This is a genomic window from Pseudomonas sp. O39 (assembly GCF_045447295.1).
GTDB lineage: Bacteria > Pseudomonadota > Gammaproteobacteria > Pseudomonadales > Pseudomonadaceae > Aquipseudomonas > Aquipseudomonas antarctica_A.
Genome location: NZ_JBJGXV010000009.1, coordinates 109,242 through 194,857, shown reverse-complemented (window position 1 = coordinate 194,857; position 85,616 = coordinate 109,242). Strand labels below are relative to the sequence as shown.

Genomic DNA, 85,616 nt, shown 5'->3' with positions numbered 1-85,616 from the left:
TACTTTGGGGCTTTTCCAAAGTGACTCGCCGTAAGGGCGGAACCCATGTCAGCCGTGACCCAAACAACGGATATGTAATCAGCGCCCCCAACAACCACAGCACTCAACCCGTAAAAAAATGTGTAGATACCTATGGCTGTCGCAGGCAAGCCAGCTCCCACAAGGGCGCCTCATTGTCTGAAGGATTTGTTTCAGGCTTTGTTCGCCAGCTCCTCCAGGTGATCCATCAGCTCCTGCGGCTTGAGCACCAGCACATCGCCTTCCACCGCATCCAGCACCACTTCCGCCGTATTGCCGATCAACGCCCCTGAAATACCCGTGCGCGCCACGGTGCCGATGATGGTCACCGCGGCCTGCAAGGTATGTGCAGCATGTGGGATCAATACATCGGCCGGACCTTCTTCGATATGCAGGTGCGCGTCATCCACGTCGAACTCGGCCTGGAACGCCTTGCACTGCTCGCGATAGCGCGCCTCAATGGTTTCCTTGAGCTGGAATGTGGGATCTGCCGCCGACAACATCGGCGACGGATGGGCGCTGATCACGTGCAATTGCGCCTTGGCCAGGCGTGCAATGTCGAAGCCATGGTCGATGATGGTGTTGTGCAACGCCTGGTGTTCGCTGTCACGGTTGCCCACATCAATTGCCGCCAGCACGACCTTGTCGGCCCAGGGCGTTGACGTTTTCACCAGCAGCACCGGGCTGGGGCAGTAGCGCAGCAATTTCCAGTCCGCCGGCGTCAGCAGGGCCTTTTTCAGCGGGCTGTCCGCGAAGTGTTGCTTGATCACCAGGCCACAGCCCTCGGCCTGCTGCACATCGATGATGGTTTCGTGCAGGCTGTCATTCCACGCTTGCTCGGTGGTCACGCTGTAGCCGTCTTCGTGCAAGCCGGACTTGAGCAGGCTCAGCATCGCCGAATGCTCGTGTTTTTTGTCGCAGACCAGCAAATGCAGGTGCGCGCCGGTTACCCCGGCGATCAACTTGGCGCGCTTGAGGGCCAGGCTTTCCGAATGCTCGGGCTCGATGACCACGAGGATGCTGCGGATGGCTTGCATGGACGGATCTCCAGAGACGGAAAAAGAGGGGCCTGGGACAACTATAGTTGCTGCCCGCCAGACGTCATGTTGATGCACATCAAAGCCTGCGGCTGGTGGTCTGCAGCGGGGTCGGTATAATCGGCGCCCTTTTGTGATCCTTTTGCCCGTGAGCCCGATGAACCTGCCCGAAATCCACGAATTCCTCGGCTGCCGCACCCCCGACGCCTGGGTCCAGGCCGCGTTGGCCGATCAGGAAACCCTGCTGATCGACCACAGGAACTGCGAATTCAAAGCTGCCAGTACCGCCTTGAGCCTGATCGCCAAGTACCACGCCCATGTTGACCTGATCACTATGATGTCGCGCCTGGCCCGCGAAGAACTGGTGCACCACGAACAAGTGATGCGCCTGATCAAAAAGCGCAAGATCGAACTGCGCCAACTGCACGCCGGCCGTTATGCCTCGGGTTTGCGCAAAGTGGTGCGCAGCCACGAGCCGGTCAAACTGGTGGATACGCTGGTGGTCGGCGCCTTTATCGAAGCGCGCAGTTGCGAGCGTTTCGAAGCCTTGGTGCCGCATTTGGACGACGAACTCGGTAAGTTCTATTTCGGTTTGCTCAAAAGCGAAGCGCGGCACTTTCAGGGTTACCTGAAGCTGGCGTACCAGTACGGTGACGCCAAGGACATCGCTCAGGTGATTGAGCGGGTAAGGGCAGCCGAGCAGGAGCTCATCGAATCACCCGACGTCGAGTTCCGCTTTCACAGTGGCGTGCCAGCCTGAAGCCACGGCCACGCCAATCAGTGCGGTGATGCCGGCTAACAGCAGGATCACCGTCTGCGTGCCCAAAGGTGCGGCCAGCACGGCAATCGCCAGGCCCGCCAGCGGCTGGGCCAGGTTGTTCAATAATGTGATAACGCCCACCGTCTTGCCAAAGTCCTGTACCGGAATCACCCGCTGACGGGTGCTGCGCAGGTACACGTTGAACATCTTGTCGAAGCCGGTGACCAGCAGGAAACCGGCCGTGTAGGCCCCAACCCCGGGGCTGATGGCCGTGATCAACGCGCCCACGGCAATCATCGAATACGACAGCCCGCCCACTACCTTCAACGGCAGTGTGGCGCGTGCCAGGTAAAACAGAATGCCGATCGTCACCACCGCGCCCGCCGCCTGCAGCAAGGCATAGGCATCCTTGCCCGCTGCAAACTGGCCGGTGACCATCGCCGCCGAAGTCGCCAGCGTCACACCGATGATCAGGTTCACACCCACTGCCAACGTGATGATGCGCTTCAATTCCACCAGGTTGCAGATATGCCCGAATGCGACGCGCAGGGGGTGCAGCCAGATATCGTGATGCTGTTCATGACGCTCTAAATTCACCGTGGTGTTGCGCTGCCACACCCGCATCGCCAGGTCCGCCAGCACAAACAGCCCGGCAATCCCGATGACCACCCAATGCCAGGGCCAGACCTCCAGCATCAGTGCCGCTACCAACGGCCCCAATACCAGGCCGCTCTGGTCGGCGATTTGCGAGTAGGACAACGTTTTGGCGTAGGTGTAGTGCTTGAAGATATGCGGCATGACCACTTCCCGCGCCATGATGCCCTGGGTGGTCAACACGCCGCACAGCGCAGACAGGATCACCAGCCAGTAAATACCGTCGAACACCCCGTACAGCGCCACCGCCACCACGCACGCCAGCGCCCGGTAAACCTGGCTGATATGCAGAATGCGCACGGGTGAAAACTTGTCGCACAAGGCGCCGCACACCGGGAACGCCAGGTAACGCGGCAGTGATTCGACAAAGAATGCCAGCCCCGCCCATGAAACACTCTGGGTGGTCTGGAACACGATCAATGGCACGATAAACAATAGAATCTGGTCGGCCAGCCGCGACAGGAACAGCGAAACAAAAAACGCCAGGTAATCCTTGCGCATACAACTCCCTGTGAATGGCGTTAAAGATTGCGGGGTATTTGTTAAAAACTCTTAAAAGCATGAAGCTTCGTCGGCCCGTAATGGCCGGTTGCTTCTGTTGTTCAGCTTGCCACCTATAATGCCCGCACTTCAATCCGCGCATCCACACTGAGAATTTATGGAAAACCTGGGTCTGGGCAAGGTCCTGCTCGTTGAGGACGATGAAAAGCTGGCAGGGCTGATCGCGCATTTCCTGTCACAACACGGTTTCGAGGTGCGCGTTGTGCACCGAGGCGATCAGGCCCTGGCGGCATTCCTCGACTTCAAGCCGAAGATCGTCGTGCTCGACCTGATGTTACCCGGCCAGAGCGGCCTGCACGTGTGCCGCGAGATTCGTAATGTATCCGACACGCCCATCGTGATCCTGACCGCCAAGGAAGATGACCTGGACCATATTCTGGGCCTGGAGTCCGGGGCCGACGACTATGTGATCAAACCGATCAAACCGCCGGTATTGCTGGCACGCTTGCGCGCCCTGCAACGCCGCCAGGTGCCCGAGCCCACCGTGCGTGGTTCACTGGAGTTTGGCCGGTTGTCGATTGATCGCAGTTGCCGGGTGGTCAGCCTGGGCGATGAGAAGATCGACCTCACCACCATGGAATTCGAGTTGCTGTGGTTGTTGGCCAGCAGCTCGGGGAAAATCCTCTCCCGCGACGACATTCTCAACCGCATGCGCGGTATTGCCTTCGACGGCCTTAACCGCAGCGTCGACGTTTACATCAGCAAATTGCGCGGCAAGCTCAACGACAATCCTCGTGAGCCGGTGTGCATCAAGACTATTTGGGGCAAGGGTTACCTGTTCAATCCGTTTGCGTGGGAGGTTTAGATGCTGCGCCTGTTTCTGCGCCTGTATGTGATTCTGGCGCTCGGTTTGGCGGGGGCGATCTGGTTGGTCAACTACACCTTCGACGAGTTATTGCCCGAGGCCAACGAAGTGTATAACCGCGAAGCCCTGCGCGGCCCGGCTTACGGGCTGGTGGAGCAACTGCGGCCTCTGCAAGGGCCGGCCCGGGACGCTCGCCTGGCAGAGCTTCAACCCCATTACGGGTTGCGCCTTAAGTTGGTGTTGCGCGATAGCCTGGCGCTGGATGAGCGCGAGCAAAAACTCCTGGCGGACGGCCAACTGGTGGTGCGTGGGGACTTTATGGAGTTCATCACCAATATTGACGACGGCCCGCAGTTGCTGGACATCAAGTTGCCCGAAGAGCCCAAATGGTTGTACCTGTGGGCCTATGGTTTCCTGGGGGTGAGCCTGGCGATCGTGTTGTATTTCTGGGTACGCCCGCACTGGCGCGACCTGGAGCATATTCGCCTGGCTGCGCAACGCTTTGGCGACAACGACCTGGCGTCGCGCATCCTGCTGCCGCGCCGCTCCACGGTGCGTGAGCTGGCCGGGCACTTCAACCAGATGGCCGAGCGCATTGAAAGCCTGATCGCCAACCAGCGTGAACTGACCAACGCCGTCTCCCACGAGTTGCGCACGCCGATTGCGCGCTTGTCGTTTGAACTCGATCAACTCAAACAACAGGCCGACCCGCGCCAGAGCCGCGCGCTGATCGCCGACATGTATGCCGACCTGGGCGAACTGGAAGAAATGGTCTCCGAACTGCTCACCTACGCCAGCCTGGAGCGCGGTGCCACCCAGGTCACCCGGGAAAATATCGAGGCCCACAGTTGGCTCGACAGTGTCATCGGCAGCGTGGCCCTGGAGGCCGAAGCGGCGGGGGTGCAGCTGACGTTGCGCACGTGCGAGGTCGACTTTATCCAGATCGAACCGCGCTTTATGGCCCGCGCGGTGATCAACCTGCTGCGCAACGCCATTCGTTATGCCGAGCGTCGTGTGGAAGTGTCGCTGGTCAAGTTCGGCAGCGGTTACGCGGTGCAGGTCAATGACGATGGCCCGGGTGTGCCGTTGGACGGCCGCGCCAAGATCTTCGAGCCTTTCCTGCGTCTGGACACCAGCCGCGACCGCCGCACGGGTGGGTTCGGCTTGGGCCTGGCGCTGGTAAAACGGGTCAGCCAGTGGCACGGCGGGCAGGTGGAAGTGCTGGATTCGGAGTGGGGCGGGGCGTCGTTCCGGATGACGTGGGCGTATGCCGAGTAAGGCTTGACGCAAGCAGGGTGTTGGTCTGTTAACCGATTCAGTGTGGGCGCTGGCTTGCCGGCGATAAAGGACTGTCAGCTAACATTTGTATAGCTGACACACTGTCATCGCAGGCAAGCCAGCGCCCACATTTTTATCGGGCTACCCGATCAGAACGTGTATTCCACAACCCCCATCAGCGACGTCTGCAACCGTCGCTCCACAATCGGGCTTATGCCCGCCTCATCTGCCAGGTATTGCACATCCAGCAAGGTCGAGAACTGGGTGTGCTCACTGATCGGCAGGCTCCACACCAGGTTCATGCCATTGCTGATATTGCCCGCACCGGCCTTGTATGCCTTGAACCGGCTTTGCGCGGCCTGGCCGGTGGTCACGCCGTACCAGGTCTGCAGGTAATTACGGTCGCCGAAGTGGCTGCTGAGGCCAGCATCGACGGAGCCGAAGCGGCCCTCATAAAGCGTGGTTCCCAGGTTCAGTTCCAGGTGGGTGTAAGCCTTGCCGGTGTCCTTGTGGTCATCTTCCTTGAGCGCGTGTTCCAGGGTCGCGCCGACTATCACACCGCCCAGGTTGTAGGCCGCACTCACGCCCAATTGCGCGCGTGACTTGATCTCGCCCAGGCCTTTGAGGCGGTTGGAACCGGCATGCAAACTTTGGTTTTTATCCTTGCGTGAGGCGCTGGCACCCACATAGGCGCTAAAACTCAGGGCATTGCCTTCGTAACCCCAGCCCAAGCCCTTGCTCGTATCGAGGAAGATCCCCCAAGGGCTGACGATTTCGCCGCCCAGCACTGGCGCGGTCATGCGTTCGTCGCTGCCGCTGTAGCGTGGCGCGTTGGCCACGCCGGCCTTGAGGCTGTATTGCCAGTCTTCGGCAATCGCGGTGTCGGCGGCGGCGAGCAGGCACAGCGAGGTGAATGACAGGCACAGGTTTTTTGAGCGCATCAGGCGGTTCTTCCGTGTTAGAAATTCAAGAGGTTGTGGGGCGATTGCGTGCGTTTGAAGGAGTAGCCCGAAGCGCTGAGGCCGTTGACCTGGCGGCTCACGGTGTCGCCCAGGCCGTAGCCATTGCCGGCCAGCACGGCGTGGGCGTTGTCGACCGGGAGGAGGATGTAGTCGGTCAGCGGCTCGTTGTGCAATTGGCCGCGAATCACCAGGAAGCCTTCTTCGAGGCGCACGCTGATACCGCTCAGCGGTGCATCGGGCTCATGGGTGTTAAGCACCTGGTAGGTGCCGATGGTGTCGGCCCAGGCCACTGGCAAAGGCGGCGGTTCGATGCGCTCGCCGATGGCAAGGCGCTGGCCGTGGCTACGGGCAGTGAGCATCTGGCGACCTTGCACCGTGACCACGTCCAACTGCACGCGGCCCAGTTCGCCGAGGTCCTTGAGCCAGACGCCGAGGACTTTTTTCTGCGCGCGCAGCCAGCCGTGCTCATCGCGCAACAATTCGAAGTCGAACCCGGCCAGCTCGCCGGATAGCCGATTATTGTCATCCTTGATCCGGAACACTCCCCAGGCCGTGGCATAAAAGCCGGCCAGACGCTTGCGGTCGATGGCGGCCGGCACGTGACGCAACTTGAGCCCATGGTTGGGTGCCTGGCAGTCGTCGGCGCAGATGGATTGGCCGGTTTGCGCCTGGAGCATCAGGCGCAGCGTCTCGGTGGCCATTCGGGCGACCAGTTCTTCGGCGTTGCCGTCATTGGCCATGATGATCACCGCCAATTGCTGGTCCGGCAGCACGCTCAACTGCGCCGCAAAATCGTCGCCGCCGCCACTGTGCTGATAGGTGCGCACACCGGGCCCGATCGGTTCATCGCCGCACGGCGCCAAAAACCAGCCCAGGCCCATCTGGCAATCGAAATCCAGGGCATTGCCGGTGTTTTGCTGGGTGAACATCTCATCAATCGATGCGCTGCCCAACACGCGATGACCTTTATAGAGGCCTTGGGCGAACAGCATCCGCACGTAGTGGCTGAGGTCTTTGGGGCTTGCCCATAAGCCCCCGGCGGCGAGGTCCCGGACGTGTGCATCGGTACTCGCCACACCGTCTTCGTAGCCCAACGCGCGGAAGCTCAACTGCGTACCGGTGCCGACAAAACTCGACTGGTTCATCTCCAGTGGCTTGAGCAGGCTGCTTTGCAATTGCGCTTCGAAACTTTTGCCGCTGCTGCGTTCAATGGCGGCGCCGACCAACGAATAACCCAGGTTGGAATAGGCGACTTGCGAGCCCGGCGGGCTGCTCAGCCAAACGCCGGATACGCGCATCGGCATCTGGCCCATGGCGAAAGTGCTGCGCACGTCACGCAGGTGTTCGCTGGGCAAACCGGACTGGTGGCTGAGCAAGCGGCGCAGGGTGATATCGCGGTCGGCGGCCGCCTGGTCGCTGTGAAAGCGCGAGCGCACGTGGAACTCGCGCAGCGTCTGCTGGATCGGCGCATCCAGCGCCAGGCGCTGTTGCTCGACCAGTTGCAGCGCCGCCGTGGCCGTGAGCAGTTTGGCGATGCCGCCGGCGCGAAACGCCGTGTTGGGTGTCACCGGCACACCTTGGGCCTTGTCGGCCACGCCGAACCCGCGCGCCCAGATCAGCTCCTGGCCATTGACCAGCGCAATCGACAGGCCGGGTACGTTCTCACGTGCCATTTCCTGGGGAATGCGGGTTTGCAGGTAACGAATGATCGCGCCGTAATCGCCTTTGGGAATCGGCGGCGGGGCAGGCGGTTGCACATGGCAACCGATACTGCCGAGCAGGCAACCCAATAGCGGAATACCGCGCAATGTGCGAAACATGAAGAGCACCCGGATGGTGGTTTGGATGCTCGAATGCTAGGGCGCCGCTGGCCAACAATCTTTGAGAGCTTTGTCGGGAAACTGTCAAAGACTGTTAACGCGTTAGCCCTAATCGCTCATGCCACTGGGCAATGGACTCTTCGGGGTATTCATCGAACTGTACGTCGCCTTTTCGCACGCTGACTTCGACCCATGGGGCCTTGGAACCGAGCATCAAATGCGTGTGTTGCGGCGGTACCGGCAACGGCGTGTCGATGGCCGACGCGAAGGGGTGGATCAGTTCCGGCCACTCTGGGCTGAACAGCCACAGGGCGCTGCCGCATTGCGAGCAGAAATGCCGTTCGGCAGTGCTTGCATGGGCGCGGCTGGCGCCGTCCGGCTTGAGGCGGGCGTGGTAGATCGAAATGTGTTTGCGACCTTGAACCTTCAGGCTTTGCGTATCACCGGCCAGGTTGATCGCATAACCGCCGCCGCCCTGGGTCTTGCGGCAGATCGAGCAGTAGCAGCGTTGGTAGGGGTAGGGGTGCTGGCTGGTCAGGCTGAACGTGACGGCGCCGCAATGGCAGGACCCTTCAAGTTGCATGGGAGTCTCCTCTGGCAAGGTGACTGTTGAGCTTAGGCGCTTTGCGGCATCAATGTGCTAATCAACGCCCGGAGGGTGCCTGGCAGCGTTTCCAGTTCACGCGCCAGGATACTGCGTTCGCGAATGGTCCAGGGCTCGTCCAGCTTCACCGAGGGCTGATTGGCCAGCGGGTGGTCTACCGGGACCATTAACACCCGCTCATCCGTGCTGAAGTGCAGCACCTGCAAGCCCGCGGCTTCTAACGGCTCGGCAATGATGCCCATGTCACTGGTGCCATCCAGCACGCCGCGCACGATATCGCGGGACAGGCGTTTCTTGCAGGTCGACGGTCACGCCCGGGCGCTGGGACAAAAAGCCCGCCAGCACCCCCCGGCAGAAACGCGGTCACCGCCGTGGTGTTGGCAAAGATGCGGATATGCCCCGCGGAGTCCACGCCGTACTGGGTGAATTCGCTTTTCAGGTAATCCACCTGGCGCATGATCAGCCGCGCAGGGTGCAGCAACCGATCGCCCGCCGGGGTGATTTCCACGCCACGGCTGTCGCGGTAGAACAGGCGCGTATCCAGTTGGCCTTCCAGTGCCTTGATCCGCGCACTGGCAGCGGCCGGCGAGTGAAACGCACGCTTGGCGCCCTGGCTCAGGCTGGGGGATTCGGCGATATGGATAAACAGGCGCAGGTCGGCGAGATCGAAGTGCTTGGCGGCTTCGGTGTGTACACGAATCTCATCACAATAAAGATCCAAGTGTGGGAGCGGGCTTGCTCGCGAATACGGTGTATCAGCCACAGATGTGTTGACTGACACGCCGCTTTCGCGAGCAAGCCCACTCCCACATTTGGTTTTTGCCAGGCGTTAGTGGTCCAACGCGCTCAAGATCGTATAGGCCAACTTGACCCGCTCAGCATTCGGGTAGTTCTTGTTTGCCAGAATCACCACACCCATGTCCTTGCTCGGCACGTACACCACGTACGCCCCAAAACCACCGGTTGAGCCGGTTTTGTTGTAGAGCACATTGGCCGGCTGCGGTTGTGCGGGTGTCAGCCAATTGACCTTGTGCGGCTCCATTGCCATTGGCGTGGAGTTGCCGTCCAGCAATGCGTTCAGCGTGATCGGGTAGGGGTAGCGTTCCCAACCCAGGCCCTGGGTCATGCCGTTCACGGTGTAGTAACCGGCGTGAGTCGCTGCGATGGCTTGTTGCAGCGGCTTTTCCAGGGTTTGCGGGTGCATGTTCACCATCACGTAGTGAGCCAGGTCCTGGGTGCTGGTCTTGATGCCGTAGGCTTCGCTGTCGAGTGCGCCAGGGCTCACGCGCACGGGTTTCTGGAGCTTGTCATAGCCTTGGGCGTACTGGCCGGATTTGTCGGCGGGCACGCTGACGTGGGTGTTGGTCAAGCCCAGTTTCGGCAGCAGGGTTTTCTGCATGGCCACGTTGAACGGCTGGCCAAGGCTTTGCGCCGAGAGGTAGCCGAACAGCCCGATGCTCGGGTTGGAATACAGGCGTTGCGCGCCCGGTGCGTAAGTCGGTTTCCAATGCTGGAAGTAGCCCAGCATGTTCTCGGCGCTGTCGGCGGCGTCGGGAAACTGCAGGGGCAAGCCGCCTGGCGTGTAGGTCGCCAGTTGCAGCAGGCTGATCTGGTCGAAGGCGCTGCCGGCCAGTGCGGACAGGTGCTCGCTGGCCTTGTCCGAGAGCTTGAGCTTGCCGGTCGCCTGGGCATAGCCGCCGAGGGTGGCGGTGAAGGTTTTGCTCACTGAACCGATTTCAAACAGGGTGTCCTCGGTCACCGGCTGTTGTGTGTCTTTGTTCGCTACGCCGTAGTTAAAGTATTGCGCCTTGCCTTTGTTGACCACGGCGATGGACAGGCCGGGGATGCCTTGTTGTTGCATCAAAGGTACGACGCTGGTGTCGACGACCTGGCGAATATCGGCGTCTGCCATGCAGGTGCCGGAGCCGAGCAATAAGGCCGATATCAGTATTTTTTGTAGTGTGTGGTTCATGGTGGTTCGCTTCCCAATAAATGATGCTCTGACAATCGAGGCCTGCGCAGGCGCCGCAAATCTAAGTGGATTTTGCCCCTTCGACAAACGATGATATCTCGCACCAGCCATTAGAAAAATTTGGGGTAAGCCATGCTGCGTTCCCACTTGCCGCTCAATGCCCTGCGTGCATTCGAGGCGTCGGCCCGTCACTTGAGCTTTACCCGGGCAGCCATTGAGCTGTGTGTGACCCAGGCGGCGGTGAGCCATCAGGTCAAAAGCCTGGAAGCCCAACTGAATGTCACCTTGTTCAAGCGCCTGCCACGCGGCTTGATGCTGACCAGTGAGGGCGAAACCCTGCTGCCGGTGTTGCGCGAGTCCTTCGACCGTATTGCACATACCTTAGGCCAGTTCGAGGGCGGGCATTACCGCGAAGTGCTCACCGTGGGCGCGGTCGGCACTTTTGCCGTCGGCTGGTTGTTGCCGCGCCTGCCGGAGTTCCAGAGCCGCTATCCGTTTATCGACCTGCGACTGTCTACGCACAACAACCGCGTCGACGTGGCCGCCGAAGGTCTGGATTACGCTATTCGTTTTGGCGCAGGCGCTTGGCATGGCACCGAGGCCTGCCAACTGCTGGAAGCGTCGTTGACGGTATTGTGCGTGCCTGCACTCGCCGAGCAATTACACACACCTGCCGATGTGCTCAAACATACCTTGCTGCGCTCCTACCGCGCCGATGAGTGGAACCTGTGGTTCCAGGCCGCCGGGCTGCCGGCCGACACCCTGATACCGCGCAATATCGTGTTCGACTCCTCACTGGCAATGATGGAGGCAGCCTTGCAAGGCATCGGCGTGGCGCTGGCGCCAGCGATGATGTTCTCGCGGCAACTGGCGACGGATGTGATTCGCCAGCCGTTCGATGTGGGCATCACCACTGGCAGTTATTGGCTGACGCGCTTGCAGTCGCGGGCTGAAACCTCGGCAATGCAAGCGTTTAAAAGTTGGTTGACCGAGTGTGCACAACAGCAGTGAGATTTTTCCTTGAAACAAAATGAAACATTCTCGACGGGCTACCCTCTACTGTCTCCCTCGTCACGAGTTCACCCATGAAAACCCCGCGTCCCTCCGATCGCATGCCCCACCTCACGCAATTGCGCAACTTGAAGATGGCGCGTTCCGCCCACGCCTACGTGCGTGGCAGCACGGTGCAGTTCTATGAATGGCTGCACAGTCTCCCTGGCCGCCGTTTGCCCCACGGCCCGGCGATCTGGATTTGTGGTGATTGTCACGCGGGCAACTTGGGGCCTACCGGCGACAACAAGGGCCGTATTGACATGCATATACGTGACCTTGACCAGACCGTGATCGGCAACCCGGCCCACGACCTGGTGCGTCTGGCCTTATCCCTGGCCACCGCCGCGCGCGGCTCGGACCTGCCGGGGGTGACCACCGCGCGCATGCTCGAAGAAATGATGGTGGGCTACGAGCAAGCCTTCAAAGACGAACCCGACGAAGTGCCGCCACGCCCCTCCCAGGTCAAGGCCGGCATGCGCAGCGCGGTGGAGCGCACCTGGAAAAACCTGGCGCGTGAACGCATCGAAAATGCACGGCCGACGATTCCACTGGGCAAGCATTTCTGGTCGTTGTCGCGGGCAGAGAAGAGCGCCCTGCAAACGCTCTGCGCCTCCGATGAGCTTCATCAGTTGGTCACCTCACTCAAAGGCCGGCCCAAAGACGCCAAGGTTGAGCTGCTGGACTCGGCTTATTGGGTCAAGGGTTGCAGCTCCTTGGGCTTGTTGCGCTATGCGGCGCTGCTGGGCGTAGGCGACAAGGACGATCAGGAATATTGCCTGATCGACATCAAGGAAGCCGTCGGCGCTGCCGCACCCCGCGCAGCGCGGGCCAAGATGCCCCGCGACAATGGCCGGCGTGTGGTGGAAGGCGCCCGCCAGCTGTCACCGGGCCTGGGTGGGCGCATGATCGCGACGCGTTTTCTCGACCATGGTTTTTTCATCCGTGAATTGCTGCCCCAGGACATGAAGCTGGAGCTGGACGAACTCAGCGAAACCGACGCCATGCACGCCGCCGGATACCTGGCCCGCGTAGTCGGCATTGCCCACGCACGGCAGATGGACCGCGAGACGCGCAAGGACTGGATGGCAACATTGCAGGAAAACCGCTCTAAACAACTGGATGCACCGTCGTGGTTATGGACCAGTGTGGTGCAGTTGGTCGGCAGCCATGAGCAGGGTTATCTCAACCATTGTCGGCGGTATGCGTTGGAGCACTAACGACGCTAAGGCGTCGCACTGGAACACATTAGGGTGTTCCAGTGGATGCCCTTCATCACTTGAAGTTGAGGTGCCGCAACGGCGGAATGTGAGAGTAACTTTGTTACTGTTTGTGTTTTTTAAGACGTTTCGCGCAAATCCTAGGCGATCTCCTATTTAAATTTTTATTATTTTGTGAGTGTCAAGTGCTTGTCATTTGCCGTTCATCTGAATTAGTAATGGTTGTTTAAAGTGATAAATTAAAAAAGTGATTATAAATCAATAGCTTAATAAATATTCTAACGTAAATATCACGGTTGCCAGAATCTTGGCATGCTCCAGGTTCGATGATAGCTTGCCGCCATTGTTTTTCGACGGAACGAAATATGTACCTGCTCACGCCATGGACTCGGCCATTACTGTGCCTGACGTTATTGTGCCTTAGTGCCCCTGACAGCGCCTTTGCCGCGACCAATCCTGGTGACCAGGACTTGATTCGCGACCGGCAAAACCGCCTGTTGGAAGAACAACAACGGCGTCTTGAAGAACTCAAGGACCTGCCTGGCAAAGAGGTAAACCCGGTGGCTCCCGCCGGCCCGGTGGACACCCGCTGTTTCCCCATCCAGCACATCGAACTCAAAGGTGCCGACAGCCTTTCTGGCGTTGAGCGCGAGCGCCTGCTCAAGTCCTATGTTGATCAGTGCCTGGGCGTTTCCCAGCTCAATCAACTACTCAAGCGCGTTACCGACTATTACATCGTCAAAGGCCTGGTCACCAGCCGCGCCTACTTGCCGCAGCAAGACCTGTCCAGTGGTCGTCTGCAAGTCTTGGTAGTGGAGGGCAAACTTGAAGGCGTAAAAGGCGCCGACAACAGCAAGCTGTCCGATCGCGAACTGGCCATGGCCTTTCCCGGCAACAACGGTGACTTGCTCAACCTGCGAGAAGTCGAGCAAGCCATCGATCAGCTTAATCGCTTGCCTTCCAACCAGGCACAAATGGAACTGACGCCGGGCAGTGCTGTTGGCGGCAGTACCGTGTTGGTCAAGAACAACCCGCAAAAACCTTGGCGTGCCAGCCTGTCGCGCAATAACGATGGGCAGCGCAGCACCGGCGAGCAGCAGTGGGGCACCGGCTTTGAGTGGGATAGCCCGCTGGGCCTGGCTGATCAACTGGTGCTGCGCGGCGGCCACGACGCCATCAGCGACCACCAGAAAACCTCAAAAAACGCGATGCTCTACTACAACGTGCCGTGGGGTTGGTGGAACTTCAGTTACAGCTACAACCAGAGCGATTACCGCTCAGTGGCCAAAGGCGACGGCTTTGACTTCAAGCAAACCGGCGACAGCCAAAACCACCAGTTGCGCGCCGAGCGCGTGATCCACCGCGACGCCCTGAGCAAAACCTCGGTGAACGTTGGCCTGGCCCACCTGCGCACCAACAACTACATCAACGACAACCACCTCAAAGAGAGCAGCAATCGCCTCAGTGAGTTGCAGTTGGGCATCAACCATGGGCGCCGCATTGGCAGCGCCTTCGTCAACCTCGACGTCGGTATGCAGAACGGCACCGGCGCCTTCGACGCCCAGGGCAATCACAACCCGGGGCCTGGCGTGCCGGACGCGCGCTACCGCAAATACACCGCCACCGTCAGCTACCTGCAACCGTTCAAGCTGTGGGGCGAGTCGTTCAGTTTTATCAGCCTGGCCACCGGCCAACGCAGTGAAGACGTGTTGTTCAGCCCCCAGCGCATGAGCCTCGGTGGCGCCTCATCGGTACGCGGTTTCAAAGACCAGCAGCTCAATGGCGACAGCGGCGGCTATTGGCGCAATGACCTGCGCTGGAGCCGCCCGGTGACGCTCGACTGGCTGCGCCCGGTGTTCGGCGAATACGGCGCCAGTGTCGGCTATGACCAAGGTGTTATCCGTAACGCTCGCTACAACCGGGAAGTGCATGGCCGGGTGTCGAGCAATTCGTTTGAGCTGTTCGCCCGTGGCCAGCACGTTAGCACCAGCGTGACCTTTGCCCACTCGCTGGAACGACCGGCCGCGCTGCTTGACCGCGAAGCGCCGATCTACTTTCGCATGGATTTTTTCCTCTAATTCAACGCCCAGTTGCATCGAGAATTTGAAATGGATGTTCGCCAGTTTGCCTTCCTCGCTCGCCAGCCTTCTGCTGCCCTGAAACGCCGTGACTCGTTCATCGGCCTGCCCAAACGCGGGCTGGCGCTGATCCTGGCCAATGCATTGTTCTGGCAGCCGTTGTTGGCCAATGCCGAAGGCATCGTGGTCAGCGCCCCGGGCACCAGCCTGGGCGCGGCGGGCAATGGCGTGCCGATCGTAAACATCGCAGCACCCAATGGCAGTGGCTTGTCCCACAACCAGTTCAAGGACTACAACGTCGGCACCAATGGCGTGATCCTAAACAACGCCACCGACCGCACCCAATCGACCCAACTGGGCGGGATTATCCTCGGCAACCCGAACCTGCAAGGCCGCGCCGCCAACATCATCCTCAACGAAGTCAACGGCGGCAGCCCCAGCCAATTGCGCGGCTACACCGAAGTGGCGGGGCAGTCGGCCAAGGTTATCGTGGCCAACCCGTACGGCATCACCTGCAGCGGCTGCGGTTTCATCAACACCCCGAATGTGACCCTGACCACCGGCAAACCGGTGCTCGACAACGGCCGTCTGGACCGTTACCAGGTCGATGGCGGCGCCGTGACCATCGACGGCCAGGGCTTGAACGCCAGTAATGTCGACCGTTTCGAAATCATCACCCGTTCGGCCAAGATCAATGCCCAGATCAACGCGCGCAACTTGACCGTGGTCGCCGGGCGCAACGACGTTAACGCGCAGACCTTGAATGCGACGGCGCGTGCCGATGACGGCAGCGCCAAGCCGGAACTGGCGATCGACTCGTCGGCATTGGGCGGCATGTACGCCGGTGCGATCAAACTGGTGGGCACCGAAGCCGGCGTGGGCGTGAAACTCGACGGCACACTGGCGGCCAGCGGCGGCGATATCCAACTGGATGCCAATGGGCATTTGAGCCTGGCGCAGACCGCCGCCACCGGCAACATCAAGGTCACCGCACAGAGCGTCAACCTGACCGACAAGGTCTACGCCGGCAGCAGCGTGCAGGTCACCAGCGCCCAAGGCCTGGTCAACCAGAAAAGCCTCGCCGCCCGCGACAGCGTCACCCTGGCCAGCACTGGCCAGGTCACCAACACCGGGATTATCGAGGCTGGCGTCAACGCCGATGAAACGCGCAATACCAACGGCGATGTCAGCGTGTCCGCGGGCAGCCTTAAAAATACCCAAAGTGTGGTTGCCAGCCGCACCCTGACGGTGACGGCTGCACACAACCTCGACAACCAGAACGCGACGTTGAGCGGCGCGAGCGCGGTGGTCAGCGCAGGCCAAGTGGATAACTGTGGCGGTCGGGTGCTGGGCACGGCATCCCTCAAGGTCAATGCCACGGGCCTGGATAACCGCGCCGGTGGTGTGTTGCACAGCGACAACAGCACCGACGTCACGGCGGCGACCCTGCAAAACCAGAACGGCCGCGTGATCGGCCTCAATTCCCTGACGCTCATTGCCGGGCAAGTGGGCAATGAAAACGGCTTGCTGGCCAGCCAACAACAGGCCCACGTAACCGCCGGCCTACTGAGCAACCAGGCAGGCGAAATCTCCGCCAACCAAACCACCGTTACCGCCACGACCCTGGATAACCGCGCCGGCAAACTGCTGGGCGCCAACCTCACTGTGCTCGCCAGCGGCGCCATCGACAACCGCCTGGGGATCTTCTCGGCCACCAGCCTGCTGACCGTGCAGGCGGCCAGCCTGGACAACAGCGGCCAAGGCACTGTCGCCAGCCAGGGCAACCTGACCGCGAACATTGCCGGGCTGTTTGATAACCACAATCAAGGCAACCTGATCAGCCAGGGCGCGCAACAGGTTAGCGTCGGCCAACTCAACAACGCTCAGGCCGGGCTGGTATCGAGTAAAAACACCTTGGTACTGCACGGCGATACGCTCGCCAACCAGGGCGGCCTGGTGATTGCCGACGGGGCGATGACCCTTACCGGCGGTAGCGTCGACAACAGCCAGCAGGGCGTGATCAGCAGCAAGGCCAACACCCGCATCGAACTGGCCAGCCTGAACAACGGCACTGGCGGCCGACTGAGCAGCGACGGCGGCCTGACCCTCAGCGCCAGTCAAATCGAAAACGGCGCCGGGCGGATCAGCGCCAAGGGCGACCTGCTGGCAACCGTCGGCGTGCTCAACCAACAAGCTGGCGAATTAGTCAGCGAAGGCGTGCTGAGTTTTACCGGTACCGCCCTGGATAACCGTAACGGCGGCCTCATCGCCGCCACCCGTGGCGTAGACCTGTACAGCCCGAGCATTCTCAACCAGCAGGGTGAAATCTCCAGCCAGGCCCGCGTGCGGCTGGGTGCCGATCAACTCACCAACAGTGGCGGCAAGGTCATTGGTGACGGCGGCCTGGTACTGACCGTGCAACGCCTGCTCAACCAGAACAAAGGCCTGTTGGCGGCGCGCCAAAGCCTGCAATTGAACGGCGGGCAACTGGACAACAGCCTGGGCGGGCGGGTCATCAGCCAAACGGGCGTGAACATCAACCTGAGCGGCGATCTGCTTAACCAAGGGCAGGGCGTGTTACTCAGTGACGGCGCGTTAACGCTCAATGCCCGCACGCTGAACAACAGCCAGGCCGGTGTGATCAGTGCCAAACAACAGCTTGACCTGCGCAGCGCGGGCCTTAACAACAGCCAGCGCGGCAGTATCAGCAGTGACGCCGGGATCCTGCTTAAAACCGGGCAACTGGACAACAGCTAGCAAGGCTCGATCTTCGCCAAGTCCACGCTGCAGGCAAACCTCGCCGGGCTGGACCAGCATGACCGCGGCGAACTGGTCAGCAATACCAGCATCGACCTGGACCTGAACCACGGGCAACTGATCAACCGTGACCACGGCCTGATTGCCACCCCTGGCCAATTACTGCTGCGCAACCTCGGCAGCGTCGACAACAGCCAGGGCGGCGAGCTTTCCAGCACGCAATCATTCCTGTTGGCGGCCGACACGCTGAATAACCGTGGCGGCAAAGTCATCAGTGGCGACAGCTTGCAGGTGCGTATTGCCCAGGCGCTGGATAATAGCGTCGAGGGCGTGGTGTCGGCCAAGAACCTCTTGCAGGTGGAGGCGGGCAGCCTTAACAACCAGGCCGGTGGCGCGATTGCCAGCCGTGGCGCTTTGGACCTCAAGGTCGCTGGCGCCCTGGACAACCGTAATCAGGGCCTGATCAGCGCTGCGACCACGTTGGATGCAACGGCGGGCGCATTGAACAACAGCGACAAAGGCCGGCTCTCGGCCGGCACCCGCCAAACCCTCAGCACCGGCGCGCTGGATAACAGCCAGGGCGGGCAACTGGTCAGTGATGGCAACCTCACGCTGACGGCGGCCGATGTGAGCAACCGCAACGGCGTGATTGGCAGCCAACAGGCCTTGAGCCTGAACGTCGCTAACCTCGACAACACCGCAGGCCTGATCAACAGCCAGGGCGACCTCAGCCTGGCGGGGCAGCATGTGGACTCAAGCCTTGGCGGTGAAGTCTCGGCCAAGGGCAACCTGCAACTTGTGGTGCAACAGCTGATCCAGCGCCAGGGCCGCCTGATCGGCGAACGCGCCGTGGCCATCGACCTGCAAGGCGGCGACCTCGACAACAGCGCCGGCCTGATCAGCGCCAAAGGGCCGCTGAGCTTTGCGCGCCTGGCTAACCTCACCAACCGCGAACAAGGCGAAATCTCCAGCAATATCGGGTTCAGCGTGGCGGCCCAGCGTATCGACAACAGTGATCGCGGGGTCATCCTTAGCACCGATCAACTGCGTGTCGAGGCGAACACCCTGATCAACGCCAACAAGGGCCTGATCTCCGGCTGGAACGGTTTGACCGTGGCCGGCGGCAGCCTCGACAACAGCGTCGAAGGCACGCTGTCGAGCAAAAACGGCAGCTTGCAAGCCAACCTCAGCGGCGCCCTCGATAACCACGCGGCGGGCGCCCTGGTGAGCCAGGGCCTGCAAACCCTCAGCGCGGCGAGCCTCAACAACGCCCAAGGCATCATCTCCAGTCAGGGCGATGTGGGCCTCAGCATTGCCGGGCGCCTGGATAACAGCAACAACGGCTTGATTTCCTCCAGCCAATTGCTGGGCTTCAACCACGCCCAAAGCCAGATCCTCAACCGTGGTGGCCAGATCAGCGCGGCCAACATCAACCTGATCGGCCAGAGCCTGGACAACAGCGCCGGCCAACTGATCAGCCAGGGCAGCCTGCAAGGTACCCTCAGCGGTGCGCTGATCAACGCCAACACCGCGCGCCTGGCCAGTGGCGGCGCGTTGCTGCTGAACGCCGCCAGCCTCGACAACCGTGGCGGCCAACTGGTCAGCCAAAACCGGCTCGACCTGACCCTCGCCAGCGGCGATTTGAACAACAGTGGCAAAGGCACCCTCGCCAGCCAGCAAGACCTGCTGATCAAACTGCTGACCGGTGACGTCAACAACCAGCAAGACGGCCTGATCTACAGCCAGAAGGGCAAGCTGGAACTTGCCGCACGCACCCTCGATAACCAGCAGGGCACCTTACAAAGCCAGACCGACAACCTGCTGCGTCTGAGCGGCGCCCTCAACAACCAGGGCGGTCGAGTCGACAGCCTCAGCGGCAACCTGGACCTGAACGCGGCCAACGTGGCCAACACCAGCGGCGGCATCCTCAACAGCGGCAAAGGCTGGATCAAACTGGTCAGCGGCCTGTTCGACAACGGCGGCGGCATCACCCAGGCGCAATCGCTGGATATCGACGCCAATGGCGGTGTGCTCAACCACCTGGGGCACCTGTCCGCCCTGGGCGGTGAAAACCGCATTGTCACCAGCAGCCTGAATAACCAGGGCGGCGGCGTGTATGCCAACACCTTGCTCAAGGTCACCGCCGCAGACTTCGATAACCAGGGCACGGCGGCCAACAATGGCGGCAAGGTCGGCGCCCGCAGCATCGACTTCGGCCTCACCGGCACCCTGAGCAACCGCTTTGGCCTGATCGAAAGTGACGACACCCTGCGCCTTGCCGCACAAATCCTCAACAACGCCGGTGGCAACCTGCGCGCCATGGGCCGCGCGGGCAACACCGATATCAACGTGGCGGGCCTGTTCGATAACCGCTCCGGTGCGCTGGAAAGTGCCAACGAAAATCTCAACCTGCAAGCCGGCAACCTCGACAACAACGGTGGCCGTATCGTGCACACCGGCAGCGGCAAATTCGACCTGACGTCTGATCAAGTCACCCGTGCCGGCGGCAGCTTTGTCACCAACGGCCAGTTGGACATCAAGGCAGCGAGCTGGACCAACAGCAGCGTGATCCAGGCCGGGCGCTTGAACCTCGACATCGGCCAATTCACCCAGACCGCCAACGGCCAATTGTTGGGCGCACAAAGCCTGACCGGCACGGGCGACACCTGGACCAACGACGGCCTGCTGGCGAGTGACGGCAGCCTCAACCTCACGCTCAGCGGCGGCTACAGCGGCAACGGCCGGGTCAGCAGCCTCGGCGCCATGACCCTCACCAGCGCCAGCATGGACCTGGGCGAAAACGCCCGCATTGCCGGCGGCGCGGTCACCCAGGTCAACAGCAGCACCCTGAACAACCACGGGCGCCTGACCGCCCTCGGCGACCTCACGGTAAACGCCACCACCCTGAACAACTACGGCACCTTGGGCGGCGCGGAAAAAGTCCGCCTCAACGCCACCCACCTGCTCAACGACAGGGGCCTGCTGTTCAGCGGCAACGACATGACCTTGCGCGCCAACGATGTGCGCAACAGCTACGGCGACTTCTACAGCCTCGGCGGCCTGGACATAGCCCGCGACGATGCGGGCGCGCGCAGCAGCCTGATCGAAAACCTCTCCGGCAGCCTGGAAAGTGCCGGCAACATGCGCCTGCTGGCCGACACCCTGAGCAACCGCCGCGACCAGTTCAGCACGGAAAAGAAACTGGTCTCGGGCAACCTCAATATCTATTCCAACGACTTCTGCAAAGGCAAAGGCTGCGAGCTGTACTTCACCTCCGTAGAGAAATACGAAGACGTGCTGGTCGGCAGCTCGGCCTCGGCGTTCATCAACGCCGGTGGTGACCTGACCGTCGGCAGCCAGACCTTCGATAACCTCTACAGCTCGGTGTCTGCCGCCAAGAACATCCTGATCAACACCGACGTGCTGACCAACCGTGGCGCGGCCGGCGGCGAAGAAGTGCACCTGAACTCGGGCTTTTATACCCGTGACCGCAGCTTCTACAACACCTTCATGGAGCGCCAGAACCAGTTCAACGTCTATAACAACCCCAACTCCGGCGACTACCGCCCAGGTGAAATGACCCTGGCCAAGATCATGGCCGGCATCGGTAACTTCTACGAAACCAGCACCTACGTGGTGCCGACCGCCGGCAGCGTTATTGCCCAAGCGGTGATTCAGGCGGCTGGATCGGTGACGGTCAACGCCACGCAAAAAATCGACAACAGCGTGATTCGCCCCAACGCCACCGACATCAAGGCCCCGGCGCAAAACCACAACACCAACTCCGACGTGTTCGCCTCCACGGTGAAACCGGCGATTACCGCGCAACTGCCGCCAGACCTGGCCCAGCGCCAAGTCAACCCGGCCATCTTGCCCGGCTTCAGCCTGCCCACCGGCCAGAACGGCCTGTTCCGTTTGAGCGGCCAACAGGCCAAGGCAGACAGCGCCGCCAGCGCCTCCACGGGCATTGGCGACTTCAGCGTCGGCGGCCGCCAGATTGCCGACAAAGACCGCGAAAAACCGCTGGACTACAGCGCCGTGCAAGAGCGTGGTTTCAGCGTCGATGGCCAGCCACTCAGCGGCGCGGTCACTGGCCAGGGCCCGCTGAACCTGGACAGCCGCGCGCCGTCGGTAACCCGCGTGCAAGGGTTGCCGCAAATCGCCGCGGTCGACAACAGCCACAAATACCTGATCGAAACCAACCCGGCGCTCACCGATCTCAAGCAGTTCATGAGCTCCGATTACCTGCTGGGCAAACTGGGCTACAACCCTGATACCGCCTGGAAACGCCTGGGCGATGGTCTCTATGAGCAACGCCTGATCCGCGAAGCCGTGGTGGCCCGCACTGGCCAGCGCTACATCGACGGCATCGCCAGTGACGACGCGTTGTTCCGTTAACTGATGGACAACGCCATCAGCTACAAGGACTCGCTCAAGCTGCAACTCGGCGTGTCGTTGAGCGCCGAACAAGTCGCGGCGCTGACCCACGACATCGTGTGGATGGAAGAAGCCGAGGTCAACGGCCAAAAAGTCCTGACCCCAGTGCTCTACCTGGCCCAGGCCAACAACCGCCTGGCACCCAACGGCGCACTGATCCAGGGCCAGGACGTGAGCCTGATCACCGGCGGCGACCTGCATAACAGCGGCACCCTGCGCGCCACCAATAACCTGAGCATGGTCGCCGGCAACATCGACAACAGCGGCCTGATGCAAGCCGGCAACCGCCTGGAAATGCTCGCCACCGACTCGATTCGCAACACCCGTGGCGGCATCATCAACGCCCGCGACATCAGCGCCACCGCCGTGACCGGCGACATCCTCAACGAGCGCACCGTCACCACCTTTAAACAGCAAGGCGACGGCTACCAACTGCGCAACGACGTGGCCAGCGACGCCTCGCGCTTCGAAGCCACCGACACCCTCAAGCTCAACGCCGGGCGCGATGTGCTCAACATCGGCAGCGACCTCAAGGCCGGTGGCAACGCCAGCGTGACCGCCGGGCGCGACGTGGTGATCGCCAGCCAGACTGAACAGGACGACTACGCCTACCAACGCCGTCGCGTCAAAGGCACCGAGCAAACCACCCTGCAATACGGCTCGAACGTGGACGTGGGCGGCAACCTTGCCATCGACGCCCGCCGCGACATCGCCGTGGTCGCCAGCACCGTCAGCGCCGCCAAAGACCTCAGCGTCAAAGCCGGCGAAAACCTGACCCTGGCCGCCGCCGCCAACGAGCAACACGACTACTCCAAAGGCAAAAAAGGCGGCACCAAAACCACCACCCAACTCGACACCGTCACCCAGCAAAGCGCCGAACTCAAAGCCGGCGGCGACCTCATCGCCATCGCCGGCACCGACCTGACCCTGGTCGCCAGCAAAATCAGCGCCGGCAACGAAGCCTATGTCCACGCCGACAACGAACTGAGCCTGCTGGCCGCGCAAGACAGCAACTATTCGCTGTACGACATGAGCAAAAAGGGCGGTTGGGGCAGCAAGAAAACCCAGCGTGATGAAGTCACCCAGGTCACGAATGTGGGGAGTGAGATCAAGACCGGTGGTGACCTGACGTTGCAGAGCGGCGGGGACCAGAAGTATCAGGCGGCGAAGCTCGACAGTGGCGGGGATATTGCGATTGTCAGTGGCGGGGCGGTGACGTTTGAGGCGGTGAAGGATTTGCACGACGAGAGCCACACCAAGAGCAAGGGTGACCTCGCCTGGACGAGCTCCAAGGGCAAGGGGAACACCGACGAGACTCTACGCCAGACGCAGATGGTTGCAGAAGGCAACGTCGTGATTAAAGCCGTCGATGGCTTGAAGATTGATATCAAGCAGATCGATCAGAATACGGTTAGCCAGACGATTGATGCGATGGTTAAAGCCGACCCGCAGTTGGCTTGGCTGAAAGAGGCCGAGAAGCGCGGAGATGTGGATTGGCGCCAGGTTAAAGAGCTGCATGACAGTTTCAAATATAGCAATTCAGGCTTAGGCGCCGGCGCGCAAATCATCATTGCAATCATCGTGACGTACTTCACGATGGGTGCCGCCAGCGGTGCAATTGCTGCTGCAGGGACTGGGACGTCGATGGCAGGGGCGACGGCTGCTGCCACCGCTACCTCTGCTGCGGGCTGGGCCAATGCTGCGGGGAGCGTCGTTCTCGGCGGCATGGCGAGTAACGGTGCAATCAGCACCATCAATAACCGTGGCAACCTGGGCGCTGTCTTGAAGGATGTAACTTCGAGCGATGCGATGAGGGGCTATGTGGTATCCGGTGTCACTGCTGGCTTGACTGCTGGTGTTTATGACAAGTGGACCAGCACTCAGACCGGTACTTCCACCGCACTACCCAACACTGGCGCTGTTGCCACCGTAAGTCCGTTGAGCACTTGGCAAGGCGTGGGGCAGTTCACGGCCAACCAAGTACTGCAAAACGGAACATCAGTCTTGGTGGATCGCGCGCTCGGAGGGGAAGCCCGTCTTGGGGAGGCGTTGCAAAATAGCTTGGCCAATGCATTTGCGGCTTATGGATTTAACTTGGTCGGGGATGTTTCCAAGGGCCGGTTTGCAGAGGGTGGCATTACCAAGATTGGGTTGCATGCGTTGATGGGCGGGTTGGCAGCTGAGGCTTCTGGAGGCGATTTTCGCACAGGAGCGCTGGCAGCTGGCGTAACTGAAGCATTGGTAGATAGCCTCGCCAAGAACTACGCCGCCATGCCCGATGACCAGAAGAAAGGTTTGCTGGTCATGAACTCGCAGTTGATTGGTGTGCTTGCGGCTTCGGTACTGGATGGTGCTGATGCGAAAAGTCTGCAAACTGGGGCATGGGTGGCGGGTAATGCAACACAGTACAACTACCTCAATCATGAGGAAAATCAAGAGCGCCGCGAGGCTAAGAAAGACTGTCAGGGAGGGGATAAGGCTGCCTGCGGTCGCGCTGACGCCCTGGACAATCTGGATAAACTTCGTGATCTGGAACTGAAAACCGCTTGTACTGCGAACGGCGCCAGCAGTACCTGCCGCGGTTTACGACAAAAAGCGGAAGAAGCCGCGCGGAGCCTTGTGGCCGCCAGGTTTGGTCCTGAAGCCAAAGAGCAGGCTAAGGAAACTGCCCAAAACAAGGAACTTGCTGCTTATTCGATTGAGGCTGAGCTTCGCAGTATCAAGGAAATAAACAACCCATTTGCTGCGGCACAAACGGCGCGGCTGGCGAAGGAACTTGCTGAGTTCGGTTCAGACTTTATCCCCATCTACGGTGACGCAAAGGGATTCTATGAGGCGCAGGATCCGTTCGATTATGCGATGGCAAGCGTTGGGTTGATTCCCGGGCTTGGAGATGCAGCTCAGAAAATTTTGGGTAAAGCGAAAAAGCTATACCTTGAAGGGAAAGTGGCCGAGTCGGCGGACTTGGTGGAAGGGCTAGCGAAGAATTTACCATCGGGAGCAGGTCCTAAAAACCCACTTCTTGGCGATTCGATACCGCGAAACGGTGAGCGTTTGGTCGTGAATCAGGGGCCAGTACCCACCTGCGGGCATAACTCCTGTGGAATGGTTTTGGATACCATGGGGAAAAAGGTTGACATAGGCAATTTGATAGAGAAACTTCCACCCGGAAAAGACGGTATTTTTCCTAACGATGTTGCAAGCTTAATGAAATCCGAGGGTATTAATGCTGCCGCCTATGCTGGCCGTAATGTTGCTGACTTGTCGAGATATACCTCAAATGGAACACCTGTCGTTGTTCAGGTGGTAGATAAAACTAATGGCACCAACTTTTCCCATTTTGTAGTGGTAGATGGCGTTACTCGGAGGAATGGTATCGATGTTGTTGCGATACGAGACTCCCATGGAAAGCAGTATTTTAGTCCGGTAACTACTTTTGAAAAGAATTTTTCCGGTTATGTTGTTGTCCCAAAGGAAGTGTTGAAATGAAATTAAATATTGTTTTTCCTCGGACGATGGTTGCCGAAAGCCTGCTTGCCCAGAGACTAATTCCGTGTGTATGTAAAATATCAAAAGAATTTGAAATATGTTTTTTAGATCCGCTTCCTGAGGTGACAGGAGTCGTTTCGGAATGGGACCGTTCAGAACTCGAATTAAGAGCAATTTCCGGCGTGGGAGGGCAGTATTCGCACTATGCGCACAGTCGAGTAACATTAAAGAAAATACAAACTGATGTGTATCAAATTCTGGATCTTGAAATGTTTTATAGGCTTTTTGGATGGTGCAGTGTATTAAATGATGGCATATATGCGCAGCCAGGAAAATTTTGGGATGATGAGTAGCAGGCGGAAATGGGGTGGGTTTATTTAGTCGCAAAAAAATGAAAAACGGGGTCAGACCCTGAGGGATCCCCACAAATTTACTCCAAGCTCTGCGCCTGATGATGCACCTCATCACGCAGAGCATGCTCCAATATTTCCAAGTGTCCTCGGCCCCCAAAATCTGTGCAGCATCGCCTGGAAAAGGGCACAGATTTATTTGATTTTCATAGGGTGTTTGTGTCTAAGGTAGGCGAGTTTATTTAGGTGTAGTGTACTTTTTTGGAGTTATACGTGTTTTTTCGTTTGAGATATTAAAATCTAGTTCTTTAATAAATTGGCTTTTGTTTTTTACATCTTGAGGAAAAACGGGGTCACGGAAAAACAGCGAAAAACAGCGAAAAACAGGGTCAGACCACTATTCTTCTGACGGAGCACTAAACGTGGTCTGACCCCTATTTTCCCTTTTTTCTACCTATTTTTACGGTGGTCAAGTAACTGGCCTGCCTAACCAAATTCAGAAAAAATAAGGAGAAGGTAATGTCCCCACTTGGTGTATTGATTAGTTTGGGTTTGGCTTGTTGGTCAACCATTTTTTTGGGATTTAGAAAGCGCTGGATAGGGCGAGAAGATATTTTTGAGTTTGCCATGAATCAGCTTTTAAATGGTTGCGAAAGCGAGCGCGTTGCCATCATTGCTGGAGGCGAATATTTAAGCGATGAAGAACTTCTTGAGGTTGTCTCAAAACAAATGGAGATGACGAACCTTCTTGCCGAAATTGAAAAGTGGCGTTTAGCTTTTCTGCTTTGTATTGATACGTCGAATGACAGTGACGAAGATAAAATAAATAGACTTCAGGAAGTCTATGCGGACTTTGATTATTCGGAAGATATGGCTTCGTGCAGTATTTACTCTCAGGATGGTGTCGACCCGCTTGTAGCAATGAGCCGAGTTGTGGAAAAACTAAGAGAGAGGTTTTTGCTCCGATAATTTGATGGTGCAAAAGCGACAGGAACTGCCGGCGAAAGTGCAGGCGCCATGCGCCGATTGGACTATGAAGGTGCTCCCTATCACGGAAAAGTCGATAATGCAGTTAAGAGCCGAGAAAAATGGGGTCAGACCACTATTCTTCTCTATTCTTCTAACGGAGCACTAAACGTGGTCTAACCGCTGTTTTTTTCTGTTTTTTTGAAATTTCACCTTTGGACTGGGATGACAGATGATTACAGTAAAGTTTGAGGCAGGTGACTGCCTAGAGCTTTCTATTGAAACCTTTGTTGGTGCGCATCTTAAAGGTATTAGTTTTCATCGTGCGATATTTGAGGGCTTAGATTTTAGTAAGGCCGACTTTACAGGTTGTGATTTGAGGAATTCTGTATTTTATTTTTCTGTATTGAATGATGCGAGAATGATAAATGTTTCATTGGTTAATGCGATATTGGTCGGATCCAAAATGAGAGGGGTTGATCTTTCTGGATCTTTACTTATGTATTCTGATTTCTCTAAGGTTGACTTTAGCTTGTCAAGCTTAAGAGGTGCCACCGTAGTTGGGGGGGACTTTCGAGACGTTGAGTTTTCAGGTGCGGACGTCACTGTTGTCGGGCTGGATCAGTGTAATCTGGAGGGGGCTTCGTACGATGATCAAACTATATGGCCGGAGAATTTCAATCCCGAAGAACATGGTTTAATAAATAAAAGGCGAAATGGGGACAGATTTATTTAAGCAACAAAGGACCTCGGAAAATTAAATAAAGAAGCGGGTTGCTTTTGTACTCTCTTGTCAGGTCGCCAAACCTGATCGCCATATGGGCGACGGGCCGGAATACAAGCCCCGCGCCCAAACCCCCGCAAGGCATCAAAGTGCTGGCCCACGCACAACGCTTCACGTATTCGTCCCCGAGGCCGATACCCTGGCGATGATTAAACGCATCAAAGAACCCGCGCCGGCCAATCGCCGGGGCTCTCAACCCGCTCTACCGTCACACCACAAGGAAGAAGTACATGATCAAGCTGTTCTGCAAAGCTGCTGTTGTATTGTCCCTGGCCACGCTGTTTGGCTGCTCCTCGACGCCGTCGGTGGAGAAGATGCAGGCTGACGTGGCGAACTACTCGTTGCCCAAGGCCGCGGTCGCCGATAAAGGCCTGGTGTATGTCGTACGCCCAAGCAACGTGGGGATGATGGTGCGGTTCAACGTGTTCCTGGATGACAAGGAAGCCGACTCGGAGATGGGTTACAACCGTGGTAACCAGTACATTTATTTCTTCGTGACGCCGGGTCAACACGTGATCAGTTCTAAAGCTGAAAACTGGGCTGACATGCCGATCAACGTCAAGGCCGGTGAGGTGGTTTACCTCAAGCAGGAAGTCGAAATGGGCTTCGCCGTGGCGCGCAACAGCCTCAAAGTGCTGAGCGATGTGGAAGGCCGCTATCTGGTCAAGGACGCGTCGTTGGGTACCGTGGCAAAAGAAAGCAAGTGAGTTAAAAAGCGCTTGAGGCGGCCGGGCGCAGAGCTCGGCCGTTGTTGCTGTTTACATAAGCCGGAGTGATACCGTATGGACGCAATTGCCCCCGCTAAACGGCCGACCATTCTGGCCAGCATCGGCCGTCGCCTGCTGGCCCGAATCATCGATTCTGGCATCGCGGTGCTGATCTTTTTCATTGTTAAGTTGGGCGCCGAGGTGCTGTCGGCGTTCGTCCCCGCCGTGACGGCCAAGGGTGGGGTCCTTGCGGCGTTTTTGAGAAATAAATCTGTCACCTTTGCTGCCTCGTACTTTTGAAGTGTGACAAAGAGGGCTGGAAAAGGGCGGCAGAGTTATTTGATTTTCTCAGAGCTTTTTTAAAGTAATTAATATAAAGGTGTCTGGGTGTTAAGTGCGATGTTCAAGTGCGTAAATGATGCGAAGAAAAAATATCCTTTAAATAAGTAATCTATGTGAGGTTGTGAAATTGAAAAAATTAATATTGGTCGGCCTCGTTGCTTTGCATTTGACAGGTTGCACGTGGACGGATGCCAGTAAAATTGCACCGGGTGAGTATATGATTACCAGCAGTGGTAGTATTTTCAATTCAAGGGCGGGGTTATTGGAAAATATTAATCAAGAGGCTAAAAAGGCCTGTGGTGGTGCGGATTACCATTTAGAAGGAGACAAAGACGCCAATATGCTCGTTAGCACCGTATCTCATTTGGGTCCTACTCCAACTACAATGCTTGGGCTCAAAGCAGTGTGTGAGGGACGTAGTGAGTAGTTGGAGTGCAAAAGGATAAGCAGATGTTTTTCTAACGCCTGCCTGTCAGAAAATCGGGGTTAGACCCTGAGGGATCCTCACAAATTTACTCCAAGCTCTGCGCTTGATGATGCAAAAAATGCGGTCAGACCACTATTCTACTGACGGAGCACTAAACGTGGTCTGACCCTTATTTTTAGTCGGCGGTATGCGTTGGAGCATTGATTCCGACAACAGTGAGTGTCCAATGTGGGAGCTGGTTTGCCTGCGATGCAAACACCTCGGTTTTTCTGACAGACCCAAGTGATGCCATCGCAGGCAAGCCAGCTCCCACCTTTGTTTTGTGCCGTGTCAGGGGCGCTGGCTTATGCCCTGGGCTGCAGGCAATCCAGTGCGCGGTCGGCAAGTGTGCGGGCCATGTCGATCAGGTGTTCGGTTGCGCCAGCCATATGGCGTTGATCGCCGCTCAGGCCTTGGGTGGTGTCGGCAGCGGTGGCCGCAGCACAGCGCAGCAGGTTGCAGATTTGGGCGAGGGCGTCTTCGAAGCTTAGGTCTTGATGCACTGTAAAAGATTGCGGTGAAGCGGGTTGCAGATAGTGACTCAGGGCGCGATCAAAGATCTTGCGGTCGGGGGTGAAGCAAGTTGAATCCGAATGGCTTTTGCTCATACATAAGCTCCTGATAAGGGGGCCTACTTGTTCTCAGGTTTCCACTCCTGTTCGCTGATAGGCAGCGACAGAGCGAAGGCTAGCCAGTGGCGTGAGCAGGCGCAAGGCCAAAGGATTGTCTAGGAAACTTCCTGCAAATTAAAGCGATATGGATTGCTGGCCTTTGACCATGCATGGCGAGCGGGCAACACCGATCAAATGTGGGAGCTGGCTTGCCTGCGATAACGCCGGGCCGGCCAGCACATTTGTCACTGTAAGACCGCCATCGCAGGCAAGCCAGCTCCCACCATTCAGATCATGATCAGGCCAGGTATTTGTTAAACCAGCCGAGGGTTCTTTCCCACGCCAGGTTCGCCGCCGCCTCGTCGTACCGTGGCGTCGAATCATTATGAAACCCATGATTGGCGCCTTTGTAGATATACGCCTCATAGGTCGTGCCTGCGGCCTTCAACGCTTTCTCATACGCCGGCCAACCCTCGTTGATCCGCGTATCCAGCTCGCCGTAATGCAGCATGATCGGTGCTTTTATGCGTGGCACGTCCTTGGCCTCTGGTTGGCGCCCATAGAACGACACCGCCGCACCCAGTTCCGGATAGGCCACCGCCGCCGCATTGGTCACGCCGCCGCCATAACAGAAGCCGGTGATCCCGACTTTGCCGGTGCTGCTGTCGTGGTGCATCAGCCATTCGATGGCGGCGAAGAAGTCGTTCATGAGTTTTTCGGGGTCGACTTTCTGTTGCAGCTCTACGCCTTTTTCATCGTTGCCGGGGTAGCCGCCCACTGAGGTGAGGCCGTCGGGTGCCAGGGCGATGAAGCCGGCTTTGGCCAGGCGGCGGGCGACGTCTTCGATGTAGGGGTTCAAGCCTCGGTTTTCGTGGACAACCACCACGGCGGGCAGTTTGCCGCTGGCTTTGGCCGGGCGCACGAGGTAGCCGCGCACGGTGCCGTTGCCTTTGGGCGAGGGGTAGGTGATGTAGTCGGCGATGATGTCCGGGTCGGTGAATTTGACTTGTTCGGCCAGCGCATAGTTGGGGCTCAGTGCCGCCAGCAGCGCGGAGGCGGTGAGGCCACCGAAGGTGAACAACGCGGCGCGGTCGAGAAATTCGCGGCGGTTGAGCTTGCCGTGGGCGTAGCCGTCATAGAGTTCCAGCAGTTCGGGGGCAAAGTCTTTCGCGGTGAGACGAGTCATCGGAGCAGTCCTCGATTAGCAGTGGCATTCAATGTAGACCAGGATCAGCCTTCGCGGCCATGGGCGGCGGCAGCCAATAGGCCGGTATCGACGCGCACAAAGACCGAGTCGCCGATGGCCGTGAGCACGTCACCGGCGTACACCTCACAGACCACGCGGCTTTTGCGCCCCACGTCACCCTCGACCCGTGCGCGCAGGCTCAGCGTTACGCCCATCGGCGTCGGCTTGATAAATTTGATCCCCAGGTTGCCGGTAACGCAGTCGATGCGCGGCAGGCTGCCGGGCGTGCGTTGCTCGGCGCGATAGTGGTAGGCCATGGCGGTCCAGTTGGAATGGCAGTCCACCAGCATGGCGATCAGGCCGCCGTAGACCAGGTCGGGCCAGCCGCTGTATTTGGCGTCCGGCTGATGCTCGGCAATCACATGGACGCCATCGATGTCCCAACGGCTTTTGATGTGCAGGCCGTGCGGGTTGCTGCCGCCGCAGCCGTAGCAGATGCCTTCCGGCGCGGTGGTGTCCTGCAGAGAAGGGGTGTGCATGCAAAGTCCTTATTGTTCTGGGGCGACTACTCTGTTTAACAGGACAAACGCCTGATGGGAATAAATCCATGGCGTGGCGTGTAAGCTCAGCGCGCGTGTTCTTTTCTCCTGCGGAGTTTTCCATGAAGCGTCGAACGCTCCCGGTCGTCATGCTGGCTCTGGTTGTGGGTTGGTTTTCCAATGCCCAGGCCGTGGAGTACAAAGACGTCAACCGCACGGCCAGCCAGATCAGCTTTACCTTCCAGCAATTCGGGCAGCGGGTGTACGGCACCTTCAGCGACTTCGAGGGCAGCCTGACCTTCGATACGCAAAAGCCCGAGGCGGCGCACGCATTGCTGAAGATCCAGCTCGCCAGTATCGATGCCGGCAGCCAGGACGCCAACACCCAGTTGCAGCAACCGGCGTGGTTCGACACCGCAACCTATCCGGTGGGCGTGTATGAATCCAACGGTGCCCGCGCGCTGGGCGACAACCGCTACAGGATCACCGGCAACCTGACGATCAAGGGCATTACGCGGCCGGTCAATATTGAGGTCGTGCTCAAGGAGCAAAGCGGTATCGGCGTGTTCGACGGTGAGTTCATCCTCAACCGCGACGACTTCAAAATTGGTGAGGGCGAGTGGGCCGGCAACAGCGTGGTGTCCAACGGCATCAACATCAAATTCAAGATGGTCGCGCCACAACGCTAGGGCCGTTAACGGGCGAACCGCTTCGCGCCGGCCACGCAGCCGATCACTGCGACCGTCACCAGTACCATGCCCAGGCTGACCGGCTCGTGCAGCAGGCCAGCCGCCAGTGCCAGCCCGAAGAACGGTTGCAGCAACTGCAACTGGCCGACGGCGGCAATGCCGCCTTGGGCCAGGCCGCGATACCAGAACACAAAGCCGATCAGCATGCTGAACAGTGCCACATAACCCAGGCTCAGCCAGGCCGGCAGGCTGATGCCGGCCAGGGTCGAAGGCGCCAGGATCAGGCTCAAGGGCGCCACCACCGGCAGCGACACCACCAACGCCCAGCAGATCACCTGCCAGCCACCCAGGCTGCGCGACAGCTTGGCGCCTTCGGCATAACCCAGGCCACAGGCCAACACCGCCAACAGCATCAGCACGTCACCGGCGGGGGCGGCGCTCAAGCCTTGGGCCACGGCGTAGCCCATCACCAGCAGGCTGCCCAGGCTCGAAAATAACCAGAACACCGGGCGCGGACGCTCGCCGCCGCGCAGCACGCCAAACACTGCGGTGGCGAGGGGCAGTAAGCCGATAAACACAATGGAATGTGCGGAAGTGACGTACTGCAAGGCCAGGGCTGTTAGCAAGGGAAAGCCGATCACGACGCCGAGGGCCACGACCACCAGGGGCAGCCATTGATTGCGCGCGGGGCGCTTCGCCTGGAACAGCCGCAGCAGGCATAACCCCAGCACGGCGGCGAGGGTGGCGCGGATCATGGTCAGGAACACCGGGTCGAATTCCATCACCGCCAAGCGTGTGGCCGGCAATGAACCGCTGAAAATCACGACGCCGATAAAACCGTTGATCCACCCTTGGGTGCTGCTGTCGAGTGGGTTGAGCGCTGAGGTACGTTCCATGGGGTGTGCTCGAAAGGAGGGGTTGCGTGACGGGCATCCTAGGGTCGAATATCAGCACAATCAAAAAAGTGTAATGGATACACCGTCTATGCCGCGCGCCCGCTACAAGTCGCTGGTCGACACCTTTGCCGAGGACATCCGCAGCGGGGTGTTGCCGCCCGGCACGCGCCTGCCCACCCACCGGCAACTGGCCGCCGACCACCGCCTGGCACTGGTGACCGCGAGCCGGGTGTACGCCGAACTTGAGGCCATGGGCCTGGTCAGCGGTGAAACCGGCCGTGGCACGTTTGTGCGCGAGATCGCGTTGCCGCCAGGGCAGGGCAGTGGGCAGATGAGCGTCGCGACGGGGATGCTCGACCTTAACTTCAACTACCCGTCGCTGCCGGGGCAGGCGGAGCTGTTGCGCACGGCTTTGCGCCAACTGGCGTTATCGGGCGACCTGGAAGCGTTGCTGCGTTATCAGCCCCATGCCGGCCGTTTGCATGAGCGCGCCGCCATGGCTCGCCACCTGTTGAGCCGAGGGCTGGCGGTGGAGGCCGAGCAGGTGCTGGTGGTCAGCGGGGCCCAGCACGGTTTGGCGGTGGCGATGATGGCGTTGCTCAAGCCAGGGGATGTGATCGCCGTCGACGCGCTGACCTATTCGGGGTTCAAGGTGCTGGCGGAAACCTTGCACCTGGAAATCGTCGCAATCGCGGTCACTGCCCACGGCCCGGACCTGGCGGCTCTGCAACGCCTGTGTCGCCAGCGGCCGGTGCGCGCCGTGTACAGCATGCCGACCCTGCATAACCCGTTGGGCTGGGTGATGAGCCTGGAGCAACGAACACAACTGGTGGCCATCGCCCGCCAGCACCACCTGATGGTGATCGAGGATGCGGCCTACGCGTACCTGGCCGAGGACGCACCGCCGCCAATGGCGGCCCTGGCGCCTGAACGCACGGTGTACGTCGGCGGGCTGTCCAAGAGTGTCGCCACCGGCTTGCGCGTCGGTTTTGTTGCGGCGCCTGCGGCATGGGTAAAGGCGATTGAACGCACCATCATGGCCACCACCTGGAACGTGCCCGGGGTGATGAGCGCGATTGCCGTCGCCTGGATCGAGGACGGCACCGTCGCCCGCCTGGAAGCGCAAAAGCGCCAGGATGCCCAGGCGCGACAAACCTTGGCCGCGCAGGTGTTGGCTGGGGTGCATTACATCAGCCACCCCTCGTCGTATTTTTTGTGGTTGCCGCTGCCAGAAGAGGCGCGGGCCGATCAGGTCGCCATGACCCTGCAACGCGAGGGCATTTCGGTGTCCACCGCCGAGCCGTTTGCCGTCTCGGCGAGCGTGCCGCATGCGCTGCGCCTGGCGCTGGGCTCGGTGGACATGACGGCGCTGCGCACGGCGCTGGTGCGCGTGCGCAGGGTGGTGCAGTGGTGAGCCGAGCTTGGGCGGCTCAACGCCGTCATCAGTATTTGTAAGCCTGACGCCCGATCAGCAGCCACTTGCCTTTTTGCTTCTGCCAGACCTGAAAGTTGTCGATGTCGGTCGGCACGTCGACGCCGCTGTTCACGGCCAAGGCGTGAAAGTGGTTGCGCACCAGGGCGGTGTCGCCTTGCAGGGTGATGGTCTGGTTCTGCATTTCGAGGGTCTTGAAGGCGCTGGTGTGGGTTTCCAGGTCGGCGATGAATTGCGCCTTGTCCTGCACTTTGCCACTGGAGTGACCGTAGGTGAGTTTGTCGGACGTCAGCGCGTGAAGCTGCTTGAGGTCCAGGTGCAGCATGGCTTGGGTCAGTTGGTCGACCGCTTGAGCCACATCCTTTTCAGCGGCGGCAGGCGCCGCTGCGACATAACCGGAAAACAGGCACAGAAAACCGATCAGCACTTTGACGTTTGGCATGGGTGTTTCCTTATTGTTGTTGGGGGCGCAACGACCACTTTAGTCGTCGTACAACCATGCAATATTTTCGTCTGGGAAGGAAAGTGAAATTTTTAAAAGTCTTAAAAAGTTAAGGCCTAGAGGCTTCATGGAAATAAGACTGTCTTATACGACGTCCCAACACATCAAATAAGCGCCAAGGCTTACGCTTGCCACTTCCTGCACCAGTAGCACATCGCTATGCTACTGCCGAAACAACAACTCGTCCGAGGTGCAAAATGGATTTTGACTGGCACAGCGGCGTCATGACCCGCGCCACCCCGGTGACGCCATACTATAAAAATACCCAGAAAGTTCGCCGATTCATGCTTGAACACTGCGGCCCGGCGTTCAAGTTCGACCGGCCGTTGATGGCCTGGATTCGCAACGACATCCCCAAGACGCTGGGCGATGTGGTGGATGAATGGCAACGTCGCCAGGAGGATTCACGCGTATGACACCGGATCAGAAATACCAGGCCGCGCAAGAGCGCATCGGCTATCTATTGGAAGCATTCAAAATCGGCGGCAACTACACGCCGCTGGTGCGCGACGGTAACCACCTGTACATCAGTGGCCAGATTCCCCGTGTCGGCGACACCATCGTGCTGCCTGGCAAAGTCGGTGAAAGCCTGACCCTGGCCCAGGCGCAAATCGCTGCGAGTATCAGCGCATTGCGTTGCCTGGGGTTGCTCAAGCAGGCCTTGGGTTCGCTGGATCAGGTCAAGGCAATCCCGCGCATTGCGGTGTACGTGCGCAGCGCTGAAGATTTCGACCAGCAGAGCGAAGTGGCCAATGCGGCCTCCGACCTGCTGCATGAAATCCTCGGTGCCGCCGGGGCGCATACACGGACATCGGTTGGTGTGATGCAGTTGCCAAAATCAGCGGCGGTTGAAATCGAAATGCTGGCCATTGCTCACGCTTAACCTGCGGGAATAACCGTTGATGATTACCTCAGGCATGGTGGTGCTGGTCAACTACGCACGCTACCTGGCACCCGGCGTGCTGCTGTTTGGCTTGTGGTTCGCGCTTACGCCCAAAGCGTTGGCCGCGATACGCATCCTTATCTTGCTGATGGCATTTGTATTGCTGCGTGATGCGATGACGCCGTTGGGCATCTGGTCGTTGAGCGGCGATGTGCAGATTGCATTCAGCGGCAATGCCTTTGTGTTGGCGGCGCTGGGTGGTTTTTCGCTGCTGTTGATAGCGCTGCTTGCACGGATAGCACCGGAGCTGTGGCAGTGGGTGCGCTGGTCCATCGGCAACCCGACGGTTGGCCTGGCTGTCGCGCTGGCCGTGGGCTGTTTGATCGGCGTGCCGTTGCGGGTTTATCAAGGCATCGAGGCGTCCGCGATCCACGGCTACTGGGTGTGGCTGCCGGGCATGGTGGTATTGGCGTATGGCGCCAATGCGTTGGAGGAGGTGCTGTTTCGCGGCTTTTTACAGGGCTATCTGGAGCAGCAGGTCACCCCGTTGCGGGCGGCGTTGATCAGCGGCGTGGCCTTTGCAGCCTGTCATGCTTTCCTGGCCTTAAGCGTCACCCAACTGGGCTGGCCGGTGTTGCTGTTTACCCTGATCGAAGGCTTGGCGTGCGCTCTGGTGCGCATGCGTTATGGCGTGTTGCCGGCGACAATCGCCCATGGCACCGCCATCCTGCTGATTGCCGTGCCGCACATGGCGTGATCTGAAACACAGCTCCCACCTGGCTCGACTTGAAATACAGTCAAAATGTGGCAGCGGGCTTGCTCGCGAAGACGGTGTGTCAGTCACCAGATGCATCACCTGACACTCCGCTTTCGCGAGCAAGCCCGCTCCCCCAGGTTGATCGCGTTCAGGCCGTTGTGGCTCTACATGGCTTGATGTGAAATACAGCCAGCTCCCACAACTTCTACAGCGGCGGTGTGCGCGGCGGAATCAGGCGTTTGCTGCCGGTGGCTTCATACGCGCTGGCCAAGCTCAGCAGCGCCGAGTCATCGTATGCCCTGCCGGCAAAGGTCAGCCCGACCGGCATGCCGATGTCCGCCATCACGCCCATCGGCACGGTCACGGTGGGCACACCCAGGTGACGGATCGCGAGGTTGCCGTTAGCGACCCAGACACCGTTGCTCCAGGCAATATCGGCAGAGGCTTCGTTGACATCGGCATCCGCCGGGCCGACATCGGCCACGGTCGGGAACAGCACGGCGTCGAGCCCCAGGTTGTCCATCCAGTCTTCCAGGTCCAGGCGCCGGGTCTGCTCCAGGCCACGCAGGCCATCCGGTACAGTGCTGATCTCGTTCCACGGCGTAATGCCGCGTTCGGCCATGCGCACGTATTCATCCATGCCGGCGGCCAGGTCATCTTCACGGTTGGGCAGGGTGCCAGGGTCGTGGGGGAAGATCTTCGGCCCATCGACGTCCGCCAGGCGGTTCAGCGCTGGGTCGCCGTTGGCGCGCAGGAAGTCATCGAAGGCCCAGGCCGACAGTTCCCACAATTCATCGTGCAGGAACTCCTTGGATACCAGGCCGCGAGTAAACACCGTCGGCGCGCCGGGGCGGTCGCCTTCGCAATTGGACACCAGCGGGAAGTCCACCTCGATGACTTCGGCACCGGCGGCTTCGAGTGCCTGGCGTGCGGCGTGCCACAGGTCGATGACGCTGGCCCGGGTGTTGATCTTTTGCCCGGTCGGCCCGCCGATACCGGGCTTTTCGCTGGTGCCGGCCTCGGGGTCAGCGTTGATGTACATGCGCGGCACGCCCAAACGTTTACCGGCGAGGGCTTGGCTATTGACGGCCAGCTCGGCGTACGACGCCGGGCGCACCGAGGCCACGCTCGGGATCGGCACCCAGGGTTGCAGGCGCCACAGGTCGCCACGGGTGTCGGGGTCTTCGGCGACGACCACGTCGAGCACTTCCAGCAGGTCAGCCATGGTGCGTGCATACGGCACCACGACGTCCATGGTTGGCGTCAGCGGCCAGTTGCCGCGCACCGAAATCACCCCACGGGAAGGGGTGTAGGCGCACAGGCCGTTGTTGGAGGCCGGGCCACGCCCGCTTGACCAGGTTTCTTCCGCCACGCCGAATGCCGCGAAGCTGGCCGCCGTGGCGGTGCCGGCGCCGTTGGACGAGCCGGAAGCGAATGGTGCGGTGAGGTAGTCGGCGTTATACGGGCTTTCGGCACGGCCATAAACCCCGCGTTGCATCCCGCCATTGGCCATCGGCGGCATGTTGGTCTTGCCCAGGCAGATGGCGCCGCCGGCCCGCAGGCGTTCGATCGTGAACGCATCGCGCTGCGCGACCAGCTTGGCGAAGGCCGGGCTGCCCGAAGCTGCCGTCAGGCCCTTGACCAGGTAGCTATCCTTGGCGGTATAGGGAATGCCGTCCAATGGCCCCAGGGTTTTGCCCTGTGCCCGGCGCGCATCGGACGCCTCGGCTTCTTTGAGGGCCTCGGGGTTGCGCACGACGACGGCGTTCAACGCGGTTACGGTCTGTGGGCCGTCATAGGCATCGATCCGCGCCAGGTACGCCTTGACCAGTTCAACGGCAGTGGTCTGGCCGGCTTCAAGCGCCGCGCGCAATTGGGCAATGGAAACTTCGGTAACTTGCATCACGTTTTTTTCGCCGCCTTCAAGTGGGAGGTATGGCGGCAGTCTACGGACAGATATTTCACAAAACCAGCGCCGCATAATCCGCGTAGGCAGCGCGCATGACTTGCCACGTGGGCTCATCGGCGGGAATCAGATGTTCGATACGCAGCGAGGTCAGGGTGATGTCCTGGGGCATGCCGAAGGTGGTGAAGGTCGACAGGAAGTTCAGCTCGCCGTGGGGCGAACGGATACGCGTCAGCACCAGCGGCGGTATTTCCCTGGGCAGTTCGGTGCTGGCGGGTGTCGGCAAACTCGCCAGCAACGTCGCCAGGGCCGGGTTGCTCAGTGCCTCACGGCTTGCGCGTTGCCAGGCCAGGGTGCGGATCTCATCGGCATTGAGCAGGTGGTCACCCAGCCCGCCGGGTTGCAGCAAAGTTGTCAGCAGGTTCAGCCCGTCAGCGGCATCTTGCTTGAGCCCCACCTGTTCAAACAACAGCCCGGCGCTGGCATTCGCCGCCAGCACTTGCCACTCGCTGCCCAGCAGAATCGCCGGGGCGGGGTTGTTGGCGTGCAGCACATGGCTGACCGCTTCGCGAATGGCGGCCATGGCTGGCGAGGCGAGTGGGGTGGCGGTGTAGCGTGGGGCGTAGCCGGCGGCGAGGAACACGCGGTTGCACTGCTCAAGCGGTGCGTCCAGCGCCGTGAGTAACATGTGCAGCGTGCCTGGGCTCGGCTTGGCGCGGCCGGTTTCGAGGCAACTGAGGTGGCGTTGCGAAACGCCGGTGATCAGCGCCAGGTCCAGCTGGCTCAGCCTGGCGTGGCGACGCAATTGGCGCAGGTGTTCGCCGGCGGTAGAGGGGGCGTCCATGGCGTAATGATGACCTCCGAGGTCATTGCGAGAGGCACGACCATATCACTATCGTGAGCCTCGATCACGTCAAGGAACAGACCATGCAAACACCCTATATCGCCTGGGCCGGCTTGCTCGGATTTTCGCTGTACACCCTGGCCACACTGCTCACTGCTGAACAATCGCTGCTGGCCTTCGGTTGGGAATTGATGTCCCGGCCGGACACCGCGCAGGTGGTGATCGACCTGTACCTGATGGCAGTGCTGGCGTGTGTGTGGATGTACCGGGATGCGCGCAAGCGAGGGCGCGAGGCGGTGTCACTGTGGCCCTATTTCTTACTGACGGCGGTGTTCGTTTCGGTGGGGCCGTTGCTCTATATCGTGGTGAATGGGGACCGAAATGAATGACCTGTTGAGTGTCTACGCAATCTGCGTGCTGGTGCTGTGCCTGAAGATGTTTGCGATTTCCTGCTATCAGGGTTTCTTCCGAATTCGTGGGCTGGCGTTCACCAATGTTGAAGATGCAGCGCTCTTCAACCGCGCCGCGCGATCAGAGGAGCTGGCGCCCGTCAGTCGAGCGAAACAGGCCTGGGCCAATGACTTGGAGAACATTCCGCTGTTTTTTGCAGTGGGTGGGTTATGCGTGGCGCTGGGCAGTGCCGAGGTTGTCACTGGCTGGCTATTTGGGTGTTTTACCCTGGCCCGGGTGGCGCACACGGTAACCTATCTGACGGGGCTTCAGCCCTGGCGCACGCTGACGTACGCAGTGGGCGTGGTTTGTCTGTTCGGGCTGGGCAGCCAGGTGGTTGCCAGGCTGATATGAACCACGGTTTTCGTGGCAAGAGAGCGTGCTTGAGATGGCGGCATGGCCGCCTTGTCAAGGAACCCCCTTCAGCATCCTCATGCCTGGCGCTGGGGCGCATGTGCGCCAAGCGCCAGGCATGATTGACCGGTCAGACGCCTTTGGTCGAGGGCAGCAATACCGTGAGGATGCCCGCCAGCGGCAGAAACGAGCAGATCTTGTAGACGTACTCGATGCCATGGTTATCGGCGAGCAAGCCCAACAGCGCGGCGCCGATCCCGCTGAAGCCGAACATCAGGCCGAAGAAAATACCGGCAATCATCCCCACATTGCCCGGCACCAGTTCCTGGGCGAAGACCACGATAGCGGAGAAGGCCGAGGCGATGATAAAGCCGATCACCACGCTGAGCACCGCGGTCCAGAACAGGTCGACATAGGGTAGCGCCAGGGTGAAGGGCGCGGCGCCGAGGATCGAGAACCAGATGACTTTCTTGCGGCCGATCTTGTCGCCGATAGGGCCGCCGGCAAAGGTGCCGACCGCTACCGCGCCAAGGAACAGGAACAGGTACATCTGCGAACTGGCCACCGACAGCTGGAACTTTTCGATCAGGTAGAAGGTGAAGTAGCTGGTCAGGCTGGTCATGTAGAAGTATTTGGAAAACACCAGCAGCGCCAGTACCACCAGGGCAAACGTCACGCGTCCTTTGGACAAACCATGGGTGGCTTTACCGCCTTGCTTGAGCTTGAACAGGTTGAGGTGGTGACGGTACCAGCGGCTCAAGCCATACAGCACCAGAATCGCAAAAACCGCGAACAGCCCGAACCAGGCAATGTGGGTTTGGCCGTAGGGAATGATGATCGCCGCCGCGAGCAACGGGCCGAAAGCGCTGCCGGTGTTGCCGCCGACCTGGAAGGTCGATTGCGCCAGGCCATAGCGGCCGCCGGAGGCCAGGCGGGCCACGCGGGATGTTTCCGGGTGGAAGGTCGACGAGCCGACGCCGACCAGCGCCGCCGCCAGCAGTATCGCCGGGAACGTGCCGACAAACGCCAGCATCAGAATGCCGATCAAGGTGCACACCATGCCCGCCGGCAGCAGCCAGGGTTTGGGATGGCGGTCGGTGTGGTAGCCGATCCAGGGTTGCAGCAGGGAGGCGGTCAGCTGGAAGGTGAGGGTGATCAGGCCCACCTGGGTGAAGCTCAGCCCGTAATTGGCCTTGAGCATCGGGTAAATCGACGGCAGCACGGCCTGGATCAGGTCATTGATCATGTGCGCCAGGGCGCAGGCGCCGAGAACGCGCATGACCAGCGGGCTTATTTGGGGCGCAGTGGTTGCAGCGGCGGGTGACGCGGTCAGGGTCGACATGCAGGCATTCCATACAAGGCAGCGAACAGGGGCAGCCAGTACGATGCCGGCTGCCCATTTCTAATTGTTTCGGCGTTCATGCTAGATTCGACAAAAATGCCTGTCTCACGAAATTCGGGAGGCAACTGTCGCAAAAAGGGCGAAATGATAAAACCACTGGATTTATTTCTGCAGGAGATCGACGCGGGCGATTGGGCGGTCATCAGTTCCGCCACCGATTATCCCGAGAATTGGGTGATACCCGAACATCGCCACGAGAAGCATCAACTGCTGTACGCCATCGAAGGCGTGATGGTGGTGCACTCGGCGCAGAACCAGTGGACAGTGCCGTCCAGTCGCGGCTTCTGGATGCCCAGCGGGCAAGTCCACTCTTTGCGCTGCGTGGGCACACTGAAGATGCGCAGTGTGTTTGTGCGGCCCGATGCCTTCCCGAACCTGCCGACCGAGACCAAGGCGGTGAGTATCTCGCCGTTGCTGAGCGAGCTGATCAAGGCGTCGGTGAGTTTGAAGCCGCCGTATGCCGAAGATTCGCGCGACGCCAGGATCATGCACCTGATCCTCGACGAACTTGCGATTCTTCCGGCGTTGCCCTTGTCGCTGCCACAGCCCGTCGACCCACGGATCAACCGGGTTTGCCAGGCGCTGCAACACGACCCTGGCGATGCGTCGACGGTCGCTGATTGGAGTGATCGACTGGACCTGGACCAGAAGACCATCCAGCGCCTGTTCCGCAAGGAAACCGGCCTGACGTTTGGCCAATGGCGCCAACAGGCAAGGTTGCTGCTGGCGCTGGAGCGCATTGCGGTGGGGGAGAAGATTATTGATGTCGCCATCGAGCTGGGCTACGAAAGCCCGAGTGCCTTTACCAGCATGTTCAAGAAACAGTTTGGCAAGACACCGAGTCAGTTTTTCAGGTAGTGCGCGTTGCCACACGTGTCACCGAAACACGCCGTGAGGTCAGGTAAGCCAGCAGGCCAGCGACACCCAGCAAACCCGCGCTCAGTTCAAAGGTCGCCCGGTAGCCACTCAGGTCGAACACCACACCCCCAAGCGTGGCGCCGCAGGCAATCGCCAACTGGATAATCGCCACCATCAGTCCGCCTCCCGCCTCGGCATCGTCAGGCAGGACCCGCGACAGCCAGGTCCACCAGCCCACCGGCGCGGCGGTGGCAACCAGGCCCCACAGGCCCAGCAAAACAGTGGTCGCCACCGGCGAACTGCCCCATGCAACCAGCGCCAGGGCAATTGTTGCCATCAATAACGGGATGGCCGTCAGCGCGTGGTACAGGTGGTTTTTCAGAAAACGCTCAATCAGGAACGTCCCGGCAAGCCCGGCCAGGCCGAGCACCAGTAACATCAGTGACAGCATGGAAAGACTGACCTGGGTTACCGTTTCCAGGAACGGGCGCAGGTAAGTGAACAGCATGAACTGACCCATAAAAAACCCACTGGCGGCCAGCATGCCCAGGGCTACGCGGGCATCCTTCATCAGGCGAAACACATTGCGCGTCTTGACCCTGTCGTCGTGCTTGAGCGAAGGCAGGCTCACCAGCAGCCAGGCGCCGGCCACAACGGCGACCGGGATGACGCAAAAGAACGCGCCACGCCAACCGATCAGCCCGCCGAGAAAGCTGCCCAACGGTGCCGCAATCACGGTCGCCAGCGCGTTGCCGCCGTTGACGATCGCCAAGGCGCGCGGCACCTGCGCCAAAGGCACCAGGCGCATCGCGGTAGCGGCTGACAGTGACCAGAAACCACCAATGGCCACGCCGATCAGCGCGCGACCGAGCATGAATGTCAGATAGTTCGGCGCTAACGCCACCACGGTGCCGGACAGAATCATCAGCGAGGTCAATGCCAGCAGCAGGCGTTTGCGTTCAACCCGCGCTGCGACAGCAGCGATGATCAGACTGGTGAGCAAGGCAAACAACCCGGATACCGAAATGCCCTGGCCAGCCTGGCCTTCAGAGATGTGCAAGTCGCTCGCCAGGGGCGTGAGCAGGCTTACGGGCATGAATTCGGAGGCCACCAGGGCGAATGCCGCCAATGACATCGCGAACACGGCACCCCAGCTGTGCGTATGAGTGTTATCGGACATTACTTCAAGTGGCCTTTGAAAAAGGTGCTGAGCTTGGCAAACGGGATGAGGTCGACCCGGTCGTACAGGTCCACATGGCCGGCACCCGGGATAATCACCAATTCCTTGGGCTCGGCAGCACGCCGATAGGCGTCTTCACTGAACTCGCGGGAGTGGGCGTCAGCGCCGGTAATCAACAACAGCGGGCGCGGGGAGATGGTCTCGATGTCGTTGAACGGGTAGAAATTCATGAACTTCACGTTGCTGGTCAGCGTCGGCCGCGTGGTCGTTTGGGGCGACGCACCGGTCGGGGTAAATTCGCCGCGCGGGGTCCGGTAGAAGTCGTAGAACTCATCGCCCACCGCATCGCCGGTGAGGGTCAGCGGGGTTCCGCCGGTATAGGCGGTGTTGCCACCCTGGAATTCCACATAGCGCTGGTTGGCGGCCTGGCGAAGCAGCTGTTGGCGCTGCTCCAGTGTCACCCCATGCTTGAGGCCGTTGCGATTGGCCGCCCCCATGTCGTACATGCTGACCGTGGCGATGGCCTTGAGCCGTGGGTCGATCTTGGCGGCAGCGATGGCGAAGCTGCCACTGCCACAGATACCGATAATGCCGATGCGTTCTCGATCAACCAGTGGGCGGGTGCCGAGGTAATCCACGGCGGCGCTGAAGGCTTCGGTGTAGAGATCGGGCAACACCGCGTTGCGCGGCACGCCTGCGCTTTCACCCCAGAACGACAGGTCCAGTGAAAGGGTGACGAAGCCTTGTTCTGCCATTTTGGTCGCGTAAAGGTTTGCGCTCTGTTCTTTGACGGCGCCCATCGGGTGGCCGACTATGATTGCGGCGTTCTTTGAGCCCGAGGCAAAGCCCTTGGGGATGAAGAGATTGCCCGCAACGGGCATGCCGTACTGGTTGTTGAAGGTGACCTTTTCCACCGTCACCTTGTCGCTTGTGTAGAAGTTGTCAGCACCGTTGGACATATCGGCTCCCAGTGAAGAAAAAGACGTGACCAGCACACACAGGGCGAGCAAGAAGCGTTTCATGCGTTGATCCTTGAGGAGGTTGGTGCGCACATTTTCCCGATGGGGGCGGGGCTTCTGTAGTGCGTTCCACTGGATTACTTGCCTGATCCTCTGAGTCTTGCCACATGTCGGGGACGCTCAGACCCTGACCGGGGTAAAGTTCACTGAAGAGAGGACAGAGCCCGCTATGAAGATCAATCCATCGCCCCTGGAGGCGCTGATCCAGTCCATTGGTTCGCGGGTTTCAGCACCTGGCGATTACCCCATGCCCATTCCCGGCCTGGGCTTTTATCGGCGCGAGCAGCCGGCGACGCCGGTGGTATGCATGGTCGAACCCAGCATCGTGTTGGTCGCCCAGGGCGAGAAACAGCTTTGGGTCGGCGGCGAGGGCTACCCGTATGACACGTCGCGCTTTCTGCTGACCTCGCTGGACATTCCGGCCAACTCAGAGGTGCTGGCCGCCAGCCCGGCGAAACCCTGCCTGGGGCTGACCTTCAAGCTGGATGTGCGCATCCTGGCCGAATTGATCGCCCAGAGTGATATGCCGCCGACCCGGCAACGGGCGGTGATGAAGGGGGTCGGCATCGGCACTGTCACCGAAGGCATGCTGGCGGCGTTTGCACGCCTGGTTGCGTTGCTGGATGAGCCTGAGGCGATACCGGTGCTCGCCCCCTTGATTCAGCGCGAGATCCACTATCGGCTGTTGAAGAGCGATCAGGCCGGCCGACTGCGCCAGATCTGCGCCGTGGACGGGCAGGGCTATCGGATTGCCAAGGCGATCGATTGGCTGAAACTCAATTACGACGCGCCGTTGCGCGTGGATGAATTGGCTGCGCGCGTGCAAATGAGCGCCGCCACCTTTCACCATCACTTTCGGCAGCTGACGGCGATGAGCCCGTTGCAGTATCAGAAGTGGTTACGCCTGAACGAGGCGCGGCGCTTGATGTTGAATGAGCATCAGGATGTCTCCAGCGCCGCGTTCAAGGTCGGTTATGAAAGCCCGTCACAGTTCAGCCGTGAGTACAGCCGACTGTTTGGTATGCCGCCCAAGCGCGATATGGCCGCGCTGCGCGGCAAAGTCACTGATCAGCCGCCGTCAAGTTAGCGAAGAAAATACAGCCAATCAGCCGCGCAAACAGGCTGAGGGTTTCCGGCAGATTGGGGTCGTCAAACAGCATCGCCCGCGAATCCAGTGCGCACAGTGCGCCGAACAGGCGGCCGTCGGGCAGGAAGATTGGCGCGCCGGCATAGCTCTCGATGGCGTATTGCTTGACCACCGGGCGCGCCGCAAAGCGGCCGTTCCGGCTGACTTGCGGGATGAACAATGTTTGCGGGTTGATGCAGAACTCACTGCACAGGGTGGTTTCCAGGTCGAGTACGTCATCGACATGAATCCCCATTTGCAGCGGGTCATAGGCTGAACACACCACCCATTCCAGATCGGTGAATTTGGCGATACCGGCGAAGCGCATGCCGGTCAGACGGGTGACCAGCTGCAGAATGCTGGTGGTCGCTTCTATTTCGGCGATGGCCGCGCGTTCAGCGGCGCTGAGTAACGAATGTGCTGCGGTGACGCTTGGAATCATGCTGAGCACTCCAATGGCGTGGTGGCGCGAACCACCACGCACGGTCAGGTGTTAGTTAATCCGAGGATGCTGCTGCACCAGGTTCTGGCGCTTGGCTTCGAGTGCGGCAATTTCGGCGTCGATGTCTTCGATCTTCTGCTCGATATTGTCGTGGTGCTCTTGCAGTATCTCCTTGGCTTCTGCCATGTCCGAAGCGGCTGGTGCCGCGCCGCGCAGGGGCTTGTTGGCGGTTTCCTTCATGGTCAGGCCGGTGATCAGGCCGACCACGGCAAACACCATCAGGTAGTAAGCAGGCATGAACAGGTCGTTGGTGCTTTCCACCAGCCAGGCCACCGCCGTCGGGGTCAGGCCGGCGATCAATACCGAGACATTGAACGCACTGGCCAACGCACTGTAGCGCAAGTGAGTGGGGAACATCGCGGGCAGGGTCGAGGCCATGACGCCGATGTAGAAGTTCAGGATCACGGCCAGGATCAGCAAGCCGGCGAAGATCAGGCCGATCTTGCCGCTGGTGATCAGCATGAACGCCGGGATGGCCAAGAACAGCAGGCCGATGCTGCCGGCGATGATGAAGGGCTTGCGGCCGATTTTGTCGCTGACAAAACCAATGAACGGTTGCACGAAGAGCATGCCGACCATGATCGCGATGATGATCAGCACGCCGCTGTTTTCTTTGTAATGCAGGTTATGCGAGAGGTAGCTCGGCATATACGTGAGCAGCATGTAATAGGTCACGTTGGTGGCCGCGACGATACCGATGCAGGTTAGCAGGCTGCGCCAGTGCTGGGTGGCCACTTCTTTGAACGATACTTTGGGGCCGTGTGTCAGGCCTTCGCGGTCGCCTTGTTCAAGTTTGTCCATGTGCTGCTGGAAGGCCGGGGTTTCTTCCAGCGCATGGCGCAAGTAGAGGCCGATCATGCCCAGGGGCAAGGCGAGGAAGAACGGCAGGCGCCAGCCCCAGGCCTCGAAATCGGCTTCACCCAATATCGTGGAAATCAGTACGACCACACCGGCGCCGAGCACGAAGCCTGCGATGGAGCCGAAGTCCAGCCAGCTGCCGAGGAACCCGCGTTTACGGTCCGGCGCGTATTCGGCGACAAAGATCGAGGCGCCGGTGTATTCACCGCCCACCGAGAAACCCTGGGCCATTTTGCACAGCAACAACAGGATCGGCGCCCAGATGCCAATCGACGCGTACCCTGGAATCAGGCCAATGGCGAAGGTGCTCAGGGACATGATCACGATGGTCGCGGCGAGGACTTTCTGCCGCCCGTATTTATCGCCCAGGGCGCCGAAGAACAGACCGCCCAAGGGGCGAATCAGGAAGGGCACGGAGAAGGTGCCCAAGGCCGCGATCATTTGTACGCTGGGCGATGCGTCCGGGAAGAACACCTTGCCGAGCACATAGGCGACAAAACCGTAGACGCCGAAGTCGAACCACTCCATGGCGTTGCCCAGTGCGGCGGCGGTGATCGCCTTGCGCACCTTGGCATCGTCGACAATCGTGATGTCTTTTAATCCAATGGGTTTGACGCTTTTCTTACGTAATTTCATGCGGGCCACTCTAAAACTGAACAGGGGAGGTGCCATCGTTGCGATGGCACCGCTCTGTCAGTTCAGATACAAGCCGACACGAAATAATTCACCACTAATTGCGTTTTTTTGCAGATGCATTGAACTTCACGGTTTAACCAGGGAGTTATCAGAATGCCCGACACTGCCCCGAGGCTGGTCTACCGCAAACCATCGCCCAGCGACGTGCAGCGATTATTCGCGATCTTCGGCGATCCACAGACGAACCTGTTCAATCCTGCCGGTCCCATGACCAGCCTTGACGATGCCCAACGCTTGCTCGACCGCTGGCTTGAACAGTGGGCCACTCAGGGTTACGGCTGGTGGGCGATTGCGCGCATCGAAGCACCGCACCACCTGATTGGCTTCGGCGGTGTCGCGCCGCTCAATTACCTGACCGAGCGGCGCATCAACCTGGGTTATCGCTTTGCGGTCGAGGCCTGGGGGCAGGGCTACGCCACCGAACTGGGCCGTGATGCGCTGGAGCTGGCGTTCGATACTCTCAATTTTCCCGAGGTATTCGGGCTGGTACGGCCCGATCACGCGGCCTCGATTCGGGTGCTGGAGAAGCTTGGGCTGAAGCCTTTCGGCGTGCTCGATGATGTGCCGGGCAAAGCGCCGAGCCGGGTATTTCGTGTTTGTCATCCTACAACTGTGCCTGGTTGAATATTTCTATATCCGCCTGATACCTCAATAAACGGCAATCTTTCAGATTGACAGCGTGTAGGGAGCCCGCTATAAAAGTTATGGTTGTACGACGACATATGACGCTGCGTATGTCCTATCTAACAAAAATAAAAAGTGATGCCATGAATTTGAATGAGCCCCTCAACGCCCATCGCGTCGGCACGGCCGTCGGCAACTATCGCTGGACCATCTGCGCGATGTTGTTCTTCGCCACGACCGTCAACTACCTCGACCGTCAGGTGCTAAGCCTTTTAGCGCCGCAGCTGTCGACACAATTTGGCTGGAGCAACACCGATTACGCCAACATTGCGGCGGTGTTCCAGTTTGTCTATGCGATTTCCATGCTGTTTGCCGGGCGGTTTGTCGACAAGATCGGCACCAAGGCCGCCTACGTGGTGGCGATTGCCATTTGGTCCACCGGCGCGATCATGCATGCGTTTTCGGTGCCGATGGGCGAGGGGATCGCTGCGCTCAGCGGCGCAATCGGTCTGGCGGTGATTCCGGTGTCGATTGCCGGCTTCATGCTGTCTCGCGCCGTATTGGCGATTGGCGAGGCAGGCAATTTTCCCATCGCGATCAAGGCCACCGCTGAATACTTCCCCAAGAAAGAACGCTCCCTGGCCACCGGCATCTTCAACTCCGGCGCTAACGTCGGTGCGATCCTGGCGCCGATCTGCGTGCCGTTGATTGCCGGCCTGTGGGGCTGGGAAGCCGCGTTCATGGTGATTGGCATGTTGGGGTTTGTCTGGGTGGCCGTATGGTCGGCGCTTTATCAGAAGCCGGAGCAGCAAAAACGCTTGTCGGCTGCGGAACTGGCCTATATCCGTAGCGACCAGACGGTGCAGCCTTTCACCCCGGAGCCTGCGGGTGCCACCGCGAAAAAAGTCTCGTGGTTCAAATTGCTGACCTACCGCCAGACCTGGGCGTTCGCCTTCGGCAAGTTCATGACCGATGGCGTGTGGTGGTTCTTCCTGTTCTGGCTGCCCACCTACCTGTCGGCGCAATACGGCATGAAAGGCGCGGATATCGTGATGCCGCTCGCCGTGCTGTACAGCATGACCATGGTCGGCAGTATCGGCGGCGGTTGGTTTCCCAGCTACTTTATGGCACGTGGCGATGCACCGTATGACGGCCGCATGAAAGCCATGCTGGTGATTGCGTTGTTCCCGTTGGTGGTGTTGCTGGCGCAACCGTTCGGTTACCTCAGCTTCTGGGTACCGGTGTTGCTGATCGGCGTTGGCGCTTCGGCGCACCAGGCGTGGTCATGCAACATCTTCACCACCGTGTCGGATATGTTCCCGCAAAAAACCGTGGCCTCGGTGGTCGGTATCGGCGGCATGGCGGGCGGCTTGGGCGGTGTGGTGATGACCAAGATCGGTGGCTGGGTGTTCGACTATTACAAGTCCATCAACGACATTCACACCGGCTACATGATCATGTTTGCGATCTGTGCGCTGGCGTACCTGGTGGCGTGGAGCGTGATGAAAGCGCTGGTGCCACGCCACAAGGAAATCACTGATCTGTAACTCAGTTAAGCGGACGCAATTCTCAGAGCAGCGAAGATCAACTGTGGGAGCGGGCTTGCTCGCGAAGGCGGTGGATCAGTCACACATCAGTCGACTGATACTCCGCTTTCGCGAGCAAGCCCGCTCCCACATGGCAATTGCCTTACAGCTCGCGGGCCCAGGTTTCACTCACCAGCGACTTGCCAAAACTGACCGTGGCCTCTTCTTCAACCAAGCTGAACCCGGCTTTCTGATACAGCTTGCGTGCATCGGTCAGCGCGTCCACCGTCCACAGCAGCATGCTTTTATAACCGGCATGCCGGGCAAAGCGCAGGCATTCCTCCACCAAACGCTGACCTATGCCCATGCCGCGCGCACTGGCGTCCACGTAGAGCATGCGCAGCTTGGCGGTCGTTTCGTCATGGCGCACCACGAAGACTGAACCCACCACCTCGCCATCCTTTTCCGCGATCCAGCAGCGCTCGCACGTTGGGTCAAATTCGCGCAGATATTTGGCGACGATCTCCGCCACCAAAGCCTCGAACTCCCAATTCCAGCTGTATTCACGCGCATACAGCGCCGATTGCTGTTGCACCACCAAGCCCATGTCGCCCGGTTGCGGATCGCGCAGCAGGTAGCTCGGCGTGCGGCCTTGCAGCAGCGTCTGGATCCGCTGCATGGCGCCGGTCAGTTGCTGTTGTTGCGGTTCGGGCAGCGCTTGGAGCAAGGCGATGACTTCTTGCTGGGTCTTGTGTTCCAGCGGTGCCAGCACCGCGCGGCCGAGGTCGCTGAGGTGCAGTTGCACGGCGCGCGCATCAGCGATGGACCGGACTTTCTGGATCAGGCCCTTCTTTTCGAACCCGCTGATCAGTCGACTCAGGTAGCCCGCGTCCAGGCCAAGCATCTGGCACAAGTCGGCACTGGTCAGGTCGCCACGGGAGGACAGTTCGTACATCACACGGATTTCGGTGAGCGAGAAGTCGCTTTGCAGCAGGTGTTCCTGCAGCACGCCGATCTGGTGGGTGTAAAAACGGTTGAAACCGCGAATGATCGCGGCGCGTTCTACAAGGGGCGTGGACATGAGGATGCTCGGTTGGTTGCCTGAGGCAATTATATTGTTGCCGCAGGCAACCAAGTCAAACGCTTTGTTCAACGGTTCCGCGTCACCCGCCAAACGGTATTGGCCAAGTCATCCGCGATGATCAGTGCGCCTTTAGGGTCTACCGTGACGCCCACGGGGCGCCCGCGCGTCTTGCCGTCATCACCACGGAAACCGGTGGCGAAATCAATCGGCTCGCCGGCGGGTTTGCCATGGCTGAACGGCACGAAAATCACCTTGTAGCCCACCGGGTTCTCGCGGTTCCAGCTGCCGTGCTCGCCGACAAATACACCCTCGGCGAATTTCTCACCCATTTCGGCAATGGAGAAATCCACGCCGAGTGCCGCCACGTGGGAACCCAGGCTGTAATCCGGCTTGATCGCAGCGGCGACTTTCGCCGGGTTCTGCGGTTGCGCACGCGGGTCGACATTCTGGCCCCAGTAGCTGTAGGGCCAGCCGTAGAAGGCGCCTTCACGCACGGAGGTCAGGTAGTCCGGCACGAGATCCGGGCCAAGTTCATCGCGTTCGTTGACCACCGCCCATAATTGCCCGGAACCGGGCTGAATGGTCAGCGCGGTCGGGTTGCGGATGCCGGTGGCGTAGGGCTTGTGTGCGCCTGTCGCGGCGTCGATCTGCCAGACCATCGCCCGGTCGATTTCCACTTCCATGCCGCGCTCGGTGATATTGCTGTTGGAGCCAATGCCCACATAGAGCTGGCGCCCGTCAGCACTCACGGCCAGAGATTTGGTCCAGTGGTGGTTGATCTGCGCCGGCAGGTCGGTGATTTTGGTGGGTGGGCCACTCGCCTTGGTCTGGCCGTCGGCATAGTCGAAGCGCACCAGCGCGTCCTGGTTGGCCACGTAGAGTTTGCCGTCGGCGAAGGCCAGGCCGTAGGGCGCGTTGAGGTTGTCGGCAAACACCGTCTTCAGTTCATAAGTACCGTCACCATCGGCATCGCGCAGCAGGGTCAGGCGGTTGCCACCCTTGACCTTGGTGTTGCCCTGGGCCTTGATCACACTGGCGATCACATCCTTGGGCTTGAGCTTGGCCGCGCTGCCGCCACGGCCTTCGGCCACCAGAATATCGCCGTTGGGCAATACCAGGGTTTGCCGCGGGATGGCCAGGTCGGTGGCAATGGCGGTGACGCTGTAGCCTTCGGGCACCGTGGGTTTTTGCGTGCCCCACGGCGTGGGCTCGGCGATTTTCATGCTCGGCAACAGGCTGCTTTGCTGTTCCGGCAATTTAGGATCGGGGCCGCGGGCCTGGGACTTGTCGCCTTCGCCGCCACAGGCGGTCAATAACAGGGCTGCGCTGAGTAAGGTCAGTGTGTGGGAGGTTTTCATTGGGTGGCTCCTGTGCGCAGTCCGGTCCAGGTCGCGGCAATCGTCAGCACGGTAACGACCACCGACAACACCAGGCCGGCGGGCATGGCGGCGTAGGCGTCCTTGGCATGCTGGAACGCATTGACCAGGCCTAGCACCCATGTAGCCAACAGCAGCAGGGCATACACAACCGGTTGACCCGACTTGCGCTCGGCACGCACCAGATTGACCAGTGCAAACAACAGTGCGAGCCCACAGAACACCAGCGCACCGGCGATCAGCCAGGAGGCAAAGTTGGCCCATTGAATCTGATAGGTCTGTGTGTAGGTGATGTCGCTGAGCAAGGCGCCTAGAAACAACGGCACGGTGCCGGCCAGCAGGGTCGCGTGCAGCGGGCCCGGGAGGGCGTGTCGGTAGACGGGAAGGGTAGTCATGGTGATGGCGGCTCCTTGTTGTACAACGCCCCTGGGGTTGGGGCAGCGCATAGGAAAGGAGCCTGGGGTTCGTCAGATAGTTCAGCATATTTCGTGTCGAGATATTATGAACACGCGGGTCAGGCTCATTACCCGTTTGTCATTCCACCCACGCCATTAGAAAAAGAACCTGGCGCCGCTGGCATTTTATAAGCACTGGCAACGTCGTTCGGCCTGAAAAAATGCCATGCTTGTGCGCCAGACATAAGGAACCGACCCATGCCCACCCTGCATCTGCTCTGCGGCAAGATCGCCTCCGGAAAATCCACACTGGCTAAAACCCTCGCCGCCGAGCACGCGGCCATCGTGCTCAGCGAGGACCACTGGCTTGCACAGCTTTACCCCGGTGAGGTCCGCTCGATTACCGATTACGTAAGCCGTGCCCAGCGCGTTCGCGGTGTACTGGGCCCGCTGGTGATTAACCTGTTGCAGTCTGGTGTCAGCGTGGTCCTGGATTTTCCCGCCAATACACTGGCCAATCGCGAATGGCTGCTCGGCCTGGCACAGGCGGCGCAGGTGCCCCATCGCCTGCATTACCTTGAACTGGATGACGCCACCTGCCGCGCTCGTCTGCATGCGCGCAATGCTCGGGGCGAGCATGATTTTGCCGCCACCGATGCCGAGTTTGACCTGATCACCCGCCACTTCTGTGCTCCGAGTGAGGAGGAAGGCCTGGTGATTGAGGTGCATCGCCCATGAGCATGGTGAATGGTGTTGATGCGCAGGGCTTTGTGCAAACCGTTGGCGATGCTGCCCTTCAGCCTGAATTCCAGCCCGTGCTGACGGATGTCTGTGCGACCCTTTCGCAGGCCGGGTTGGGGCTGGAGGCTATTTTTGTCTATGGCAGTGTGGCCAGGGGCGATGCCCGCCCGGGTGATTCGGACCTTGACCTCACACTGGTAACCCGCGACCAGCCTGATGCGCAGGTACTTGAGTCGTTGGAAGCGCTGCGCCAGGCGCTGGAGCAGCGACATCCGATCGTCAGCAAAATCGACTTTGACCTGGGTTATCGCGCCGACGTGCTCGCGCCTGAAAACACCAATAAATGGGGCTTCTGGCTCAAGCATCATTGCCGTTGTGTGTGGGGCGATGACCTCTCTCTGCACTTCGAACGATTCAGGCCTTCGCGTGAAATCGCCCGGGCCTTGAATGCTGGCTTCGAACACGCGTTGAGCGCTTATCTCACACGCATCACGCAGGCCGGTACTGAGCCAGAGCGTCTTCGCTTGCAGCGAGAAGCGGCCCGCAGGGTGATCCGGGCCACTCACACGTTGCGCGCCGATGGCGCATTAGGCTGGCCGCACACCCTGGAAGAGCATGTTGCGTTGTTCGTGCAGCATTACCCGACGATGCGCATTCAGATCGCGTACTTTCTGTTTGAGGCACGCAACCCAAGTGCCGAGCGCGAGCCCTTTAACACGCGGCTGCAAGCCTTTGTGAGCTGGATGGTTTCACAGCAGGCGTAGGTCGGTTGGTTGGCGTTCAACGTCCGGTTACAACCGCCACGCCCATGGATCGTCCTTGATCAACGGGAGTATTTCGGCGTCAGGACTTGAAACGCCCCACCAAGCCGTTCAACTCTTCCGACAGTTTGGCCAGTTGCCCCGAATCGTCCTGGGCGGAGTTGGCCAGGCTCTCCACCAGCCGCGCCTCGTCATAGATCTGCTGGATATGCCGGTTGATTTCTTCGGCCACGCTGTGCTGCTCCTCGGCGGCGCGGAAATCTGCAGGTTCTGGTCGCGGATTTCATTCACTGACAATTGGATGCCCTCAAAACTGTCCCGCGCGCTTTCGATGGACGATACGCTGGCGCGCGACAGGTCCAGGCAGCTGCTCATCTTCTGCGTGACTTCCTCGGTCTTGCTGCCAAGGGTGCCGAGCAGTTGCTCGATCTCGCCGGTGGAGTCGGACGTGCGCTTGGCCAGCGCCCGCACTTCATCTGCCACCACGGCGAACCCACGGCCTTGATCGCCGGCCCGGGCAGCTTCGATCGCGGCGTTAAGCGCCAGCAGGTTGGTTTGTTCGGCGATGGCGCGAATGGTCCCGAGGATCTGGTTGATGCTGCGGCTGCCGGCTTCCAGTTCGACCATGGCCTGGGACGACTCGGTCAACCGCCGGCCCAGGCGATTGACGTTGTCGGTGGTCACTTCAATTTGCTGCTTGCCCTCGGCCACGCGGCGATGGCCGTTCTCGGCGGATTCCGCCGCGCCGCTGCACGAACGCGCCACTTCGTTGGCGGTGGCGACCATCTCGTTGAAGGCGGTTGACACCAACTCCACCGCCTCACGTTGACGGCCGGCAGCCTCGTTCATGTTGTGCGCCACCTGGCTGTTGACCCGTGACGCGTCCTGCAAGTTGGTCGAGGCCGCGCCGATGTGCTGGATCAACTGGCGGATCGCGGCGAGAAACTTGTTGAACCAGCCCGCCAGCTCGGCGGTTTCATCCTTGCCTTGTACGTGCAGCTCATGGCGCAAGTCGCCTTCACCCTGGGCGATGGACTGCAAGCCGGTACTGACCTGGCCGATCGGCTTGACGATTACCTTGGAAAAAGCCGCTGCGATCAACCCGAAAATCAGCACCAGTACCGCCACGATTACCGTGGTCAGGTAGGTCATGCGGGTGGCTGCAGCCATCACTTCGCTGTATTCGATCAACCCCACATAACGCCAGCCGAGGCCGGGCGAGGTCCACACGTTGGCCATGTAGCGCACGCCATCGATCACCACCTCGGTCGAGCCCTGGGGCGTATTGGCCAACTGTGCATACGGCGCTCCGAGGTCTTTGAGCGGCTTGAAGTTGTGCGCGGCGTTACGCGGGTCGACCAGCACCACGCCGTCCTCGATCAACATCACATAGCCGCTTTCACCGAGCTTGATGCTTTTGAGCAATTCGGTAAGGTTTTTTAACGATACGCTGACCACGAACACGCCTTTGGCTTTGCCGGCAGAGTCCAGAAGCGCCCGCGCGGTGCCGACCAGGGCCACGTCGTCTTTGTCGTAATAGTAAGCGGGCGTGCGCACGGTCTTGCCGGGGGTTGCCATCGCGGCCTTGTACCACGGACGGGCGCGCGGGTCGTACTTGGCCAACTGCGGGTCGTCGGGCCATTTGGCGTAGGTGCCATCTTCCAGGCCAATCGACAGAATCGCCGCCGACGGGTGCGTGGCGCCGAACCGGGCGAACTGGTCGATCACCTGTTGTGCCTGCGCCGGCATCGGTTGGCTGGCAGCATCGGCGGGTTGGTAATTTTTCAGAGTGTTCGCGGAAGTGTATACAGGATCAGCGGACATTTGATCGACGTTCTGCATCGTGCCATCGAAAAACTGGCGGATGTTGCCATCGATCTGGCGAATTTCGCGGGTGCTGCCATCAATGAACTGCTCGACGGCCTGGGTCCGGGTGTTCAGCACGGAGATCACCGCGACCACGCTGACCGGGATAAAAGCGACGGATACAAACGCGAGCACCAGCTTATTTTTTATTTTCATCGAGACGACCATCAGCGGGGAGGGCGGCCAAACCGTCAACTCATGGGGCAGGAGCGGCGATTTGCTATCACTGCTGTTTCGGCGCGTGCTCGGAAAATCTTTAGCGATATTTTGTGTACAACAAAAATTGTTTTTGTTGTGTAAATTCGGCCGGTCGATCAGCGTGGTCTTGACGTGCTTGAGCGCAACAGCGTGTGCCCGGAACACCGGTTATCAATACCTGGGTCATGTAAGCTCAGCGGGCAAACGCCGGATGAATTGCGGAGCAAGAGACTGAATGGACGTCACTATTGGGGACACGGCATGCCGCTGATTTCGCAACGCGTAGAACTGGCCCGCAACGGTGCCAACGATAAGGTGATCTGCCGCATGGCGTCGGGCTGGGCGGTGATGGGTGATGTGCAGTTTCTGCCGGGTTATTGCCTGCTGTTGCCCGATCCTGTGGTTGCCAGTTTGAATGATCTGGACGAGCAGGCCAGGGCAACGTACTTGCTCGACATGGCCCGGATCGGCGACGCCGTACTGCACGTCACCGGTGCAGTGCGCATGAACTACGAGATCCTGGGAAATTCCGAGCCGGAGTTACACAGCCATATTTTCCCTCGATACGCCTCGGAGCCGGACGACAAGCGCAAGATGCCCGTCTGGTTCTATGACTGGAAAACCGCAACGCCTTACGCTGAAGAACAGCACGGTGAGCTGCGCAGGAAGATTGCCCAGCGACTGAGTTAACCCGCAATGGAAGCAGGTCCATGATGAAGAGAAATAAACTGGTCCCGGAGTTGATGGTGACCGATCTGAACAAGAGCCTGGCGTTCTGGGTGACGTGCCTGGGGTTCAAGGTTGCCTACCAACGTCTGGAAGACGGCTTTGCCTACCTTGACCTGGACGGCGCCCAGGTGATGCTTGAGCAAGTCGACCCCCAGGCCAATCAATGGCTGACCGCTGCGTTGGATCGCCCGTTTGGACGCGGTATCAATCTGCAGATTGACGTCGCGGCGGTACGCCCGGTTATTCAACGACTGGAGATGGCTGCCTATCCCTTGTTCAAGGCCAGCCAGGACGTGTGGTACCGGGCGGGCGAGGTCGAGGTTGGGCAGCGTGAGTTTCTGGTGCAGGACCCGGACGGCTATTTGGTGAGACTGGTCGAGCGGCTTGGCGAACGCGTATGTAAGGCTTTTGAAGAAGGAATCACGTCCCATGCGTGAGCGAAAAGCCGCTCGGCTGCTGATTATCAGCCCTTCGCGAAAGGTGCTTCTTTTCAGGTTCGTGCATAAAGAGGGAGCGCTGGCCGGCAGAAATTACTGGGCTACACCCGGCGGCGGCGTTGAAGAGGGAGAGACCTTCCAGGCGGCTGCACTCCGCGAGTTGCGTGAAGAGACCGGCATTGTGGTCGGCGGTGTGCAAGCGCCGGTGGCAGACCGCCGGTTTTCGCTGATGTTACCCAGTGGCGAAACCGTGTTAGCCATTGAGCAGTATTTTGTTGTTCATGCGCAAAACGAAGTCCTATCCCGAGACGAATGGACGGTGCAGGAAGCCCAGGTCATGGCGGATCATCACTGGTGGTCCGCTGACGAGTTGCTATCGACGGCGGATACGGTATGGCCGGAGGCACTTATCGACATGCTGGTGAACGCAGGCGTGTTCTGAGCGTTGGGCACTCAAACGACGCTTCGCTTGCCAACGCACTTACTCATCTCCCTTCCCGGCTTGACAGCGGGCCAACAGGTCGCGTGTCTCGATAACCGTGGCGTAGTCCATCGCCAGGTTACTCAGCGACAGCGCATGCACGTCCTCAGCGGGCCAAAGGCGGCCGGACAAATCGGTTTGATCAAAGGTATAGCAGGCACCTGCCGCGACTATCACCTCAAAGCCCAGGTTGCCGCCGGAGCGTGCCGTAGACTCGACAGAGTTATTGGTGATTACCCCAGCGACCACCAATTGTTTGATCGAACGCACATGCAGCCAGCGCTCCAGGCCTGTGGCGGTGAACGCATCCGGAACGTTTTTTTCCAGCACATGCTCATGCTTGAGCGGCGCCAGTGCGGGCTGGAACTCGCAGCCCGGCTGGCCGGGCCAAAAGACCGAGCCCGGAGTGCGAGACATATGCCGGACATGGACGATGGGGCGTTGCGCCTGCCTCCACGCGTGAAGCAAGTGCTGAATCTGCAACTCGGCCTGCGGATTATTGCGTCGCCCCAGCTTGGGATCGTTCATGCCCTGTTGCATGTCGATGATGATCAATGCGGCGTTTATGTCTAGCGGTTCCATGGCACATCCCTTCGCTGGCGAGGAGCGAAACATAGCAGCGAATGCCGGTGCCATGGAATGCGCCGTGTGTCAGCGCAGCTTTTCCAGCATCTGGTAGTACCACATGCCCACTGCCAGCATCGGGTTGCCGAACACATCGCCCAGCGGCACCTTGATGTGCTTGCACCCGGCAAAGGTGTCGAACGCTGACAGCGTGCCGGTCAGCGCCTCAGCCATGATCTCGCCCATGATGTGGCTGGTGGCGATGCCATGTCCGGAGTAGCCCTGGCAGTACCAGACGCTGTCGGAGAGTTTGCCCAACTGCGGGATGCGATTCATCACAATGCCCATGGCGCAGCTCCACTGGAACTCGATGTCCACGCCTTTGAGTGCCGGGAACGTGCGCTCGATGCACGGGCGCAACTCCGCTGCGATGTCGCGTGAGTCTCGCCCGGAATAATTGGCGCCGCCACCGAATAACAATCGCCCATCACCCGTCAGGCGGTAGTAATCGAGGACAAACCGGCAGTCGTACACCGCCAAATCCTGCGGGTTGATCTGGCGCGTCAGTTCGCCCAGTGGCGCCGTGGTGACAATCCCGCCCATCGCCGGGAATATCTTGCCCTTGAGTTGCCTGGGTTCGAGTTGGTGGTACACATCGCCGGCCAGCAGCACTTGGCGCGCGTCGATCCGGCCTTGCGCCGTTATCACGGCAGGTCGGTCGCCATGCACGATTTGCAGTACCTCGGAGTTCTCGAAAATCAACGCGCCGAGGCTCTGCGCTGCACGCGCTTCGCCCAGGCACAGATTGAGCGGGTGCAGGTGCAGGTTGCGTGTGTTTTTCAGCGCGCTCAGGTACAGCGTGCTGTCCAGGTGCTGTCGCACCGCAGTCTCATCGAGCAGGCTGACGTGCTCGCCCATGCCACGCCGTTGTGCTTCATCGTGAAAGGCGCGCAGTTCGGTCAGGTGCGCGGGTTTCATCGCGGCATGCAGGTGGCCGTGCTTGAGGTCGCAGGCAATCGCGTATTTGTTGACCCGTTGTTCGATGATTTCATGGCCGCGCCAGCGCAGGTGCCAGATGAAATCGTCGACCTCATCGCCCAGGCGCTTGCGCATTTGTTCGCGCATGGCTTCGTCACCCGACAGGCTGCCGGTGACTTGCCCGCCATTGCGCCCGCTGGCGCCCCAGCCGATACGGTTAGTCTCGACAATCGCGACTTTGAGCCCGCGTTCGGCGAGTTCCAAAGCGCTGGCGACACCGGTGAAGCCGCCGCCGATAATCACCACGTCGACGCTGACCTGGCCTTGCAAGGTCGGGTATTGGGTGGCGTCGTTGAGGCTGGCGGTGTAATACGAGGCACTGCGCTGGGCAGCGCCGATGACGGGGTGCATGGCTGCGGTCATGGGGTGATCCTTCTGATAAATGAATGCCGGCGAGGCGTATTCGACTTGAATCAGAGGCGGGTGTCGGGCGGGCGCGCATGGCGGCAATGCCACAGCGCCCAGAAGGCCAGGATGATATGGACCAGAGGGTTTTCGCAGGGGCGCGCCTGCACCTTCGCGGAGGAGGGGAGCAGGTGACGACGGATCAAGCTTAAGCGCGCAATCATGGTCGTCGATGCTCCCATCGTGCGCAGGCGCGTTCAATTGTCGTTTGTGAACCTTCAGTTATGGCTTTGTTAAACAATCAACGCGTCGACGCAACGACTGTTCACACCACGCTTGCGCGATACAGGCTGCTGGTATGGCCTACGCCTGCGGCCTTCAACCGCTCCACCAGATCTTCCCGCGCCGCGCGCCCACCGGATCGCACGTACTCCAGCTCCGACGCGGTGATCAATACCACGGGTACCAGCCGTACGGGCGATAGCGGCATGTCTTCCAGGCGGGTCGGGAAGTCGGGTTCCGGCCCACCGAGCAATACGCCGGTGGCATCGTCTTCAGTGACGAACAGCTTAGGAACTTGCTCGCTCATCTGGTGTGACAGGCTGAACCCCGGCAGTTCCAGGGACAGTACGCCATGGTTGTCCAACTGATGCGTGATGCCGCCTGCATTGGCCACGGTTTTGGCCACGTGTTCGAGCAGTTCGAACGCCCAGCTGCGGCGTAGAGGGTCGACATTACCCAGCTCGCCACGGGCATCGTTGGGTATATCTGTGGTTTCCAGGAACAACTCCATCTCGAACCCATTACCCAGCCCTTCGGCATCGTCGAACGGGTCGGACAGGCCCTCGGTGGCGAGAACGATGGAGCCGTCACGGCGCACCACTCGGTAGGCCTGGCGGGTGGACGGCCAATGAGGACCGCCGGTAAAGCTTGGGCTGATCATGTACGTCAGCACGTCGCGCTCCACAGTGCCCACGGCCTGCCAATGCCGGTCCAGGCATTCTTCGCTAGCAATGCGGGCTGCCATATTGGCGGCATCCGCTGGAGTTTCAACCGGGTCAACCGGCGTCGACAGGGTCGCTTCGGCTTCGGGCTTTTTGGCAGCGCCGAACAACTTCTTGAAGAAGTTCATGTGCATTCCTTTGCTGGAGATGAGTGCATTACAGATGATTGAGCGCGTTCACGTAGGCGCGAAACATATCAGCCATTCCATCGGCGTAAATAGCTATTTCTGCTACGGTACGCGGGCTGCTGGAAAAATCCTTACCCACCGAACTGAGCGTGGTCAGGATCAAGTCGCAGGCCAGCGCGCGGGTTGGCTCAGGTAATTGCGGCAGCAACTCCAGCATGAAGGTCTCAAAGGCCTGCTGGCCCGCGGCGCGTACTTCCAGCGCTTCGGGCGCATCCCGATACAACGGCGCGGCGTCGTTCAACGCCACGCGCATCTGCGCTTCCTCGCACTCAGAATGGATAAAGGCATGCACCATGGTGCGCAGGCGCGTCAGCGCTGGCACGTCGGTTTCGTCGAGAATGTCGCGCAGCATCTGCGTGGTCTGCTGCCACTCATCGCTCTGCAGCCGAAACAGGATTGCGGCCTTGTTGGGGAAGTGTTGATACACCGAACCGACACTCACACCGGCCTTTTCCGCCACCCGTGCGGTGGTGAAACGTGTGGCACCTTCCTTGGCCAAAACCTGAATAGCCGCTTCGAGGATCGCTGCCACCAGCTCGGTGGAACGCGCCTGCTGCGGCTGTTTGCGTGAGGAAATACGGGGCGTCTGGCGGGTTGTCATGCTGGGCTCCGGCCGCGGGGCTAACGCGAATAGCGAAGGCGATGAATCACTCGCATACTTTTAATGCGACGAATTAATCGCATTCTAGTCCCGACCACACGGAAATCCATCATGACCACCCTGACTACTGCGCCCTTGGCGCCCTTGATCGAACGGCTCTACCAACAAGCGGGCGCTGCCACCAGCCCGAGCCTGAACAGTGTCAGCGACGAAGAGCGCGACCGCCTGATGCACAGCAAAACCGACTACGTGGCCCTCTACACGATGCTTAAGGATTTGTGGCTGCCGGTTTCCCGCGACACGGGCAATCTGCTCTATTTGCTGGCGCGCAGCACTCAAGCAAAGGCCATCGTCGAGTTCGGCACTTCGTTCGGCCTGTCCACGTTGTTCCTGGCCGCAGCCCTGCGCGACAACGGCGGTGGGGTATTGATTGGCAGCGAGTTCGAGCCGTCTAAAATTGCCCTGGCGCGGCAGCATTTCATCGAAGGCGGCGTGAGTGATCTGATCGAAATCCGAGAAGGGGATGCGCTGGTCACGTTGGCCACGCACCTGCCCGAAGTGGTCGACCTGCTGCTGCTGGACGGTGCCAAGGCGCTGTATGGCGAGGTGCTGAACCGCGTGGAAAAACACTTGCGGCCCGGTGCGCTGGTGGTGGCCGACAACACCGACTACTGCCCGGAATACCTGGCCCATGTACGCTCGCCGCAGAACGGCTACTTGTCGGTGCCGTTTGCCGATGACATCGAACTGTCGATCCGCATGCGCTAACGGCCACTCGCGCTCAGCGCTTGCTGAAAGCCAATCGCGCGGCAAACAACACGAAGACCATTCCAGTGGTGCGGTCCATCCACTGGATGACCTTCTCCCGGCGCAGGAAACCCGACAGGGGGCGGGTGGCCCCAATCAATGCCAGCGACCACGCCAGGCCCAGCACCACGTGAATGCTCACCAGGCCGAAGGTCCAGGCAATCAACGAATGCCCTTGGGGGATGAATTGCGGCAGGAACGACACATAGAAAATCCCCACCTTGGGGTTCAACACATTGCCCAACATACCCTTCAAAAACCAGTTGCCGCCCGGTTTGCCGTCGGCCTCGGCGGTTGACAGTGAACGGCGCGGACGCAGCAGCATGTTCAACCCCAACCACGCCAGGTAAGCCGCGCCGCAATACTTGAGCAGGTTGAACGCCAGTTCCGACACTGCGATCAACGCGCCCAGCCCAAAGGCCACGGCCGCGCCCCATAACAAACAGCCGGCGTTGATGCCCAGCGTGGCATGCAGCGCCTGGCGTTTGCCTTCTACCGTGGCGGTGCGCAATACCAGGGCGGTGTCGAGCCCGGGCGTGAGCGTGAGCAAGGTGGCGGCGAAGGTGAAGGCGAGGAGGTTATCGGCGATGGACATGGGCGGATGACTTCAACGAGAGGTGGCTGGACGTTAGCACCGATCGGCAGGCAATTCTGAAAACCCTGAGACTTCCCGCTGAAAATCCTCATAATAGCGGCCAATTTGTTTAGCTCGTTATTCTGGTGTGCCCGCATGGAAATTAAGGTCAACTTTCTCGACAACCTTCGGCTTGAAGCCAAGTTCGATGACTTCACGGTGATTGCCGACCAGCCGATTCGCTACAAAGGCGACGGTTCGGCCCCGGGTCCGTTCGATTACTTCCTGGCTTCGTCGGCGTTGTGTGCGGCGTACTTTGTGAAGCTGTACTGCGAAACGCGCAATATCCCCACGGACAATATTCGTCTGTCGCAAAACAACATTGTTGATCCGGAAAACCGCTACAACCAGATCTTCAAGATTCAGGTCGAGTTGCCGGCGGATATCTCCGACAAGGATCGCCAGGGCATCCTGCGTTCCATCGACCGTTGCACGGTAAAGAAAGTGGTGCAGGCCGGGCCGGAATTTGTCATTGAAGAGGTGGAAAACCTCGACGCTGATGCCCAGGCGCTGTTGATGCCCGGCTCGACGTCAGAGGCGGGCACCTACATTGCGGGCAAGGACCTGCCGCTGGAGCAGACCATCGCCAACATGTCCGGCATCCTGGCTGGCCTGGGCATGAAAATTGAAATCGCCTCGTGGCGCAACATCGTGCCTAACGTGTGGTCGTTGCATATCCGCGATGCGCACTCGCCGATGTGCTTTACCAACGGCAAGGGCGCGACCAAGGAAGGCGCGCTGGCGTCGGCGTTGGGCGAGTTTATCGAGCGGCTCAATTGCAACTTCTTCTACAACGATCAGTTCTGGGGTGAAGAGCTGGCCAACGCGCCGTTCGTGCATTACCCGGATGAGCGCTGGTTCCAGCCGGGCCGTAAAGATGAGCTGCCAACGGAGATCCTCGACGCCTACTGCCTGAAGATCTACAACCGCGACGGCGAACTGCGTGGCTCGCACCTGTTCGACACCAACTCCGGCAATGAAGCGCGCGGCATTGTATCGCTGCCGTTTGTACGCCAGTCCGATGGCGAGGTGGTGTACTTCCCGTCCAACCTGATCGAAAACCTCTACCTCAGCAACGGCATGAGCGCGGGCAATACCCTGGCCGAAGCCCAGGTGCAGTGCCTGTCGGAAATTTTCGAACGCGCAGTAAAACGCGAAATCATCGAAGGCGAATTCGCGCTGCCGGACGTGCCTGCCGAGGTGCTGGCCAAGTACCCGGGGATTCTGGCCGGTATTCAAGGCCTGGAAGCCCAGGGCTTCCCGGTATTGGTCAAGGACGCGTCCCTGGGCGGTGAATTCCCGGTGATGTGCGTGACCCTGATGAACCCGCGCACCGGCGGCGTATTCGCCTCGTTTGGCGCGCACCCGAGTCTGGAAGTGGCGCTGGAGCGCAGCCTCACCGAATTGCTCCAGGGGCGCAGCTTCGAAGGCTTGAACGACTTGCCGCAGCCGACCTTTGAAGGCCACGCGGTCACCGAGCCGAACAACTTCGTCGAGCACTTCATCGACTCCAGCGGAGTGGTGTCGTGGCGCTTCTTCAGTGCCCAGTCCGATTACGAGTTCGTTGAGTGGGACTTCTCGGGCCAGGGTGAGAACTCCAATGCTGAAGAAGCTGCGACCCTGTTCGGTATTCTCGAAGGCATGGGCAAAGAGTCCTACATGGCCGTGTACGAACACCTTGGCGCCACCGCCTGCCGAATCCTGGTGCCGGACTACTCGGAAATTTACCCGGTGGATGACCTGATCTGGGACAACACCAACAAGGCCCTGTTTTTCCGCGCCGATATCCTCAACCTGCACAGCCTGGGCGATGACGAACTGAAGGCACTGGTTGAGCGCCTGGTGGAAAGCGAGCTGGACGATTACACCGATATCACCACCCTGATCGGCATCGAGTTCGACGACAACACCGCGTGGGGTCAACTGACGATCCTGGAGCTGAAGCTGCTGATCTACCTCGCCTTGCAGCAATATGAAGAAGCGAAAGAGTGCGTGGAAATGTTCCTGCAGTACAACGACAACACCGCCGATCGCGGCCTGTTCTATCAGGCGGTGAATGCAGTGCTGGAGATGCACCTGGACGAGGACCTGGAACTGGCGGACTACGAGGCCAACTTCCGCCGGATGTTTGGTAACGAGCGGATGGATGCGGTGATCGGCTCGGTGAATGGCACGGTGCGGTTCCATGGCTTGACGCCGACCAGCATGAAGCTGGAAGGGTTGGACCGGCATTTGCGCTTGATCGAGAGCTACAAAAAGCTGCACTCGGCGCGGGCCAATATCACCTCAGCCTGATGCCCTGTGGGACCTTGCTTGCCTGCGATGCAGACGCCTCGGTTTATCAGCTGCACCGAGGTGATGCTATCGCAGGCAAGCCAGCTCCCACACTTGACCGAGTGTTGCCGTTGGATCAGCGGCAACGCCAAATCGGCACCTGGCAATATCACCTCAGCCTGACGCCTATCCCTGTGGGAGCTGGCTTGCCTGCGATGCAGACACCTCGATTTATCAGCTGCACCGAGGTGATGCCATCGCAGGCAAGCCAGCTCCCACATTTGACCGAGTGTTGCCGTTGGATCAGCGGCAACGCCAAATCGGCGCGTGCCCACATCACTTCAGCCTGACGCCTATCCCTGTGGGAGCTGGCTTGCCTGCGATGCAGACACCTCGGTTTATCAGCTGCGCCGAGGTGATGCTATCGCAGGCAAGCCAGCTCCCACATTTGACCGGGTTTTGCCGCTGGATCAGCGGCAACGCCAAATCGGCGCATGCCCACATCACTTCAGCCTGACGCTAAACCAACTGTGGGAGCGGGCTTGCTCGCGAAGGCGTTGGGTCAGTTGATACATCAGTTGACTGACACTGCGCTTTCGCGAGCAAGCCCGCTCCCACAGGGGTAATTCATTGTTGGGCGATTGGGTTAGATAAGTGCCAACGCCTGGGCCAGGTCTGCCCTTAGATCCTCCACGTCCTCAACCCCCACCGACAACCGTACCAACCCATCACCAATGCCCAATTGCGCCCGCGTCGCCGCCGGGATGCTGGCATGGGTCATGATCGCCGGGTGTTCGATCAGGCTTTCCACACCGCCCAGGCTCTCGGCCAGGGCGAAGATCTTGACGTTCTCCAGAAAGCGCCTAGCGCCAGCCAGGTCAGTGTTCAAGTCCACTGAAATCATCCCGCCAAACCCGCGCATTTGCCGACGCGCCAGCGCGTGTTGCGGGTGTGACGCCAGGCCCGGGTAGTAAACCCGTGACACTTGCGGCTGTTGTTCCAGCCAGGTCGCCAGGTCCAGGGCGTTGCTGCAATGGCGCTCCATGCGCAGCGCCAGGGTTTTCACGCCGCGCAGGGTCAAAAAGGCATCGAACGGGCCAGCGATGGCGCCGACCGAGTTTTGCAGGAAACCCAGGCGCTCGGCCAGGTCCGGGTTGTGGCCGACGATGGCGATGCCGCCGATCACGTCGGAGTGGCCGTTGAGGTATTTGGTGGTGGAGTGCACCACGATGTCGACACCCAACTCCAGCGGCCGTTGAATCCACGGGCTGGCGAACGTGTTGTCAGCCACGCAGAGGATGCCACGGTCACGGCAGATGCGCGCGATGGCGCTGAGGTCGGTGAGGCTCAGCAGCGGGTTGCTCGGGGTCTCGACCCAGACCATGCGCGTGTCATCCCGCAACGACGCTTCAAACGCGGCCAGGTCAGTCAGGTCGACAAAGCTGAAACGGTGCCCGGCGCTGCGTTGGCGCACCTTGTCGAACAGGCGGAAGGTGCCACCGTACAGGTCGTTGCCGGAGACCACATGCGCACCGGCATCCAGCAGTTCCAGCACGGTGGAGATCGCGGCCAGCCCGGATGCAAAGGCAAACGCCTGGCTGCCGCCCTCAAGGTCGGCGACGCAACGCTCCAGGGCAAAACGCGTTGGGTTGTGCGAGCGACCATAATCAAAGCCCTTGTGCACGCCGGGGCTGTCTTGCAGGTAGGTGGAGTTGGCATAGATCGGCGGCATCAGCGCTCCCGTGGTCGGGTCGGGTGATTGCCCGGCGTGGATCACGCGGGTGGCAAAGGCGCTTTTATCGGGCTGACTCATGCAAGGGATCTCCGTAGGTGATTGAGCAAGTCGACGCGGGTTATCAGGCCGTGGAAGCCCGCCGCGTCGGCGATGATGGCGACCAGGCCGCGATCCAGTTCCGCCTGCAATTGGGCCAGGCTGGCGCCGGGGGCGAGGGTTTGCACGGTATCGGTCATGGCACTGGCGACGGTCATGGAGAAGTCCGCGGCGTCATTGTGCAGGCCCAGCAGAATGTCGGATTCATCGATCACCCCCACCAGCGCCTGGCCGTCCACCAGCACCGGCAGTTGTGACACGTCCGCCAGGCGCATGCGCTGGAAGGCGGTGAGCAAGGTGTCGTCGGGGATGACGCTGATGACTCGGCCGTCTTCAAAACGGCGCGCAATCAGGTCGCGCAAGTCGCCGTAGTGTTTGTATTGCAGCAGGCCCGCGTCCTTCATCCATTGGTCGTTGTAAACCTTCGACAAGTAGCGTGTCCCCGTGTCGCAGACGAAGGTGACCACCCGTTTCGGTTCGGTTTGTTCGCGGCAGTAGCGCAGGGCGGCGGCCAGCAGGGTGCCGGTGGATGAGCCGCCCAGGATACCTTCGGCCTTGAGTAGCTGGCGGGCGTGGTCGAAGCTTTCTTCATCGCTGATGGAGTAGGCGTGACGCACGCTGGAGAGGTCGGCAATCGACGGAATGAAGTCTTCGCCGATGCCTTCCACCGCCCACGACCCCGGCGTCTCCAACTGGCCGCTGCGGCTGTATTCGGCCATCACCGAGCCCACCGGGTCGGCCAGCACCATGGCCAGGTCCGGTTGCACCCGCTTGAAGAAGCGTGTCAGGCCGGTGAGCGTGCCGGCTGAACCGACGCCCACCACAATCGCATCCACATCATGCTGGGTTTGCGCCCAGATCTCCGGGGCGGTGCTGGTTTCGTGGGCGAGGGGGTTGGCCGGGTTGTTGAACTGGTCGGCGAAGAATGAATCGGGAATGTCCTTGGCCAGGCGCGCGGCGACATCCTGGTAATACTCGGGATGGCCCTTGCCGACGTCGGAGCGGGTGATATGCACTTCTGCCCCCATGGCCTTCAAGTGCAGCACTTTTTCAGTGGACATCTTGTCGGGCACCACCAGCACCACGCGGTAGCCTTTGGCTCGGCCGACCAGCGCCAGGCCCAGGCCGGTGTTGCCGGCGGTGGCTTCAATGATGGTGCCGCCCGGGCGCAGGCGACCATCACGCTCGGCGGCGTCGATCATGGCCAGGCCGATACGGTCCTTGATCGAGCCGCCGGGGTTTTGCGATTCGAGTTTGAGAAACAGCGTGCACAGGCCGGTATCAAAACGGCTGACCTTGACCAGCGGCGTATTGCCGATCAGCTCAAGTACGGCGGGGCGGGAAAGCGTGGGCATGTCGTCACCTGGGCACGGGTTAGGTGTAGGGAGGGGGACAGCAAAAATGCAAAGCATGGCTTGGAACATAGGCCGGGATCGCGCCGGTCGCAACCGGGCGGTCCGCTGGATGTCTTTTTTTGGCGCATGAGCCGGGTCGGGCCATTACACCAACAGGCTTAATGCTTGCTGCACCCGTGCACTGGCGGCTTGCATCGGCGCCCGCAACTCACTGCCGATCAACCCCTTCAGGGCCAGCGCAGCCTTTACCGGCGCCGGGTTAGGCTCCATAAACAGGGTGTTGATCAGTGGCAGTAACTTGAAAAAAGTCGCCCGGGCCTCGACGAGCTGGTTATCCCGCACTTGCTGGCACAGCGCCACAAAGTCTTCGGTCTGCACATGCGCCGAGGCCGCAATCGCGCCACTGGCACCCAGGCACAGCGCGTTGAAAATCTGCATGTCTTCGCCACACAACACAGCCACCTCGCCACTGGCGATCAGCGCCAGGGTATTCGCCAGGTTACCGCCACAATCCTTGATGGCGACGACTCGCGGGTGCTTGATGATGTTCAGCAACGTGGCCTGTTCGAAGGTCACGCCCGTGCGGTAGGGAATGTCGTAGAGAATGATCGGCACGCCGGACGCATCGGCCACGGTGTGGAAAAACGCTTCAAGGCCCGCCTGAGAAGGGCGGATATAGCTCGGCGCCGGCACCAGCAGGCCGGCGACCGGGCGCTCGAGGATCTCGCTCTGAAACTGCAGCAGTTCAATCTGGTTGTTGCCCGACAGGCCCATCACCACACGGTGCGCCGGCACCTGTTGCAACACCGCATCCAGCACCGCCAGCTGTTCGGGACGACTCAACGAGGCGGCTTCCCCGGTGGTGGTGCACACCATGATCCCGGCCACGTGCTTTTCCAGCAAATGGCTGACCAGCCGGCGCAGGCCGATAAAGTCGATGGCGCCGTCATGAAACGGCGTGACCACGGGAACCCAGATACCTTGAAACGATGACATGCACTTTCTCCTGATAGTTGACCGCTGAAGTCACCGTCAGAAGGGCAGAGGGAATTGTGCAAAGAGGAGGGAAGTCCGTCGCGCTCAATGTCCTGTCAGCTCATCTGACGGGACAGCGCGCCCCGGTCACATGAGCGACTGTTTCTTCGATTTGAGGGTGCGCGCAACGCAAGCTTGCGCCTTGGCAATCAGGCCAATGACGAAAGCGTTAGCGAAAGACGTTGCGGACATGAGCTGACACACCCTGGATATGACCTCCATCTTCAGGGTGTGTGACTGAATGTGTCAACCCCGCTGCAGCTGCGTCCGCACAAATTCTGCGACCTCGGCGGCCAACTCTGCATCTTCCGGTGCACCCATGAAACCGCCATGGGGCATCGCCTCGAACACATGCAGCAGCGCAGGCACCCGCGCCTGGCGCAAGGCGCGGTGCAGGCGCACGGTGTTGGACAGGAACAGGTCCCGCGTGCCGCTTTGCAGGAAGGTCGGCGGGAAGCCGGGGGCAAAATCGCCAAACAATGGCGACAGGTACGGATGCGACAGGTCGGCGCCGTTGGCGTACAGCAGGTTGGCGCTCATCAACGGGTTGGGCATTATCACGTCGACGGTTCGGTTGACCTGGAAACTGTCACCGGACTCGGTAAGGTCCACCTCCGGCGACAGCAGCACCAGCGCCGCCGGTAGAGGCAAACCTTCATCGCGGGCGCGCAATACCATGGCCGCCGCAAGGTTGCCGCCGGCCGAACGGCCGCCAATCACGATGTGTTCCGCAGCGTGGTGCTGGAGCACATGGCGATAGGTGGCCATGCAGTCATCCAGCGCGGCGGGGTAAGGGTGCTCGGGTGGCATACGGTAATCAATGCCATAGCAGATCACGTTGTGCAAATCGGCCTGCTTGCCTGCTGCGATGCGGCAGTTTTCCCCGCCACCGAATACCAGCGCGCCGCCGTGCAGGTCGATGTAGGCAAAGTCAGTTGCAGCAGCCGGAGTGGCCACGTGTACGGTGGCATTTTCCACGGTGATGGTGTGCAGGCTGGCGCGCAGGGTGGCCGCTTGCCCGGCGTTGGCCGTGGCGTAACGCTCGGCAACGGCGGCTTGCAGATGGCGCCAGCCGTCGTGGTCGTCGGGCGCGGGCATGGCGTGCAGCGCGTTGAGCGGCACGCCGTCCGCGCCGACCAGGCGTTGCAGCGTCGCTTGGGCTTCAGGGCTGATCGACGGCGGGACCGGGATTGTGCGTGCTTCGAGTTTGACGCCGTGGTTCATGGGCCTACCGCTCGCGTTTGACGACTGGGGGCGGTAAGGATGCCAGAACGCTGACGTATGTGGGAGCGCTCAAGCCCGCGCCCACCCGCGATCTTTGGAGGCTTTCAGCGCCCGGCCACGGCGGCCTCGATGGCGGCAATCTCGATTTTGGTCATGGTCATCATCGCGTCAAACGCGCGCTTGGCCGTCGCCGGGTCGGGATGGGGTCCATCGCCTCATCCATCAAGCTGTTGCTGAATCGCCGCTTTATCGATCACTGACCAGACGTGCGCGATTTTCCCGTCGACGCATTCATAGAATACGTTCTCATCGAAGGTCACCGTCTTGCCATTGATCGGCAGCCCGAAGAACTCACCTTTGGGGCTGACGTTGAAATTCAACCGGCTGGCGAGGGTGGGCGGGTCGGCTACCAACAGTTGGATGCGAAACACCAGGTCGGGGATTTCACGGAAGTCCCGTTCGAGCATGGCGCGGTAGCCGGCGAGGCCGATTGGGGCGGTGTTGTAGGTGACGTCCGGGTGGACGAAGTGGCCCAACTGGTCCCAGTCCTCACGGTTCAGGCAATCGATGTAGCCCTGGTAGAAGTCGGCGAGTTCGGTTTTGGTCATAAATGGGCACTCCGTTGGAGGCGAAGCGGCTCAGGCCCTGCGCGCCATCAACAACACCGTTGCTGCCGCTGACAACAGCCCCGCACAGCATCGATTGAACATCCGCTGGCCACGTGGTTCGGCAAACCAACGGCGCATATGCAGGCCCATATAGGCGTAGGCGCTGATGGCGATCCATTCCAGCATCAGGAACATCGCGCCCAGCAGTGCGAATTGCGGCGTAATTGGTTGGCCGGGTACTACGAACTGCGGGAGGAAGGCGGTGAAGATCAGAATGGCTTTTGGGTTACCCGCCGCCACCAGAAACTCCTGACGCGCCAATGCCCACAATCCCACCTTGGCCGTAGCCGCTTCAGTCTGCGCCGCCGGATTGGCCCGCCACAACTGAAACGCCAGATAAAACAGGTACGCCGCCCCCAGGACCTTGATCGCGTAAAACAACAGCTCCGAGCTTTGCAGCACCACCGCCAGGCCGGCTGAGGCGAGGGCGATCATGCCCGCGAAGGCCAGCAAGCGGCCAATACCGGCGAGGCAAGAGGTGCGATAGCCATAGCGCGTGGCGTTGCTGACGGACAGCAAATTGTTCGGCCCGGGTGCCATGTTCAGGGCAAAGCAAGCCGGGAGGAAGAGGCTGAGGGTGGCAAAATCCATGTGAACTCCGATAGCGACTCGGGTTGAGGTGCTCACAAGAGTAAGAGATGGGCAGGCGTGATGACAATCGAGGCATTCAGTGTCGCGGGGCCCGCGTCGATGATGACGAGCTGCTGGCCCCGCGTGATTCGTGGATTACTGCTTCATGGCATCGCGTGCGGTGCTCAAGTTGCTGTCTCGACGGTTACCGCCGTTTTGGCCGTCGCCGCTGGCATTTCCCCTTCACAGATGATCCGCGTCAATCACCGCCTTGGCGAACGCCGCAGGCGCTTCCTGTGGCAAGTTGTGACCGATGCCGCCACTGATCAGGCGGAATTGGTAGTTGCCGGTGAAGCGCTTCGCATAGTCTTCCGGCAGAGGGTGCGGTGCGCCGTTGGCGTCGCCTTCAAGGGTGATGGTGGGTACGCCAATCGACGGTGACTGGGCGAGTTTCTGTTCCAGTGCGTCGTAGCGGGCCTCGCCTTGCACCAGGCCCAGGCGCCAGCGGTAATTGAAGACCGTGATAGCGACGTGGTCGGGGTTGTCCAGGCCTTTGGCGCTGCGCTCGAAGGTGGCGTCGTCAAACGCCCATTTCGGCGAAGCGGTCTGCCAGATCAGCTTGGCGAAATCATGGGTGTTTTTCTGGTAGCCGGCGGCGCCGCGCTCGGTGGCGAAATAGAACTGGTACCACCACTGCAATTCGGCTTTGGGCGGCAACGGGTTCTTGCCGGCAGCCTGGTTGCCGATCAGGTAGCCGCTCACTGACACCAGCGCCTTGACGCGTTGCGGCCAGAGCGCCGAGACAATATCCGCCGTGCGTGCGCCCCAGTCGTAGCCGCCGAGCACGGCCTGTTTGATGTTCAGCGCGTCCATGAAGTCGATCACGTCCTGGGCCAGCGCCGCAGGCTCAGCGTTGCGCAGGGTGTTATCCGACAGGAAGCGGGTGTCGCCATAGCCACGGGCGTACGGGATCAACACGCGATAGCCCTTGGCGGCGAGCAAAGGCGCGACGTCGGCGTAGCTGTCGATATCGTACGGCCAGCCGTGCAGCAGGATGACCACCTGGCCGTTGGCCGGACCGGCTTCTGCGTAGGCCACATCGAGCAGGCCGGCCTTGGTGTGCTTGAGGGCGCCGACAGCCGATTGGGTGTGCGATACCGGGGCTTGCGCCTGGGGCATGTCGGCGTGGGCCATGCCCATGGCAGCGAACGGCAACAGGGCAAAGGTCAGGAACAGTGGGTGACGTTTCAACGGCGTATGCATGGCGAGCCTCCTACGGAGGGATGTGTGCCTGGCTCACAGTTGAACGCTGCGTTGTATCGGCGGTGTTTCAGAAACTGTCTCGGGTTAAACGCCATGTATCGCAGGGGGTGTCGTACACAGTGCGATACATACGCCTCACTTAGGTGAACACGATTTCGTAAGGCTCGCGCATGCGCTCCAGCAAATCCTGGGCGAGTATCGGCGCCAGCCCGATTTCCGGGTCGCCGACCAATTGGCTGGCATACGCATGGGCGGCGTGCAGTTTGCGTGCGACGCTCCAGGTGTCCAGGCGCACTTTACGCGCGCGTTGCCAAGGGATCACCGAGCCTTCGCGAGCAGGCCAGTGCCACGCCCAGACCGGCAGCTCGTACAGGCGCGCGCCCGTCAGTGTGCAGGCTTTGGCACTGGCGCGGCCGACGGCGTCATGGTCGTCGTTGCCGTCGTGGCGCCAGGTGGTGAAGACCACATCACTGGGCTGCAGGTAGCGCGCGATAAATTGGCTCAATGGCTGTTCGCGGGCGGCGAGGGCGTTGTCACTAAAGCCGCCACGAATCCACTTCAGGCTGTGTAATGGCATCCCCAGGCGCCGCAATGCCTCGGCGCTTTCCTGGGGCCGAATCACACTCAGGCGGCTCGCTGGCCATAGGTTTGAGCCTGGATGGCTGGCGCTGCCATCGGTGATCGAGATCAGCAGCAGGGGGTGTTCAAGGGTGCTGAGCAGTTGCAGCAAGCCCCCACAGGCCAATACCTCGTCACCCGGATGGGGGGCGATGACCACCACTCGCGCCCCTCGGGGCACCAGTGAAGAGGGATTGATGGCGGGGGTTTGCGCCAGCTGGGGCGCACTGTTCCAGATTTGCGCAGGGCCGCGACGGCCCTCGCTTACGCAGGCAGGCTTCATGAATAGTACGTCCTTGTCGATTGATGCTGGGTCGTGCCCCCGTCGGGGACGACTTCTTATATTCAGCTGTGTTTTTTCACAGCAGGCTCCGCTGCGGTGAAATGCGGCCATCCAACCCTGGATGGCCAGCAAGGCGTTTTCAGCATAGACAAGGATTCGTCGCTTTTACATCGTGTAATGTCGATTTTTTCAGGTGGCCTGCATCAGGCTTTTCAAGTAATCGCCAAACCCGCCTTGTGCACGGCAGTCCAGGCGGGCGCTGGTCGTCACTTGCGGGGTGTGGCTCCAGGCGATTGATGCGCCGCACCGCTCCAGGTTGCGCACCAGTTGCACATCTTCGTGGCAGGCCAGCGGCTCGAAGCCACCGGACTGCACATAGGCGCTTGCACTCACACCCAAGTTGGCGCCATGAATATGGCGATGGCCGTCGCGAGCTTCATAGGCCTGGTGGTAGCGAATTTGGGCGGCGGGGCCGAAGCCCTGGCTCCAGGCGTCTACGGTCACTGTGCCGCATACCGCGTCGGCGCCCAGCGCCAATTGCGCCACCAACCAGTCGGGGGCGACACGACTATCGGCGTCCGTACACGAAATCCAGCGCGCACCTTGATTCAATAAATGCCGCGCACCCACCCCGCGCGCGTGGCCGACATTGCGCGCTTGTACCTGCAGGCACTGCACCGGATACGCTTGGGCAATCGCCGCACTGCCATCGCTGCAGCTGTCGAGCACCGCGAGGATCTGCACGGCCTCACCGAGCAATCCAGGGTGGCTTGCAGCAATCATTGCGGCTTCGAGGCACTCGGCCAGCAGCGTTTCTTCGTTATGCACCGGGATCAGAATGCCGATCATCGCAAGCCCTCATGGGTGGCGACCGAGGTGCCGTCGCGGCTCCACAGGTCGAGTAGGAAGTCACTTTCGTGATGGTGCACGACGTGGGGCATGTCCAGTCGCTGTTGCAGTACGGCATGTACGTGTTCGGCGGTATGCGGGCAGCCTTCGATCGTTGGGCGCCAGTGACAGGCGAGCAACTGCCCGTCGTCCGTCAGTGAACCGAGGACGCAGTCAATCAGGCGGTGCAAGTCATCGGCGTCGAGGTAGTAGCAAAGCTCGCTCAACACGATCAGTTCGAACCGGCCTGTCGGCCATTGTTCGGGCAGGCGGCCCTGGTAGACCTGGGCGTGGGGGAACTCCAGCAACCGGGTTTTCGCCAGCGCGACGGCGGCAGCGGCGGTGTCGCAGCACACCAGGCGGTCGCAGCGCAGCGCCAACTCGGCACTCAGCTCGCCATTGGCGCAACCGGGTTCAAAAATCGACGCATAGCGCGGTCGTGTCAGCACCGCCCCGGTCAGCGCGCGTTTGCGTTGCTCGTACCAGCGTTGGCGAAACGCCCAGGGGTCGTCATTACCCGCGAACAATTGATCAAAATAAGGCGTGGCCACACTCATATGAACACCACTTCAAAAGGTTGCAACAAGCGCTCCACCACGAAGGGCGCCAGCACCGGCGCGAGACCGATCTGCGGGTCGCCCTCCAACTGGCTGGCGAAGGCGTGGATCGCGTGCCGTTTGCGCGCCACCGCTTGGGGCGTCAGCAGGATTTTACGTGCCCGGTGCCATGGCACCTGGCTGTCCTCGGGGGTTGCCCAGTGCCAGGTCCAGACCGGCAACTCGTAGAGGGTTGCGCCCACCGCGAGGGCGGCCTTCGCGCTGGCCCGGCCGACGGCTTCATGGTCGCAATGACCGTCTTCGCGCCAGGTGGTGAACACCACGTCGGTGGGCTTGAGGTAGCGTTGGATAAACGCGCTCAGTTCCTCTTCCCGTTCCGCCACCTTGCTGTCGGTGAACCCCGCGCGCAGCCAGATTAAACTGTGCAGCGGCACGCCCAGGCGGTGCAGGGCCTGCGCCGATTCCTGCGGGCGTATCACGCCCAAACGCGCCACCGGCCAACGGGTGGAGCCGGGATGGCTGGCGCTGCCGTCGGTCACGGAAATCAACTGCAGCGGCCGGCCCAGCGCCGCCAACCCCTGCAGCAGGCCCCCACAGCCGAGCACTTCGTCGTCCGGGTGTGGGGCGATGATCACGGCGCGATGGCCGGCAGGCACCAACTCTTCAATGCTGATATGGGGCAGCTCGGCCATGTGAGACGAGGCTTGCCACTGATGCAGCGGCGTACCCTGGCCTACGATCGGGTTGGGTTTCACAACAGCCACCTCCCTGCAGGTTGCTCGAGCACCAGCTCGCCCAAGGCTGCCAGGTCTCGTTCGGCGTGACTCTGGCGCACATACACCGGCAAGTCCGCCATCAACTGGGCGAAGTGCGCGTCTTTGCAATAAGGCCCCGCACCGACCGCGCGACCGACATGACGGATCACCTGTTCGACGGTGTCTTCAATGCAGGCGCGTGCCTGTTGGGCCAACTGTCGAGCATCTGCCCGGGGTTCGCGGTCGATCTGTTCAGCCGCATCACGCAGCACACAAGCAGCACTGTTGAGCAGGCTGTCGACCGCACCCAGATGGGCGAGGGCATGGGGTTCGGGCCGTTTGCTGCATTGCGCGCGCAACACTTCGGCCAAGCGTTGGGCGCCGCCATACCAGCACGCCGCAATGCCGACGCCGCCCTGCCAGAAGCCCGGGCGCGACAAGTAATCGCCCGGGCCGCCGACCGCGATACCCCTGGCCGAGTCGAAGACAATCTCGACACTGGCAGTAGCCGCCATGCCGACGGCGCTCCAACCTTCGTCCGTCACCGTCACGCCAGGCTGGTCCATCTCTACCGCGACCAACTGCTGATGGTCGTCTTCGTCCCAGGCCGTCAATAGGCCATGGCTGACCACGGCCGCGCCGGAACACCAGGCTTTACGCCCGTCGACAATTAACCGATGGCCGTCACGCCGCACCCGAACCTTGGCGGTGGGCGGCTCGGCGGCCCACATGCCCCAAAGGCTGCCCAAGGGCGGCAAGGGGCTGTCGAGTTCAGCGATGATCGCCAAGGCATCGGTGTGGCCTTCGAACAGCTTGCACAGACGCAGATCATGCCCCGCCACCTGTGCCAGCCGGCTGAAGCGCTCCAATGTCTGACCGCTGCCGGGCAACGGCAGCTGGTCCAGGCCTTCCTCCTGAAGCGCCCTCAGGGCATCCCCCAGCGCCTGCGTATTCGCATAGCTGCGGTTGCCTTGAAGGAATCCATGCAGGGCCATTTCACACCTCGTCGTGCTGCAGTTCGAACAGCAACAGTGAGCGGCCGGTGACGGCGTACTCATGCTCGAAATCAAAGCGTTCCTGGGCACGCACCGCCGTGTCGTTGGTATCGAGCATGCAGGTCCAGAACTCGCCCTCAGGCACCGGCGGCAGGCGGAAATTCACCATGTCGTGGTGGGCGTTGACCACCAGCAGCAGGGTGGCATCGCCACCCGGGCGACGAATCCCGGTCTCCTGAGCGCGGCCATCCATCAGCATGCCCAGGCAACGGCCATGGCTGTCCTGCCATTGTTCGGTGCTCATCTCGTTGCCGTCCGGCGCCAGCCAGGTGACATCCTTCACGCCGATATCTTCGTTGTAATCACCCACGAGGAACCGGCCGCGACGCAGGATCGGGTAGGCCATGCGCAGCTTGATCAGGCGTTTTACAAACTTGAGCAGCGCCTTGCCGTCGTCGTCCAGGTCCCAGTTGACCCAACCGATCTCGCTGTCCTGGCAATAGGCATTGTTGTTGCCGTGCTGGGTGCGTGCGAATTCGTCCCCGGCCACCAGCATCGGCGTGCCTTGGGCCAACAGCAGGGTGGCGAAGAAGTTACGCATCTGGCGCAGGCGCAGTGCGTTGATCTCCGGGTCGTCGGTGGGGCCTTCGACGCCATGGTTCCAGGACAGGTTGTTGTTGCTGCCGTCCTGGTTGTCTTCGTCGTTGGCTTCGTTGTGTTTGTCGTTGTACGACACCAGGTCGTGCAGGGTGAAACCGTCGTGGGCGGTGATGAAGTTCACCGAGCTGTAAGGCCGGCGCCCGCGATGGTTGAACATTTCCCCGGAGGCGGTCATGCGCCCGGCGAAGTCCGCCAACTGGCCGTCATCGCCTTTCCAGAAGGCGCGCACGGTGTCGCGGAAGCGGTCGTTCCATTCCACCCAGCCCGGCGGGAAGTTACCCACTTGATAGCCACCGGGGCCGCAGTCCCATGGCTCGGCGATCATTTTCAGCTGGCGCAGCACCGGGTCCTGGCGGCAGGCCACGAGGAAGCTGTGGCGCTCGTCGAAGCCGTCCCGATAGCGGCCGAGAATCGTCGCCAGGTCAAAGCGGAAACCGTCGACGTGCATCTCGGTGGCCCAGTAACGCAGGGAGTCGGTGACCATCTGCAGTACGCACGGGTGGCTTAAGTCCAGGGTGTTGCCGGTGCCGGAGTCATTGATGTAGAAACGCTTGTCTTCAGGCATCAGCCGGTAGTACGAAGCGTTGTCGATGCCGCGCATCGACAGGGTTGGACCACGTTCGTTGCCCTCGGCGGTGTGGTTGTAGACCACGTCGAGGATCACTTCCAGCTTGGCTTCGTGCAGGTGCGCGACCATTTCCTTGAACTCGGCGATTTTGCCGCTGGCCAGGTAGCGCGGGTCCGGTGCGAAGAAGGCGATGCTGTTGTAGCCCCAATAGTTGGTCATGCCTTTTTGCAGCAGGTGCTGGTCGTTGACGAACGCATGCACCGGCAGCAGCTCCACCGACGACACGCCCAGCTGGCGGATATGCTTGAGCACGTCCTCTTCCATCAGCCCGGCACACGTGCCACGCACTGCCTCGCCTACCGAAGGGTGGCGCATGCTGATGCCGCGCAAGTGGGTTTCATAGATGATCGTGCGGTCCCACGGCACGCGCACCGGCTGGTCATTGCCCCAGGTGTGCGCCGGGTCGATGACCTTGCACTTGGGCACGAAGGGCGCGCTGTCGCGTTCGTCGAAACTGAGGTCGTCGTCCGGGTGGCCGATGGTGTAGCCGAACAGGGCCTCGGACCATTTGAGTTCGCCCACCAGCTGTTTGGCATAGGGGTCGATCAGCAATTTGTTGTGGTTGAAGCGGTGACCATTGGCCGGGTCGTAAGCGCCGTACACGCGATAGCCGTAAATCAGCCCGGGGTGGGCGTCGGGCAAGTAACCATGGAAGGTCTCGTCGGTGTATTCGGGCAGTTCTATGCGTTCCAGTTCCACCTCGCCGGTATCGTCGAACAGGCACAGCTCGACTTTTGTGGCGTGGGCCGAGAACAGCGCGAAGTTAACGCCCAAGCCGTCCCAAGTGGCGCCGAGAGGGAAGGGCAAACCTTCACGAATCCGCGACGGCTCGTTTTCCGGCGTCGGTTGGGTTTTATCGGGTTTGCTCATCGAGTTGCTCCTGCAAAGGGTCTTTTTTCGGGCCGAACGCGGCCATGCCGACGATCGTTCAGCTGACGCAGTAAAAAGTGAAAATGGCCTCCCGCCGACAACGCGCCAGGAGGCTCATTAGACAAAGTGGCTTAAGGCTTGGGCTTTTTCGGTGCTGCCGGCTTTTTAGCCGCCGGGGGCGCCGGTTTGCCGGCAGCCGGTGCCGCAGGCTTGGCTTTTGCCGCAGGCTTGGGTGCGGTTTTGGGCTTGGCGGCGGCCTTGGGCTTGCTCGGCGTCAGCGCTTCGGCTTCGGCCAGCTTGCGCGCCATTTCCCAGTGGCGCGTGTCCTCCCCATGGGGTTTGCCTTCGGACTCCCAGATCTGATGCGCTAACTCGCGAATGCGTTTGTCTTCAGTACTCATCGAAATGCTCCTCACAGAAAATTTTCAGCTTTCTCGACCATCAGGATTGATAAAGACATTGACCGGGATATCCCCCAGGGCAGCGCTGATCAACAGCTCCTTGTCTGGTGTGACTGCGCCTGTATGAAAAAGTCCCTTCCAGTTTTGTGTTGTGGCGGCAAATGGTAATTTCACCCGCGTATCGCCCCAAACCTGCGCATTGAAGTGGGGCTGCATAGGCTTTTCAGGCGCATTTTCCAGCAGGCGATGGGGCCAACGTGGCACCACCACCAGCAGGCGTTTGCCTTGATGTTCACGAGCGAACGCGGCGACGTGGTCCGCGTGTTTGCCGGTGACCTCCAGTGGCGTGTAACTGCCGTACTGAAAGATCTCGGGATCAGCCTTGCGCAGGGCCAATACCTGGGCAATCAGCGCTTGTTTGATACGCCCGTCACGCCAGTTGAACAACAGCTCGCCGGTATCCGGTGGTGTGTTCAGCGCGTGTTGCCGTGCGTTGAAGTCCACCGGGCGCCGGTTGTCCGGGTCCACCAGGCTGAAGTCCCAGAACTCATCGCCCTGGTACAGGTCCGGCACACCCGGTACGGTGAGGCGAAGCAAGGACTGCGCCAGACTGTTCACGGCACCGGCCGGGGCGATGGCGTGGGCGGTGGCGGCGAGGGCGGCCCGCAGCGCGTGGCCTTCCTCGCTGAGCAAGAGGCGTGACAGGAACGCTTCGACGGCCTGTTCATAAGCCTCGTTGGGCGCACTCCAGCTGCTCTGCAACTTGGCTTCGCGCAAGGCTTTTTGCTGCCATTGCCAGAGGCGTTGCTGGTAGTCCTCAACGTCAAGCTCCAGGTCCAGCGGCCAACTGCCCAGCAGCACTTGATAAAGGATGAGTTCATCGCCTGCCGATGGACTTTGGGCATCGTCGCGCAATTTGGCAGCGAGGGTACGCCAGTGCTCGACCTGCTCGGCATACCACGGGGCACATTCGCTGAGCACCGCCAGACGCGCGCGGGTGTCTTCGCCGCGCTTGTGGTCGTGGGTGGCGGTGGCCAACAAGTTGTCCGGGAACGTCTGCAAACGTTGCTGGTTGACGGCGTGGAACGCGTCCACCGGCGCGCTGAACTGCTCGGTGCTGAAGCCCACGTCATTGCGCGACAGCAGCACCGCCGAGCGATAGAACGCGGTGTCTTCCACGGCCTTGGCGGCGGCAGGTGAGGTCAGTTGCTGGAAACGCACGCAGGCATGTTTGAGTATCTTGCGCTCACGGCCCACCGGGCGATTGCGCCATGGCTGGCCGCCGAGCCATTTTTCCAGATGATCGAGCACCGGCCAGTCACCTTCGCTCAAAGTGCTTCGGGCACCGGCCAGGGCTTGCAGGAAAAACACATCGTCACGTTCGCTGCGGCCCCGGGCACTGATGTAGGTGCGGTACACCGGGAAGTGCACAATCAGCTCCTGCAAGGCGCGGCGGATGGCGCCCAAGGTCAGGTCGCGGGTCATCACGTCATCGCGAGCCACTTGCAGCAGGGCCTGGGCCACGCTTTCAAAGTCACCGGCCAGCGAACCGTTGAGGATTTGCCGGCGCGCCAACCAAGCCTCTTCGATAAAGGCCGCGGGCCGCTCGCTGTGACGCGTCCACAAGTCGGCGAGGGGGGCGAAGCCGTCAGGGTCATGTTGCAGCAGCGACAGTTGGTTCATGAATTCGTAGCCGGTGGTGCCGTCCACTTGCCAGTCTTCGCGCAGCGTCTCGCCTTCGCCGAGGATTTTTTCGACGAAGATCGGCAAGTGCCGCTCGGGTGACAGCGAATCCACTCGACGGCGCAGCTTGCGGCAATAACCGCGTGGGTCGGCCAGCCCGTCGATATGGTCGATGCGCAGGCCATCCACCAGGCCCTGGCTGATCAGCTGGAAAATCTTGCCGTGGGTGGCCTCGAACACGGCGCTGCGTTCTACCCGCAGCCCGCCCAGCTCGTTGACATCGAAGAAGCGCCGCCAGTTGATGTCATCTGCCGCCGTGCGCCAACTGGCCAGGCGGTAGGCCTGTTGCTCGAGCAGTGAGTGCAGGCGGTCAAAGCCTTCAGGCTGGCGCCCGTCGAATTCGCTGAGCCTGTGCTCGATGGCATGCAGCACGTCGTCCTCGGTGGCCCGTTCGGCCAGCGCCTGTTTGAGCCACGCCGCTTCGGCATAGGCGTCGTCTTGATAGGCAAGGGCACTGAAGCGGTCGGACAGTGGCTTGAGCAATGCATCGGTGCCCAGAATCACCGCGTAATCGCGAGGGCAGATGGGGAACCGGTGTTCGTAATGCTCAACGTAGAATGCACCGTGCGCGGCGTCGAAATGCAGGGCCAGGGTGCCGGTTTGCAATGCTTCGCCGTAGTCGCTGCCAAGAAATGGCATCAGCAGTTGGCCCTTGAGCAGCGGGTCGGGCGAGTGCCACTGGATATCGAAGAATTCGCTGTAGCGGCTTAAGCGACCCCATTCCAGCAGGTCCAGCCACCACGGGTTATCGGCGCCGCCGACGGCCATATGGTTGGAGACGATATCGAGGATCAGCCCCATGTCGTGCTCACGCAGCGCGGCGATCAGACGGCGCAACGCCGGTTCACCGCCCAGCTCGGGGTTGACGGTGGTCGGGTCGACCACGTCGTAACCGTGCATGGAACCGGCGCGTGCGGCGAGCAGCGGGGATGCATATAGATGGCTGATGCCCAATTGGGCGAAGTAGGGCACCAAAGGCACCGCATCATCCAGGGTGAAATCTTTATGAAATTGCAGGCGCTGGGTGGCGCGCAGGGGTAAGGCTTTCATCGGCCACGCTCACGGGCTTGGTTGCGAGCGACGGCCAGCAGCTCGAGGCGGCGGGCGGCGCCGGCGTTGTCGAGCAGGCTTGCCGCTTCACCCGCCAGGCGGCGGCGCCAATTGGGGTGGGTATCGAGCGTGCCGGGCAGGTTGGCTTGTTCCTCGACGCCCAGGGCGTCCTCCAACGGCAGCAGCACCAGCGGCGCGCGGGTGTGGCCCAGGTAACGCACACTGGCGTCAATCATGTGGTCCGTGTCATTGCGAATTTCATCGACAAAGTTCTGCGGGTCCTGGCTCAAGGCCTGGCGCAGTGCCTGCCGTTCGCGCAGGCGGTGTTCGCTCCATTGCTCCACAGTCGGCGCATCGATCAGGCCCAACTGGATGTTCCACTCGATATCACGGCTGTGCCACCAGCCATTGAGGGTCGGCAAATCGTGGGTGCTGGTGGTTGCCAGGGCGTTGTCCGGCCAGTCGAGGATGGGCTTAAATTGGCCGTCGTGGCCCTGTTCGAAGAGCAACACGCGCATGCCCAGAATCGAACGGCCGATGAGTTTTTCGCGCAGGCCATCGGGTACGGTGCCCAGGTCCTCACCCAGCACAATCGCCTTGTGACGCTGGGATTCCAATGCCAGCAGCCGCAACAGGTCGTCGACCGGGTAATACAGGTACGCACCTTCACGCGGCGAAGCATCCATCGGGATGACCCACAGGCGTTTCAGGCCCATGACATGGTCGATACGCAAGCCGCCGGCGTGGGCGAAGTTAGCCCGCAGCATTTCGATAAAGGCGCGAAAGCCGTTGCGCTTGAGGCCTTCCGGGGAAAACGCCGAGATGCCCCAACCTTGACCGGCACGGTTGAGGATGTCTGGTGGCGCGCCAACAGTCAGGCCGGCCAGCAGCTCATCCTGACGGCTCCAGGCCTGGCTGCCGCCGCCGTCCGCGCCAACGGCCAGGTCGGCGATCAAACCGACGCCCATGCCGCTGCCTCGGGCGGCTTGCTGGGCGCGCTCCAGGCAGCGGGCGATCAGCCATTGGCTGAAGGCGAAATAGCCGATTTCATCGCGGTTCTCCTCGGCGAATTGCGCCAGTGCCGGGCTCTGCGGGGTCCGCCATGCTTCGGGCCAGTGCCGCCAGTCGAGGTCTTCCCCGGCGGCGGCGCGAACGGCCTGCACAGCCTCGAAGCGGCAGTGGTTTTCCAGGGCTTCGCCGCCCGCCTGTCGAAAGCTCAGGAAGTCGGCATGCTGTGGATGCTCGCCGTGACGGAAGTCTTCATACAAGGCGCGCAACAATTGTTGCTTGGCCTTGGCGGCGGCGGGCCAGTCGATCAGGGTGTGTTGCTCGAGTGTGTGCAACTCATCGGCCAAACCGCAGGCCTCTATGGCGTTGCGCACTTCGCGCTCGCCAAGAATGCAGCCGGGCGACGCATACAGGCTGTTAAGGAACAAACGGCTGGAGGGTGAATACGGGCTGTAGCGCGTCGTATCGGCACTGAACATCGCGTGCATCGGGCTGATGGCCAGGGCATCGGCGCCACGTTCGGCAGCGCAGCGCACCAGGTGTTCCAGGGCCAGCGTGTCACCGAAGCCGCCATCGCCCAGGCGGCGCAGCGAATACAGCTGGGCACTCAGCCCCCAGGCGCGGGCAGGTTGGCTGTCAACCGCTTGCGCCACGCTGTAACAATGGGTGGGCGCCACGGCCAGGGTGAAAGTCTGGTCGTCGATATGCACCTGGTGGTAGCCGAGCGCGATGACGCCCGGCAGCACCGCGTTGCTGTCGAGGCGCAGTTCCAGCGTCTCGCCCTGTTCCAGGCTGACGCGGCACGGCGTGTCCGGGGCGAAGTAGCGCGCCAGGTCCAGGCCATCGCCGGTGTCGACGGTCATCAGCGGTGGCAAGTGTTTGTCTTGTTGCACCCGCTCCAGTTCCAGCAGGCTGGCATCGATCTCGGCGTCAGTATCGGCCGGGTGGCCCAGGCCTTTGAGAACGGCACGCAGGGCAGCGGGTTTCACATGTTGCGGGCGGCCGTTTGCGTCGATCCAATCGACGGCCAGGCCCGCGCGGCTGGCGAGTATTTCCAGGTTCGCTTCGCTCAAAGGTGCTCTCCAACAGGGGATAAGGCGACGCGTGCGCTGAACGGCGGCAGGTGCGCCTCATCAGTGGCATGCGTTTCGAATAACAGGTGGCGCGGCGCGGGGTGATCCAGCGGTGTGGCACTCAGGTTCAAGTCAATCTGCAACACGCTGCCGTTACCCAGGCGCCAACGCGCAGTCACGGCGCCTTCAGCCAGCACCTGTGCGCCGAGGGGAATGCTCCCCGGCAAATGCGGCACGATATGCAGGTGGCGCAGGCTCAGCAGCTGGCGGTAGAGCTGGGCATGCGCGTTCTCGGCAAAGCTGGGCGCCGATTGCAGGAAGGTCGGCAGGGCATTCGGGTCGGGGATGCGTTCGCGTCGTTCGGGGTCAGCAAAGGCGGCGAAGTCGGCAAACTCGTTGCGCCGGCCTTCGCGCACCGCTTGCGCCAGTTCGCCATGGTGGTCAGTGAAAAACAGAAACGGTTCGCTGGCGTTGGTCTCATCGCCCATGAACATCAGTGGGATCATCGGCGACATGAGCAGCAAGGTGGTCGCCGCCTTAAGTGCCTGGGGCGAGCAGAGCTGGTGCAGGCGTTCGCCCAAGGCGCGGTTGCCGATCTGGTCGTGGTTCTGCAAAAACGCCACGAAGGCGCTCGGTGGCAGCTCACCACTGGGTTCGCCGC

77 protein-coding genes and 3 pseudogenes (1 of these 80 only partly in view) are annotated in these 85,616 nt (G+C 60.5%); 33 read left to right on the top strand and 47 right to left on the bottom strand.

What is annotated here, in order from left to right:
• Positions 1-191: 191 nt before the first annotated feature.
• Positions 192-1,055 carry a universal stress protein gene (locus ACI77D_RS15125; RefSeq protein WP_407016915.1) on the bottom strand — a complete coding sequence of 288 codons (864 nt, stop codon included), beginning with the start codon at positions 1,053-1,055 and terminating at the stop codon, positions 192-194.
• 157 nt (positions 1,056-1,212) lie between these two features.
• Here ACI77D_RS15125 and ACI77D_RS15120 point away from each other — a divergent pair, with 157 nt between their 5' ends.
• Entirely contained in the window at positions 1,213-1,815 is a 603-nt protein-coding gene (locus ACI77D_RS15120) for a tRNA-(ms[2]io[6]A)-hydroxylase (protein WP_407016914.1), read from the top strand.
• Here ACI77D_RS15120 and ACI77D_RS15115 read toward each other — a convergent pair.
• Complete coding sequence (locus ACI77D_RS15115) at positions 1,771-2,970, bottom strand: MFS transporter (RefSeq protein WP_407016913.1); 1,200 nt, start codon at positions 2,968-2,970, stop codon at positions 1,771-1,773. The genes ACI77D_RS15120 and ACI77D_RS15115 overlap by 45 nt on opposite strands.
• 157 nt (positions 2,971-3,127) lie before the next feature.
• Between ACI77D_RS15115 and ACI77D_RS15110 the strand changes: the two genes are divergently transcribed.
• Together ACI77D_RS15110 and ACI77D_RS15105 are read left to right on the top strand one after the other, a co-directional pair.
• Positions 3,128-3,835, top strand: coding sequence for a response regulator (locus ACI77D_RS15110; RefSeq protein ID WP_064452672.1), 708 nt, complete (start codon positions 3,128-3,130; stop codon positions 3,833-3,835).
• Entirely contained in the window at positions 3,836-5,113 is a 1,278-nt protein-coding gene (locus tag ACI77D_RS15105; RefSeq protein ID WP_064452671.1) for an ATP-binding protein, read from the top strand.
• 149 nt (positions 5,114-5,262) lie between these two features.
• On the opposite strand, the gene ACI77D_RS15100 is transcribed toward ACI77D_RS15105, so the two are convergent.
• The 5 genes and pseudogenes from ACI77D_RS15100 to ampC all read right to left on the bottom strand — a co-directional run bounded on the left by ACI77D_RS15100 (position 5,263) and on the right by ampC (position 10,471).
• On the bottom strand, positions 5,263-6,054 hold the full coding sequence (locus ACI77D_RS15100; protein WP_407016912.1) for a MipA/OmpV family protein: 792 nt from the start codon (positions 6,052-6,054) through the stop codon (positions 5,263-5,265).
• 17 nt (positions 6,055-6,071) lie between these two features.
• Positions 6,072-7,895, bottom strand: coding sequence for a serine hydrolase (locus ACI77D_RS15095; protein WP_262664930.1), 1,824 nt, complete (start codon positions 7,893-7,895; stop codon positions 6,072-6,074).
• Between the two features lie 94 nt (positions 7,896-7,989).
• Entirely contained in the window at positions 7,990-8,478 is a 489-nt protein-coding gene (locus tag ACI77D_RS15090) for a GFA family protein (protein WP_064452668.1), read from the bottom strand.
• A gap of 32 nt (positions 8,479-8,510) precedes the next feature.
• A pseudogene (locus ACI77D_RS15085) lies at positions 8,511-9,199 on the bottom strand (LysR family transcriptional regulator).
• A 129-nt stretch (positions 9,200-9,328) separates the two neighbouring features.
• Complete coding sequence (gene ampC / locus ACI77D_RS15080) at positions 9,329-10,471, bottom strand: class C beta-lactamase (RefSeq protein ID WP_407016911.1); 1,143 nt, start codon at positions 10,469-10,471, stop codon at positions 9,329-9,331.
• A gap of 132 nt (positions 10,472-10,603) precedes the next feature.
• On the opposite strand from ampC, the gene ACI77D_RS15075 reads away from it, so the two are divergent.
• From ACI77D_RS15075 to ACI77D_RS15020, 12 genes are all read left to right on the top strand, one after another.
• On the top strand, positions 10,604-11,482 hold the full coding sequence (locus tag ACI77D_RS15075) for a LysR family transcriptional regulator (protein ID WP_407016910.1): 879 nt from the start codon (positions 10,604-10,606) through the stop codon (positions 11,480-11,482).
• Positions 11,483-11,556: 74 nt separating this feature from the next.
• A complete protein-coding gene (locus ACI77D_RS15070) occupies positions 11,557-12,741 on the top strand; it encodes a DUF2252 domain-containing protein (protein WP_064452665.1) in 1,185 nt (394 codons plus the stop codon).
• Between the two features lie 365 nt (positions 12,742-13,106).
• Positions 13,107-14,819 (top strand): ShlB/FhaC/HecB family hemolysin secretion/activation protein, encoded by a 1,713-nt coding sequence (locus ACI77D_RS15065; RefSeq protein ID WP_064452664.1) that lies wholly within the window; start codon positions 13,107-13,109, stop codon positions 14,817-14,819.
• Positions 14,820-14,849: 30 nt separating this feature from the next.
• Complete coding sequence (locus ACI77D_RS15060; protein ID WP_407016909.1) at positions 14,850-17,576, top strand: filamentous hemagglutinin N-terminal domain-containing protein; 2,727 nt, start codon at positions 14,850-14,852, stop codon at positions 17,574-17,576.
• 9 nt (positions 17,577-17,585) lie between these two features.
• Positions 17,586-21,974 carry a beta strand repeat-containing protein gene (locus tag ACI77D_RS15055; RefSeq protein WP_407016920.1) on the top strand — a complete coding sequence of 1,463 codons (4,389 nt, stop codon included), beginning with the start codon at positions 17,586-17,588 and terminating at the stop codon, positions 21,972-21,974.
• A gap of 3 nt (positions 21,975-21,977) precedes the next feature.
• Entirely contained in the window at positions 21,978-25,502 is a 3,525-nt protein-coding gene (locus ACI77D_RS15050; RefSeq protein WP_407016908.1) for a DUF637 domain-containing protein, read from the top strand.
• A complete protein-coding gene (locus tag ACI77D_RS15045; protein WP_305453733.1) occupies positions 25,499-25,855 on the top strand; it encodes a hypothetical protein in 357 nt (118 codons plus the stop codon). Before ACI77D_RS15050 ends, ACI77D_RS15045 begins: the two co-directional genes overlap by 4 nt.
• A 516-nt stretch (positions 25,856-26,371) precedes the next feature.
• Positions 26,372-26,821, top strand: a complete 450-nt coding sequence (locus tag ACI77D_RS15040; protein ID WP_407016907.1) for a DUF2247 family protein — start codon at positions 26,372-26,374, stop codon at positions 26,819-26,821.
• A gap of 229 nt (positions 26,822-27,050) precedes the next feature.
• Positions 27,051-27,554, top strand: coding sequence for a pentapeptide repeat-containing protein (locus ACI77D_RS15035; protein ID WP_407016906.1), 504 nt, complete (start codon positions 27,051-27,053; stop codon positions 27,552-27,554).
• 362 nt (positions 27,555-27,916) lie between these two features.
• On the top strand, positions 27,917-28,309 hold the full coding sequence (locus ACI77D_RS15030; RefSeq protein ID WP_169876735.1) for a DUF2846 domain-containing protein: 393 nt from the start codon (positions 27,917-27,919) through the stop codon (positions 28,307-28,309).
• 75 nt (positions 28,310-28,384) lie between these two features.
• Entirely contained in the window at positions 28,385-28,609 is a 225-nt protein-coding gene (locus ACI77D_RS15025) for a hypothetical protein (RefSeq protein ID WP_221294917.1), read from the top strand.
• Between the two features lie 163 nt (positions 28,610-28,772).
• Positions 28,773-29,078 (top strand): hypothetical protein, encoded by a 306-nt coding sequence (locus tag ACI77D_RS15020; protein WP_208604437.1) that lies wholly within the window; start codon positions 28,773-28,775, stop codon positions 29,076-29,078.
• Between the two features lie 344 nt (positions 29,079-29,422).
• On the opposite strand, the gene ACI77D_RS15015 is transcribed toward ACI77D_RS15020, so the two are convergent.
• The 3 genes from ACI77D_RS15015 to ACI77D_RS15005 all read right to left on the bottom strand — a co-directional run bounded on the left by ACI77D_RS15015 (position 29,423) and on the right by ACI77D_RS15005 (position 31,453).
• Positions 29,423-29,725: a DUF6124 family protein gene (locus tag ACI77D_RS15015; protein WP_407016905.1), complete on the bottom strand. Its 303-nt coding sequence runs from the start codon at positions 29,723-29,725 to the stop codon at positions 29,423-29,425.
• A gap of 301 nt (positions 29,726-30,026) precedes the next feature.
• The gene (gene yghX, locus ACI77D_RS15010) at positions 30,027-30,914 is read right to left on the bottom strand and encodes a YghX family hydrolase (RefSeq protein ID WP_262664915.1); all 888 of its coding nucleotides are present in this window, start codon (positions 30,912-30,914) and stop codon (positions 30,027-30,029) included.
• 44 nt (positions 30,915-30,958) lie between these two features.
• Positions 30,959-31,453, bottom strand: coding sequence for a PaaI family thioesterase (locus ACI77D_RS15005; RefSeq protein ID WP_407016904.1), 495 nt, complete (start codon positions 31,451-31,453; stop codon positions 30,959-30,961).
• Positions 31,454-31,575: 122 nt separating this feature from the next.
• Here ACI77D_RS15005 and ACI77D_RS15000 point away from each other — a divergent pair, with 122 nt between their 5' ends.
• The gene (locus ACI77D_RS15000) at positions 31,576-32,142 is read left to right on the top strand and encodes a YceI family protein (RefSeq protein WP_407016903.1); all 567 of its coding nucleotides are present in this window, start codon (positions 31,576-31,578) and stop codon (positions 32,140-32,142) included.
• A gap of 5 nt (positions 32,143-32,147) precedes the next feature.
• On the opposite strand, the gene ACI77D_RS14995 is transcribed toward ACI77D_RS15000, so the two are convergent.
• Positions 32,148-33,038, bottom strand: a complete 891-nt coding sequence (locus ACI77D_RS14995) for a DMT family transporter (protein WP_407016902.1) — start codon at positions 33,036-33,038, stop codon at positions 32,148-32,150.
• 88 nt (positions 33,039-33,126) lie between these two features.
• On the opposite strand from ACI77D_RS14995, the gene ACI77D_RS14990 reads away from it, so the two are divergent.
• Positions 33,127-34,452, top strand: coding sequence for a PLP-dependent aminotransferase family protein (locus ACI77D_RS14990; protein WP_407016900.1), 1,326 nt, complete (start codon positions 33,127-33,129; stop codon positions 34,450-34,452).
• Positions 34,453-34,480: 28 nt separating this feature from the next.
• Here the strand turns inward: ACI77D_RS14990 and ACI77D_RS14985 are convergent, their stop codons facing one another.
• A complete protein-coding gene (locus ACI77D_RS14985; RefSeq protein ID WP_064452653.1) occupies positions 34,481-34,912 on the bottom strand; it encodes a nuclear transport factor 2 family protein in 432 nt (143 codons plus the stop codon).
• 257 nt (positions 34,913-35,169) lie between these two features.
• Between ACI77D_RS14985 and ACI77D_RS14980 the strand changes: the two genes are divergently transcribed.
• Genes ACI77D_RS14980 through ACI77D_RS14970 form a run of 3 tightly spaced genes read left to right on the top strand, consistent with a single transcriptional unit; the run spans position 35,170 to position 36,612 of the window.
• A complete protein-coding gene (locus tag ACI77D_RS14980; protein ID WP_407016899.1) occupies positions 35,170-35,388 on the top strand; it encodes a DUF6434 domain-containing protein in 219 nt (72 codons plus the stop codon).
• Entirely contained in the window at positions 35,385-35,855 is a 471-nt protein-coding gene (locus ACI77D_RS14975) for a RidA family protein (protein WP_128592254.1), read from the top strand. Before ACI77D_RS14980 ends, ACI77D_RS14975 begins: the two co-directional genes overlap by 4 nt.
• Before the next feature lie 19 nt (positions 35,856-35,874).
• Positions 35,875-36,612, top strand: a complete 738-nt coding sequence (locus tag ACI77D_RS14970; RefSeq protein WP_407016898.1) for a CPBP family intramembrane glutamic endopeptidase — start codon at positions 35,875-35,877, stop codon at positions 36,610-36,612.
• A 205-nt stretch (positions 36,613-36,817) separates the two neighbouring features.
• On the opposite strand, the gene ACI77D_RS14965 is transcribed toward ACI77D_RS14970, so the two are convergent.
• Together ACI77D_RS14965 and ACI77D_RS14960 are read right to left on the bottom strand one after the other, a co-directional pair.
• Entirely contained in the window at positions 36,818-38,518 is a 1,701-nt protein-coding gene (locus ACI77D_RS14965) for an amidase (RefSeq protein ID WP_407016897.1), read from the bottom strand.
• Positions 38,519-38,573: 55 nt separating this feature from the next.
• Positions 38,574-39,362: a helix-turn-helix domain-containing protein gene (locus tag ACI77D_RS14960; protein ID WP_407016896.1), complete on the bottom strand. Its 789-nt coding sequence runs from the start codon at positions 39,360-39,362 to the stop codon at positions 38,574-38,576.
• Positions 39,363-39,445: 83 nt separating this feature from the next.
• Here ACI77D_RS14960 and ACI77D_RS14955 point away from each other — a divergent pair, with 83 nt between their 5' ends.
• On the top strand, positions 39,446-39,751 hold the full coding sequence (locus tag ACI77D_RS14955) for a DUF2834 domain-containing protein (RefSeq protein WP_064452647.1): 306 nt from the start codon (positions 39,446-39,448) through the stop codon (positions 39,749-39,751).
• Positions 39,744-40,166, top strand: a complete 423-nt coding sequence (locus ACI77D_RS14950) for an MAPEG family protein (protein ID WP_407016895.1) — start codon at positions 39,744-39,746, stop codon at positions 40,164-40,166. The genes ACI77D_RS14955 and ACI77D_RS14950 overlap by 8 nt, the downstream gene beginning before the upstream one ends.
• 130 nt (positions 40,167-40,296) lie before the next feature.
• Here ACI77D_RS14950 and ACI77D_RS14945 read toward each other — a convergent pair whose 3' ends face one another.
• Entirely contained in the window at positions 40,297-41,508 is a 1,212-nt protein-coding gene (locus ACI77D_RS14945) for an MFS transporter (RefSeq protein WP_262664895.1), read from the bottom strand.
• Between the two features lie 96 nt (positions 41,509-41,604).
• On the opposite strand from ACI77D_RS14945, the gene ACI77D_RS14940 reads away from it, so the two are divergent.
• Entirely contained in the window at positions 41,605-42,426 is an 822-nt protein-coding gene (locus tag ACI77D_RS14940) for a helix-turn-helix domain-containing protein (RefSeq protein WP_064452644.1), read from the top strand.
• Here the strand turns inward: ACI77D_RS14940 and ACI77D_RS14935 are convergent.
• Positions 42,419-43,606: an MFS transporter gene (locus tag ACI77D_RS14935; protein ID WP_407016894.1), complete on the bottom strand. Its 1,188-nt coding sequence runs from the start codon at positions 43,604-43,606 to the stop codon at positions 42,419-42,421. The two genes, ACI77D_RS14940 and ACI77D_RS14935, sit on opposite strands and share 8 nt — an antisense overlap.
• Positions 43,606-44,628, bottom strand: coding sequence for an alpha/beta hydrolase (locus tag ACI77D_RS14930; protein WP_221294904.1), 1,023 nt, complete (start codon positions 44,626-44,628; stop codon positions 43,606-43,608). The genes ACI77D_RS14935 and ACI77D_RS14930 overlap by 1 nt, the downstream gene beginning before the upstream one ends.
• Before the next feature lie 166 nt (positions 44,629-44,794).
• Here ACI77D_RS14930 and ACI77D_RS14925 point away from each other — a divergent pair, with 166 nt between their 5' ends.
• Positions 44,795-45,712, top strand: a complete 918-nt coding sequence (locus tag ACI77D_RS14925; RefSeq protein ID WP_407016893.1) for an AraC family transcriptional regulator N-terminal domain-containing protein — start codon at positions 44,795-44,797, stop codon at positions 45,710-45,712.
• On the opposite strand, the gene ACI77D_RS14920 is transcribed toward ACI77D_RS14925, so the two are convergent.
• Positions 45,687-46,193: a GAF domain-containing protein gene (locus ACI77D_RS14920; RefSeq protein WP_064452640.1), complete on the bottom strand. Its 507-nt coding sequence runs from the start codon at positions 46,191-46,193 to the stop codon at positions 45,687-45,689. The genes ACI77D_RS14925 and ACI77D_RS14920 overlap by 26 nt on opposite strands.
• 51 nt (positions 46,194-46,244) lie before the next feature.
• A complete protein-coding gene (gene proP, locus ACI77D_RS14915; protein WP_064452639.1) occupies positions 46,245-47,747 on the bottom strand; it encodes a glycine betaine/L-proline transporter ProP in 1,503 nt (500 codons plus the stop codon).
• A gap of 153 nt (positions 47,748-47,900) precedes the next feature.
• Here proP and ACI77D_RS14910 point away from each other — a divergent pair, with 153 nt between their 5' ends.
• Complete coding sequence (locus ACI77D_RS14910) at positions 47,901-48,431, top strand: GNAT family N-acetyltransferase (RefSeq protein ID WP_407016891.1); 531 nt, start codon at positions 47,901-47,903, stop codon at positions 48,429-48,431.
• 143 nt (positions 48,432-48,574) lie between these two features.
• Positions 48,575-49,978 (top strand): MFS transporter, encoded by a 1,404-nt coding sequence (locus ACI77D_RS14905; protein ID WP_221294901.1) that lies wholly within the window; start codon positions 48,575-48,577, stop codon positions 49,976-49,978.
• A gap of 142 nt (positions 49,979-50,120) precedes the next feature.
• Here ACI77D_RS14905 and ACI77D_RS14900 read toward each other — a convergent pair whose 3' ends face one another.
• The 3 genes from ACI77D_RS14900 to ACI77D_RS14890 all read right to left on the bottom strand — a co-directional run bounded on the left by ACI77D_RS14900 (position 50,121) and on the right by ACI77D_RS14890 (position 52,818).
• The gene (locus ACI77D_RS14900; protein ID WP_407016890.1) at positions 50,121-51,038 is read right to left on the bottom strand and encodes a GNAT family N-acetyltransferase; all 918 of its coding nucleotides are present in this window, start codon (positions 51,036-51,038) and stop codon (positions 50,121-50,123) included.
• 68 nt (positions 51,039-51,106) lie between these two features.
• Positions 51,107-52,399 (bottom strand): sorbosone dehydrogenase family protein, encoded by a 1,293-nt coding sequence (locus tag ACI77D_RS14895; protein ID WP_064452635.1) that lies wholly within the window; start codon positions 52,397-52,399, stop codon positions 51,107-51,109.
• Positions 52,396-52,818, bottom strand: coding sequence for a DUF2231 domain-containing protein (locus ACI77D_RS14890; protein ID WP_407016919.1), 423 nt, complete (start codon positions 52,816-52,818; stop codon positions 52,396-52,398). The genes ACI77D_RS14895 and ACI77D_RS14890 overlap by 4 nt, the downstream gene beginning before the upstream one ends.
• 252 nt (positions 52,819-53,070) lie before the next feature.
• On the opposite strand from ACI77D_RS14890, the gene ACI77D_RS14885 reads away from it, so the two are divergent.
• Together ACI77D_RS14885 and ACI77D_RS14880 are read left to right on the top strand one after the other, a co-directional pair.
• Entirely contained in the window at positions 53,071-53,550 is a 480-nt protein-coding gene (locus ACI77D_RS14885; RefSeq protein ID WP_064452633.1) for an ATP-binding protein, read from the top strand.
• The gene (locus ACI77D_RS14880; RefSeq protein ID WP_407016889.1) at positions 53,547-54,317 is read left to right on the top strand and encodes a nucleotidyltransferase domain-containing protein; all 771 of its coding nucleotides are present in this window, start codon (positions 53,547-53,549) and stop codon (positions 54,315-54,317) included. Before ACI77D_RS14885 ends, ACI77D_RS14880 begins: the two co-directional genes overlap by 4 nt.
• Before the next feature lie 108 nt (positions 54,318-54,425).
• Here ACI77D_RS14880 and ACI77D_RS14875 read toward each other — a convergent pair whose 3' ends face one another.
• Together ACI77D_RS14875 and ACI77D_RS14870 are read right to left on the bottom strand one after the other, a co-directional pair.
• Entirely contained in the window at positions 54,426-55,163 is a 738-nt protein-coding gene (locus ACI77D_RS14875; protein ID WP_407016918.1) for a methyl-accepting chemotaxis protein, read from the bottom strand.
• Between the two features lie 135 nt (positions 55,164-55,298).
• A pseudogene (locus ACI77D_RS14870) lies at positions 55,299-56,156 on the bottom strand (cache domain-containing protein); the annotation flags it as partial.
• 483 nt (positions 56,157-56,639) lie between these two features.
• Between ACI77D_RS14870 and ACI77D_RS14865 the strand changes: the two are divergent.
• The 3 genes from ACI77D_RS14865 to ACI77D_RS14855 are packed head-to-tail and all read left to right on the top strand — an operon-like array spanning position 56,640 to position 57,986.
• Complete coding sequence (locus ACI77D_RS14865) at positions 56,640-57,068, top strand: HIT family protein (protein WP_262664880.1); 429 nt, start codon at positions 56,640-56,642, stop codon at positions 57,066-57,068.
• A gap of 20 nt (positions 57,069-57,088) precedes the next feature.
• A complete protein-coding gene (locus ACI77D_RS14860; protein ID WP_407016888.1) occupies positions 57,089-57,544 on the top strand; it encodes a bleomycin resistance protein in 456 nt (151 codons plus the stop codon).
• Entirely contained in the window at positions 57,537-57,986 is a 450-nt protein-coding gene (locus ACI77D_RS14855) for an NUDIX hydrolase (RefSeq protein ID WP_407016887.1), read from the top strand. Before ACI77D_RS14860 ends, ACI77D_RS14855 begins: the two co-directional genes overlap by 8 nt.
• Positions 57,987-58,025: 39 nt before the next feature.
• Here ACI77D_RS14855 and ACI77D_RS14850 read toward each other — a convergent pair whose 3' ends face one another.
• The 4 genes from ACI77D_RS14850 to ACI77D_RS14835 all read right to left on the bottom strand — a co-directional run bounded on the left by ACI77D_RS14850 (position 58,026) and on the right by ACI77D_RS14835 (position 61,765).
• Positions 58,026-58,607, bottom strand: a complete 582-nt coding sequence (locus ACI77D_RS14850; RefSeq protein WP_407016886.1) for a cysteine hydrolase family protein — start codon at positions 58,605-58,607, stop codon at positions 58,026-58,028.
• 69 nt (positions 58,608-58,676) lie between these two features.
• Positions 58,677-59,990, bottom strand: a complete 1,314-nt coding sequence (locus ACI77D_RS14845; protein ID WP_407016885.1) for an NAD(P)/FAD-dependent oxidoreductase — start codon at positions 59,988-59,990, stop codon at positions 58,677-58,679.
• A 307-nt stretch (positions 59,991-60,297) separates the two neighbouring features.
• Complete coding sequence (locus ACI77D_RS14840) at positions 60,298-61,104, bottom strand: suppressor of fused domain protein (protein ID WP_407016884.1); 807 nt, start codon at positions 61,102-61,104, stop codon at positions 60,298-60,300.
• A gap of 28 nt (positions 61,105-61,132) precedes the next feature.
• Positions 61,133-61,765, bottom strand: a complete 633-nt coding sequence (locus ACI77D_RS14835; RefSeq protein ID WP_407016883.1) for a TetR family transcriptional regulator — start codon at positions 61,763-61,765, stop codon at positions 61,133-61,135.
• A gap of 111 nt (positions 61,766-61,876) precedes the next feature.
• Here ACI77D_RS14835 and ACI77D_RS14830 point away from each other — a divergent pair, with 111 nt between their 5' ends.
• The gene (locus tag ACI77D_RS14830; RefSeq protein ID WP_407016882.1) at positions 61,877-62,533 is read left to right on the top strand and encodes an O-methyltransferase; all 657 of its coding nucleotides are present in this window, start codon (positions 61,877-61,879) and stop codon (positions 62,531-62,533) included.
• A 13-nt stretch (positions 62,534-62,546) separates the two neighbouring features.
• Here the strand turns inward: ACI77D_RS14830 and ACI77D_RS14825 are convergent, their stop codons facing one another.
• Positions 62,547-63,167, bottom strand: a complete 621-nt coding sequence (locus ACI77D_RS14825) for a LysE family translocator (protein WP_407016881.1) — start codon at positions 63,165-63,167, stop codon at positions 62,547-62,549.
• Between the two features lie 135 nt (positions 63,168-63,302).
• Between ACI77D_RS14825 and ACI77D_RS14820 the strand changes: the two genes are divergently transcribed.
• On the top strand, positions 63,303-65,501 hold the full coding sequence (locus tag ACI77D_RS14820; RefSeq protein ID WP_064452623.1) for an OsmC domain/YcaO domain-containing protein: 2,199 nt from the start codon (positions 63,303-63,305) through the stop codon (positions 65,499-65,501).
• 625 nt (positions 65,502-66,126) lie between these two features.
• On the opposite strand, the gene ACI77D_RS14815 is transcribed toward ACI77D_RS14820, so the two are convergent.
• The 18 genes and pseudogenes from ACI77D_RS14815 to treZ all read right to left on the bottom strand — a co-directional run.
• Positions 66,127-67,293: a cystathionine gamma-synthase gene (locus tag ACI77D_RS14815; RefSeq protein ID WP_407016880.1), complete on the bottom strand. Its 1,167-nt coding sequence runs from the start codon at positions 67,291-67,293 to the stop codon at positions 66,127-66,129.
• Positions 67,290-68,666, bottom strand: coding sequence for a pyridoxal-phosphate dependent enzyme (locus ACI77D_RS14810; protein WP_407016879.1), 1,377 nt, complete (start codon positions 68,664-68,666; stop codon positions 67,290-67,292). The genes ACI77D_RS14815 and ACI77D_RS14810 overlap by 4 nt, the downstream gene beginning before the upstream one ends.
• Before the next feature lie 144 nt (positions 68,667-68,810).
• Complete coding sequence (gene dapA / locus ACI77D_RS14805) at positions 68,811-69,662, bottom strand: 4-hydroxy-tetrahydrodipicolinate synthase (RefSeq protein ID WP_407016878.1); 852 nt, start codon at positions 69,660-69,662, stop codon at positions 68,811-68,813.
• Between the two features lie 285 nt (positions 69,663-69,947).
• Positions 69,948-70,925, bottom strand: a complete 978-nt coding sequence (locus tag ACI77D_RS14800) for an alpha/beta hydrolase (protein WP_407016877.1) — start codon at positions 70,923-70,925, stop codon at positions 69,948-69,950.
• A gap of 104 nt (positions 70,926-71,029) precedes the next feature.
• A pseudogene (locus tag ACI77D_RS14795) lies at positions 71,030-71,128 on the bottom strand (VOC family protein); the annotation flags it as partial.
• A gap of 12 nt (positions 71,129-71,140) precedes the next feature.
• Positions 71,141-71,533 carry an ester cyclase gene (locus ACI77D_RS14790; RefSeq protein ID WP_064452618.1) on the bottom strand — a complete coding sequence of 131 codons (393 nt, stop codon included), beginning with the start codon at positions 71,531-71,533 and terminating at the stop codon, positions 71,141-71,143.
• Between the two features lie 30 nt (positions 71,534-71,563).
• The gene (locus ACI77D_RS14785) at positions 71,564-72,184 is read right to left on the bottom strand and encodes a LysE family translocator (RefSeq protein ID WP_221294886.1); all 621 of its coding nucleotides are present in this window, start codon (positions 72,182-72,184) and stop codon (positions 71,564-71,566) included.
• A 222-nt stretch (positions 72,185-72,406) separates the two neighbouring features.
• Positions 72,407-73,426 carry an alpha/beta fold hydrolase gene (locus ACI77D_RS14780; protein ID WP_407016876.1) on the bottom strand — a complete coding sequence of 340 codons (1,020 nt, stop codon included), beginning with the start codon at positions 73,424-73,426 and terminating at the stop codon, positions 72,407-72,409.
• Between the two features lie 139 nt (positions 73,427-73,565).
• Positions 73,566-74,327, bottom strand: coding sequence for a PIG-L deacetylase family protein (locus tag ACI77D_RS14775; protein WP_407016875.1), 762 nt, complete (start codon positions 74,325-74,327; stop codon positions 73,566-73,568).
• A gap of 189 nt (positions 74,328-74,516) precedes the next feature.
• The gene (locus tag ACI77D_RS14770; protein WP_064452614.1) at positions 74,517-75,176 is read right to left on the bottom strand and encodes a glycosyltransferase family 2 protein; all 660 of its coding nucleotides are present in this window, start codon (positions 75,174-75,176) and stop codon (positions 74,517-74,519) included.
• A complete protein-coding gene (locus ACI77D_RS14765; protein ID WP_064452613.1) occupies positions 75,173-75,772 on the bottom strand; it encodes an SAM-dependent methyltransferase in 600 nt (199 codons plus the stop codon). The genes ACI77D_RS14770 and ACI77D_RS14765 overlap by 4 nt, the downstream gene beginning before the upstream one ends.
• Positions 75,769-76,527, bottom strand: coding sequence for a PIG-L deacetylase family protein (locus ACI77D_RS14760; protein ID WP_259762433.1), 759 nt, complete (start codon positions 76,525-76,527; stop codon positions 75,769-75,771). The genes ACI77D_RS14765 and ACI77D_RS14760 overlap by 4 nt, the downstream gene beginning before the upstream one ends.
• Positions 76,524-77,522 carry an acyl-CoA dehydrogenase family protein gene (locus ACI77D_RS14755; protein WP_407016874.1) on the bottom strand — a complete coding sequence of 333 codons (999 nt, stop codon included), beginning with the start codon at positions 77,520-77,522 and terminating at the stop codon, positions 76,524-76,526. The genes ACI77D_RS14760 and ACI77D_RS14755 overlap by 4 nt, the downstream gene beginning before the upstream one ends.
• Before the next feature lies 1 nt (position 77,523).
• Complete coding sequence (gene glgX / locus ACI77D_RS14750) at positions 77,524-79,680, bottom strand: glycogen debranching protein GlgX (protein ID WP_064452610.1); 2,157 nt, start codon at positions 79,678-79,680, stop codon at positions 77,524-77,526.
• Between the two features lie 131 nt (positions 79,681-79,811).
• Entirely contained in the window at positions 79,812-80,081 is a 270-nt protein-coding gene (locus tag ACI77D_RS14745; protein ID WP_064452609.1) for a DUF2934 domain-containing protein, read from the bottom strand.
• Positions 80,082-80,105: 24 nt separating this feature from the next.
• A complete protein-coding gene (locus ACI77D_RS14740; RefSeq protein ID WP_407016873.1) occupies positions 80,106-82,874 on the bottom strand; it encodes a malto-oligosyltrehalose synthase in 2,769 nt (922 codons plus the stop codon).
• Positions 82,871-84,955: a 4-alpha-glucanotransferase gene (malQ, locus tag ACI77D_RS14735; RefSeq protein ID WP_407016872.1), complete on the bottom strand. Its 2,085-nt coding sequence runs from the start codon at positions 84,953-84,955 to the stop codon at positions 82,871-82,873. The genes ACI77D_RS14740 and malQ overlap by 4 nt, the downstream gene beginning before the upstream one ends.
• Positions 84,952-85,616, bottom strand: the 3' end of a protein-coding gene (gene treZ / locus ACI77D_RS14730; RefSeq protein WP_407016871.1) for a malto-oligosyltrehalose trehalohydrolase. 1,081 nt of this gene lie beyond the right edge of the window; only the last 665 of its 1,746 coding nucleotides appear in the window; its start codon lies off the right edge, out of view; it ends in the stop codon at positions 84,952-84,954. Before treZ ends, malQ begins: the two co-directional genes overlap by 4 nt.

Coding starts and splice junctions, on each gene's coding strand:
- ACI77D_RS15125 (WP_407016915.1), bottom strand. CDS start 1,055: ATGCAAGCCATCCGCAGCATCCTCGTGGTCATCGAGCCCGAGCATTCG.
- ACI77D_RS15120 (WP_407016914.1), top strand. CDS start 1,213: ATGAACCTGCCCGAAATCCACGAATTCCTCGGCTGCCGCACCCCCGAC.
- ACI77D_RS15115 (WP_407016913.1), bottom strand. CDS start 2,970: ATGCGCAAGGATTACCTGGCGTTTTTTGTTTCGCTGTTCCTGTCGCGG.
- ACI77D_RS15110 (WP_064452672.1), top strand. CDS start 3,128: ATGGAAAACCTGGGTCTGGGCAAGGTCCTGCTCGTTGAGGACGATGAA.
- ACI77D_RS15105 (WP_064452671.1), top strand. CDS start 3,836: ATGCTGCGCCTGTTTCTGCGCCTGTATGTGATTCTGGCGCTCGGTTTG.
- ACI77D_RS15100 (WP_407016912.1), bottom strand. CDS start 6,054: ATGCGCTCAAAAAACCTGTGCCTGTCATTCACCTCGCTGTGCCTGCTC.
- ACI77D_RS15095 (WP_262664930.1), bottom strand. CDS start 7,895: ATGTTTCGCACATTGCGCGGTATTCCGCTATTGGGTTGCCTGCTCGGC.
- ACI77D_RS15090 (WP_064452668.1), bottom strand. CDS start 8,478: ATGCAACTTGAAGGGTCCTGCCATTGCGGCGCCGTCACGTTCAGCCTG.
- ampC (WP_407016911.1), bottom strand. CDS start 10,471: ATGAACCACACACTACAAAAAATACTGATATCGGCCTTATTGCTCGGC.
- ACI77D_RS15075 (WP_407016910.1), top strand. CDS start 10,604: ATGCTGCGTTCCCACTTGCCGCTCAATGCCCTGCGTGCATTCGAGGCG.
- ACI77D_RS15070 (WP_064452665.1), top strand. CDS start 11,557: ATGAAAACCCCGCGTCCCTCCGATCGCATGCCCCACCTCACGCAATTG.
- ACI77D_RS15065 (WP_064452664.1), top strand. CDS start 13,107: ATGTACCTGCTCACGCCATGGACTCGGCCATTACTGTGCCTGACGTTA.
- ACI77D_RS15060 (WP_407016909.1), top strand. CDS start 14,850: ATGGATGTTCGCCAGTTTGCCTTCCTCGCTCGCCAGCCTTCTGCTGCC.
- ACI77D_RS15050 (WP_407016908.1), top strand. CDS start 21,978: ATGGACAACGCCATCAGCTACAAGGACTCGCTCAAGCTGCAACTCGGC.
- ACI77D_RS15045 (WP_305453733.1), top strand. CDS start 25,499: ATGAAATTAAATATTGTTTTTCCTCGGACGATGGTTGCCGAAAGCCTG.
- ACI77D_RS15040 (WP_407016907.1), top strand. CDS start 26,372: ATGTCCCCACTTGGTGTATTGATTAGTTTGGGTTTGGCTTGTTGGTCA.
- ACI77D_RS15035 (WP_407016906.1), top strand. CDS start 27,051: ATGATTACAGTAAAGTTTGAGGCAGGTGACTGCCTAGAGCTTTCTATT.
- ACI77D_RS15030 (WP_169876735.1), top strand. CDS start 27,917: ATGCAGGCTGACGTGGCGAACTACTCGTTGCCCAAGGCCGCGGTCGCC.
- ACI77D_RS15025 (WP_221294917.1), top strand. CDS start 28,385: ATGGACGCAATTGCCCCCGCTAAACGGCCGACCATTCTGGCCAGCATC.
- ACI77D_RS15015 (WP_407016905.1), bottom strand. CDS start 29,725: ATGAGCAAAAGCCATTCGGATTCAACTTGCTTCACCCCCGACCGCAAG.
- yghX (WP_262664915.1), bottom strand. CDS start 30,914: ATGACTCGTCTCACCGCGAAAGACTTTGCCCCCGAACTGCTGGAACTC.
- ACI77D_RS15005 (WP_407016904.1), bottom strand. CDS start 31,453: ATGCACACCCCTTCTCTGCAGGACACCACCGCGCCGGAAGGCATCTGC.
- ACI77D_RS15000 (WP_407016903.1), top strand. CDS start 31,576: ATGAAGCGTCGAACGCTCCCGGTCGTCATGCTGGCTCTGGTTGTGGGT.
- ACI77D_RS14995 (WP_407016902.1), bottom strand. CDS start 33,038: ATGGAACGTACCTCAGCGCTCAACCCACTCGACAGCAGCACCCAAGGG.
- ACI77D_RS14990 (WP_407016900.1), top strand. CDS start 33,127: ATGCCGCGCGCCCGCTACAAGTCGCTGGTCGACACCTTTGCCGAGGAC.
- ACI77D_RS14985 (WP_064452653.1), bottom strand. CDS start 34,912: ATGCCAAACGTCAAAGTGCTGATCGGTTTTCTGTGCCTGTTTTCCGGT.
- ACI77D_RS14980 (WP_407016899.1), top strand. CDS start 35,170: ATGGATTTTGACTGGCACAGCGGCGTCATGACCCGCGCCACCCCGGTG.
- ACI77D_RS14975 (WP_128592254.1), top strand. CDS start 35,385: ATGACACCGGATCAGAAATACCAGGCCGCGCAAGAGCGCATCGGCTAT.
- ACI77D_RS14970 (WP_407016898.1), top strand. CDS start 35,875: ATGATTACCTCAGGCATGGTGGTGCTGGTCAACTACGCACGCTACCTG.
- ACI77D_RS14960 (WP_407016896.1), bottom strand. CDS start 39,362: ATGGACGCCCCCTCTACCGCCGGCGAACACCTGCGCCAATTGCGTCGC.
- ACI77D_RS14955 (WP_064452647.1), top strand. CDS start 39,446: ATGCAAACACCCTATATCGCCTGGGCCGGCTTGCTCGGATTTTCGCTG.
- ACI77D_RS14950 (WP_407016895.1), top strand. CDS start 39,744: ATGAATGACCTGTTGAGTGTCTACGCAATCTGCGTGCTGGTGCTGTGC.
- ACI77D_RS14945 (WP_262664895.1), bottom strand. CDS start 41,508: ATGTCGACCCTGACCGCGTCACCCGCCGCTGCAACCACTGCGCCCCAA.
- ACI77D_RS14940 (WP_064452644.1), top strand. CDS start 41,605: ATGCCTGTCTCACGAAATTCGGGAGGCAACTGTCGCAAAAAGGGCGAA.
- ACI77D_RS14935 (WP_407016894.1), bottom strand. CDS start 43,606: ATGTCCGATAACACTCATACGCACAGCTGGGGTGCCGTGTTCGCGATG.
- ACI77D_RS14930 (WP_221294904.1), bottom strand. CDS start 44,628: ATGAAACGCTTCTTGCTCGCCCTGTGTGTGCTGGTCACGTCTTTTTCT.
- ACI77D_RS14925 (WP_407016893.1), top strand. CDS start 44,795: ATGAAGATCAATCCATCGCCCCTGGAGGCGCTGATCCAGTCCATTGGT.
- ACI77D_RS14920 (WP_064452640.1), bottom strand. CDS start 46,193: ATGATTCCAAGCGTCACCGCAGCACATTCGTTACTCAGCGCCGCTGAA.
- proP (WP_064452639.1), bottom strand. CDS start 47,747: ATGAAATTACGTAAGAAAAGCGTCAAACCCATTGGATTAAAAGACATC.
- ACI77D_RS14910 (WP_407016891.1), top strand. CDS start 47,901: ATGCCCGACACTGCCCCGAGGCTGGTCTACCGCAAACCATCGCCCAGC.
- ACI77D_RS14905 (WP_221294901.1), top strand. CDS start 48,575: ATGAATTTGAATGAGCCCCTCAACGCCCATCGCGTCGGCACGGCCGTC.
- ACI77D_RS14900 (WP_407016890.1), bottom strand. CDS start 51,038: ATGTCCACGCCCCTTGTAGAACGCGCCGCGATCATTCGCGGTTTCAAC.
- ACI77D_RS14895 (WP_064452635.1), bottom strand. CDS start 52,399: ATGAAAACCTCCCACACACTGACCTTACTCAGCGCAGCCCTGTTATTG.
- ACI77D_RS14885 (WP_064452633.1), top strand. CDS start 53,071: ATGCCCACCCTGCATCTGCTCTGCGGCAAGATCGCCTCCGGAAAATCC.
- ACI77D_RS14880 (WP_407016889.1), top strand. CDS start 53,547: ATGAGCATGGTGAATGGTGTTGATGCGCAGGGCTTTGTGCAAACCGTT.
- ACI77D_RS14875 (WP_407016918.1), bottom strand. CDS start 55,163: ATGAACGAGGCTGCCGGCCGTCAACGTGAGGCGGTGGAGTTGGTGTCA.
- ACI77D_RS14865 (WP_262664880.1), top strand. CDS start 56,640: ATGCCGCTGATTTCGCAACGCGTAGAACTGGCCCGCAACGGTGCCAAC.
- ACI77D_RS14860 (WP_407016888.1), top strand. CDS start 57,089: ATGATGAAGAGAAATAAACTGGTCCCGGAGTTGATGGTGACCGATCTG.
- ACI77D_RS14855 (WP_407016887.1), top strand. CDS start 57,537: ATGCGTGAGCGAAAAGCCGCTCGGCTGCTGATTATCAGCCCTTCGCGA.
- ACI77D_RS14850 (WP_407016886.1), bottom strand. CDS start 58,607: ATGGAACCGCTAGACATAAACGCCGCATTGATCATCATCGACATGCAA.
- ACI77D_RS14845 (WP_407016885.1), bottom strand. CDS start 59,990: ATGACCGCAGCCATGCACCCCGTCATCGGCGCTGCCCAGCGCAGTGCC.
- ACI77D_RS14840 (WP_407016884.1), bottom strand. CDS start 61,104: ATGAACTTCTTCAAGAAGTTGTTCGGCGCTGCCAAAAAGCCCGAAGCC.
- ACI77D_RS14835 (WP_407016883.1), bottom strand. CDS start 61,765: ATGACAACCCGCCAGACGCCCCGTATTTCCTCACGCAAACAGCCGCAG.
- ACI77D_RS14830 (WP_407016882.1), top strand. CDS start 61,877: ATGACCACCCTGACTACTGCGCCCTTGGCGCCCTTGATCGAACGGCTC.
- ACI77D_RS14825 (WP_407016881.1), bottom strand. CDS start 63,167: ATGTCCATCGCCGATAACCTCCTCGCCTTCACCTTCGCCGCCACCTTG.
- ACI77D_RS14820 (WP_064452623.1), top strand. CDS start 63,303: ATGGAAATTAAGGTCAACTTTCTCGACAACCTTCGGCTTGAAGCCAAG.
- ACI77D_RS14815 (WP_407016880.1), bottom strand. CDS start 67,293: ATGAGTCAGCCCGATAAAAGCGCCTTTGCCACCCGCGTGATCCACGCC.
- ACI77D_RS14810 (WP_407016879.1), bottom strand. CDS start 68,666: ATGCCCACGCTTTCCCGCCCCGCCGTACTTGAGCTGATCGGCAATACG.
- dapA (WP_407016878.1), bottom strand. CDS start 69,662: ATGTCATCGTTTCAAGGTATCTGGGTTCCCGTGGTCACGCCGTTTCAT.
- ACI77D_RS14800 (WP_407016877.1), bottom strand. CDS start 70,925: ATGAACCACGGCGTCAAACTCGAAGCACGCACAATCCCGGTCCCGCCG.
- ACI77D_RS14790 (WP_064452618.1), bottom strand. CDS start 71,533: ATGACCAAAACCGAACTCGCCGACTTCTACCAGGGCTACATCGATTGC.
- ACI77D_RS14785 (WP_221294886.1), bottom strand. CDS start 72,184: ATGGATTTTGCCACCCTCAGCCTCTTCCTCCCGGCTTGCTTTGCCCTG.
- ACI77D_RS14780 (WP_407016876.1), bottom strand. CDS start 73,426: ATGCATACGCCGTTGAAACGTCACCCACTGTTCCTGACCTTTGCCCTG.
- ACI77D_RS14775 (WP_407016875.1), bottom strand. CDS start 74,327: ATGAAGCCTGCCTGCGTAAGCGAGGGCCGTCGCGGCCCTGCGCAAATC.
- ACI77D_RS14770 (WP_064452614.1), bottom strand. CDS start 75,176: ATGATCGGCATTCTGATCCCGGTGCATAACGAAGAAACGCTGCTGGCC.
- ACI77D_RS14765 (WP_064452613.1), bottom strand. CDS start 75,772: ATGAGTGTGGCCACGCCTTATTTTGATCAATTGTTCGCGGGTAATGAC.
- ACI77D_RS14755 (WP_407016874.1), bottom strand. CDS start 77,522: ATGGCCCTGCATGGATTCCTTCAAGGCAACCGCAGCTATGCGAATACG.
- glgX (WP_064452610.1), bottom strand. CDS start 79,680: ATGAGCAAACCCGATAAAACCCAACCGACGCCGGAAAACGAGCCGTCG.
- ACI77D_RS14745 (WP_064452609.1), bottom strand. CDS start 80,081: ATGAGTACTGAAGACAAACGCATTCGCGAGTTAGCGCATCAGATCTGG.
- ACI77D_RS14740 (WP_407016873.1), bottom strand. CDS start 82,874: ATGAAAGCCTTACCCCTGCGCGCCACCCAGCGCCTGCAATTTCATAAA.